Origin of the sequence: Planococcus sp. S3-L1, from assembly GCF_030063085.1 — a bacterium.
In the GTDB taxonomy this organism is placed as follows: Bacteria; Bacillota; Bacilli; order Bacillales_A; family Planococcaceae; genus Planococcus; species Planococcus kocurii.
Genome location: NZ_JASISN010000001.1, coordinates 1 through 115,343 on the forward strand (window position 1 = coordinate 1; position 115,343 = coordinate 115,343).

At 40.7% G+C, this 115,343-nt stretch carries 114 protein-coding genes and 3 riboswitches (1 of these 117 running past the window's edge); of the genes, 83 read left to right on the forward strand and 31 right to left on the reverse strand.

The features are described 5' to 3' along the window. Positions 1-464: 464 nt before the first annotated feature. From modA to QMF37_RS00025, 5 genes are read left to right on the forward strand one after another with little or no spacing between them, the layout of a single operon-like run. Positions 465-1,235, forward strand: a complete 771-nt coding sequence (gene modA / locus QMF37_RS00005) for a molybdate ABC transporter substrate-binding protein (protein WP_283475802.1) — start codon at positions 465-467, stop codon at positions 1,233-1,235. After that, positions 1,232-1,915 (forward strand): molybdate ABC transporter permease subunit, encoded by a 684-nt coding sequence (gene modB, locus QMF37_RS00010; RefSeq protein WP_071152731.1) that lies wholly within the window; start codon positions 1,232-1,234, stop codon positions 1,913-1,915. The genes modA and modB overlap by 4 nt, the downstream gene beginning before the upstream one ends. Before the next feature lie 4 nt (positions 1,916-1,919). Continuing rightward, positions 1,920-2,558 carry an ATP-binding cassette domain-containing protein gene (locus QMF37_RS00015; protein ID WP_071152730.1) on the forward strand — a complete coding sequence of 213 codons (639 nt, stop codon included), beginning with the start codon at positions 1,920-1,922 and terminating at the stop codon, positions 2,556-2,558. A gap of 59 nt (positions 2,559-2,617) precedes the next feature. After that, positions 2,618-3,637: a ThiF family adenylyltransferase gene (locus tag QMF37_RS00020; RefSeq protein ID WP_283475807.1), complete on the forward strand. Its 1,020-nt coding sequence runs from the start codon at positions 2,618-2,620 to the stop codon at positions 3,635-3,637. Positions 3,638-3,655: 18 nt separating this feature from the next. After that, positions 3,656-4,156 carry a MogA/MoaB family molybdenum cofactor biosynthesis protein gene (locus QMF37_RS00025; RefSeq protein WP_283475809.1) on the forward strand — a complete coding sequence of 167 codons (501 nt, stop codon included), beginning with the start codon at positions 3,656-3,658 and terminating at the stop codon, positions 4,154-4,156. An 89-nt stretch (positions 4,157-4,245) separates the two neighbouring features. Here the strand turns inward: QMF37_RS00025 and moaC are convergent, their stop codons facing one another. After that, the gene (gene moaC, locus QMF37_RS00030) at positions 4,246-4,731 is read right to left on the reverse strand and encodes a cyclic pyranopterin monophosphate synthase MoaC (RefSeq protein WP_283475810.1); all 486 of its coding nucleotides are present in this window, start codon (positions 4,729-4,731) and stop codon (positions 4,246-4,248) included. 213 nt (positions 4,732-4,944) lie between these two features. On the opposite strand from moaC, the gene QMF37_RS00035 reads away from it, so the two are divergent. Continuing rightward, entirely contained in the window at positions 4,945-5,571 is a 627-nt protein-coding gene (locus QMF37_RS00035) for a Yip1 family protein (RefSeq protein WP_283475812.1), read from the forward strand. Between the two features lie 39 nt (positions 5,572-5,610). Here QMF37_RS00035 and QMF37_RS00040 read toward each other — a convergent pair whose 3' ends face one another. Together QMF37_RS00040 and QMF37_RS00045 are read right to left on the reverse strand one after the other, a co-directional pair. Then, positions 5,611-6,417 (reverse strand): DUF2382 domain-containing protein, encoded by an 807-nt coding sequence (locus QMF37_RS00040; RefSeq protein WP_283475813.1) that lies wholly within the window; start codon positions 6,415-6,417, stop codon positions 5,611-5,613. 132 nt (positions 6,418-6,549) lie between these two features. After that, positions 6,550-7,350, reverse strand: a complete 801-nt coding sequence (locus tag QMF37_RS00045; protein ID WP_071152724.1) for a YsnF/AvaK domain-containing protein — start codon at positions 7,348-7,350, stop codon at positions 6,550-6,552. Positions 7,351-7,566: 216 nt separating this feature from the next. Between QMF37_RS00045 and rpmG the strand changes: the two genes are divergently transcribed. The 5 genes from rpmG to QMF37_RS00070 all read left to right on the forward strand — a co-directional run bounded on the left by rpmG (position 7,567) and on the right by QMF37_RS00070 (position 10,971). Then, positions 7,567-7,716 carry a 50S ribosomal protein L33 gene (gene rpmG, locus QMF37_RS00050; protein WP_071152723.1) on the forward strand — a complete coding sequence of 50 codons (150 nt, stop codon included), beginning with the start codon at positions 7,567-7,569 and terminating at the stop codon, positions 7,714-7,716. Positions 7,717-7,763: 47 nt separating this feature from the next. After that, the gene (gene rpsN, locus QMF37_RS00055; RefSeq protein ID WP_071152722.1) at positions 7,764-8,033 is read left to right on the forward strand and encodes a 30S ribosomal protein S14; all 270 of its coding nucleotides are present in this window, start codon (positions 7,764-7,766) and stop codon (positions 8,031-8,033) included. A 201-nt stretch (positions 8,034-8,234) separates the two neighbouring features. Continuing rightward, positions 8,235-9,047, forward strand: a complete 813-nt coding sequence (locus QMF37_RS00060; RefSeq protein WP_071152721.1) for an alpha/beta fold hydrolase — start codon at positions 8,235-8,237, stop codon at positions 9,045-9,047. A gap of 13 nt (positions 9,048-9,060) precedes the next feature. Next, positions 9,061-9,999 (forward strand): GGDEF domain-containing protein, encoded by a 939-nt coding sequence (locus QMF37_RS00065; protein ID WP_283475818.1) that lies wholly within the window; start codon positions 9,061-9,063, stop codon positions 9,997-9,999. A gap of 132 nt (positions 10,000-10,131) precedes the next feature. Then, on the forward strand, positions 10,132-10,971 hold the full coding sequence (locus QMF37_RS00070) for an STAS domain-containing protein (RefSeq protein WP_071152719.1): 840 nt from the start codon (positions 10,132-10,134) through the stop codon (positions 10,969-10,971). A gap of 47 nt (positions 10,972-11,018) precedes the next feature. On the opposite strand, the gene dapA is transcribed toward QMF37_RS00070, so the two are convergent. Next, positions 11,019-11,909: a 4-hydroxy-tetrahydrodipicolinate synthase gene (gene dapA / locus QMF37_RS00075; protein ID WP_071152960.1), complete on the reverse strand. Its 891-nt coding sequence runs from the start codon at positions 11,907-11,909 to the stop codon at positions 11,019-11,021. Between the two features lie 127 nt (positions 11,910-12,036). Next, positions 12,037-12,215: riboswitch (Lysine riboswitch) on the reverse strand. 105 nt (positions 12,216-12,320) lie between these two features. Here dapA and QMF37_RS00080 point away from each other — a divergent pair. From QMF37_RS00080 to QMF37_RS00105, 6 genes are all read left to right on the forward strand, one after another. Then, positions 12,321-12,932 (forward strand): class I SAM-dependent methyltransferase, encoded by a 612-nt coding sequence (locus tag QMF37_RS00080; protein WP_071152718.1) that lies wholly within the window; start codon positions 12,321-12,323, stop codon positions 12,930-12,932. A 57-nt stretch (positions 12,933-12,989) separates the two neighbouring features. Further along, positions 12,990-13,835 (forward strand): KPN_02809 family neutral zinc metallopeptidase, encoded by an 846-nt coding sequence (gene ypfJ, locus QMF37_RS00085; protein WP_058384158.1) that lies wholly within the window; start codon positions 12,990-12,992, stop codon positions 13,833-13,835. A 143-nt stretch (positions 13,836-13,978) separates the two neighbouring features. After that, complete coding sequence (locus QMF37_RS00090) at positions 13,979-15,145, forward strand: TraB/GumN family protein (RefSeq protein WP_058384159.1); 1,167 nt, start codon at positions 13,979-13,981, stop codon at positions 15,143-15,145. Between the two features lie 121 nt (positions 15,146-15,266). Further along, a complete protein-coding gene (locus tag QMF37_RS00095; RefSeq protein WP_058384160.1) occupies positions 15,267-15,512 on the forward strand; it encodes a hypothetical protein in 246 nt (81 codons plus the stop codon). 100 nt (positions 15,513-15,612) lie between these two features. Further along, the gene (locus tag QMF37_RS00100; RefSeq protein WP_071152717.1) at positions 15,613-18,660 is read left to right on the forward strand and encodes an efflux RND transporter permease subunit; all 3,048 of its coding nucleotides are present in this window, start codon (positions 15,613-15,615) and stop codon (positions 18,658-18,660) included. Positions 18,661-19,207: 547 nt separating this feature from the next. Further along, complete coding sequence (locus tag QMF37_RS00105) at positions 19,208-20,419, forward strand: NupC/NupG family nucleoside CNT transporter (RefSeq protein WP_058384162.1); 1,212 nt, start codon at positions 19,208-19,210, stop codon at positions 20,417-20,419. A gap of 672 nt (positions 20,420-21,091) precedes the next feature. Here the strand turns inward: QMF37_RS00105 and QMF37_RS00110 are convergent. Then, positions 21,092-22,042 carry a nuclease-related domain-containing protein gene (locus QMF37_RS00110; protein ID WP_071152959.1) on the reverse strand — a complete coding sequence of 317 codons (951 nt, stop codon included), beginning with the start codon at positions 22,040-22,042 and terminating at the stop codon, positions 21,092-21,094. A gap of 461 nt (positions 22,043-22,503) precedes the next feature. On the opposite strand from QMF37_RS00110, the gene QMF37_RS00115 reads away from it, so the two are divergent. Continuing rightward, entirely contained in the window at positions 22,504-23,802 is a 1,299-nt protein-coding gene (locus QMF37_RS00115) for an NCS2 family permease (RefSeq protein ID WP_283475832.1), read from the forward strand. Positions 23,803-23,894: 92 nt separating this feature from the next. Next, complete coding sequence (locus tag QMF37_RS00120) at positions 23,895-24,080, forward strand: hypothetical protein (RefSeq protein WP_283475833.1); 186 nt, start codon at positions 23,895-23,897, stop codon at positions 24,078-24,080. A gap of 53 nt (positions 24,081-24,133) precedes the next feature. Here QMF37_RS00120 and QMF37_RS00125 read toward each other — a convergent pair whose 3' ends face one another. Then, positions 24,134-25,021, reverse strand: a complete 888-nt coding sequence (locus QMF37_RS00125; RefSeq protein ID WP_071152714.1) for a MerR family transcriptional regulator — start codon at positions 25,019-25,021, stop codon at positions 24,134-24,136. Between the two features lie 136 nt (positions 25,022-25,157). Beyond that, positions 25,158-26,357 (reverse strand): MFS transporter, encoded by a 1,200-nt coding sequence (locus QMF37_RS00130; RefSeq protein WP_071152713.1) that lies wholly within the window; start codon positions 26,355-26,357, stop codon positions 25,158-25,160. 418 nt (positions 26,358-26,775) lie between these two features. Between QMF37_RS00130 and QMF37_RS00135 the strand changes: the two genes are divergently transcribed. The 11 genes from QMF37_RS00135 to QMF37_RS00185 all read left to right on the forward strand — a co-directional run bounded on the left by QMF37_RS00135 (position 26,776) and on the right by QMF37_RS00185 (position 37,681). Further along, complete coding sequence (locus QMF37_RS00135; RefSeq protein ID WP_283475839.1) at positions 26,776-28,278, forward strand: acetyl-CoA hydrolase/transferase family protein; 1,503 nt, start codon at positions 26,776-26,778, stop codon at positions 28,276-28,278. 99 nt (positions 28,279-28,377) lie between these two features. Then, entirely contained in the window at positions 28,378-29,022 is a 645-nt protein-coding gene (locus QMF37_RS00140; protein ID WP_058384167.1) for a LytTR family DNA-binding domain-containing protein, read from the forward strand. Between the two features lie 288 nt (positions 29,023-29,310). Continuing rightward, entirely contained in the window at positions 29,311-30,834 is a 1,524-nt protein-coding gene (locus QMF37_RS00145; RefSeq protein ID WP_283475841.1) for an acetyl-CoA hydrolase/transferase family protein, read from the forward strand. A 269-nt stretch (positions 30,835-31,103) separates the two neighbouring features. Next, positions 31,104-32,177 carry a dual-specificity RNA methyltransferase RlmN gene (gene rlmN, locus QMF37_RS00150; protein WP_283475843.1) on the forward strand — a complete coding sequence of 358 codons (1,074 nt, stop codon included), beginning with the start codon at positions 31,104-31,106 and terminating at the stop codon, positions 32,175-32,177. Positions 32,178-32,386: 209 nt separating this feature from the next. Continuing rightward, on the forward strand, positions 32,387-32,944 hold the full coding sequence (locus QMF37_RS00155; protein ID WP_283475844.1) for a hypothetical protein: 558 nt from the start codon (positions 32,387-32,389) through the stop codon (positions 32,942-32,944). Between the two features lie 121 nt (positions 32,945-33,065). Then, positions 33,066-33,169, forward strand: a riboswitch (TPP riboswitch). A gap of 128 nt (positions 33,170-33,297) precedes the next feature. Further along, on the forward strand, positions 33,298-33,981 hold the full coding sequence (gene tenA / locus QMF37_RS00160; RefSeq protein WP_071152708.1) for a thiaminase II: 684 nt from the start codon (positions 33,298-33,300) through the stop codon (positions 33,979-33,981). Position 33,982: 1 nt separating this feature from the next. Continuing rightward, entirely contained in the window at positions 33,983-34,768 is a 786-nt protein-coding gene (gene thiM / locus QMF37_RS00165; RefSeq protein WP_283475846.1) for a hydroxyethylthiazole kinase, read from the forward strand. Beyond that, on the forward strand, positions 34,765-35,610 hold the full coding sequence (gene thiD, locus QMF37_RS00170; RefSeq protein ID WP_283475848.1) for a bifunctional hydroxymethylpyrimidine kinase/phosphomethylpyrimidine kinase: 846 nt from the start codon (positions 34,765-34,767) through the stop codon (positions 35,608-35,610). Before thiM ends, thiD begins: the two co-directional genes overlap by 4 nt. Continuing rightward, entirely contained in the window at positions 35,594-36,247 is a 654-nt protein-coding gene (gene thiE, locus QMF37_RS00175; RefSeq protein WP_071152705.1) for a thiamine phosphate synthase, read from the forward strand. The genes thiD and thiE overlap by 17 nt, the downstream gene beginning before the upstream one ends. After that, positions 36,244-36,732, forward strand: coding sequence for an energy coupling factor transporter S component ThiW (gene thiW, locus QMF37_RS00180; RefSeq protein ID WP_071152704.1), 489 nt, complete (start codon positions 36,244-36,246; stop codon positions 36,730-36,732). Before thiE ends, thiW begins: the two co-directional genes overlap by 4 nt. Positions 36,733-36,820: 88 nt before the next feature. Continuing rightward, positions 36,821-37,681: a YkuS family protein gene (locus tag QMF37_RS00185; RefSeq protein WP_071152703.1), complete on the forward strand. Its 861-nt coding sequence runs from the start codon at positions 36,821-36,823 to the stop codon at positions 37,679-37,681. A 71-nt stretch (positions 37,682-37,752) separates the two neighbouring features. Here the strand turns inward: QMF37_RS00185 and QMF37_RS00190 are convergent, their stop codons facing one another. Next, entirely contained in the window at positions 37,753-39,030 is a 1,278-nt protein-coding gene (locus QMF37_RS00190; RefSeq protein WP_058384176.1) for an MFS transporter, read from the reverse strand. A 242-nt stretch (positions 39,031-39,272) separates the two neighbouring features. Between QMF37_RS00190 and QMF37_RS00195 the strand changes: the two genes are divergently transcribed. After that, a complete protein-coding gene (locus QMF37_RS00195) occupies positions 39,273-40,028 on the forward strand; it encodes an exodeoxyribonuclease III (RefSeq protein ID WP_078080754.1) in 756 nt (251 codons plus the stop codon). 192 nt (positions 40,029-40,220) lie between these two features. On the opposite strand, the gene QMF37_RS00200 is transcribed toward QMF37_RS00195, so the two are convergent. The 8 genes from QMF37_RS00200 to QMF37_RS00235 all read right to left on the reverse strand — a co-directional run bounded on the left by QMF37_RS00200 (position 40,221) and on the right by QMF37_RS00235 (position 47,408). Then, the gene (locus tag QMF37_RS00200) at positions 40,221-41,408 is read right to left on the reverse strand and encodes a CDP-glycerol glycerophosphotransferase family protein (RefSeq protein ID WP_283475857.1); all 1,188 of its coding nucleotides are present in this window, start codon (positions 41,406-41,408) and stop codon (positions 40,221-40,223) included. A gap of 243 nt (positions 41,409-41,651) precedes the next feature. Next, a complete protein-coding gene (locus QMF37_RS00205; protein ID WP_058384179.1) occupies positions 41,652-42,002 on the reverse strand; it encodes a Na+/H+ antiporter subunit G in 351 nt (116 codons plus the stop codon). Beyond that, positions 41,980-42,264 carry a Na(+)/H(+) antiporter subunit F1 gene (locus QMF37_RS00210; protein WP_071152702.1) on the reverse strand — a complete coding sequence of 95 codons (285 nt, stop codon included), beginning with the start codon at positions 42,262-42,264 and terminating at the stop codon, positions 41,980-41,982. Before QMF37_RS00210 ends, QMF37_RS00205 begins: the two co-directional genes overlap by 23 nt. Continuing rightward, positions 42,261-42,746 (reverse strand): Na+/H+ antiporter subunit E, encoded by a 486-nt coding sequence (locus tag QMF37_RS00215; protein WP_283475859.1) that lies wholly within the window; start codon positions 42,744-42,746, stop codon positions 42,261-42,263. The genes QMF37_RS00210 and QMF37_RS00215 overlap by 4 nt, the downstream gene beginning before the upstream one ends. 31 nt (positions 42,747-42,777) lie before the next feature. Beyond that, entirely contained in the window at positions 42,778-44,262 is a 1,485-nt protein-coding gene (locus tag QMF37_RS00220) for a Na+/H+ antiporter subunit D (protein ID WP_078080752.1), read from the reverse strand. Next, complete coding sequence (locus tag QMF37_RS00225; protein ID WP_058384183.1) at positions 44,255-44,593, reverse strand: Na(+)/H(+) antiporter subunit C; 339 nt, start codon at positions 44,591-44,593, stop codon at positions 44,255-44,257. The genes QMF37_RS00220 and QMF37_RS00225 overlap by 8 nt, the downstream gene beginning before the upstream one ends. Positions 44,594-44,596: 3 nt before the next feature. After that, a complete protein-coding gene (locus QMF37_RS00230) occupies positions 44,597-45,019 on the reverse strand; it encodes a Na(+)/H(+) antiporter subunit B (RefSeq protein WP_058384184.1) in 423 nt (140 codons plus the stop codon). After that, positions 45,006-47,408 carry a Na+/H+ antiporter subunit A gene (locus QMF37_RS00235; protein WP_283475864.1) on the reverse strand — a complete coding sequence of 801 codons (2,403 nt, stop codon included), beginning with the start codon at positions 47,406-47,408 and terminating at the stop codon, positions 45,006-45,008. The genes QMF37_RS00230 and QMF37_RS00235 overlap by 14 nt, the downstream gene beginning before the upstream one ends. Before the next feature lie 312 nt (positions 47,409-47,720). Between QMF37_RS00235 and QMF37_RS00240 the strand changes: the two genes are divergently transcribed. Together QMF37_RS00240 and QMF37_RS00245 are read left to right on the forward strand one after the other, a co-directional pair. Next, positions 47,721-48,410, forward strand: coding sequence for a universal stress protein (locus tag QMF37_RS00240; RefSeq protein WP_071152699.1), 690 nt, complete (start codon positions 47,721-47,723; stop codon positions 48,408-48,410). Positions 48,411-48,480: 70 nt separating this feature from the next. Beyond that, on the forward strand, positions 48,481-49,122 hold the full coding sequence (locus tag QMF37_RS00245) for a pentapeptide repeat-containing protein (protein ID WP_058384187.1): 642 nt from the start codon (positions 48,481-48,483) through the stop codon (positions 49,120-49,122). A 253-nt stretch (positions 49,123-49,375) separates the two neighbouring features. Here QMF37_RS00245 and QMF37_RS00250 read toward each other — a convergent pair whose 3' ends face one another. Further along, on the reverse strand, positions 49,376-50,872 hold the full coding sequence (locus QMF37_RS00250; RefSeq protein ID WP_283475868.1) for a peptide MFS transporter: 1,497 nt from the start codon (positions 50,870-50,872) through the stop codon (positions 49,376-49,378). 409 nt (positions 50,873-51,281) lie between these two features. Between QMF37_RS00250 and QMF37_RS00255 the strand changes: the two genes are divergently transcribed. The 14 genes from QMF37_RS00255 to QMF37_RS00320 all read left to right on the forward strand — a co-directional run bounded on the left by QMF37_RS00255 (position 51,282) and on the right by QMF37_RS00320 (position 72,394). Further along, entirely contained in the window at positions 51,282-51,638 is a 357-nt protein-coding gene (locus tag QMF37_RS00255) for a helix-turn-helix domain-containing protein (RefSeq protein WP_058384189.1), read from the forward strand. 157 nt (positions 51,639-51,795) lie between these two features. Then, positions 51,796-53,568, forward strand: coding sequence for a DNA helicase RecQ (gene recQ, locus QMF37_RS00260; RefSeq protein ID WP_071152698.1), 1,773 nt, complete (start codon positions 51,796-51,798; stop codon positions 53,566-53,568). Between the two features lie 258 nt (positions 53,569-53,826). Continuing rightward, a complete protein-coding gene (gene gltB / locus QMF37_RS00265; protein ID WP_283475873.1) occupies positions 53,827-58,407 on the forward strand; it encodes a glutamate synthase large subunit in 4,581 nt (1,526 codons plus the stop codon). A gap of 63 nt (positions 58,408-58,470) precedes the next feature. Then, positions 58,471-59,958: a glutamate synthase subunit beta gene (locus QMF37_RS00270; protein WP_071152696.1), complete on the forward strand. Its 1,488-nt coding sequence runs from the start codon at positions 58,471-58,473 to the stop codon at positions 59,956-59,958. 333 nt (positions 59,959-60,291) lie between these two features. Then, entirely contained in the window at positions 60,292-60,753 is a 462-nt protein-coding gene (locus tag QMF37_RS00275) for a hypothetical protein (RefSeq protein ID WP_283475876.1), read from the forward strand. Positions 60,754-60,820: 67 nt separating this feature from the next. Beyond that, positions 60,821-61,729: an HD-GYP domain-containing protein gene (locus QMF37_RS00280; protein ID WP_283475878.1), complete on the forward strand. Its 909-nt coding sequence runs from the start codon at positions 60,821-60,823 to the stop codon at positions 61,727-61,729. Positions 61,730-61,851: 122 nt separating this feature from the next. Continuing rightward, positions 61,852-62,493 (forward strand): hypothetical protein, encoded by a 642-nt coding sequence (locus QMF37_RS00285; protein ID WP_283475880.1) that lies wholly within the window; start codon positions 61,852-61,854, stop codon positions 62,491-62,493. 107 nt (positions 62,494-62,600) lie between these two features. Continuing rightward, the gene (locus QMF37_RS00290; RefSeq protein ID WP_143039484.1) at positions 62,601-64,064 is read left to right on the forward strand and encodes a circularly permuted type 2 ATP-grasp protein; all 1,464 of its coding nucleotides are present in this window, start codon (positions 62,601-62,603) and stop codon (positions 64,062-64,064) included. Beyond that, positions 64,057-65,928: an alpha-E domain-containing protein gene (locus QMF37_RS00295; RefSeq protein ID WP_078080750.1), complete on the forward strand. Its 1,872-nt coding sequence runs from the start codon at positions 64,057-64,059 to the stop codon at positions 65,926-65,928. Before QMF37_RS00290 ends, QMF37_RS00295 begins: the two co-directional genes overlap by 8 nt. Before the next feature lie 141 nt (positions 65,929-66,069). Further along, complete coding sequence (locus QMF37_RS00300; protein ID WP_071152692.1) at positions 66,070-67,515, forward strand: DEAD/DEAH box helicase; 1,446 nt, start codon at positions 66,070-66,072, stop codon at positions 67,513-67,515. Positions 67,516-67,762: 247 nt separating this feature from the next. Next, positions 67,763-68,329 carry a 3D domain-containing protein gene (locus QMF37_RS00305; protein ID WP_071152691.1) on the forward strand — a complete coding sequence of 189 codons (567 nt, stop codon included), beginning with the start codon at positions 67,763-67,765 and terminating at the stop codon, positions 68,327-68,329. 254 nt (positions 68,330-68,583) lie between these two features. After that, complete coding sequence (locus tag QMF37_RS00310) at positions 68,584-70,110, forward strand: phytoene desaturase family protein (protein WP_283475886.1); 1,527 nt, start codon at positions 68,584-68,586, stop codon at positions 70,108-70,110. After that, a complete protein-coding gene (locus QMF37_RS00315) occupies positions 70,107-71,564 on the forward strand; it encodes a phytoene desaturase family protein (RefSeq protein ID WP_078080748.1) in 1,458 nt (485 codons plus the stop codon). Before QMF37_RS00310 ends, QMF37_RS00315 begins: the two co-directional genes overlap by 4 nt. Continuing rightward, positions 71,561-72,394, forward strand: a complete 834-nt coding sequence (locus tag QMF37_RS00320; protein ID WP_071152690.1) for a phytoene/squalene synthase family protein — start codon at positions 71,561-71,563, stop codon at positions 72,392-72,394. The genes QMF37_RS00315 and QMF37_RS00320 overlap by 4 nt, the downstream gene beginning before the upstream one ends. Positions 72,395-72,707: 313 nt before the next feature. On the opposite strand, the gene QMF37_RS00325 is transcribed toward QMF37_RS00320, so the two are convergent. Genes QMF37_RS00325 through QMF37_RS00340 form a run of 4 tightly spaced genes read right to left on the reverse strand, consistent with a single transcriptional unit; the run spans position 72,708 to position 76,715 of the window. Continuing rightward, positions 72,708-74,195 carry a phytoene desaturase family protein gene (locus QMF37_RS00325; protein ID WP_078080747.1) on the reverse strand — a complete coding sequence of 496 codons (1,488 nt, stop codon included), beginning with the start codon at positions 74,193-74,195 and terminating at the stop codon, positions 72,708-72,710. Beyond that, entirely contained in the window at positions 74,192-75,295 is a 1,104-nt protein-coding gene (locus QMF37_RS00330) for a glycosyltransferase family 2 protein (RefSeq protein WP_071153357.1), read from the reverse strand. Before QMF37_RS00330 ends, QMF37_RS00325 begins: the two co-directional genes overlap by 4 nt. Then, positions 75,295-75,969: a lysophospholipid acyltransferase family protein gene (locus QMF37_RS00335; protein WP_071153356.1), complete on the reverse strand. Its 675-nt coding sequence runs from the start codon at positions 75,967-75,969 to the stop codon at positions 75,295-75,297. The genes QMF37_RS00330 and QMF37_RS00335 overlap by 1 nt, the downstream gene beginning before the upstream one ends. After that, entirely contained in the window at positions 75,966-76,715 is a 750-nt protein-coding gene (locus tag QMF37_RS00340; RefSeq protein WP_283475892.1) for a carotenoid biosynthesis protein, read from the reverse strand. Before QMF37_RS00340 ends, QMF37_RS00335 begins: the two co-directional genes overlap by 4 nt. Before the next feature lie 501 nt (positions 76,716-77,216). Between QMF37_RS00340 and QMF37_RS00345 the strand changes: the two genes are divergently transcribed. The 13 genes from QMF37_RS00345 (at position 77,217) to QMF37_RS00405 (ending at position 87,668) form a co-directional block, all read left to right on the forward strand. Then, positions 77,217-78,059, forward strand: coding sequence for a MurR/RpiR family transcriptional regulator (locus tag QMF37_RS00345; RefSeq protein WP_283475894.1), 843 nt, complete (start codon positions 77,217-77,219; stop codon positions 78,057-78,059). A 75-nt stretch (positions 78,060-78,134) separates the two neighbouring features. Continuing rightward, entirely contained in the window at positions 78,135-78,974 is an 840-nt protein-coding gene (locus QMF37_RS00350) for a transporter substrate-binding domain-containing protein (RefSeq protein ID WP_283475895.1), read from the forward strand. 29 nt (positions 78,975-79,003) lie between these two features. After that, complete coding sequence (locus tag QMF37_RS00355) at positions 79,004-79,672, forward strand: amino acid ABC transporter permease (protein WP_071153355.1); 669 nt, start codon at positions 79,004-79,006, stop codon at positions 79,670-79,672. A gap of 12 nt (positions 79,673-79,684) precedes the next feature. Next, the gene (locus QMF37_RS00360; protein ID WP_078080743.1) at positions 79,685-80,407 is read left to right on the forward strand and encodes an amino acid ABC transporter ATP-binding protein; all 723 of its coding nucleotides are present in this window, start codon (positions 79,685-79,687) and stop codon (positions 80,405-80,407) included. A 150-nt stretch (positions 80,408-80,557) separates the two neighbouring features. Next, entirely contained in the window at positions 80,558-80,974 is a 417-nt protein-coding gene (locus tag QMF37_RS00365; RefSeq protein WP_071153354.1) for a CBS domain-containing protein, read from the forward strand. Positions 80,975-81,177: 203 nt separating this feature from the next. After that, positions 81,178-81,714, forward strand: a complete 537-nt coding sequence (locus QMF37_RS00370; protein WP_058384211.1) for a TetR/AcrR family transcriptional regulator — start codon at positions 81,178-81,180, stop codon at positions 81,712-81,714. Between the two features lie 250 nt (positions 81,715-81,964). After that, the gene (locus QMF37_RS00375) at positions 81,965-82,858 is read left to right on the forward strand and encodes a beta-keto acid cleavage family enzyme (RefSeq protein WP_071153353.1); all 894 of its coding nucleotides are present in this window, start codon (positions 81,965-81,967) and stop codon (positions 82,856-82,858) included. Then, entirely contained in the window at positions 82,858-83,838 is a 981-nt protein-coding gene (locus QMF37_RS00380) for a 3-hydroxyacyl-CoA dehydrogenase NAD-binding domain-containing protein (RefSeq protein WP_078080742.1), read from the forward strand. The genes QMF37_RS00375 and QMF37_RS00380 overlap by 1 nt, the downstream gene beginning before the upstream one ends. A 23-nt stretch (positions 83,839-83,861) precedes the next feature. After that, on the forward strand, positions 83,862-84,329 hold the full coding sequence (locus QMF37_RS00385) for a thioesterase family protein (RefSeq protein ID WP_071153352.1): 468 nt from the start codon (positions 83,862-83,864) through the stop codon (positions 84,327-84,329). A 32-nt stretch (positions 84,330-84,361) separates the two neighbouring features. Next, positions 84,362-85,555: a quaternary amine ABC transporter ATP-binding protein gene (locus QMF37_RS00390; RefSeq protein ID WP_058384215.1), complete on the forward strand. Its 1,194-nt coding sequence runs from the start codon at positions 84,362-84,364 to the stop codon at positions 85,553-85,555. After that, a complete protein-coding gene (locus QMF37_RS00395) occupies positions 85,552-86,388 on the forward strand; it encodes an ABC transporter permease (protein ID WP_058384216.1) in 837 nt (278 codons plus the stop codon). The genes QMF37_RS00390 and QMF37_RS00395 overlap by 4 nt, the downstream gene beginning before the upstream one ends. Positions 86,389-86,403: 15 nt before the next feature. Next, positions 86,404-87,273, forward strand: a complete 870-nt coding sequence (locus QMF37_RS00400; RefSeq protein ID WP_058384217.1) for a glycine betaine ABC transporter substrate-binding protein — start codon at positions 86,404-86,406, stop codon at positions 87,271-87,273. A 95-nt stretch (positions 87,274-87,368) separates the two neighbouring features. Next, a complete protein-coding gene (locus QMF37_RS00405; protein ID WP_071153351.1) occupies positions 87,369-87,668 on the forward strand; it encodes a cupin domain-containing protein in 300 nt (99 codons plus the stop codon). Between the two features lie 229 nt (positions 87,669-87,897). Here QMF37_RS00405 and QMF37_RS00410 read toward each other — a convergent pair whose 3' ends face one another. Then, complete coding sequence (locus QMF37_RS00410; protein WP_283475906.1) at positions 87,898-88,614, reverse strand: DUF6904 family protein; 717 nt, start codon at positions 88,612-88,614, stop codon at positions 87,898-87,900. A gap of 13 nt (positions 88,615-88,627) precedes the next feature. Further along, complete coding sequence (locus tag QMF37_RS00415) at positions 88,628-89,335, reverse strand: pseudouridine synthase (protein WP_058384220.1); 708 nt, start codon at positions 89,333-89,335, stop codon at positions 88,628-88,630. A 209-nt stretch (positions 89,336-89,544) separates the two neighbouring features. Here QMF37_RS00415 and adh point away from each other — a divergent pair, with 209 nt between their 5' ends. The 4 genes from adh (at position 89,545) to QMF37_RS00435 (ending at position 92,658) form a co-directional block, all read left to right on the forward strand. Then, entirely contained in the window at positions 89,545-91,065 is a 1,521-nt protein-coding gene (gene adh / locus QMF37_RS00420; protein ID WP_283475909.1) for an aldehyde dehydrogenase, read from the forward strand. A gap of 52 nt (positions 91,066-91,117) precedes the next feature. Then, entirely contained in the window at positions 91,118-91,480 is a 363-nt protein-coding gene (locus QMF37_RS00425) for a DUF779 domain-containing protein (RefSeq protein WP_058384222.1), read from the forward strand. A gap of 406 nt (positions 91,481-91,886) precedes the next feature. Continuing rightward, positions 91,887-92,075, forward strand: coding sequence for a hypothetical protein (locus QMF37_RS00430; protein ID WP_058384223.1), 189 nt, complete (start codon positions 91,887-91,889; stop codon positions 92,073-92,075). Next, on the forward strand, positions 92,068-92,658 hold the full coding sequence (locus QMF37_RS00435) for a Fic/DOC family protein (protein WP_078080741.1): 591 nt from the start codon (positions 92,068-92,070) through the stop codon (positions 92,656-92,658). The genes QMF37_RS00430 and QMF37_RS00435 overlap by 8 nt, the downstream gene beginning before the upstream one ends. 41 nt (positions 92,659-92,699) lie before the next feature. Here the strand turns inward: QMF37_RS00435 and QMF37_RS00440 are convergent, their stop codons facing one another. Continuing rightward, positions 92,700-93,503: an AAC(3) family N-acetyltransferase gene (locus QMF37_RS00440; protein ID WP_078080740.1), complete on the reverse strand. Its 804-nt coding sequence runs from the start codon at positions 93,501-93,503 to the stop codon at positions 92,700-92,702. A 94-nt stretch (positions 93,504-93,597) separates the two neighbouring features. Here QMF37_RS00440 and QMF37_RS00445 point away from each other — a divergent pair, with 94 nt between their 5' ends. After that, entirely contained in the window at positions 93,598-94,077 is a 480-nt protein-coding gene (locus tag QMF37_RS00445) for an acyl-CoA thioesterase (RefSeq protein ID WP_078080854.1), read from the forward strand. Between the two features lie 44 nt (positions 94,078-94,121). Here QMF37_RS00445 and QMF37_RS00450 read toward each other — a convergent pair whose 3' ends face one another. Together QMF37_RS00450 and QMF37_RS00455 are read right to left on the reverse strand one after the other, a co-directional pair. Beyond that, positions 94,122-94,625, reverse strand: coding sequence for a DUF421 domain-containing protein (locus tag QMF37_RS00450; RefSeq protein WP_078080739.1), 504 nt, complete (start codon positions 94,623-94,625; stop codon positions 94,122-94,124). Positions 94,626-95,071: 446 nt separating this feature from the next. Continuing rightward, positions 95,072-96,091, reverse strand: a complete 1,020-nt coding sequence (locus QMF37_RS00455; protein WP_058384227.1) for an SEC-C metal-binding domain-containing protein — start codon at positions 96,089-96,091, stop codon at positions 95,072-95,074. 253 nt (positions 96,092-96,344) lie between these two features. On the opposite strand from QMF37_RS00455, the gene lepB reads away from it, so the two are divergent. Continuing rightward, on the forward strand, positions 96,345-96,878 hold the full coding sequence (gene lepB / locus QMF37_RS00460) for a signal peptidase I (protein ID WP_071153347.1): 534 nt from the start codon (positions 96,345-96,347) through the stop codon (positions 96,876-96,878). 67 nt (positions 96,879-96,945) lie between these two features. On the opposite strand, the gene QMF37_RS00465 is transcribed toward lepB, so the two are convergent. Beyond that, positions 96,946-98,109, reverse strand: a complete 1,164-nt coding sequence (locus QMF37_RS00465; RefSeq protein WP_071153346.1) for a pyridoxal phosphate-dependent aminotransferase — start codon at positions 98,107-98,109, stop codon at positions 96,946-96,948. 85 nt (positions 98,110-98,194) lie between these two features. Here QMF37_RS00465 and QMF37_RS00470 point away from each other — a divergent pair, with 85 nt between their 5' ends. From QMF37_RS00470 to QMF37_RS00485, 4 genes are all read left to right on the forward strand, one after another. After that, a complete protein-coding gene (locus QMF37_RS00470) occupies positions 98,195-98,983 on the forward strand; it encodes a carbon-nitrogen family hydrolase (protein ID WP_283475917.1) in 789 nt (262 codons plus the stop codon). Between the two features lie 49 nt (positions 98,984-99,032). Continuing rightward, positions 99,033-99,135: riboswitch (SAM riboswitch) on the forward strand. Between the two features lie 68 nt (positions 99,136-99,203). Then, positions 99,204-100,217, forward strand: coding sequence for a methionine ABC transporter ATP-binding protein (locus tag QMF37_RS00475; RefSeq protein WP_283475919.1), 1,014 nt, complete (start codon positions 99,204-99,206; stop codon positions 100,215-100,217). Beyond that, entirely contained in the window at positions 100,207-100,878 is a 672-nt protein-coding gene (locus tag QMF37_RS00480) for a methionine ABC transporter permease (protein ID WP_283475920.1), read from the forward strand. Before QMF37_RS00475 ends, QMF37_RS00480 begins: the two co-directional genes overlap by 11 nt. Positions 100,879-100,890: 12 nt before the next feature. Beyond that, positions 100,891-101,712 carry a MetQ/NlpA family ABC transporter substrate-binding protein gene (locus QMF37_RS00485; RefSeq protein ID WP_283475922.1) on the forward strand — a complete coding sequence of 274 codons (822 nt, stop codon included), beginning with the start codon at positions 100,891-100,893 and terminating at the stop codon, positions 101,710-101,712. Positions 101,713-101,862: 150 nt separating this feature from the next. Here the strand turns inward: QMF37_RS00485 and QMF37_RS00490 are convergent, their stop codons facing one another. Then, positions 101,863-102,426 carry a GNAT family N-acetyltransferase gene (locus QMF37_RS00490; RefSeq protein WP_071153344.1) on the reverse strand — a complete coding sequence of 188 codons (564 nt, stop codon included), beginning with the start codon at positions 102,424-102,426 and terminating at the stop codon, positions 101,863-101,865. A gap of 142 nt (positions 102,427-102,568) precedes the next feature. Between QMF37_RS00490 and QMF37_RS00495 the strand changes: the two genes are divergently transcribed. The 11 genes from QMF37_RS00495 to QMF37_RS00545 all read left to right on the forward strand — a co-directional run bounded on the left by QMF37_RS00495 (position 102,569) and on the right by QMF37_RS00545 (position 109,133). Further along, on the forward strand, positions 102,569-103,510 hold the full coding sequence (locus QMF37_RS00495; protein WP_283475926.1) for a carbohydrate kinase family protein: 942 nt from the start codon (positions 102,569-102,571) through the stop codon (positions 103,508-103,510). A 14-nt stretch (positions 103,511-103,524) separates the two neighbouring features. Further along, a complete protein-coding gene (locus QMF37_RS00500; protein ID WP_283475928.1) occupies positions 103,525-103,986 on the forward strand; it encodes an OsmC family protein in 462 nt (153 codons plus the stop codon). A 157-nt stretch (positions 103,987-104,143) separates the two neighbouring features. After that, positions 104,144-104,527, forward strand: coding sequence for a DUF302 domain-containing protein (locus QMF37_RS00505; RefSeq protein WP_071153342.1), 384 nt, complete (start codon positions 104,144-104,146; stop codon positions 104,525-104,527). Positions 104,528-104,671: 144 nt separating this feature from the next. Then, entirely contained in the window at positions 104,672-104,932 is a 261-nt protein-coding gene (locus tag QMF37_RS00510) for a metal-sensitive transcriptional regulator (RefSeq protein ID WP_049693154.1), read from the forward strand. Between the two features lie 139 nt (positions 104,933-105,071). Beyond that, positions 105,072-105,554, forward strand: coding sequence for a DsrE/DsrF/DrsH-like family protein (locus tag QMF37_RS00515; RefSeq protein WP_049693153.1), 483 nt, complete (start codon positions 105,072-105,074; stop codon positions 105,552-105,554). A 29-nt stretch (positions 105,555-105,583) separates the two neighbouring features. Then, positions 105,584-105,949 (forward strand): rhodanese-like domain-containing protein, encoded by a 366-nt coding sequence (locus QMF37_RS00520; RefSeq protein WP_283475934.1) that lies wholly within the window; start codon positions 105,584-105,586, stop codon positions 105,947-105,949. Between the two features lie 14 nt (positions 105,950-105,963). Next, positions 105,964-106,260 carry a rhodanese-like domain-containing protein gene (locus tag QMF37_RS00525; RefSeq protein ID WP_283475936.1) on the forward strand — a complete coding sequence of 99 codons (297 nt, stop codon included), beginning with the start codon at positions 105,964-105,966 and terminating at the stop codon, positions 106,258-106,260. Positions 106,261-106,302: 42 nt separating this feature from the next. Then, on the forward strand, positions 106,303-106,860 hold the full coding sequence (locus QMF37_RS00530) for a sulfurtransferase TusA family protein (RefSeq protein WP_071153339.1): 558 nt from the start codon (positions 106,303-106,305) through the stop codon (positions 106,858-106,860). Positions 106,861-106,899: 39 nt separating this feature from the next. Further along, positions 106,900-108,027: an MBL fold metallo-hydrolase gene (locus QMF37_RS00535; RefSeq protein WP_283475938.1), complete on the forward strand. Its 1,128-nt coding sequence runs from the start codon at positions 106,900-106,902 to the stop codon at positions 108,025-108,027. Positions 108,028-108,070: 43 nt separating this feature from the next. Further along, positions 108,071-108,298: a sulfurtransferase TusA family protein gene (locus QMF37_RS00540; RefSeq protein WP_071153337.1), complete on the forward strand. Its 228-nt coding sequence runs from the start codon at positions 108,071-108,073 to the stop codon at positions 108,296-108,298. Between the two features lie 58 nt (positions 108,299-108,356). Continuing rightward, entirely contained in the window at positions 108,357-109,133 is a 777-nt protein-coding gene (locus QMF37_RS00545; protein WP_283475941.1) for a sulfite exporter TauE/SafE family protein, read from the forward strand. Positions 109,134-109,174: 41 nt separating this feature from the next. Here QMF37_RS00545 and QMF37_RS00550 read toward each other — a convergent pair whose 3' ends face one another. Then, the gene (locus QMF37_RS00550; RefSeq protein WP_071153336.1) at positions 109,175-109,852 is read right to left on the reverse strand and encodes an NAD(P)H-binding protein; all 678 of its coding nucleotides are present in this window, start codon (positions 109,850-109,852) and stop codon (positions 109,175-109,177) included. 136 nt (positions 109,853-109,988) lie between these two features. On the opposite strand from QMF37_RS00550, the gene QMF37_RS00555 reads away from it, so the two are divergent. Next, the gene (locus QMF37_RS00555; RefSeq protein WP_283475943.1) at positions 109,989-112,097 is read left to right on the forward strand and encodes a type IA DNA topoisomerase; all 2,109 of its coding nucleotides are present in this window, start codon (positions 109,989-109,991) and stop codon (positions 112,095-112,097) included. A 126-nt stretch (positions 112,098-112,223) separates the two neighbouring features. Beyond that, on the forward strand, positions 112,224-113,423 hold the full coding sequence (locus tag QMF37_RS00560) for a MalY/PatB family protein (protein WP_058384245.1): 1,200 nt from the start codon (positions 112,224-112,226) through the stop codon (positions 113,421-113,423). Positions 113,424-113,982: 559 nt separating this feature from the next. Here the strand turns inward: QMF37_RS00560 and QMF37_RS00565 are convergent. Both QMF37_RS00565 and QMF37_RS00570 read right to left on the reverse strand, forming a co-directional pair. Beyond that, positions 113,983-114,678, reverse strand: coding sequence for a Na-translocating system protein MpsC family protein (locus QMF37_RS00565; protein ID WP_283475946.1), 696 nt, complete (start codon positions 114,676-114,678; stop codon positions 113,983-113,985). Positions 114,679-114,879: 201 nt separating this feature from the next. Continuing rightward, a protein-coding gene (locus QMF37_RS00570) for a protein-L-isoaspartate(D-aspartate) O-methyltransferase (protein WP_078080735.1) crosses the window boundary here: on the reverse strand, positions 114,880-115,343 show its 3' portion. The gene runs 121 nt beyond the window's last position; 464 of the gene's 585 nt are visible here — the last part of the coding sequence; its start codon lies beyond the right edge, outside the window; the stop codon is at positions 114,880-114,882.

The window sequence follows — 115,343 nt, forward strand, 5'->3', positions numbered from 1 at the left end:
TTCCATGGGCCTGAAAAAGCAACGACAGAAAATCGCTGGCGGTTAGTTTTCTCTTACGTTGAATAAATCCCGTTTCTTTGGCTAGGGCGTCGACCTTTTCTGGTTCCAGGAATGCAAATAGTGCATCCAGGTAGCTGAGCGTAGTTGGAGCTGTCATAGAAAAAACTCCTCTCGTTGATGGGTATTCTTCCATACCATCTTTCGAGAGAAGTTAGTCCTTTTTCTTAAGTTGACAGCTATGGGCTCAGCGCTTCGTCCGCGGAAAGCGTCCGTTTGATGCGGAGGATCCTACATAAATACGAGACAATGAATTACTATTCTTTTGTCTACAAGCTGGGAGGGATGTTCTTTCTAAAGTTTGTTCGGAAAATGATTCAGCTTCTCTGCTACGGAAGTTATACTGTAAGTACAGAAGCTTCACTGGAATAGCTGAGTTCTACTTTAATGTATGAGGAGTCCTTTAAATGAAAAAACTGCTGGGTCTAATAAGCTTAACTTTGGTCATGAGCGGCTGTAGCGATAATTCTACAAATGCCGAAGAAGTTTTAGTTTCGGCGGCATCTAGCCTGACAGAGGTCATGAAAGAAATGGAACAACAATTTCAAGAAGCAGAACCGAATATTGTGCTAACTTTCAATTATGGCTCATCTAGCAAATTGAGAAGCCAAATTGAACAAGGCGCACCGGCCGACTTGTTTTTGTCAGCTAGTGAAAGAGATATGGAATTACTGGAATCCCAACAGCTAATAGATGAAGATAGCATCAAGCCGTTTGCTGAAAATCAGCTCGTTTTAGCTTCATTAGAAGAATTTCCTGAAACAACTGATTTTCAAAAACTCGTCTTGAATACAGAAGAAAAGATTGCAATTGGAGAACCGGACAGTGTTCCCCTCGGCGCCTATTCAAAAAAAGCATTAAAAAATGAAAACTTGTGGAACTCCCTTAGTGCTCGTCTAATTTATGCGAAAGATGCTCGTCAAGTCGTTACTTATGTGGAAAGCGGAAATGCAGAACTCGGAATTATTTACTCATCAGATGCGTTTATTTCCCAGGAAATAAGTGGGACACTTGAAATGCCAGGGCAGACAGACCCTATTATCTATCCAGGAGCAGTCGTCGCCGATTCCGAAAATCAGCCTGCAGCAACTGCTTTTTTAGAGTTTGTCATCGGTTCAAAAGGGCAAGCCATTCTTAAAGAATATGGATTTATGCCCATAGCTGGAGAAACGCCATGATGGCTTATGATTTGTCTCCACTTTGGTTATCGCTCAGAGTCGCAGTGATTTCAACGTTATTTGTGTTTGTCGTGAGTCTTGCGCTGGCTCGCTTTATGACGAGACGTGAGTTTTTCGGCAAAAGTTTTCTTGAAGCGTTGATCCTATTGCCTTTAGTATTGCCACCGACAGTAATTGGCTTTGGGTTAATTGTGTTGTTTGGCATAAATGGGCCACTAGGTATATTACTTGAACAGTGGTTCGGCTTTCGCGTAGTGTTTACATGGATTGGTGCGGCAATTGCTTCGTTTGTTGTGTCGTTACCACTCATGTATCAAAGTGTTTTAGCCGCTTTTGAAAAAGTAGATCCACGCTGGGAAAACGTAGCGCGAACTATGGGTGTATCCGAATGGCGAATTTTTCGGACCATTACGTTTCCTCTTGCTTGGTCGGGTATTTTGGCCGGATTAATCTTGGCTTTTGCACGTGGCATCGGCGAATTTGGGGCGACGTTGATGATTGCCGGCTATATTCCGGGTATTACAGAAACAATTCCACTAGCTATTTACTTTGCTTATGAAGCAGGCGACATGGAAAAAGCTTTGTTTTGGGTATTGATTGTGTCGTCACTCGGAGTAGCTGCAATTACGTGGGTGAATTATTGGCGTAAAAAGACCGCTGTACGAATCGGAAGGGAATGAGCAAATGCTGCAAGTGGATTTCAAAAAGCAATTAGATCATTTTAGTTTAACGATGCAATTTAGATTGGATAAAGAAATTTTAGCATTGGTTGGCTCTTCTGGTTCGGGGAAAACGACATTATTAAACTGCATCGCAGGTATTGTCCATCCGGATGTTGGTGAAATTTCATTGAATGAACGAAAATTTTATAGCGATGATCAAAAGCCACTAAAAATACAAACGCGCAAAGTCGGTTATTTATTTCAAGACTATGCACTATTTCCACACTTGACCGTAGAACAAAACATTCTTTACGCAGTGCTAAAGGGCAGCAATATTGCGCATATTACGGAATTAACGAAAATTCTTGGCATTACCGGTTTGTTAGGAAAATACCCACACCAAATTTCAGGTGGTGAAAAGCAACGTGTCGCACTGACGCGTTCGTTAGCCGCACAACCCGATATTTTGTTGTTGGATGAGCCTTTTTCAGCATTGGACGATGCCAATCGTGACCGCTGTCAAAATGAACTGTTGCGAATTCACGAAAAGTGGCAGATTCCCATTATTTTCGTAACACACCGAATTGCGGACGCTGAAAAATTAGCCGACCGTATTATGAGAATTGAAAAAGGACAGATGACTGAAGAAACGGTGCGCTGAGAATATAAAAAAGTATAAAATCGTTTGAAAGATCAAATGGCTAGAAAGTGGGAATCACAGTGGATGAACGTTATTCAAGACAAGTCTTATTCAAACCGCTTGGTGAGTCGGGGCAGCAACACTTATTACGTGCGACCGTTACCATTGTGGGGTGCGGAGCTTTAGGTTCAGCGATTGCAGAAACCTTGACACGAGCGGGTATCGGAACGATTCATTTGGTCGATCGTGATTACGTAGAAAGATCCAATTTGCAGCGTCAGCAATTATTTACGGAAGAAGATGCGCGTCAAATGATGCCCAAAGTGGCAGCGGCTGAGCAAAGACTAAAAGCCATACGTAGCGATTTGCAGCTATTCACGTATTTAGAACATCTCGATGCAACGGGAATGCAGAAGTTGGCAGCAGTCAGTGATTTAATTTTGGATGCGACAGATAATTTTGAAACACGTTTGTTGATCAACGACGCTTTTGTAAAATTTGGTGTGCCTTGGATATACGGTGCTTGCGTTGGTAGTTCAGGTGTTGTATTTCCATTTGTGCCGGGAGAAAGCTCATGTTTTCGTTGCTTAATACCGGTGCTTCCTGCCATTAATGAAACGTGCGATACAGTCGGCATTATCTCACCAGCTGTTCAAGTGACAGCAGCGCTTCAATGTACCGAAGCATTAAAATGGTTGAGTAACAACCGTGATGCGATGCGTAAAAAAATCCATCATTTCAATTTATGGGACAATAGCCAATTGGATATTGGCGTTTCGCGCATTAAAGACCCTAACTGCAAAACGTGCGGAGAAGAGGCGGTATTCCCGTCACTCAACGAGACAGCCGCAAGTTCTTACGCTGTTTTATGTGGTCGCGATGCTGTACAAATATTGCCTGATGCGAACCGCCCGATTACATTAGACGACGCAGAGAAAGTCGGAAAACGACTAGAAGCTGGTGTGAAAAGAACTCCTTATTTTGTTGAACTGAAAGTCTTTAATCATCGCATGGTGTTATTCGGCAATGGTCGTTTGCTAATTCACGGCGTTCACAATATAGCAGAAGGTCGAAAATTATATCACCAAGTATTTGGCTAAAAGGAAAGGGGAGATTGGATGTCGGAAACATTTCATACTGATCATCAAGTGCGGGTTGCGGTGTTAACTGTTAGTGACACAAGGACTGAAGAAACCGATACTGGCGGTCAGCTTGTACAACAGATGGCTAAAGATCATGAGCTAGAAATTAGTGACTATGCATTAGTTCCAGACGACATCGCACGCATTCGACTAACGATTTCTGACTGGTTGGAACAGGATGACATTGATACGATTATAACGACTGGTGGAACCGGAATAGCGAAGCGTGATGTTACTTTAGAAGCGATTCAGCCATTGTTTAAAAAAGAAATATCAGGATTCGGAGAACTCTTCCGTTACGTTAGTTTCACTGAAGATGTTGGTACAAAGGCTCTTCTTAGCCGAGCGGCAGCAGGAGTAGCCAATGACAAAGCCATTTTTGTATTGCCAGGATCTCGAGGAGCTGTAAAGCTGGCGATGGAGCGATTGATTTTACCGGAGATTAAGCATATATACTCGGAATTGACGAAGCATTAATCACGTTCATAATCACTGATTGAAAAACCCTGTGGCATTGTCAGTTGAATGACATTACCACAGGGTTTTTAAATTCGTAACGTAACAATTTAATCACGCGCGTAGTCAGATTTCCCACCGGTTTTCTCAAGCAGCATCGTCGGTCCAATGACCATTTCTTTACCAGAAGCTTTGCACATATCGTAAATTGTCAGTGCTGCAGCAGAAGCCGCGGTAAGGGCTTCCATTTCAACCCCTGTAGGTCCTTTTGTTTTTACGGAAACGGTCAACAACACTTCGAAATGGTTTTTTTCTTCATCAACATTCCATTGAAATTCAATATCCACGCCACTAAGTGCTAATGGATGACACATCGGAATGATTTGTGAAGTGTTTTTAGCTGCCATAATGCCAGCCACTTGGGCAACTGCAAAAACATCGCCTTTTTTATTGGTACCTTCTTTAATTTGTTGATAAATTGCTTTGTTTAACAAGACAGAAGTAGTCGCACGCGCTGTGCGGACACTGTCTTTCTTGTCGGAGACGTCGACCATCTTGGCACGTCCTTGGGCATTAAAATGTGTGAGTTCTGACAATGAAATCATCCTTTCGCGAGTGAATAATGTCAGTATAGCATGACGGATGTCGACTGCTTTAACTATTCAATCTGGTTGCATTGGTGCTTTACGTGAGGAACGCTTAGCACTACATAGGTTGAATAAACTCTTATGATGGCTGTATTTTCTAATATTTACATTATTATTCCAGTATGTTTGAATAGAGAGAGTATAAAAAAAGGTGGAGATCAATTGAAAACGACAGAGTACCAAGATAATTTAAATCCGTTTACCGCTATTTGGACGCGTCCGCGCGAGACCGTTCGATATGTGATTGAAGAAAAAGAGTCTAATTTTAGCTTTTTATTAATCGTGTTGTCAGGCTTTGTGGGAGGTCTTCTCAGTAGCCTGGATTCAGAACTATTTCTTCCTGTATGGGGAATTCTTTTGCTAGCGTTAATAGGTGGACCGATTGGGGCTGTAGTAAGTACCGCGATTGGAGCTGGTATTTATTTGTTAGTAGGTCGGTTATTTAAAGGCGAAGCTACATATACTGAAATGTTTCGTGCAATTTTAACAGGACAAATTCCACAAATCTGGCTTTTTCCGCTTCTGTTATTTTGGGTGCTCGTATTTCCGGAAACTTATTTTGTAGAGTCTGACCAACTGCCATTTGAGGACACGAATCTACTGTCAATGATTTTTTTCCTTATTTTAGGGGTAGTGTCTATTTGGACGTTTGTTGTTCAGTGTAAAGCTGTAGGAGAAGCACATAGACTTTCTGCTTGGAAAGGGTTTTTCATCATTGTTCTTCCTGGGATCGTGTTTATTGGAGTCATTGTGGCCATTATTGCCGCGGTTCTAACGACAATTATGTAAGTTATCAAAAACAAGGCAGCCAATAAGGCTGCCTTGTTTTTATGGTTTTTCTACCTTATGAATAACTCCAGTTTCTTCAACATCGGCTACTTCTCGACGGACCGTCTCTTTGACAACCTCTACGTCTTGAACGGTACGTTTGCCAATGACAATTTCTTCTCGAATGACTTTCTTTTTGCCAATATCTAAACGTTCTTCGGACAGCGGAATGTAAATGGCATCGCCTTTTTCATACGCTTGCTGCGGTGTTAATGTATGTTCACTTTTTTCATTAGCTGTTTCTTCAGTAATGGGACGTCGGTTAACGACGATTTCCTCGCGCTCTACGGGTACTTGAATTTCTCTGTCTTCTTCGACCAGTTTTTTATGAACTTGGACTTCCCCTGTCTGAACTTTTTCTTTATCAATGCTTACCCGTTCTTCGTGTAAGGCAAGGCGTTGTTCTTCAGTAGCAATAGCTTTATTTGTTTGTTCAGGTGGGTAAGAGGGTTCGGGTTGAAGTGCAGATAAGGGTTCGCTGCTTGTGTAAAGGAGGAGTCTACCATTCTCAACCTGCTGGAAATAATAATCTGTTTCTTCCGCGCTCAATCCCATCCGGTTAAAGGCATCTTTTGTGATGTCATCGCCGGCTAAAAAAGCAATGACTTTGCCTTTGAAATTGTCCCGGTCTTGTGTATCCACATGGACAGCTGTGTGCGTGATTAGCAATTCTATTTGTTCGTCATGTTTTGATACTAAATACAGTTCCTCTTCTTCGTATCCTACTGCTTTGAGTTCACCGACTGTAATCAGCACTTGTGCTTGCGCATCAAATAATCCAATGCGTTTGTTTTCTTTTTTATCCATGCCCAATTCCTCCCCTATCAATTGTACCGAATTGCTTTGTTAAGGCTCATTTACCCGTAGTCACGTTCTAGATAAACCTCAACATCAAAAAGCGTATCCGAACAAAATCGTCCGGATACGCTTTTTTACCCATTAAAATAAATCGCGCTCATCTTTTTTCGGTTTTACTAGTTCATCAATATCCGCTTCTTCGTGTCGGACAGTTTCGCTCACCAGTTCGGAGTCTTGAACTGTGCGTTTACCGACAATAATTTCTTCACTAACGACGTCTTTCTTACGGACGTTGACACGCTCTTCTGAAACAGGAATATGAATCGTTTCTTCATCATCGTAAAGGTTTATATTTGCTGAATTAGTTGTATTCGAGTGGACTTCTTCGTTTACCGGACGACGTTCTACATAAACTTCTTCACGTTCAACTGGAATTTCGAGAGTTTGATGTTCTTCGACAACGTGCTTTCCGACAGTTACTTCACCTGTCTGAACCCGTTTTTTTTCAACGCTTAGTCGTTCCTCGTGAAGACGTAGATGTTCTTCTTCAGCAGTAGTTGCTCGCGCCCCTGTTTGAGTATGAGTGTGTGGCTTGTACGATGCGCCGTAATCGCTATTCACGTAAAGCACTAACTTGCCGTTTTCGACTCGTCTGTAATATTTGTCTGCTTCGCCGCTTCCTAACCCCATTTGTGTAAATGCATCATGCGTCGAATCTCCACCAGAAATGAATGACTTGAATTTGTCCATTATATCTTCATCATCTTGGACATTTAAATGAACATCTGTCTGGCCTTGAACCATAGATAGCTGATCGTTACGCTTAGCGATCACATACATATCTTCTTCTTTATAGCCTTGTGCTTTTAACTCGCTAATTTTGTGTAAAACTTCTGCTTGTACATCATATGATTGAATCATTACTGTTTCTTTGTTTGTCATTTCTAATTCCTCCCAATAGTGATGGATCACCTATAGAGCAAGGTAGTGATAATGTACCCTGTTGTTTTTCAGAACAAACCCATTGGTTTTGAATAAGCAGAAATGCTATAGCTTGAAAATAAACGCTTGCTTTCCTGTTAACTTTTTAATACACTATAAAACGTAATGATTACTATTTGTGAAAATGGACGACAATGTACAAAAGGAGGGGAAAAGATGAGAGTCAATATCACGTTAGCGTGTACAGAAACAGGCGACAGGAATTACAGTACGACGAAAAATAAGCGGACAAACCCCGAGCGCATTGAGTTAAAAAAATACAGCCCACGTCTTAATAAAGTTGCTATTCACCGGGAAACAAAATAATTTTTTGTGTAGTATAAAATGTAGCAATTACTTTTGGAGGTAATTTCATGGCTAAAAAATCAAAAATAGCACGTCATAATAAGCAACTGCAGTTAGTCGCGCAGTTTGCTGAGCAGCGACAAAGCTTTAAAGAACAAGGGAACATTCACGCATTAACCAATTTACCGAAAGATTCTTCTCCCACTCGTCTAGCTAATCGATGCTTGGTGACAGGAAGACCACGTGGATATATGCGGAAATTTGGGATTTCGCGTATTACCTTCCGGGAATTGGCGCATAGAGGTCAAATTCCTGGCGTTAAAAAAGCAAGTTGGTAAAACGAACCCAATCAAAAATAGCAGATTTTTATCTGCTGTTTTTTTATTTATATAGAACTATCGCAAAAAAAGTGTTTTAACTAATAAAATTTTTCTACCTGGCTCTTTTAAATATAACTTTTGATGCTATGATTAGGATATATTTAACTTATATACAAGAAGAAATTTTCAATAAGAAATGCACAAAGGGTGGTAATTAGAATGACAGTTCAAACAGCAAATGATATTTTAAAACGCAATAATGTTCAGGTTATTGGTCAAGGTGAAAAAACCTTAGTATTTGGTCATGGTTTTGGCTGCGATCAGCAAGTCTGGGACAATACAATTGTAGAATTTTCAGCAGATTATCGAATTGTCACTTTCGACTATGTTGGTGCAGGGAAAAGTGATAAGGCCGCTTATTCGACCGAACGCTATAGCACGTTAGACGGTTACAAACAGGATCTTCTAGAAGTTTGCGCTGCGTTAGAACTTGAGGAAATTTTATTTATTGGTCACTCTGTCAGCGCTATGATTGGGATGCTTGCTTCAATCGAACGTCCAGAGTTGATGGAGAAAATGATTATGATTGGACCATCTCCTTATTATCTGAACGAACCTGGCTACAATGGTGGATTTGAACAATCTGATATCGATGAATTATTGGATATGATGGAAATAAACTATAAAGAATGGGCGAAGTATTTGGCGCCTGTCGTCATGCAGAACGAGGAACGTCCTGAACTGGCTGCGGATTTTGAGCAATTATTGTGTTCAAATGACCCGATGATTGCTCGTCAATTCGCTGAAGTAACGTTCACTTCAGATCTTCGTGACCAATTAGATAAAGTTACAGTACCTACGTTGATTCTTCAACCAAAATTTGATGCCATTGTACCATTAGAAATTGGTCAATATCTCCGCGATCATATCTCAGGTAGTCAATTGGTTGTAATGGAAGCAATGGGACACAATCCACATTTGAGTGATTCAGAGGAAACGGTAAAACGCATTAAGGCGTATTTAGCAGAATAGAGGAGTGAAAATCGTGGAACAGCAACTCGATAGAGCCCCTTGTGGTTATTTGGTTCTGGACCAGGAATTGCGTGTCGTTGAAATGAATAGCACGTTGCGGAATTTGACAAGCGTAGAAAATCCGCAGCATATCCATGATTTACTGACTATCGCTTCCCGGATGTATTTCCAAACGTACTTTACTCCTTCTATTAAAATGCATGGCACCGTAAATGAAATGTTTTTGACCTTGAAAAGTGCGGCAGGACATATGCCAGTCTTGATGAATGCAGTAGAGCAAAATGGTTTGTACGAATGTGCATTGATCCAGATGAGTGTTCGTGGTGAATATGAAAAAGAACTCCTATTAGCCAAACGCAATGCAGAAAAGATCAACCGTGAAACAGTAGAAGCCTATGAGAAACTACAACATTTAATGAGCGAAGTAGAAAGTAAACAGCAACAACTGATTGATCTGAACTCAACACTACAGCAATTGTCCATCACGGATTCGCTAACGGGTTTGAAAAACCGTCGCTATTTGGAAGAGCGACTTCATGACTTTTTACTGCAGGCGCAAAATGGTCGAAAAGTGGCTCTTTTGATTTTGGATATTGATTATTTTAAGCAAGTTAACGATACATATGGTCACCAAATAGGTGATGCAGTATTGCAGGAATTAGCGTGGCATCTAGAAACGAAAGTTGGCACGGCCGATATTGTAGCACGTCTCGGAGGAGAAGAGTTCGTCGTCGTGATGCCAGACTTAGGAATTGAAGAAGGCTTAGCTATGGCTGACTCTTTGTGTAAGCACATAGAAGCTGCTGACTGGATGCATGTACCCATCACGGTAAGTATCGGTGTCGCCATTTATGCGCCTGGAGACGAAGTAGGAAGCTTGCTCTCTAGAGCGGATGGTTTTCTATACAAAGCAAAAGCTAATGGAAGAAATTGTGTCTTCGGCAATGAATAAAGAACTACCTTTAACATCCGTCTTTAAAAACGGATGTTTATTTATTGGGAAAAATAGGGAACTGGACTCATTGCAACCATTCGTTTACCAGCTATACTTAGCGTACAAAATATCTTTGCCTCTGGAGGTCTTATGGAAAAAGAGAATCGGTTATTGGGGGAACGCGTGTCGTTAGATAAAGAATTGATCGCACAATTGATTCATGAGGAAGTCAATACCAATCTTCAGGCTGAGCAGTTGCAAATGAATAAAGATTTTATCGAAGTCGTCAATAGAATCCGAATCGATTTTGTGGATTTAATTGGACAATCCATTAGCAATAGCTGCGACATTCAAGGAGTTTATGCGAATATTCAACGGTGGGGAGAAAAAACAGGTAATTTTTTTCTCGAAAACAATCGATCATTAGAAGACGCACTTGTAGAAGTTTCTCTGTTCCGAAAACACATTGGAACAGTCATCAAAACAGAAGCCGTTCACAAAAAAGTTGCCATTCAAGTCGTTTTTGATATTATGGAAACCTTTCATTCGTTACTGGATTATGCAGCTGTTTCCTATACAGAAGCCTACACAGTTTCATATCGACGAAAATTGGCATGCGCAAGAAAAGAATTTCTTGAACTTTCCTCACCCGTTGTCCCGGTCAGTGATCAGATTGCCGTTTTACCACTAGTGGGTAGCATTGAAATAGACCGAGCTCGTTATATACTGGAGAAAACCTTACTAGCAACAAATCAACTAAAAATTACGGTATTGATTGTAGATTTGTCAGGTGTCGTGAGAGTCGACTCAATCGTTGCAGAACAAATTATTAAAATCATTCAGTCGCTAAAGCTTGTAGGTATACGCTCGGTTCTCACGGGAATTCGTCCAGAAATTGCAGCGATGCTTGTTGGTATTGGCGTCGATTTAAAAGACATTGAAATTGGTGGCAGCCTGAAACGTGTCTTACATCAGATGAATGTCACTTAATTAAAAAAACGCTGAAGTTCCTAGACTTCAGCGTTTTTTTTAGTTAGTCAATTTGTCACTGCTTCTGAATGCAGACTGGGTAAAGACTTGTGTAACGTCAGGGTTTCTTCATCAGTCAGTGCAATCATTGGCAACCGAACGCCGCCAGTCGGAACACCTGTCATGTGCAGTGCTGCTTTAACTGGAGATGGATTTGGCGCAGCGAACAATGCTTTCATTGTTGGCAATAACCGTCTATGAATAGTTGCTGCTGTTTTCACATCACCTGTTTTAAAACTCGTAATCATGTCTTGCAGATCGTTGCCGATAATATGTGCAGCAACCGAAACGATGCCCGCACCACCGATAGACAGCATCGGTAAAGTCAGACTGTCATCGCCGCTATAGACAGTAAAAGATTCAGCTGTGTGTTCAATAATTTCTGAAGCAGCATCCAAATCACCGCTCGCTTCTTTAATAGAAACGATATTGTTAATTTGAGACAAGCGGATGACGGTTTCTGGAAGCAAGTTAACGACGCTACGTCCTGGAATGTTATAGAGCATGACAGGTAGATGAGTCGACTCCGCAATGGCTTGGAAATGTTGGAACATGCCTTCTTGTGAAGGTTTATTGTAATAAGGCGTAACTAGCATAATGCCATCTACGCCGACTTTCTCTGCTTGTTGAGTCAAAGAAATCGATGCCCGCGTATTGTTCGAGCCGGTTCCTGCGATGACCGGAATCCGTCCAGCAACAGTGTTGACGGTAAACTGGAACAATTCTACTTTTTCCTCTATCGATAAAGTTGGCGATTCGCCTGTGGTTCCTGCGACGACAAGGCCGTCAGATCCATTAGCAATCAAGTGCTCGATTAAGTTTTGCGTTGCCGGAAAATCAATTTCCTCGTATTGGTCGAATGGTGTTACCATTGCTGTAATTACTTGGCCGAAATTCATACAGAACACACCCTTTTCTAATTTTTTTCGAAGCTTAGAGGTGAGAGGCCCGTCAGGAACAAACAAAAAAGCAGCAACAGGAGGTCCTGTTGCTGCAGTAGAAACAATGTTTACCATTTGCTCCTGTGCATCAGATAGCCCTCCATATAGTTTCCTATATGACAGTCCTGCATTTATTAAATGCAGACCCAGCGCACGGAAATGTGAGATCTCCGCCACTTCGGCAAATCCCCCTTTCGGCAAACGTCAACGGATCTCATCATCCTCGTTTTGCGTACTAATGGTTTTTGCGCCTCTATCCTACTCTTGTAAAAACAAGAGCAAGAAATATTGAATTAGCTGTACTATAACAAATGTTTCTATTAATTGCAAGATGAAGAACGTAAAAAATTATAACCGAGGAGAGATAGAATGAGTGAGCAAGCCTATGACCAACTGCTAGCCATTGCAACAACAGGAAACCAGCAAGGATTTAATGCCTCTTTGCATCATAATCGTTATGAGCCTACACCTTACGATTTACTCGACAAATTGTTTGAGCATTATAGCCTGTCTCCTGAAGATTGTATCGTTGATGTTGGCTGTGGAAAAGGGCGCTTGAATTTTTATGTGCATCATTTTTTTGGTGTAAAAAGTGTAGGCATCGAAATGAATCCGACATTTTACACAGAAGCCCTCGAAAATAAAAAACAGTACGCGAAAAAGCACAAAGGTGCAGAGTTTCACATTAACTTTTGTAATTGCTTAGCTCAGAAATACCCAGTTACAGCAGACGATACCGTATTCTATTTCTTTAACCCTTTTTCAGTGGCGATATTCATCGCATTTGTGAATAAAATTTTAGCTTCAGTCGAAAAATCTCCACGGACGGTAGACATGATTTTGTTTTTTGCCTCTCAAGATTACAGTGATTATCTGGAAGCTAACGGAGTTTTTCAGCTAATAGAAGAAATTCAATTGTCGGATTTCCATAAAGATCCGCGCGAACGATTTTTAATTTATCGATTGTCTAAAATGGATTAGAACTAGTGCTCTAAAGGGTATATTTACAGTAAAACAATTGTGAAACGAGGGACCCCTATGGAATGGAAAGGTAGAAAAGCCAGTAGAAACGTTGAAGATCGGCGAGGGAAAGGTGGAGCGCTAGTAGCAGGAGGCGGCATCGGCGGTATTTTAATTGTGTTATTAGTGGCTTTTTTAGGAGGCGACCCAGGTGTCATTCTTGATCAATTGGGTGGATCCTCAGGAACGACTTCAAACCAGTCTTACGAATCAACTCCACAAGAAGAAGAATTGGCTGAATTTGTGTCAGTCGTTCTAGCGGATACGGAACAAGTTTGGACAGAAGTTTTTAAAGAAGAAGGCATGGAATATGTTGAGCCGACACTCGTTTTGTATAGTGGCAGCGTCGAGTCTGCCTGTGGAACAGCAGGCGCAGCCGTCGGACCCTTTTATTGTCCAGGCGATTACAAACTTTATATTGATTTGAGTTTTTACAATGACCTACAAACCCAATTTCAAGCACCCGGTGATTTTGCCATGGCGTATGTCGTGGCACACGAAGTTGGACACCACGTTCAAAATCTTCTTGGTGTTATGGAAGACGTGCAGCCACTTCGCAGCCAGCTTAGTGAAGAAGAATACAATAAAGTGCAAGTACGCTTGGAGTTGCAAGCGGATTATTTGTCGGGCGTCTGGGCCCACCATGCGCAAGGTATGGGCTATTTAGAAGAAGGTGACCTAGAAGAAGCATTGACAGCCGCAAGTGCGGTAGGGGATGACACCATTCAACAGCGGTCCCGTGGTTACGTTGTACCTGAGAGTTTTACACATGGTAGTTCCGAACAGCGCCAGCGATGGTTTAAAAAAGGCTTTCAAGCCGGTAATTTAAAAGAAGGCGACACGTTTAATGCAACTGATTTGTGATGGCACCTAAAGTGAAAATCACTTTTAGCATGCAAATAAAAGGGTGCAGCATTGATATTTTTGCTGATGTGATTCATTATATAAAATAGACAGTCTTTTCATTTCGCATGGAAAGAAATATAGCTCTGCGAAGGAAGTACAGCATGTTGGATGACAATATCACACGCCTAGAATACAACGGCAAAGAATTAATCCTAATCGGTACGGCACACGTTTCTAAAGCTAGTGCAGAGCAGGTGAAAGCCGTCATTGAAACCGAGCGACCGGATTCGGTATGCATCGAATTAGATGCGCAGCGCTATGAATCGGTAACTCAAGACAGCAAATGGAAAGAAACCGACATTTTCAAAGTGATCAAAGACAAAAAAGCAAGTTTGTTACTCATGAATTTGGCTATTTCCTCTTTTCAAAACCGTCTTGCAGATCAGTTTGGCATCAAACCTGGACAAGAAATGATTCAAGGGATTGCTTCTGCTAAAGAAACTGGCGCAGAATTGGTACTCGCTGACCGTAATATTCAAGTAACGTTTTCGCGCATTTGGGGCAATATCGGTTTTATGGGGAAAGCGCAATTGCTGACTTCCGTATTCTTTAGTATTTTCAGCAAAGAAACAATCTCAGAAGAAGATTTGGAAAAGATGAAGTCACAGGATACCCTCAACGCGGTAATGAATGATTTTACCCAATCTTTCCCTAAACTGAAAGAGCCGCTCATTGACGAACGAGACCAATATTTGGCGCAAAAAATTAAAGAAGCTCCTGGTCAAAAAATTGTCGCGGTTCTTGGTGCAGCACATGTTCCAGGAATCATTAAAGAAGTCCACAACGAACACGATTTGGAAGAACTATCAAAAGTTCCAGCCAAATCAAAGTGGCCGAAAGTTATCGGTTGGGCAATTCCGTTAGCATTGGTCGCTATGATTGCCATCACGTTTATGAATAACCCTGCAGCTGGTCTCGACCAAACGATTAGCTGGATCCTTTGGACCGCATGTCTTGGGGCAATAGGTGCTGCTGTAGCTTTCGGTCATCCATTAGCAATCCTCACTGCTTTTGTCGGGGGTCCGATCGGTGCACTACATCCATTGTTAGCGGCAGGCTGGTTTTCAGGACTTGCACAAGCCTATGTTCGTCGCCCGAACGTTGGGGATTTCCAAACCTTATCGAAGGACGTTTTTACGCTTAAAGGCTTTTGGGACAATAAAGTTACGCGTGTTCTACTAGTTGTGGTGTTAACAAATTTGGGTACAGCAGCAGGCAATGTAATCGGTGGATTAGACGTTATTCGTTTGTTTTTCCAAAACCTATAAGTAGATTTCCTACCGGACGGCGAAACTTTGCTGTCCGGTTTTTTGTTTTTCTCTTGTTGCTGATAGTTTAAGAGCGGGTATATATAACAAAAGACCATTAGAAATGAGGAGGCGCATGGAGATGAGCTTTTTTCTAGTAGGCATTTTACTGTGGTCGTTGGTCATTTTGTCCGTCGTGTTGGCAATAATCGGTTTCTGGAGGGGTTCCTGGCAAGCGTTAGCCTGGAGCGGAATTGCTTTGCTTCCACCGATGCTACTTATTTATATGGGGGGAGATGGAGTTTGGTTCCAGTTTGGTATCTTGTTGCCGATCCTTTTGTTGGTTGCTGCTTTTTTGATGAAACAGCAAAAGACACCCAATTCGTAATCGGCTGGTAATTTCAGCCGATTTTTCTAAGCATGCCACTGGTAATTCCAAAGTCATAGTTATACAATTATTATACAAAAAATGCAGAGGAGCTAGGCCAATGAAATATCTATTAGGTCGAAGCAAGTTATTCATATTTTTAATTTTAATCTTATCGATCGTTGGGGCATATGTCTTTATCACATTACCGCAACGTGAGATTCCGGAAACCCCATCAAGCCTTGTTTTAATTTCAACAATTTTGCCAGGTGCAGGGCCTGAGGAAGTGGAAACGTCCATCACCAATCTGCTCGAGCGTGAAATCCAACAAGTAGATGGCATTGCATCGCTGCAATCCGTGTCTGCCAATTCTGCTTCCATCATTACACTGGAAATAGAAGATGGTGAGAATCCGGATGAGTTAATCAACAGCATTCAGCAACAAGTAGGAAATGCGACATCAGGATTTCCTGATAACGCATCAGAAACAACGGTGGAAAAACTAGATTTAACTTTCCCCTTAGTGTCGTACATGTTCTATGGGGATAAAGAAGAACTAAAAAGTATGGAAGATGCGTTAGCCACGCTTTCTGAAGAAGTAGAAGCCGTTTCAGGAGTTGCTGGAACAACGGTTAAAGGTTTAAACTCACAGCAAGTTCTAATTGAACTCAATAGTGAAGAACTAGCCGCTAATGGGCTTCAGCCATTTGAAGTGCTCCAATCGCTTCAACAAGCAAATCAGCCATTGTCACTTGGCACACATGATAATGGCAACGAGCAAGTGAGCCTAACTGTGCAACAAGGTCAAGGCATCGACAAACTAAAAGAACTACAAGTAGGTGCAGCAGCAGTACCACTTGAAGATGTTGCAACGATCGAGACGGTAGATCAAGAAACAGAAGATATTGTAACGTTTGAAGGCGAAGACGCCATTTCGTATACGGTCTTTTTGCAAACGGCACAAGACGTTCCTTCTGTAGATGATAAGGTCTCTAAAGTTATTGAAGAATTTGCAGCTGATCTTCCAGCTGGCGTTCAAGCTGAGAAATACGAATCTCAAGCTGATAATGTGAATGAAATCTTCGACAGCCTATATGTTTCATTGGCCATCGCTGTCTTAGCTGTTTTGATCGTCACAACAGCTGGATTAACGTTGTATGGATCTTTTGCAGTCGCGTTAACGGTCTTAGCTTCCGTACTCATCGGAATGATCCCGATTCCGTGGTTAGGCGTTGACTTGAACCAAATCTCAGTGATTGGTCTCATTATTGCCATCGGTATTTTAGTCGATGACAGTATCGTTGTTAACGATAATATTCAGCGGCGTTATAAGCTAGGGGATTCCGCTCGCGATGGAGCGATTACCGGCGTCCGTGAAGTATACCCGTCGATTATTTCTTCTAGTTTGGCAATTGTCGTGACATTCTCTCCATTGTTATTGCTATCAGGCGGTAATGGTGCGTTTATCAAGGCCTTGCCAAGTATTTTAATTACGACAATATTAGCTTCAACGGTGCTGTCGATTACACTTGTACCCATGATGCAATATTTGAAAACGAAACAAAGAGCAAAGAAAATTTCAGATACCCCTGGATTCTTAGGGAAACCACTCGAGAAAATTGCGTTGTTTTATTCGAATAAAGTATTGCGTGGCGTATTAAAACGCCCTCTACTTGTTGGCGTCGGAGGCATGTTAGTCGCGACAGGATTATTATCTCTTGCGCTCTTTACGCCTTTTGAATTTTTCCCAGCAGCTGACCGTGAAGAAGTAACGATGAACGTCCGCCTTGCAGAAGGCACAACGATTGAAAATACGGATGAATTTCTTGCTAACTTAACGGAAGAAGTCAAATCTGAAGATGATAACATTGCTGAAATTTCAATCTTTTCAGGTGAAGGATTGCCAAACTTGTTTGCCTCTTCAATGAACAACACAGGAGGCAACACCGGTCAAGTAGTATTCCGTATTGACCGTGAGCAAACAACCGCTTCGGACTTCATTGATAAGTGGCAGCCCGAGTTGCGTGAACGTTTCCCAGAAGCCGAAATTTTCTTGGATACGATTGTACAAGGGCCACCTGTAGGAGCTCCAGTTACAGTGGATATTACAGGTGAAGATATTGAAGAATTGGCGTCTATACGCGATGAATTAAAAGCGCAATTGTTGGCAGAAGGCGCTACGATTGTTACCGATAATTTAGGCGACTCGGTTCCAGCGATTGAGTATGTACCAAATCAACAGGCGCTACAAGAAAACAAAATCGCGCTTAGTTCAGTGACCAATCAACTCCAGCTGTTGACACAAGGTGTGCCTCTTTACACCATTTATGAAGGTCAAATGCCGTACCAAGTGTTCTTGAAGCAATCAGGCATTGACGATGGTCAACCAATTGACTTGTCTCAATTCGAAGTTCCGGCGCTTAGTGAACAAGGACCACCGACCTTGGTGCCGATGAATGAGTTGCTAACACCAGAAGACACAACGAAACTGTCACAGGTGCCGCATAAAGAAGGGGACCGTTCGATTACACTTCGTGCATTTGGTGACATTGATGACTTTGAAAACAACATGTTGGCTGTCATTGACAAAGAGCGTGAGTCATTGACAGAAGGCTACGAATTATCGACAGGTGGAGAAAACTCTGATCAAGAAGCTTTCTTTGCTGAAATTGGTCTATTGTTCCTAGTTGTCATTTTGTTAGTGTACTTAGTTATTGCTTTCCAGTTTAAATCGTTTAGCTTACCATTCCTTGTGTTGATCGCTGTTTACTTAGGTATTTCTGGTGCAATTCTTGGATTGTTCTTAACGCAAACACCGCTAAGCTTCCTTGGCGTTATGGGAATTGTTTCCCTGACAGGGATTGTTGTGCGAAACGCAGTTGTGTTGATTGACTTTGTAGAAACACGTCGTCTATCAGGAGACTTTGATATTAAGGAAGCCATTGTCGAATCAGGCTATGCCCGTATCAAACCAATCCTTTTGACAACTATCACGTCAATCATCGCACTCGTGCCAGTCGCGTTGTCAGGAGATCCATTATTTGAACCGTTAGCAGTTACAATCATTGCTGGACTTGCATTCTCAAGCTTGTTCACATTGGTAATGATTCCATCACTTTACTTAGTATTTTACCGTGTGAACCGTCGCAGAAATCAAGTGACAGAATAACAATAGACTGCGCAGCCTTTGGGTTGTGCAGTTTTTATTTGAATAATGAGTATTTGGAAAGTGAGCAAATCAGTAATAAAGTAACGTTGATCGAAAGAGTGAGTTATAAAGGGGATTCAACAGAACAAGCAGGTGATATGGCGAAAGCTTCGTTTTTGCTAGTGCGTAGGGCTGAGTCTTTCCGGCAATGCTCAATCCGATTCTGCGCGCTACAGCTTCACCTCGTAACATGAATAACTTAAGCCATACTGTGAATACGACAGACAAATAATCAGATTTCAGGTGCTGGAGTGAACATACGAAGTATTATCGGAGTAGTTTCAGCTTTTTTTCTAGGAAAATAACTTACTTTAATGAAGGAAGAGACTAAAAAAATGAAACAAAGCGTGTCACAGCGGGATAGGTGGGCAATGTATGCGTTATCATTTTGTCACACGATAGTCATTTACTTCTTTCACTAGATTTGGTAAGATGTCTGACGACAGTAGAGTTAAACAATGTATTTGCTTAATTTTCTGATAAAAATATATATAGATGAGGTGAAGTTGTGAATTTATTGTGGGGCATCTTTGGCGTATTCGTTGTTCTTGGAATCGCCTTCTTATTATCAAGCGGCAAGAAGTCTATCAAGCCACGGACAATTCTCGGCGGATTAGCCATCCAGATTACATTTGCATTTATGGTACTAGAATGGGAATTTGGAAGAAAAATGTTGTTAGGTCTTTCGAATAAAGTCCAAAATGTAATTGACTATGCAGGTGAAGGAATTGCTTTCTTATTTGGTCCAGCGGCTGACATTGGTGGATTTGGATTTGTTTTCGCCTTCCAAGTTTTGACAATTATCATCTTCTTTTCTTCTTTAATTTCAGTACTATATTACTTAGGTGTTATGCAAATTGTCATCAAAATTCTGGGAGGCGCATTATCGAAGCTTCTTGGAACGAGTAAAGCAGAGTCAATTTCAGCAGCAGCGAATATTTTCGTTGGCCAAACAGAAGCACCGCTAGTCATTCGCCCCTTTATCGCGGGGATGACCAAGTCCGAATTATTTGCAGTTATGACAGGGGGACTGGCTTCTGTAGCAGGTTCTACTCTGGCGGGTTACGCACTTCTTGGTGTACCGCTTGAATATTTGTTAGCTGCAAGTTTCATGGCTGCTCCAGCCGGGTTGATCATGGCTAAAATCATGATGCCGGAAACAGAAGAAGTCGAAGAAAAAGAGTTTGTTATGGAAAAAGACGAAGCTTCAGTTAACGTCGTAGATGCAGCAGCACGTGGTGCGTCTGACGGTCTTCAATTGGCGTTAAATGTGGGCGCGATGTTACTTGCATTTATCGCATTAATTGCTTTACTAAATGGTGTACTTGGCGGCATCGGTGGATGGTTCGGTTTTGGTGGTTTGACTATCCAAAGTATTTTAGGCGTCATTTTTGCACCGCTTGCATGGGCAATTGGTGTACCTTGGGCTGAAGCAGTCCAAGCGGGTAGCTTTATCGGACAGAAGCTAGTACTTAACGAATTTGTTGCGTATTCAGCTTTTGCTCCTGAAATTGCCAACTTGTCACCTAAAACGGTCATCGTTGTCAGCTTTGCTCTTTGCGGATTCGCAAACTTAAGCTCATTGGCAATCTTACTTGGCGGACTTGGTGCGATCGCACCAAGTCGTCGTTCAGATATTGCTCGTCTTGGCATGCGCGCCGTTGCGGCGGGTGTACTCGCTTCATTATTGAGTGCAGCAATTGCCGGAATGTTCGTTTAAAAAATAAAATAATGAGGGCCTGCAGCTATTGCAGGTCCTTTTTAGGTTTTGAGGCGAATAGCTGCGGCATATGCACGCTCGAGGAGAAATACGCACGCTCGGGATGCAGATACGCACGTTCACCGAGATTTCTGCACGCTCAAGCGAGACTTACGCACGCTCGTAGAAAAATACGCACGTTCAGTGAAAAAATTAGATTTTAGTGCTTTTCGCCAGCGAAAAGCGAGGCATCTGGATTTTGGTTTGTGTGCGTGAAGCGAATGAAGGGTGAGCGACAAATAGCTGCGGCATATGCACGCTCGAGGAGAAATACGCACGCTCGGGATGCAGATACGCACGTTCACCGAGATTTCTGCACGCTCAAGCGAGACTTACGCACGCTCGTAGAAAAATACGCACGTTCAGTGAAAAAATTAGATTTTAGTGCTTTTCGCCAGCGAAAAGCGAGGCATCTGGATTTTGGTTTGTGTGCGTGAGGCGAATGAAGGGTGAGCGACAAATAGCTGCGGCATACGCACGCTCGAGGAGAAATACGCACGCTCGGGATGCAGATACGCACGTTCACCGAGATTTCTGCACGCTCAAGCGAGACTTACGCACGCTCGTAGAAAAATACGCACGTTCAAAAAAACTCAACAAAAAAGCTTCCCACTCTATCGGGAAGCTTTTGCATTATTCTCGTATGCAATACGAGGAGGCTTTTGATTCTCCAGTTTTCTCTAAATCCAATTGACCAAGCAACCTGGTGGCAACCGCACGTGATGCGAATCCGCAGAAATTACGAAGCTTTTGATTTGTTATGGTCGGCCCTACAAACGTGAAATATTCTTGAAGAGCCAAAAGGTGCGCAGATGCGTCTCGTACTCCGCAATAATCGCAAACCCAGCTACGCTTGTTCCGTTGCATCGTAAAAGCTTTGCAAGTTTGACAATAGACGCCAGGTTGTAAATCTATTGGATCAATAAAATAGTAAGTGCACAAAGGGGGTTTTTTATAAGGGGTTTGATTGGTCAAAATCAATTTCTTGAGTTTAGTCAGTTTTATCATTTCGGCTTCGAGGGGGAAAGCCTGTAGAATTTTCAAAAGGTATTCGATCATTTGGTAAGTCTTACAACTAGCAACACCGCATGGTTTGGAAATAAATTCACTGTCTTTAGCGGTGAAAACAACCAAGCCAGATACGGGTAAATTAATTTTATGCAGTTTAAAATATTGTGTCAGAAAACGAATATGCTTATTCAGCTGGATTTTCGGATTTTCCATAACCGTTTTTTCTCCTGCGGAATTAATACGGAAAAATTCATCCGTCTGTTCATCAAAATGGAGTTGGCCACTAATGTTTTTAGACTCAATGATGATTACGCAACGCCTAGTCAGCAATAGACCATCCATTTGGACAGACCAGTTGTCGATTTTCAAGTTTACATCCCATAAGGTATGAAACTCTCCTTCAAAATGGAATTCATTGAATTTCTTCTGCATCCGATTTTCTCCACGCTTTCCCGCCGTAATCCAGTAGAGCTCCCTTTCAAGAAATTGCCGTTGTGGATGGTGACAGCTAAGCCTTGCTAGGAGTAACGTTAAAGCATCTGCTTGTGTTAATAAACTAATTTTTTTCGTTATGTCGTTCCCTCCTTTGTGTGAATTACTTGAATTATAGCACTCGCAGCTTTCTTGCAAAAGCTTATTTTAAAAATCTTAATTACCGGCTTTTCGCGAGCGAAAAGCGATAAAACCAACTAGTTTTTCGGACATACGCACGGTCGTGGAGAAATACGTACGTTCAGCGAAGGCATACGCACGGTCGTGGAGAAATACGCACGTTCAACGAAGGCATACGCACGATCGTGGAGAAATACGCACGTTCAGCGAAGGCATATGCACGGTCGTGGAGAAATACGCACGTTCAGCGAAGGCATACGCACGGTCGTCAGAAAATACGCACACTCACATCCCAAATATCCACCCGCCAAGCGAAACACCTTGACAGTGCCTTCTTTTTAGATTACACTCCTACCTTGGCTTACCTATTTCGATAGGCAGAGCGGGTAGGGAGAGGGCTAATTTAATAGAAGGTTATGACGATGTTTAATTGGATGGATCGGTTTTTCGGTCTTCAGGAAAATGACACGACAGTTAAGCGTGAAATGACAGCGGGCTTAATCGGCTTTTTTACGGTGGTCTACATTATTGCCGTCAATGCGCTGATTTTGTCGGAAGCGGGCATGCCGCTTGAAGCAGCGATTGTTGCGACGATTGTGGCGTCGGTCTTTGGCTGTTTGCTCATGGGCTTTTGGGGCAATGCACCGATTTTGTTAGTGCCAGGTATGGGTATTAATGCGCTATTTTCGTACACGATGGTTCAGTCTATGGGCTTGTCTTGGCAGGAAGCGCTAGCGGTAGTGTTTGTTTCCGGTGTGATTTTTGTGGCGGTGGCTTTTACGCGTTTTGCGAAAATGCTGAGTGCCGCCGTGCCGCATTCGCTGAAAGAAGCCATTACTGTCGGGCTCGGCTTATTTCTTATGCTGATTGGTCTAGAAAAAGGCGGCATTGTTGAGCGTGGCACGAGTTCGATTTTGGCACTTGGTTCGCTTGCGGATGCGCATGTATTGGCCACTGTTTTGACGGTTATTATTGCGGTAGTGTTGTTTATTCGCAATGTGCCCGGGAATTTTCTGATTACCATTGTTGTGGGAACAGTCATCGCGGCGTTTTTCGGCCTTATCGACTTTGGCAGCATGAACGAGTCGTCGATTAACGCGACGGAAGCTTTTGCGGTATTTGGCGCGCTATCATTCGGGAATATCTTGTCCACAACGTTTTGGGTTGCGGTATTTTCACTGACCATGGTGCTAGTGTTTGAAAACATTGGACTGGTTCATGGGCAAGTGGCGTTTATTGAGCGCCCCGAGAAATTCAGTCGTGCTTTTCAAGCAACGTCTGTATCTGCGATGACGTCGGGAATTTTTGGTACGAGTCCAACTGTAGCCACAGTTGAAAGTGCTGCGGGCATGACAGCTGGCGGTCGGACGGGATTAACGTCGATTACGGCGGGATTATTGTTTTTGATCGCTTCGTTTTTCATTCCGGTCATCAAGCTGATACCAGATAGTGCAATTGCGCCAATCTTAATCATCATTGGTTTTTTGATGCTGCAAAACATTAAAAGCCTTGATATGACCGATATGACGGAAAGCTTTCCAGCGCTTTTAATCGTGGCGTTGATTCCGTTTACGTACAGCATTGCCGATGGAATCGCGATCGGCTTTATTATGTACCCGATTTTAAAAATCGCTGTCGGCAGAGGACGCGAAGTATCTCCGACGCTCTACGTCATCGCTAGTTTATTCCTGGCGAATTTTGTTTTTCATTATTTAGGATAAACAATAGATAGTCACGCACTTGCTGAGCAAGTGCGTTTTTTTCTGCAGCAGTGTACAATAAAGACAAGAAGATCTAAAAGGAGCGGATACAGATGAAATACACCAAATCCAAAATGGAACAGTTGGTCAGTGATCATCCGGACTTAAAAAAGCGGTTGAAAGTGTTGATGAAAGACATGGAGCTTGAAAAAGGCTTTGCGTTAAAAGCGCTTTATCACTCAGAAGTCACAGACAACGGACCATACCAAAAAGACTACCAAGATCTTGATTGGCAATAAAACACAAAAAAACTCCCTCAATTTCATTATTGAGGGAGTTTTTTGGATAGGCGTCAAAATTTTTGGTCATCTAACCACTGCTGCCAAATTTTCACATCGCTACCTAAATACCAGCGATTTTCTTTAGTTTGTTCGCAGTCCACACCTTGCCCACCAAGAACAAAATGCATTTCTGGATTTGCCTTGGCTAAAGCGTCGATATAGTCATTGGCCAGTGGCAACATCTTAGGAGAAGCGATGGACATACAGAGTAATTTGAAATTTTGTTTAGCGACCATTTCCTCTAAGCCTTCAAGAGGCGTATCTGGTCCAATGTAAACTACGGAAAAACCGTTCTCGCGTAAGAACAAAGTAAACAGCAACAAGCCAAGCTGATGTTGTTCACCGCTTGGGCTAAGTGCCATGACTTTTGGCAAGTTTGGTGAAATTGGGAAAATACGGAAAAATTGATTAAAGCGTTGCTGAACGATATGGGTGATCATATGTTCGTGAGCAACACTAATGATGCCGTTCTCCCAAGCCTCTCCAATCCGCACCATCAGTGGCGCGATAATATAAAAAAAGACTGTTTGATGATGAAATAAAGAAAAATGCAAATCCAACAAATAGTTAAAGCGTTCCGTATCCATTTCGGCAGCGGCCTGAAAAAGTTGATCAATTTGTTCGCCGTATTCTAATGTCTCTCGGTTAGGAAGTTCGTTATTCGGAACAATAAACTTCTTGCGTGAAGCATGTAGTTTTTTTACAGCTTCACTTATCTTCATGCCGTTATCTTGTACTTGTATTTTTAGCCATTTCAAATCTTCCAGATTTTGATCCGAATACAAGCGATGTCCAGATTCTGTTCGGGCAGGAGTAATCGCACTATAACGCGTTTCCCAAGAACGAATTGTCACTTTCGGCATATCTAAAATTTTGGCAGCTGCTTTAATGTTATACATAGCATTACCTTCATTCTATCTATAGATTTATCGTACGTGTTGTACAAATATTATACAACGTATCGTTAGAGCCGTAAAGCAGGACACCGTAAGTGATAAAAACAACAAAAAACGAACTCTCTGGTGAGAATCCGTTTCAGATAACTGCCGAATTTTTTGCGGCACGTGAGCGTTGCCAAGCTGTAGTAATCAACAATGTAATCAGTAACATGATCAGTCCTAAAATGAATGGATAGACAATATTAATATCGTAAAGAACACCTGCTAGTAAAGGACCAATTACGTTTCCGATACTCATATAGGCATTGTTCATGCCCATCGCAAAGCCAACTTCACCATCAGCCATTTTGGAAATCAGTGTATTTAAGACAGGTCGTAAAATAGAAGTAGCAAGGAAAATGATTAGCGAAACAGCAAAGAACATAGCATAGCTTCCAGCAAAAAGAGACAGCAAAAAGCCAAATGCAGCGACACCAAGAAATGCAACCAAAATGGACACTTCACCATAACGGCGAACAATCCGATCTACAACAAATAATTGCACAATTACACTGACGACGCCCGTTGCAGTAATCATAACAGCGATATCTTTCGCCGTGGAATCGAACTGATTGTCTAAATACAAACCAACTACTGATTCGTAGGCTAGCAAACCAAAGCTCATAACGAGAGTAATGATTAACGGAATAAAATACGGCATCTTGGTGGAGCGGCCAATTTTAGTGAACATAGATTCTTCATCAGTCAACTTTGCAGCCAGTGAAGGATTGGCATCTGTAGCGTCATGTTCTTTCAACCAAATGACAGAAAAAACAGCAGCTCCTAGTGATACGAGTGCTGAGACTAGAAAAGGTAACTTTAAGGTGTAATCGGCTAAAAATCCACCAATTCCAGGTCCAACCACAATGCCGAGCGACATCGCTGCAGAAACCATACTCGTTCCTTTTGCGCGCTGGTCGAAAGTGGTAATATCTGCGATATAGGCAAAGATCGCTGGAATCAGCATCGCTGCCCCAACGCCACCGATGACACGAGAAAAATACAAAATCCAAATAGAATCAGAAGCATAAAAAACAAACATGGAGATGGTTAATCCAAATAAACCGTAAATAATCATTTTTCGGCGACCGTATTGATCGGCCCATTTACCAGCAATTGGGGAAAAGATAAATTGGGAAGCGGCAAAAATAGCAATCATCAGGCCTGCCGCCATGCCGCCTTGGTCGATTGAGACCAAGTACGAAGGCAGAATCGGAATAACAATTCCAAAACTTGCAACCGCGATAAACATATTAATCATTAAGATGAAAATCTTCTTTTTTTGGTCTGCAGACATGTTGCGCACCCTCTTTTCTTCTATATGTTCGTACAAATTTGTTTTCTATAACTTTTCTATACTATTTCAGTAGAAACTTGTTGTCAATGGAACGGTCTTGCTATATTTTCCATCTGTTAAATCCATAGAAAAGAGTGGTGAAATCGAAATTTACGTTAACTAAGAAAAGACTCCACGTGTTAACAAAACAAGAATTTCGAGTACCCACAAAAATTCATAAGCTTGGAAAAATTACATTTTTTGATTGCAAGAATAAAGAATTAATTTAATGAAATGTTCTTGTGTTTTGTTGCGGGACTGTGAAGAATAGCAGGAAAACTCTGTATTTGGAAGCTTAGTATAGAGTCGATGCACTAACGAATAAGATATAATTAATGTATAGGCTAACAAAAACTAAAGCCTCCGAAAGGTGATAAGGATGGACAATAAACTTCATCGTATCAAAGCTATCGAATTACAGGACCGAGTGGTATCTGCGGATGAGGCGGCGTCTTGGATCAAAGACGGAATGACGCTCGGATTAAGTGGATTTACACGTGCGGGAGATGCTAAAGCAATTCCTTATGCATTGGTTCGACGTGCCGAAACAGAGCAGTTTAAAGTAAATGTTTTTACTGGGGCTTCTTTAGGTTCAGATGTCGATAAATTAATGGCAGAGGCAGGAATTGTGCACAAACGGTTGCCGTTTCAAGCAGATCCGGCTATGCGCAGAAAGATAAATAGTGGGGATATGCTGTTTGTTGATCACCATTTATCACAAACGGCTGAATGGATCCGGGCTGGAGTCATCGAATCGATCGACTACGCGGTTATTGAAGCATTGGAGATTACAGAAGACGGCATGATTATTCCAACGACGTCGGTTGGCAACTCTTCGGTTTTCGTCAAGCACGCCAAAAACGTCATTATAGAAATCAACCTTTCGCAGCCTCAACTGTTTAAAGGCGTACACGATATTTATGAACCTGAAAAACAAGGTCAGCGTTCGCCGATCCCTTTGGCACATGTTAGTGATCGAATCGGGACAATCGGGATACCCGTGGATCTTGAAAAAGTCCGAGCGATCGTCTTTACTGATCAGCCGGATTCTCCTTCAACTATTCTGCAACCGGATGACGACACCGAAGTGATGGCTCAACATCTACTGAATTTCCTGCGCTCGGAAGTCGCATCGGGACGCTTGACCAATCAGCTTGCTCCTTTGCAGTCGGGAATTGGTTCGGTCGCAAATGCTGTTTTGCACGGTTTAATTGATTCGGAGTTTGAAGACATGGAAGTCTATTCAGAAGTTCTTCAAGATGCTGTTTTTGACTTGATTGATGCTGGGAAAGTGAAATTTGCTTCCGCTTCGTCGATTACATTGTCTAAAGAAAAAATGGATCAGGTGTTTGGAAACTTTGAAGAGTATCGTGATAAAATCCTCTTGCGGCCACAAGAAATTACGAATCATCCCGGATTGATTCGCCGACTTGGGTTGATTTCCATTAATACAGCATTGGAATTTGATATTTATGGCAATGTCAATTCAACGCATGTCTCAGGCAGTAACATGATGAATGGCATTGGGGGTTCTGGTGATTTTGCTCGCAATGCACGTCTCTCGATATTTGTTACGAAATCGATTGCCAAAGGTGGCATCATCTCGAGTATTGTGCCATTCGCCACGCACGTCGACCATACTGAGCACGATGTCGACATTGTTGTGACTGAACAAGGGTATGCAGATTTACGTGGGCTCGCTCCGCGTGAGCGGGTTCCTCTAATTATTGACAACTGCATGCATCCAATGTACCGCGATCAAATGCGTGCTTACTATGAGAAAGCACTATTACGTGGTGGACAAACGCCTCATGTACTGGAAAAAGCATTTTCATGGCATGCAAATTTAACAACTAACGGCACGATGCTTCTACCGGAGTAGCCGTATAGACCAGTCCTTTTAAAGGGCTGGTTTTTCTATTTATAGAAGAAAGCTAATTCATGTATAATTAGAAGGATGAGTTTAAACAGGAGGATTCGAATGGAAAGTTTTACGCTAGGTTCTCTATTGGATGTCATGGGAGAATTATTCTCTGACGAAATTTCAATAGCCGTTACAAATACAAAAGAATATATTTACTATCGTCCAAGTAAGCGAGTAGATTTAAAAATCAAACCAGGCGATTTGGTCAAGCCGGGAACGATTGCACACAAAGCATTGCTGGCAAATCAGAAAACGTCTGAATTCATTAATCGTGAAATTTTTGGTGTTCCATATCACGGCATGGCTGTGCCCTTTGAACATGAAGGTAAGTTGCAAGGATGTGTCATGGCCATTTATCCGGCATTTACTGAAGGGAAGTCAGTGGTTACTGTGAAAAGTCCAGATGGCTGGAAGCCGATTCCTTTTACAGAAGTGAAGTATTTGGAAGTCAAAGATCGCAAAACCCATGTTCATGCAGAAGGCTATTCGGGCACCAATAAAAACTCTCTTCAGGAATTTGAATTTATACTGCCACGTGAATCATTTATCCGCTGCCATCGTTCATTTATTGTTAATGTGCATCATATAGAAGAAATTTACCCAGATACACATTCCACATTTGTTTTGGCAATGAATAACGGAGCACGAATCCCCGTCAGTCAGTCTTATTCTAGCTATTTCCGAAAACTTTTAGGGTTTTAAGAAAAGCGCATGTCCGCGAAAAGCGATCATGCGCTTTTTGGGGGCTTAAAAAAATGCTGTTTGAGACAGCTGTTTCTCTGCTTTGAGACAGTTAACGCTTGTCCATGCTGTAAAACTCAGTTTTTTAACAGGATAAGTTAAAATTATCTAATAATTAAAAGATAATCGATAATGACATGCTCTACCCTTTTTTACGTGAAATGCGATTTTAAACTGAGCGTACGCTCATGAAAACGCTTTATTTTCAAAAGAGCCATTAAAATTAATAGTGAAAGAGAGTGATCCACAATGGAACAGAAAGTTAATCGAATCAAAGCCAAACAGTTGCAGGAGCGAGTAGTGACACCTGAAGAGGCGGCTTCATGGATACAAGACGGCATGACACTTGGACTTAGCGGGTTTACGCGTGCTGGAGATGTGAAAGCGGTTCCTTTCGCTTTGGTGAAACGTGCAGAAAATGAAAGCTTTAAAGTGAATGTTTTCACAGGCGCTTCGTTAGGCTCAGACATCGATCGATTGTTTGCAGAAGCGGGGATTGTCAACAAACGTTTGCCATTCCAAGCAGAACCGGCAATGCGCAAAAAAATTAATGACGGCGAAATGCTGTTTGTCGATCATCATTTGTCACACACGGCAGAATGGGTTCGTACAGGCGTTACAGAACCGATTGATTTTGCTATTGTAGAAGCGTTATCTATTACAGCAGACGGCATGATCATTCCGACAACTTCTGTTGGAAATTCGGCAGTGTTTGCGAAACATGCTAAAAACATCATCGTTGAAATTAATATGGCACAGCCCCAATTATTTGAAGGCTTGCATGACATCTATGATACAGGCAAACAAGGTGAGCGCTTGCCAATTCCAGTAACCGCTGTTGATCAGCGCATTGGCACAGTTGGTATCCCGATCGATATGGAAAAAGTGAGAGGCATTGTTTTTACTGAACAATTGGACTCTCCTTCAACTATCGTGCCACCTGATGAAGATACAGAAATTATGGCTGGCCATTTGCTTGAGTTTTTACGTGCTGAAATTCGTGCAGGTCGCTTAACAGAAAGCTTGGCTCCTTTGCAATCAGGTATTGGATCTGTAGCGAATGCCGTTTTACACGGAATGGTTGATTCGGAATTTAAAGATTTACAAGTATATTCGGAAGTCTTACAGGATGCTGTTTTTGATTTGATGGATGCGGGTAAAGTAAATTTCGCATCTTGTTGCTCAATTACATTGTCCGAACCGAAAATGAAACAAGTTTTTGGGGAATTTGAAAACTACCGCAACAAAATTATTATGCGTCCACAGGAAATTTCCAATCATCCGGAAATTATCCGCCGTCTCGGACTCATTTCGATTAATACCGCATTAGAGTTTGATATGTATGGAAATGTTAACTCGACGCATGTTTCAGGCACGAACATGATGAACGGCATCGGCGGATCAGGTGATTTTGCGCGCAATGCTCGTTTGGCGATTTTTGTAACAAAATCAATTGCCAAAGGTGGAAATATTTCAAGCGTCGTTCCGTTTGTCTCGCATGTTGACCACACAGAACATGATGTGGATGTCGTTGTCACGGAACAAGGCTATGCAGATCTTCGTGGCTTAGCACCGCGCGAACGCGTGGAAGTTATCTTGAAAAACTGTGTACACCCATCGTATCGTGCACAACTTCGCGCGTATTACGACGAAGCGCTAACACGCGGTGGGCAAACTCCACATGTCTTAGAAAAAGCGTTCTCTTGGCACACGGACTTAACAAAAAACGGTACCATGCTACAGAAAAAACAGCAGGCAGCCGTATCTGTGTAAAATAGCTTGGAAATAAAACGCTTCTATAAAAATCAATGAAACCAGGTCTGCTTAACAGCGCCTGGTTTTATTGTTTCCAATAAGCTTCCATTAAACAGGCAATTCCATATAGGCAAGATCCTTCTTTTTACCTTTTTTTATTTTTGAAATAGGCGGTATAAAAGCATTTATTAATCAGATTTTTCTGTCTAAACAAAAATAGTTGTTGTCAAGCGTTATTTTTAGTATTATAATAAGCAATTGTGAAATTTGAAATGAGGGTTCTTTAAATGAAAAATTCCATCTATGGATTAACGATAGACCAGTTAAAAGAATGGTTTTTAGAAAACGGCCAGAAAAAATACCGTGCGGAGCAAGTATGGGATTGGTTGTATATAAAACGCGTCACTGAATTCGCAGAAATGAACAATCTGTCGAAAGACTGTGTTCAGTTGCTAGAAGACAACTTTGCGATTCGCACGTTGAAAGAAACAGTGAAACAAGAATCTGCAGACGGCACGATTAAGTTTCTTTTCCAAATGCAAGACGGTAACTTGATCGAAACGGTATTAATGCGTTTTAAATACGGAAATTCTGTTTGTGTAACCACACAAGTGGGTTGTAACATTGGCTGCAGTTTCTGTGCCAGCGGACTATTGAAAAAGAGCCGCGATTTAAACGCGGGCGAAATCGTTGAGCAAATTATGCAAGTGCAAGCGCATTTCGATGTACAGCAAAAAGAAGAACGTGTGAGTCACATCGTCGTAATGGGTATCGGCGAACCATTTGATAACTATACGAATTTGATGGGCTTCCTAAACATCGTTAATTCTCAAAAAGGTTTGGCTATCGGAGCTCGACACATCACCGTTTCAACAAGCGGTATCGTGCCAAAAATTTACGATTATGCAGATGAAGGCTTACAAGTAAACCTAGCAATTTCAATTCATGCACCGACTAATGAGTTGCGTACGCGTATTATGAAAATCAATAAAGCATATCCAATCGAGAAATTGATGGCTGCGATCGATTATTACCTAGAGAAATCCAACCGTCGCATCACGTTTGAGTATATTTTATTGCGTGACGTCAATGACCATGTAGAAGAAGCGCATCAATTAGCGAAATTGCTAGAAGATAAGCGTCACTTGTCATACGTGAACTTGATCCCGTACAATTCAGTTGATGAGCACGATCAATATCAACAAAGTACACCGGAAGCCATTAGTGCTTTCTACGACGCATTGAAGAAAAAAGGCATCAACTGTGGCGTACGTCACGAGCAAGGCGCCGATATCGATGCAGCTTGTGGACAGTTACGAAGCAAGCAAATCAAAAAAGAGAAAAAAGAAGTAACCGTTTAATAAGCAAAAACGTTCCTGATTTTCAGGAACGTTTTTTTATGCTGAAAACAAACTATTTTAAACAATGGTCTTTCAAAAAATACTTTTTTAGTAAATGAAACTTTCTGAACATTAAGAACGTATGAATCTTAGTAGCACGAGTAATTTATCTAATCGATTATTTTTGATCAAAAGTTTATAAATAATGGGTTAAGAAAGGAAGTGGGGGATTGAAGAAAGTTCTGTGTACAGTAATTTTGCTTGGAGCAGTCACCTTAGCTAGTTGTAGCGGCCTTTCAACACACGAAGATGATGAAGTAGCCGCTATTGTAAATAATCATGAAATTACAATAGGGGATTTACGATTTTTATATCCTGACGATAGCGCATTAGATTACTTGGATTCAGCAATAGCTGTAGAGTTGATCAAACAAGAGGTACAGGAAATGAACCTTGATATTTCTCCACATCTTATAGGAGAAACAACCTCGGAAGAATTTGAAAAACTTCCTCCAGCGAATACAAAAGATGAAGGTGGAAAGCAAGTGCGTGCGTATGCTATCGCTCAAGCTGAAAAACTAGATATGTCACCCGAAGAATTCCAAAAGCAATATGGTAAAAAAATTAATGAACAAAATGCTTATATCAATACGTATCTTGAAGAGAAACTAGGGGGAGGAAACGTTAATGATCTAACATGGATGGAGGAATTTGGGGAAGACTATAATAGGTTAGTAGAAAAATTAGTAGAGAAAAATAAAAATGACATTGACGTGTTTATTAATTAATGTTTTTGGAGAACACCATTTAGAAGTACACGTAGTTCTATACCAAACCAGCAAAAAGAATTGTATAAAGACTATAGAATTAGTAGAATCTATGATATAGTGATGTCGAAAACATAAATAAAAACACCACTAGGGGAGCCGGATATCGGCTGAGATGAGCATAAGCTCGGACCCTTTGAACCTGATCTGGATCATACCAGCGGAGGGAAGTGGCGGAACGTCTGCTATTTTCTTATCGACTGCATACGCCGCTTCCCTTTATTGGGGAGCGGCGTTTTTATTTTGTGCAAGAAAATTGACCGTGCCTGTCAGAGCTAGGCACGGAAACTAGATACAGAAAAGGAGATAGGAAAATGACATTTTGTACAGAAGTGAGAAAAGAATGTAACAGTTTATGGCAAGCAAGTTTTGATCATCCGTTTGTAAAGGGAATTGAAGATGGGACATTACCAGTCGAGATATTCCGTTTTTATGTCATGCAAGATGCTTATTATTTGTCCCATTTTGCTAAAATTCAGGCACTCGGTGCGTCTAAAGCAAAGGATATGGAAACGACGCAACGCTTTGCAATTCATGCGACACATACCAGTATAGCCGAGCTATCGTTACATGAATCATTTATGAAAATGTTAAGTGTTACGGAAAAAGACTGGTCCCAATTCGAACCTTCACCTACAGCATATGCGTACGTATCTCATATGTACCGCGCATCTGCAGGGGAATTGGCAGATGTATTAGCAGCCATATTGCCTTGTTACTGGTTGTATTACGAAATTGGTGAGCGATTGAAACATGCAAAACCGGATCATCCGATTTATGACCGGTGGATTGAGACTTACGGGTCCGAAGAATTTGGTGAACTGGTCAACGAACAAATTGAACGGATGAATCAGTTGTCAGAAGACTTGCCAGAAGCACGCCGTAAAGAATTAAAAGACCATTTCCGCAAAAGCAGTTATTATGAATTGAACTTTTGGGATCAAGCCTGGAGACAAGAATCCTGGTCTATAGAGCCAACTAAAAAAGTAGGTGTTTAACATGTTTCAACAAATAAAACAAAAAAATCCGTTGGTTCATTGCATCACAAACCACGTAGTATCGAATTTTCAAGCGAATGGTCTATTGGCAATAGGCGCTTCTCCAATAATGGGAGAAGCGCCTGAAGAAGTAGAGGAACTCGTTGAATTAGCACAGGCAGTGTCATTAAACATTGGAACTTTACACGCGGAGTCGCTGAAAAGTATGCTAATCGCTGGAAAAAAGGCAAACCAATTGGGCATCCCGGTTGTTTTAGATCCTGTTGGAGCAGGAGCAAGTAACTTCCGACTCCATGCTGTTCGAGAAATTTTAGAGACAGTTGACGTCAGCGTTCTTCGCTGCAATGCAGGAGAGCTCGCAGCTGTAGCGGGTAAAGAGTGGCAGTCTAAAGGTGTTGATGCCGGAGAGGGGCTTCTAGACGTTAAAGAGCTTGCTATGTCTACTGCGAAACAGTTGGGCTTGATTGTAGCGGTCACGGGCAAAATAGATTGTGTGACAGACGGAGACTGTGTTGATGAAATTCCTTTTGGAAGTCCGATTATGGCTTCGATTACAGGAACAGGCTGCTTACTGAGTAGCGTTGTCGCTGCAGGTCTTGCTGTTGATTCTGAAAATCCGTTAGAAACAGTGAGCGCTATTTTGCGCTATTTTGCGATTGCTGGTGAACTAGCTAGTCAAAGCGTGAGTCTCCCTGGAGATTTTCAACTTACTTTCATGAATAGACTAGCCAGTTTAACGGACGGCGAAGTCGCCGAACAAATTTATTTACAGGAGAGAGTGCTATGACAAAAACACCGCAAACTTTAACGATTGCTGGATCCGACTCTGGAGGAGGGGCAGGCATTCAAGCAGACTTGAAAACGTTTCAAGAGCTGGATGTCTATGGCACCTCTGTTATTACGGCCGTAACTGCTCAAAATACGATGGGTGTTTCCGCTATCTACCCAATGTCGGCACAAGCCGTACACATGCAATTAAAAGCGGTAGCTAGCGATTTTGAACTAACGGCTTTAAAAACAGGTATGTTATTCAATTCCGAAATTATTAAGGAAGTGGCAACCGCAATTCACAAGTTCGACTGGAAAAATGTCGTTGTGGATCCCGTCATGATTGCTAAAGGGGGCGCGGATTTATTGCAGCAAGAAGCAGTAGATGCAGTGAAAACGCATTTATTGCCACTGGCATTACTCGTTACCCCAAACATTCCAGAAGCAGAAGCTTTGACGGGCATCCCCATTACAGATGTTAGTAGTCGTCAACATGCAGCTGAAAAAATTTTGTCACTAGGTGCGAAATCCGTCGTTATTAAAGGTGGCCATGCAATGGATAGAGACTATGCAGAAGACTATTTTTTGCAGGCAAATGGGGAATCGTTCGTGTACCGAGCAGCTCGGATTTCAACAAAACAAACGCATGGTACTGGCTGTACGTTTGCAGCGGCTGTGACAGCAGAGCTAGCAAAAGGTCAGCAACTAAAAGACGCTATTTTTACGGCCAAACAATTTATTCAAGCGGCTCTTAGTGAACCACTGAATATTGGACAAGGTTATGGACCCACAAACCATGCGGCATATAAAGCTAGGATAGTAGAAAAGAGGGAGGCACATAAAATTGAAGTTTTCTACTAAATCATCCATCTATTTTATTATGGGTTCAAAAAACTCAGGAGTTCGAGACCCTTTGCAAGTAGTCGAGTTAGCATTAAGAGGCGGCATCAACCATTTCCAATTGCGAGAAAAAGGTGATGGTGCATTGACGGGTTCAGCACTACTTGAATTTGCGTTACATTGCCAGCGAATGTGTCGTGAGTACAGCGTGCCGTTTATTATCAATGATCAAGTCGAGCTGGCATGTAGTATTGGAGCAGATGGTGTTCATATCGGTCAAGATGATGCAGCGACGCAAAAAGTTCGTCAACTGATCGGAGCCGACAAAATTTTAGGCGTTTCTGTTCATTCTGTAGAAGAAGCTAAAATTGCTAGTATAGAGGGAGCAGATTACGTTGGAATGGGTCCGATTTTTGGAACAGTTTCAAAAGCAGATGCCAAAAAACCGGCTGGCGTCAAAGAAATTTTAGCAGTTAAAAATGAATTGCCTAACTTACCGATTGTTGGCATCGGCGGCATTACTGCTAAAAATGCCCATCAAGTTTGGCAAGCAGGCGTTTCAGGAATTGCCGTTATAACCGCAATCACAGAAGCAGCGGATATTGCAGAACGCATTCAACTGTTACAAGCGTCCTGCAAAGAAGAGCATAGAACATGACAACGAAAAAAATGGTCGTTATGGCGATGTTTGTGGCGATTGGAGTGGCAGGTTCTGCTTTTGTTTATTTTCCGGCAGGAATTGCTCGAGCCTATCCAATTCAGCACGCGGTCAATGTGATTGCAGCAGTTCTCTTGGGACCAGGTCCGGCTGTATTGATTGCCTTTATGACCGGAGTCATTCGAGTACTAACGGGAACCGGCTCGTTATTGGCTTTTCCTGGTGGAATGATTGGAGCTTGCCTAGCCGGCATTATGTATGCCAAGTTCGGTAAGATTTGGCTAGCTGCTCTAGGAGAAGTAGTAGGCACTGGACTCATTGCTTCACTAGTAGCGGTTCCTTATGCACAGCTTTTCCTTGGCACTGAATTTGGCGCTTTATTTTTTATGCCACCTTTTTTTATTTCCAGTTTGTCTGGTGCCGTGTTAGGTGTTGTATTGGCAACGCGTCTCATGAAGGCTCAGACTCCAAAAGCCTGGCAGTAAATCATTGAGCTTTCTAAATGTGTTTATAACTTCGTAAATAAGGGAAAATGAAAGATATAGACATTTAGAAAAAGGGAGTGGACAGAATATGGTGAAAATTGCAGTCGAGCATCCATTTACATCGGTACGTGAAGCGTTAGAGAAAAAGGGGTATCAGGCAGACATGCTTGAAGACAAAGTAGATTCTACTGATTACGACGTTATTGTTGTGAGAGACCAAGCAGATTTAGCTGACTATCACATGAGCGTGTCACTTGTCGAAGCTAAAGGCCGTACATTATATGAAATCGTGGAAGAAGTAGAAGAACGTCTTGTGCGCGGTGGGAAAATTCAAGAGCCGCAACCAACTGAAGCTGAACGAAAAGAAAGCGGTGGCGGTGGCGGCTTCTTAGCTGGCGCAGCAACTGGTGTAGTTATTGGAGCCGCAGCTGGATTGTTATTCGCACCAAAGAGCGGCAAAGAACTTCAAGAAATCGTTAAAGAAAAAGCAACGGCTTTAAAAGAAGACAACGCTGAAGGTTCAGGCGGCGCAGTAGATCAAGTGAAGGACAAAGTAAACCAACTAAAAGAAAAAGCAAGTGATTATACAGAAACTGCTAAAGATAAAGCAAGCGATTATACCGAAAAAGCGAAAGACAAAGCTGACGAACTCAAGGCAAAACGTGTAGAAAAACAAGAAGAAAAAGAAGTTGAAAAACAAGAAAAAGCTATTGAAAAAGAAGTGAAAGAGCAAGAAAAAGTAATGAAAAAAGAAGAAAAAGAGCAAGAGAAAGCTGAGAAAGAACACGAGAAAGCTGAAAAAGCAGTAGAAAAAGAAATCAAAAAAGCTAATAAAGAAGCCGACAAAGAAACAGGCGGCACCGAAGTGGTCGATTTGAAAGATGCAACGATCAAAAAAGACAATGCTGGCAACGTAACAGTTAAAGCAGACAACCCTAACAAAAAATAATGATAAAAAGGTGCCCCCAACTCAGTTGGAAGGCACCTTTTTTGATTTCAATTTGTTGTCGTTTAGTCACTTTAGACCTCGGATACTTCGTCTACAGAGTCATGCGATGTTGGTTCAGGTACACGAGACAATACGATCAGTCCGATGACGAATAAGATAACCAGACTGAACACACCCATATTGGATTTGCCTGTCACTTGAGAAGTAATAGCTACAAGCAAAGGACCAAGGATTGCGGCAAACTTCCCAAAGATATTGTAAAAACCAAAAAACTCATTGGAATTTTCTTTAGGGACGAGTTTCCCGAAATAAGAACGACTCAATGCTTGAATGCCCCCTTGGCTTGTTGCTACCAGCATAGCCAAAATCCAAAAATCCGTAATGGTTTCCAGAAAATAAGCATAGATACAAATAACGATATAAACACAAATTCCTACGTAAAGCATTTTTTTTCCGGTAAATCGATTAGCCAAACGACCGTAGAGAATGGCGAATGGCGCAGCGACTATTTGTGTAACCAGTAAGACAATCAATAAGCTCGATGAATTTAATCCCAAATCAGTGCCGTATGCAGTCGACAACGCAATAATGGTTCCAACACCATCAATATAAAAGAAATAAGCGATTAAAAACAAGACCAATGCTCGGTATTGCCGAATTTCCCGGAGCGTTTTTCCTAACCGTTTAAAACTTTGGCGAACTAGACGCGGTTCTCGTTTAATATAATGCAGTTGCTTAACATGGCGAAACATGGGGATTGAAAAAGCAATCCACCAAATGGCGGTGATCATAAAAGCGATACGGCTAGCGATGGTTACAGAAATGGGTAACAGACCATTTTGAGCGAGTATAATAATAGCAATCGATAATATAAATGGAATGGTCGAGCCGATATATCCGAGTCCGTATCCAAATGCGGAGACGCTGTTCATTCGTTTTTCTGTCGTGATGTCTACAATAAATGCATCGTAAAACAAATTAGCACCTGTCGCACCAAGAGCGGCGAAGACATAGCAAATCAACATGAGTAACCAATTTTCACTGGGTACGAAAGCCAGCAATGCAGTTGACGCAGTTCCTAATATGAAAAAGCCGACGAAAAATCGTTTTTTCAATCCTTCGTAATCCGCAATAGTACCCAATATGGGACCAATCATCGCTAAAATAAAGGTAAAAATAGCAATGGTATAACCTAAATAAGCAGTTGAATTGGCTAAGCTAACACCGGCTTCAGTGGCAGAGGCTTTATAGTAAATAGGGAATACAGCTGTCGTGATAATTAGGGTATAAGCAGAACTTCCCCAATCATACAATGCCCAGCTTTTCTCCTCTTTCGAAAATTTTTTCATGTTCTTTCCTCCTTTGTCTTTGAGATGCGGAATCGATATTTTTATATTCAAGAGACTGCATTTCGGGCACGTAGCATGTTACTTTACAAGATAACTTTATTGTACAAGAAGTTCCTTCTGAATAATGCAGAATGTTTTAAAAAATACAGAAATTTTACATGAATGAAGTGTTATAAGTGATTGGTTGAGTCTAATCTATGCTTCCTTTAAACTAAGGGAGGGTTAAGAAAGAAGGGGCATCATTGAAATTAATTTCGTGGAATGTTAACGGCCTTCGCGCTGTTATGAAAAAAGGCTTTATGGATTTTTTTACTCAAGTGGATGCAGATGTATTTTGCCTACAAGAAATCAAATTGCAGGAAGGGCAAATAGAAATGGACCTTCCCGGCTATTATACATATTGGAATTATGCCCATAAGAAAGGCTATTCAGGTACCGCTATTTTTACGAAGCAAAAGCCGTTATCGATTCAATATGGTTTAGGTGTAGAAGAACACGACACGGAAGGACGAATGATTACATTAGAGTTTGATAGCCATTATGTTATGACGGTATATACCCCAAATTCTCAGCACGGATTGCTTCGCTTAGCTTATCGGTTGTTGTGGGAAGAGGCTATTTTATCATTTGTAAAAGCGTTGGATAACCAAAAACCGGTTATTTTATGTGGAGATTTAAATGTGGCACACGAAGAAATTGATTTGAAAAATCCGAAAGCGAATAAGAAAAATTCAGGGTTTACCCCTGAAGAACGTGGCAAAATGACGCAGTTTTTATCAAGTGGATTTGTGGATACATTCCGCCATTTTCATCCGGAAGAAACTGACTTTTACTCGTGGTGGTCGTACCGCTCTAATTGTCGTGAAAAGAACGTTGGCTGGAGAATTGATTACTTTCTCGCCTCTCAAAAGCTCGTACCTCAACTTACAAGCGCAAAAATACATGCAGACATATGGGGATCAGATCATTGTCCGGTAGAATTGCAGATAAAACTATAAAAAGCGTTAATCGAAAATGGCTTTCTACAAAGTTTGTGCAACGATAACGGAATATTCTTTCGCACTTCCTCGACTTGATCGGTATGTTGAAACTGCATAAAAAGAAAAAATGGCAGAGAAAATGATTGATTTTTCTCTGCCATTTTAATTTTAAGAAATGTATAGGATATCTATAAGTTTCACGTGGAACTATTAAAGCTTCATAACACGCTTTGTCAGACGCTTGCAATTATCTTGGTCGAAATAATCAATATAATCTGTAGCTTTTGGGTACCACTCGTTCCAAGTAATTTTTTCTTCGATGATTTTTTTCAAGTATTCATAAACATGATCGATTGAATTTGCTTTATATCCACTAAGATCTGTATCCATATTTAAATAAGATCCTCTTTTATCTAAATATTCTTCTTGATCAAACATGAAGAATATAATAGGTTTATTTAAATACAGAAAGTCCCATGACACGCTGGTGATATCAGTCAATAACATGTCATTATGATCAATCGAATAAGCGATTGTTTCTCGACTAGAGTCGATAAATGTAATGCCGTTTTCAGCATTTGTTAAGTTGGTAAAGTAACTTTCAAATTTTTTCATGAAAGGATGCAACGCAATATTTAAATGAAGATGGTGATCGGCGAGAAGCTTTTGAATACCTTTGTGCTCCAATAAGCCGGTTGTGTTTTTAAAATAAGCGCTGTCAATAAATTGTTCTTTAGTCAAATCAAAAAGCCATTCACGCCAAGTCATCATCATTAAAATGTTTTTGACTTCTTTGGGTGGCTGATTTTGGGGGTACCGATCAAAGCGAGGAAAGCCAGTTATAATTAGTTTCTGTTCAGGCATTTCCCATTCATTTAGCTTCAAGTTGTATTCATATTGGGAAGCGCAATTGAAATAATCTGTTCTTTTTAATAAAGGAATATCTTCTTTTTGAATCAAAATCTTCTTGAATCCTTCTATGCCATGGCTAATGTGAGTGATGATCGTTTTCCGGTTGAGAAAAAGAAATTTATCAGCTGCTGGAACAATATCGTAAAGAAGAGAATGTCCATGGAATGTATAATCAGCTTGAAAAAACAGCAAATAGTTTTTGAAACTACCAAGCGGAACAGCATTTTCAATATTCTCGTTTTTAGCATAGGTAGTTTTCGGATCGTACATCCAATAAGCCGTTACTTGTTCTTTATGGTTACTCAACAAATAGTTATGATAAATTGCGGCATTGTCTTCGTATTTTTCTCCAAGATTTCCACCGACTAAAGCAATTTTCTTTCCGTCTTTGTTTTTTACAAAAAAGGAAAGAGTATAGGCAATTGAAACTTTAAAAAATACCTTTAAAGGATCCCATCTCCCTTTTTCTTTTAATTCTATACTCATCTAAAAGCCCTGCTTTCTACTAGTTGTCATTACTTTAGTTTTCCACATATCACAGTCTTTGTCTATTGCCAGTTAGCGAAAAAATGGATTTAAAAGGGGGAACTGCCGAGAACGATAGCCAAAGACAGCGATTCAAGAAGAAGATGTCGATTGTAGATGTGCAACTCCATATTGACGAAATAACGTTACTAAGCGCTTTAGGAGTAAAAAAGTGGGATAGCAGAAGACGCCACACCACTTTTTTTACTTCTTAAATAATTCTTCTAATGCATCTTCAGTAGAGGAGTCAGCCAATTTAACATTTGATCGGTATGCAGCTCGTGTAATCAGATGTCCCGAAACCGGCGCCGTTAAAAAAACAAAGGTTATACCTAATAGGAGCCTGACGCTGATAAAGTTTTCAGATGCCCAGAAATAGATAAAGGTTCCAGATAACGATAACAAAACAGCGAGTGTAGAGCTTTTCGTAGCAGCATGTGAACGCGTGTAGACATCGGGCAACCGAAGAATTCCAATGGCGCTGATTACAGCCATGATACTACCGATTAGAATTAGAACAACTCCGAAATATTCAGCGATTGTGTTTATGCTCAACAATATCGCCCCTTTCAACAAAACGTGCCAAGGCAAGAGTGCTGATGAATGCTAAAATTCCAACAATCAAGATAACTTCTAGAAAAGCATGCGTGTGAAGAACCACAGAAAAAACAGCCACTCCCGAAATCAAATTGACACCGATCATATCTAGTGCGACAACACGATCAGGCATGGAAGGTCCACGGATGATTCGGTAAAGTGCCAGAATGATCGCTAGGATGAAAAGGGAAAGAGCAATGGTTAATAATGTGTCTATCAATTTCTTGTCACCTCCATAATTGCTTTTTCAAAAGCCTTGATGGACTTTAGTACGGCCTCACGTGAACTTTCTACATCCATCGCATGAATATAAAAAATTTTACCATTTGGCGAGACTTCCATAACGACAGAACCAGGAGTCAAGGTTAGCAGAAGGGCCAGTGTGGTCAATTCGTAATCGCCTTCCATACTATGTTCATAAGTGAAGATGCCAGGTTTTATATTCAGCTTTGGACTTAAAATTTGTTTCATAATCAGCAGGCTCGATTGGAAAAGTTCCGAAACAAAAATCAGCAGCAATTTGATGGTAGAGTAAACGCGCAGCAAGTAAAACTTAGTTCCAAAAAAACGGTGCATCAGAAAAAGAATGCCGATGCCAATCAAATAACCGCAAAGAAAAGTTGTGATATAAAAAGCATCTTCATCCATTAATAATGTCCATAGCAAGGCAATGGTGATATTTAATAGAAACTGAGCTGGCACTTGGATTCACTCCTTTCAATCGAGAATGGATTTACTGATGGATGCCTAATACTGCATTGATATAAATACCGGGATCCAGTAATGTTTCAGCAGCTTCTGTGACATAAACTGACAGACCTTCAGTGCCTAAGCCAATGCCGATAGTTAGGAATACAAGCACCAGACAAGGCAACAAGACACCTCTACGCAGTGGCAGCTGTTCTTCTTTACTGACGATTGTCTCCCCCCAAAAACAGTTTTTAAAAATGCGAAGCAATGAGTAAAGAACAAAAATACTCGATAACAGTGCCAGGGTTAACAGTACATAGGAACCGCTATCGATTGCTGCACTCGAAATCAGAACTTTGCCGATAAAACCGCTGAAGGGAGGAATTCCGGCAAGCGATAGCATTGTAATAAAGAAAGACCAACCAAGTAGCGGATAGTTCTTCATGAGTCCACTCATTCCTGCCATTTTCGAGGTGCCGCTCAGCGTAATCATCGTACCAACAAGTAGAAACAACAATGCTTTGGCAACCATATCATGAATTATATAGTAGATAGCTCCTTCAATTGCTTCGGGTGTGGCGATTGCCAAACCGACAAGCATGAACCCTACGGCAATGACAACGTTATAAGCTGCAATGCTGCGGATATCGTTAAAGGCGATTGCACCTAAGCTACCGCCGATTAAAGTCAACGCAGCCATAATGCCGATGATAGTATGTGTGATTTCTGGCTGATGGTAAAAAATCAATGAAAAGATACGGAACAGGGCATAAATACCAACCTTCGTTAGTAGTGCTCCGAAAAGGGCGGAAGTAACAACAGGTGGCGAACTGTAAGACCCTGGAAGCCAGAAGTACAAAAGCAAACCGGCCTTTAAACTGAAAACAATTAGAAAGACGATGCTGATGGTTGTCAGAAGCGGTGTTTGACCAACTTCTGCAACTCGTTCAGCTATATGTGCCATATTCAACGTGCCGAGCGTTCCATAGAGAAAAGCTAAAGCGACAAGGAAAAACCAGGAAGAGACGATATTAATAGAGACATATTTTACAGCTTCTCGTAATTGACGTTTGGAATTCCCTAAAGTCAGTAGTACATAAGAAGACAATAGCATTACTTCAAAACAGACAAACAAATTAAATAAATCACCAGTCAAGAATGAGCCATTGACCCCTGCTATCAGAAATAGCACGGTCGGATAAAAATACATGGTCTGTAATTCTTTGCTAGTGGAAATTAATGCATAGCTTAAGCAGATAGCTGTCACAATGCTAGAAGTCAGCACCAGCAGAATAGAAAAGGAGTCCGCAACGAATAAAATGCCGAAGGGCGGTTCCCAGCCGCCAAAATCCAACCGGAAAATTCCATCGGTCTGTACCGTATGTAATAGATAGAAAGAAATTCCTGCAGTCATGATCATAGCTGCAATGCTGATCCAGGCCTGGATACGTCCGTAGGTCCGGAGGAAAATCAATAATACACCAACAATAATCGGGAGTAACATGGGAAGAACTAAGATGTTATTCATCATCAGAACCTCTCATTGTTCCTAAATTGTCGGTACCCAGCTCTTGATAAGCCCGGTAGGCTAGCACTAGGATAAATGCGGTAACAGCAAAGCTGATGACAATGGCTGTTAGGATTAATGCCTGAGGCAGTGCATCCACGTAGGATTTAGCTTCTTCACCGAGCAACGGAACCGTACCCAGCTTTAAGCCGCCCATCGACAAAATCAGCAGATGAACAGCATGAGACAGAATGGCCGTTCCTAATATGACACGTACTACGTTTTTTGATAATACGAGGTAGATGGCGACCGTGGTAAGGACGCCGACCAAAATAATGATCAATGATTCCACAGGCTACTCATCCTCACTTATACTTAGAATAATATTCACGACAACGCCAATAACGGTTAATGCGATGCCAGCTTCAAATATGGTGACAGTGGCAAGCTCAGTTTTCCCAAAGATCGGTAAATCAAAGTAGCCGAAGCTTTGGCTCAGAAATGCGCCACCAAAAAACATAGGAGCTACACCGCTCATCATGGCCAACAATACACCGAGTGCAGAAAGTTTCTTAAAATCGATGGGCAATGCTTCACTGACGGTTTCCGAGTCGTAGGATAGAAACATTAAGACAAAAGCCGAAGCAATAACCAATCCACCAATAAATCCACCGCCCGGCTGGTTATGTCCGGATACAAACAGATAGATGCCAAAAGTCAAAATGATTAAAACAACAGCTTTTGAGACGGTTTTTAAAATCACATCATTGATGTTCATCTTTGTCCGCCTCCTTTCTAAGCTTTAAACGGATTAATGTATAGACACCGAGTCCGGCAATAAACAAGACCAGTGATTCAAGCATTGTATCGAAAGCGCGGAAATCACCCAGAATCGCATTGACGATGTTGTCTCCTCCTGTCAGTTCATAGGAATTTTCAAAATAACCAGAAATGCTTTCAAATAATGTGCCGCTATTAACTGTTAGGCCAATCAACGTAACTGTGATACCGGCTCCGATGGCAATCATCGCATTCCGAACTTTAATCCATTTTGGAGAATCTTCTTTTGTCCATTCAGGTAAAAAGTGAAAGCAGAGAAGAAATAAGGCGGTAGTTACGGTTTCAATAACCAATTGAGTCAATGCCAAATCGGGTGCTCGGAACAACACAAAGAAAATAGCGATGGAAAAGCCCAGCACACCATTTAGCAAGATGGCTGTAAGGCGAGATTTTACAAATAGGATAGCGATGGCCGCGATGGCCATCACCACAACTAGCATGCCTTCATAAAAACTAATGGGCGAGTCCGCTGTCAGATCAATTGATAACGCACCAGTAAAAATCAAGGCCCCCCCAGAAGTTACGATGAAAAAAACAAAGATATAGGCAAAATAAGTAGGCAGATGACCTGTCATGTAACGCGTAGTCAGCCAATTGGCTACGCGTTTCAAATCCTTTAGAAAAAAATTGTACAGTCCAGTAAAATTCCATCCTGCTGGCTGAAGCGAGTAAATCTTATGCCAACTGCGGAAAGTAAGGAAAAGAAAAGTGCCGACTACTATAATCCCCAGTGTCATAAATAATTCCGTATTAAAACCGTGCCATGCTGAAATTTGCGGAGCCGCTCCTGAAATTCCAGGAATAATGCCACTCATCGCAGGTTTCAGTAAATAGTCACCGAGCAGATTAGGGACGAAAAACAGACTCACAATCAATATGCAGAGAATAGCTGGAGAAATGAGCATGCCAATTGATGGCTCTATCGGCTTGCGATCCAACTTCTTTAATTGTGGTGTTCCGAAAAAAGTGCGAAACACGAAAATCATGCTATAGATAAAAGTAAAGACAGAAGCGATCCAAGCAATTATTGGAATCAGCAACCCCCATGTAGAAACACCAAAAGCGGGGAGACTGACCGCATCAACTGTCGCTGTGAAAAACATCTCTTTACTCAAAAATCCGTTAAGGAACGGCAGTCCAGCCATCGAAAAGCTACCAATAACAGCGAATGTAAACGTGATAGGCAAAAATGCCGAAAGGCCACCTAATCGCCGTATATCACGAGTTCCAACTTGGTGATCGATAATGCCGACGACCATAAAAAGCGCACCTTTAAATGTGGAATGGTTGACCATATGGAATAAGGCGGCAAAAATAGCTAAGCCGTACAAAGCACCTCGCTCACCATCACCAAAATGCAAAGCCGCTGAACCGAGGCCGAATAGACTCATGATCAAGCCGAGTTGACTGATTGTGGAATAGGCAAGCAACGCCTTCAAATCTGTTTGCCGCACAGCGCAGAAGGCTCCCCAGAACAAGGTGACAAGTCCAATGATGGTCACCGTCCAAAACCAGGCAGCAGTGCCGCCGAAAATCGGTATAAAACGAGCAACCAAATAAAGTCCGGCTTTCACCATCGTCGCTGAATGAAGATAAGCGCTGACGGGTGTTGGTGCTTCCATCGCATCAGGCAACCAAATATGGAAGGGGAACTGTGCCGATTTTGTAAATGCTCCGAGCAGCACTAGGAACATAGCTGGATAAAACAGGGCATAATCTGTATACTGGCCGATGACAGCAATAGTTTCCCTGATGCTGAAAGTACCAGTCATCGAATGCAACATTAAAAATCCAGCAAGCATTCCGAAACCACCGAAGACGGTAATTAACAATGACTTTTGAGCACCATAACGGGAATTTTTGCGATGATACCAAAAAGCAATCAGCAAGAAAGAAGAAATACTGGTTAATTCCCAGAAGATGTACAGAACAAGAAGGTTATCAGATAGGACGACACCGAGCATAGCGCCCATAAATAGCAACAGATAAGCGTAAAAATGAGGGAACGAGTCGGATGATGATAAATAATAGATGGAGTAAAGAACGACAAGGCTTCCCATACCGGTAATCAATAAAGCCATGATCAAGCTGAGGCCATCAAGATAAGCGGTAAAGTTAATGCCTAATGAAGGAATCCAATCGACTGTCTGGATGAAAGTTTCACCATTTGCAACAGCGGGAATTTGGATGACGAACACAACAAACAAAGTGAGTGGGACGAGTAGCACGAGCCAGCCAATATGCAACGAGCCTATTCGTTTATGTATGAGTGGAATCAGAGCAGTAGCAATAAAAGGAATGAAGATAGCTAAAATCAATAGATGCACAGCAGAACCTCCTGTAGTAGAATAGACGAGCAATTGTGTATGGAAAAGCCATTGAGCGGGTATATATAAAGGAAAAAAGTTTGCTTTTTTAGTAAGAAGATTGAAGTACGCAACACAATCATTGTAAATTATACAGGAAGTCTACAGACTTTTCATTTGCTAGCCAATGCTGAATTGAAAAATGCTGAAAATCTATAGGGATAGAAAGTTTAAAAGTGGCCATAACCTCTTGATTTTCTACAACAGAAGAAGTATAATTTCATAGTTTTGAATGTCAGGATAGGAATGATATTTTCAGGGGGGTGAACATAAATGAAAAAAATCAGAGGACGAATGGATGAAAGCATTCTGGTGTGCGTTTTTTACGGACCGAATGGAGAGCGATTAATCAATAGAGGAAATAAACTGGCTACCATGCTAGATTGTCCCTTGTATATTCTAACGGTAGATGCAGCGTCCGTTGATGAATTTGACGCTCAGAAAGCATCTTATATTGAAAGATGGAAAGAGCTTGCCGAAGAGTACGAAGCTGAAGAATTTATTGTTCGTGATAATGAAAAACGCCCCTCTGCAAAAGTGATTGCGGAAGTGGCTCATAAATTCAATATTACGCAAATTGTTATGGGACAGACTGCTAAAAGCAGATGGGAAGAAATTACTAAAGGTTCGTTCCTTAACATGCTACTGCGCGAAATTCCGTTTGTAGATTTGCATGTCGTTTCATTGGCACGCACAGTAAAAGGCGTCGAAGGTGACGAGTTTGAAAAAGGGGTTCGCTGTTACTTGGTAAAAGACGAGAACAGCTATAAAATTAACTTTACACAATCAAAAAACTGTCAGCTTGAAGGGATTTTCTTTAAAGAAATCGGTACCGATTTTGATAACGGGGTCTTTAAGTTTATGCATGATAATAAATTGTATCAGGTAGAAGTAACAGAAGATCGGATCGATTTGCCTGAAGTTATTGACAAGTGCTTAGATAAAGAATTGATAAGAAAATAAATCCACTAACAAAAGGCTGCTTCGCCACTGGAGTAGTCTTTTGTTTAGTTAAAAGGAGAATCAGTAAATCATGAAGAAGACTAAAAGATTAGCACCCATTCTTCCAAAGGAATTAGAAACGTGTTCTTTTGTTGAAGCTTTAGATGATCAGTACATAAGCAATTGCCGAATTTCACAGGAGACCATTGATTTTAGTACAGAAGAAGCTCTTCATATCGATCGGGTCGTTTTTGAAAATGTTCATTTTCTTGAAACGGTTTGGCCGCGTTCAGAATTTGTTGATGTTGTTTTTTTGAATTGTGATTTGTCGAATATGGATATGAGTCGTGCGGTTTTTCACCGAACTGAATTCCGTAATTCTAAATTGCTCGGCACGAATTTTGCGGAAGCCGGAATTCGTCATACTCTTTTTGATGAGTGTGTGATGAATTATGCAACTTTCGGTTTTTCTCTATGCAATACAGTGAGTTTTGTTTCTTCTTCTCTGCGTTTTGCAGACTTTTATGAGATGGAATTAAAGAGCAGTGAATTCAGTATGTGCGATATGAACGATATTAATTTTACAGAAACGAGTTTAAAGGGAATCGACCTGAGTACCAATACTTTTGAAAGCATCCAAGTATCGATTGAAAAATTGCGGGGTTGTAAAGTATCACCCGATCAAGCCATCGCCTTTGCACGACAAATGGGATTGGTTGTCGAAAATAGGTAAGCTTATAGAAGAAATAAGAAAATAAGGGGCTGCATTCAAAAGGTCATGAACAATGACTTTGAATGCAGCCCCTTTTGTCAGCCGGGATTCAAAAAAACAGACGGAGAAAAAGATTTTCTTTTTCTCCGTCTGTTTTATGTTAGGGGCTTATGGACAGCCTCATGTTTTTATTATAAGCCATTTCCGCTTTTCTAAGGATCTAGAAGTCACTCTGACTATCGGAGCTTCATGGCTGCTTCCGCTTTTCGAGAGATTAACGGACGCCTTTCATAAATCCTTGAATGCGTGGTGCGAAAATGAACAATAGGATACTGAGGGCGATGGAAGCTCCCCCGATGATTCCAAAGTACATCATTTCATTTTCTACTGTATAGAACTTAACTAACTGCGCATTGATTGCTTGAGCGGCAGCATTTGAAAGGAACCACAGACTCATCGTTTGCGCTGAGAAAGCGGCAGGTGCTAATTTGGTTGTTGCCGATAGTCCTACTGGAGACAGGCAAAGTTCGCCAAGTACGACGATGAAATAACTTAGAACCAACCAAAGTGGGTTGACTAGTGCTGAAGCGCCACCAAAATAAGCAGGTAATAAGATTACCAAGAATGATAATCCAGCAAACAACAGGCCGAGTGAAAATTTCTGTGGAATAGATGGTTGTTTGCTTCCAAGTTTAACCCATAGCCAAGCGAAGACCGGGGCCAGCATAATGATGAATAATGGATTTAAAGACTGAAACCAGGCAGGAGAAATAGTGATTCCTGCAAATTCAAGGTCCGTACGAGTATCTGCATACGCAGCAAGAATCGTTGAACCTTGTTCTTGAATCGCCCAGAACATGACTGAGGCGATAAACAATGGAATATAAGCCAGTAGATGTGAACGTTCCACATCGGTTGTTTTTTTACTGCGGTACATAACTGTGAAATAAACGGTCGGAATCAAAATACCTAAAATACCAACAATCGCAACGAAGCTGTCAAAAGTTAGTAATCCAGTTGGAATACCGATAGCAACAACTGCTGCAATAACTAACGTAGCAATCGTAAAAATTTTAATCGTTCTCTTACGTTCCGATGGCAACAAAGGATTTGGTACAACAGTTCCTGCCAAACCAAGATTTTTCTTTTTAGTAGCTAAAAATATTACCAAACCTAAGAACATGCCTACAGCTGCAAGACTGAAACCTAGATGGAAGCTGATTTGCATGCCGACAGTACCAACGATTAGCGGGGCAAGAAACCCACCCATATTGATCCCCATATAGAAAATACTAAAGCCTGCATCGCGGCGGTCATCGTTTTCAGCGTAAATTTCACCTACAACACTGGATACGTTTGGTTTCAAAAGACCCGTACCTAGAACAATAAGCACCATAGAAACGAAGAATAAAGCAAGGTTTCCAGGGATCGCTAAAGCAATGTGTCCGAGCATGATGAGAACGCCACCATAAAATACAGCTCTCGACGTACCAAATATTCGATCGGCTAACCAGCCGCCGATAATTCCAGACATATAAACAAGTGATCCATATACAGACATGATGGATAGTGCAGTTGTTTTATCTAGACCAAGACCACCTGCGGACATTTCGTAGTACATATAAAAAACTAGAATAGCTCTCATCCCATAGTAGGAGAACCGTTCCCAGAACTCTGTGAAGAATAACGTAAATAGTCCTTTGGAATGACCAAAAAAGCCTTTTTGAGGAACACTTTCAACAATTTCTTGCCTTGAATACTTTTCAGACATCATACTAACCTCCAATTGTTTATTCTAACATAATACTTTTTTTAGTTGAAAAAATCAAAATTTATTTTTCTTTAGTATATAAAAGTTCTTTTTCTTGAATAAAGTAAGAGGAAAATAAAAAAAGTTTTTTTAGAATAGTTATTAAATTCAAAATTTATTTTAAGGTAATTTGCAACTCAAAGAATTTTTTCTCAAAAGAGTCTATTTACCTGCTATTTGAAATCCTTTTTAATATGGTAAAATTAGTGGGTATAAAAAACTAATTAATTACTACAATTAGGTACTTGTAGTTGGTGTTCACTAATTATTCACATTTTTTTAAAGAATTATCCAAAAAAGATTGTGAAAAAGCGCAAGGTGCAGTATATTTAAAATAGTTAGAATATTATTTAGGGAGCAGGAGTATATAATGAAACAATTAAGTAAACGAATCAAGGACTTAAGAGAAGCTAAAGGACTATCTACTGAAGAATTGGCAGAAGCAATCGGCTTTGCAAAAAGTACGGTTTGGGCTTATGAAAGTGGGAAAAAACAAGTCTCTGTAGTACATCTTGAAAGACTTGCTGATTATTTTGAGATTTCGGTCGACAGTTTGTTGGATCGCGACGAACGGACTATCAATGTTGATCTTCAAAATACTAGTTTCTTAAATGACTACAATTTAATGCTAGATGACCAGCCACTAAACCAAACTGAGATTGCTGAGGCTGCATCATTCATTCAAGTTAAACGGCGTATGGGCAGTTATGGAGCCGCGACTTCTTGATTGCTTGATGAGTTAATAAAATGTCCGCTCCTTTTAAATTGGAGTGGGCATTTTTTTTGCGTGTGCCTCCCATTTCTTCTTAAGATTCTGTCACAGAAAAAGGTGCGGAAATGTGGTAAGCTAACTCATACGATACGAGTATTAGGAGTGTTCTATTTTGTTGGAAAGCGCAAAAAAATTACTGCAGTCCCATTTTGGTTATGAGTCCTTTCGAGTAGGTCAAGAGCAAGCTATTACGCAAGTATTTGAAGGACATAATTCGATTTGCGTCATGCCGACAGGCGGAGGGAAATCTATTTGCTACCAAATTCCGGCGCTTGTTATGGAAGGCACCACCATTGTCGTGTCACCATTGATTTCACTGATGAAAGACCAAGTAGATGCACTTTTGGCCGCTGGTATTCCGGCGGCTTATATAAATAGTTCTCTCGATTTTGATGAGGTGAGAGAAACGTTAATGGACGTACAGCGTGGAGCGATCAAATTACTGTATATTGCACCTGAGCGATTGGATTCAGAAATGTTCCTTAATGAATTGCAAGGTGTTCATGTGCCGTTGATTGCTGTCGATGAAGCTCATTGTATTTCACAATGGGGGCATGACTTCCGTCCGAGTTACCGGTTGATTAGCCGGATGACAGAATTGTTTCCGAACAATCCGACAGTACTGGCTCTGACTGCCACTGCAACACCTCAAGTGCGGGAAGACATTTGCCGAATTTTGAACATTGAAGAGCAGCATACAATCATGACGGGATTTGAACGACCTAATTTAACATTTTCCGTCATACGAGGGCAAGATCGTGAGCGATTCGTGAAAGAATATGTGGTAAAAAACGATAAGGAAGCCGGAATCATTTATGCGGCTACTCGTAAAACAGTAGACTCGGTATACGAAATGCTACTTAAAAAAGGCATTAAAGCGGCCAAGTATCATGCCGGTATGCCTGATCATGAAAGAAAGAGTGGTCAAGAGCGTTTTCTGAATGATGAAGTGACGGTCATGGTTGCCACCAATGCATTTGGAATGGGGATAGACAAATCCAATATTCGGTTTGTTATTCATTACCAGCTTCCGAAAAACATGGAAAGTTATTATCAGGAAGCAGGACGTGCTGGGCGAGACGGCCTGCCAAGTGAGTGTATTGTGTTATATGCTTCGCAGGACGTTCAAACGCAGCGGTTTTTAATTGATCAAGCACAAGATCCTAGCCGCATTCCAGGAGAATTAGTGAAATTACAGGCAATGGTCGATTACTGTCATACAGAAAGTTGCCTCCAACAATTTATCATTCACTATTTTGGAGATACCGCAGCAGAAACGTGTGGGCATTGTGGAAGTTGTATAGATGATCGTGAAAGCTTAGATGTTACTAAAGACGTTCAGATGGTTTTGTCATGTGTCATTCGGATGGGGCAGAAGTTCGGTAAAGTGATGACAGCTCAAGTGTTGACCGGGTCCCGCAATAAAAAAGTGTTAGATTTCAAGTTCGATAAGCTGTCAACATACGGAATTTTAAAACACCAAAACTCCAAAGAAGTTTCGAATTTAATCGAATTCATGATTTCACAAGAATTATTAGCGGTTGAACAAGGCTCATTCCCAACTATCTACGTTCCAGCTGGGGGCAGAGATGTCTTGCTCGGTAAACGTCAGGTCCTTAGAAAAGGAGCAGTCGTGACAAAGCAAATCGCTGCTAACGATCCTTTATTCGAAGAATTACGTGTAGTACGGAAAAGTTTGGCTGATAAAGATGGTGTTCCACCTTTCGTTATTTTTTCTGATAAGACTTTGCAAGATATGGTAGCTAGAAGGCCGCAGAATGATGCTGAATTTTTGGAAGTCAATGGAGTAGGTGCCAACAAACTCGAAAAGTATGGCGATGCCTTTTTACAAACAATCCATTCGTTTGATGCTCCAAATAAATGAATAATTATAAACAAGTAAAACCTCAAATAATAGTGAGGTTTTTTTATTTTGAAAATAGTAAGTATGCATAAATATACGTTAAATTGTTATAGCAAATAATGTTCAATACTATGTTAAATGGAAGCGTTTTCAATTGTGTCATAGGGATTTGCCTTTATAAATTTTATTTTTTTATTCTATCGAATTGTATATATATTCAGACTTATGATATACTATCAAAATATTATGACACTTTAGTGTTATGAAGGAGGCGGTTTGATGAGCAAGAAAGAGTATCCAATCCCGCAAGGACTGTATCATCCAGATCAAGAGCACGAAGCGTGCGGAATAGGAATGATCGCCAATATTAACGGGGAAAAATCGCACGCAATCGTTCAAAATGCAATCAATATATTGTGCAACCTAGAACACCGGGGTGGCCAATCTTCTGATACGAGCACTGGAGACGGAGCTGGAATTTTAACTCAGATTCCTCATCGTTTTTTCTTGAAACAATGTGAAAAAGAAGGCATCACTTTGCCTGACGAAGGCAAGTATGGCGTCGGTATGCTATTTATGCCACAAGATTACGATTTGCGAATGAAAACCAAGGAAATGATTCATCAAATTATTCAAGAAGAAGGTCAAATTTGTCTTGGATGGCGTCCAGTTCCGGTCAATGATTCGTTCGTTGGAAAAGTTGCAGCAAAAACCAAACCTGTTATTCGTCAAGTATTTGTTGGTGCTGCGCACGGATTGGAAAATCGGATAGACCTTGAGCGGAAATTATACATTATCCGTAAACGAATTGAGCAGACTATGCTTGGAAAAGAAGAGTTTAAAGATGTCTACTTTAGTAGTCTTTCAGCAGGTACGATTGTTTATAAAGGTATGCTAATCCCAGAACAACTAGACTCGTTTTATATTGACCTCAACCATCCTGAATTCAAATCAGCATTGGCTCTCGTCCACTCCCGTTTTAGTACAAATACCTTCCCGAGCTGGCAGCGTTCACACCCTAACCGCTATTCAATCCACAATGGTGAATTTAATACTTTAAGAGGAAACGTCAATTGGATGCGCGCCCGTCAAGTACTATGCGAATCTCCAGCGTTTAATGCGGAAGACCTTCAAAAAGTTTTGCCGGTTATCGATGAAACTGGCAGTGACTCCTCTATGTTCGATAATTGCTTTGAATTTTTGCATTTATCTGGCAGATCGCTCGCGCATACGGCGATGATGATGGTGCCAGAACCTTGGGTCAATGATCCAACTATTAAAAAAGAGAAAAGAGATTTTTATGAATACCACAGCACATTAATGGAACCTTGGGATGGACCAGCTGCGCTTGTCTTTACAGATGGTAAACAAATTGCGGCGTGTCTTGACCGCAACGGTTTGCGTCCTGCTCGTTATTACGTGACGAAAAGTGGCATGATTGTCATGGGTTCAGAAGTAGGGGCTTTGGATATTTTTGCGGATGACATTATTTACAAAGATCGTCTGCGTCCAGGTAAAATGCTATTAGTCGATTTAGAAGAAGGGAAGATTATTCCGGATGAAGAAATCAAACTTCAAATTGCCGGAGAACTTCCTTATAAAGATTTTATCGAAGAAAATATGTTTGATATGGATGATCTTCCAGAGCCTTTGAAACCATCCAACTTTAACGAAACAGAAGCGTTGATTAAAAGACAGCTAGCTTTCGGTTATACAATGGAAGAAGTTCAAAAAATGATCAAGCCACTAGCGACTGAAGGCAAAGATCCTGTTGGTTCAATGGGTTATGATTCGCCATTAGCTGTGCTGTCGAAAAAACCACAACTTCTTTATAATTATTTCAAGCAACTATTTGCTCAAGTAACGAATCCACCGATTGACGCGATTCGTGAACATATAATTACGGCAGCACGCACAACTATTGGGGCAGAAGCTAATTTGGTTCAGCCAACTCCTAAAAGTGCCCGCCACATCCGCTTAGAAACACCCATTTTAACTAATTTTGAGCTCGAAAAGTTACGACAGCAATCGATTGATGATTTTAAAGCTGCTACGATTTCAATTTTATTTGCAAAAAACGGTGGAACACAGGCAATGGCACAACGATTAGATGCAGTTTTTGCAGAAGCGGATCAAGCAATTAAAAAAGGCGTAAAACTGATCATTTTATCTGATCGCGGAGTAAATGAAGAATGTGCAGCGATTCCGGCACTGTTAGCGGTTTCCGGCTTACATCACCATTTGATTCGTGAGAATACACGCATACAGATGAGTATTTTGTTGGAATCTGCGGAACCTCGTGAAGTTCATCATTTTGCTGCTCTTCTAGGTTATGGTGCAGAAGCCATTAATCCATATTTAGCTTTTGATACAATTGAAAACTTGGTTGAAATTGAAGATATACACAATGTTACTTTTGAAGAAGCGCAAGCAACGTATGTGAAAGCTGTTACGGATGGAATCATCAAAGTATTGTCTAAGATGGGAATTTCGACAATTCAAAGTTATCGGGGTGCGCAGATTTTTGAAGCAGTCGGTATTCATATGGATGTAATTGATAAATACTTTACTCGGACTTCTTCTCGACTAGGTGGAATTGGTCTCGATATTATTGCAAAAGAAGTGCTCATGAGACATGCAATAGCTTATCCAGTTGCTCAAGGTGACAATCAAGCATTAGAATCCGGTGACGAATTTCAATACCGTGAAAATGGTGAAAATCATCAATACAATCCGAAAACCATTCATACATTACAACATGCATGCCGAACAAATAACTACGAAGTTTTCAAGAAATACACGAACTTACTAACAGATGAGAAAGCCAACCTTCAATCGTTGCGAGGTTTGATGTCCTTTAAAAAGCGGACGCCAGTACCAATTGAAGAAGTAGAAACGGTTGAAGAAATCTGTGCGCGTTTTAAAACAGGTGCTATGTCATATGGCTCTATTAGTAAAGAAGCGCATGAGGCTCTTGCAATTGCGATGAACCGCGTAGGCGGGAGGAGCAATTCAGGAGAAGGTGGAGAAGAGACTTCTCGCTTTATTCCTGATGAAAATGGAGATAATCGCCGAAGTTCTATCAAGCAAGTAGCTTCTGGGCGGTTCGGTGTAACGAGTCATTACTTAGTGAATGCTGATGAAATTCAAATTAAAGTAGCGCAAGGAGCGAAGCCGGGAGAAGGGGGACATTTGCCAGGTAAGAAAGTTTACCCATGGATTGCAGAAGTTCGTGGTTCGACTCCAGGTGTGGAGCTTATTTCACCACCTCCACATCACGATATTTATTCGATTGAAGATTTAGCAGAATTGATTTTCAATTTAAAAAACGCAAATCCAGATGCACGAATTAGCGTTAAGTTGGTATCGGCTGTTGGGGTTGGAACAATTGCAGCAGGTGTTGCAAAAGGTCGTGCAGATGTCGTATTGATTAGTGGTTATGATGGCGGCACGGGAGCTGCACCAAAGACTAGTTTGAAGCATACCGGTTTGCCGTGGGAGATTGGATTAGCTGAAACGCATCAAACTCTTCTATTAAATGGCTTGCGTGACCGAATTATCGTAGAAACAGACGGCAAAATGATGACAGGTCGAGATGTAGTAACAGCAGCTCTACTTGGAGCTGAAGAATTCGGGTTTTCTACTGCTCCTCTTGTCGTACTGGGCTGCGTTATGATGCGTGTGTGTCATTTGGATACATGTCCAGTTGGCATTGCCACTCAAAATCCAGAACTGCGCGAGAAATACGGTGGAGATCCGGAACATGTCGTAAACTTCATGCGTTTTATTGCGACAGAAGCCCGCGAATTAATGGCAGAACTTGGTTTTCGTACAGTCAATGAAATGATTGGTCGAACAGACGTTATTGAAGCGAATCGGGCCGTTGATCATTGGAAAGCAGGCGGCATTGATTTGAGTGCATTGTTGTACCAGCCAAATCTACCGGAAAAAGTAGGACGCTATGCAACAGTCAAACAAAATCATGAACTAGAACAAACATTAGATTATCAGGAACTGTTGCCACGTTGCAAAAAAGCCATTGAAACAGGTGAACGTGTGGAAGTGGCAACAGCTATTCGGAATATTCATAGAGCTACAGGCACAATTGTGGGCAGTGCTATTTCCAAACGTTATGGTGCAGAAGGCTTACCTGACGACACGATTAACTTAAACTTTCAAGGATCTGCAGGACAGAGCTTCGGCGCATTTATTCCAAAAGGGATGTCGATGAATTTAATAGGAGATGCCAATGACTTTGTCGGTAAAGGCTTGTCAGGCGGTAAAATTATGGTTTATCCAGCATTGGATTCAACATTCCTACCCGAGAAAAACATTATTATTGGTAACGTGTCGTTTTATGGGGCATCTGCAGGTGAGGCTTATATTTATGGCGTCGCAGGCGAACGTTTTGCGGTCAGAAACAGTGGCGCGAAAATTGTCGTTGAAGGTGTAGGCGATCATGGTTGTGAATACATGACAGGTGGTCGAGTAGTCATTCTTGGACAAACGGGTAAAAACTTTGCGGCTGGTATGTCAGGTGGCATAGCATATGTTCTCGATGAAGAAGGGACATTCAATGAACGCTGCAATCCAGAAATGGTTCATTTGCAGCCGCTTGCCGATCCAGCAGAAATTGAAGAGTTGCGAGAAATGATCCAAAAACATGTGCATTATACGAGCAGTACCAACGGAACACGGTTACTGGCGCATTGGGAGATTTACTCCGCAAAATTTGTGCGCGTCATTCCGAAAGCTTATCTGCAAATCAATGAACGAATCAGCAAGTTGCAAAGTAGTGGCATGGCAAGAGATGAAGCTGAAATGGCAGCGTTTGAAGAAAGTAAAATGGCTGGAGTTTAGGTCAGAAAATTACAACAGTAATCTGCAGACATAATCGAATGAATTGTGAATAGGAGGGAAACGATGGGGAAACCAACTGGATTTATGGAATATGACAGACAAACAGTCAAAGAGCGTAAAACCGGTGAGCGCACAAAGGATTGGAACGACTATACAATTCCTTTGTCAGATGAAGAAGTAGCAAAACAAGGAGCACGTTGTATGGATTGTGGAGTGCCAACTTGTCATACCGGAATGGAACTAGATAATGTAACGACGGGTTGCCCTGTAAATCACCTCATCCCAGAATGGAATGATCTTGTTTACCGCGGTCAATGGAAAGAAGCGTTACACCGTGAGCACCTGAAAAACAACTTTCCTGAATTTACAGGAGTGGCTTGTCCGGCTCCTTGTGAAGGCGCCTGTGTACTAGGCATCAATGCACCCCCTGTAGCCATTCGTACAGTCGAACGTTCCATTATCGAACGTGGATTTGCAGAAGGCTGGGTTGTGCCTGAACCACCTAAAACGCGAACCGGTAAAAAAGTAGCAGTGATTGGTTCTGGACCAGCTGGACTCGCTGCCGCTGCTCAATTGAATAAAGCAGGACATTTAGTAACAGTTTTCGAAAAAAGTGACCGTGTGGGTGGCTTGCTGACATACGGAATTCCAGAAATGAAACTGTCATACGATATGGTCACAAGACGTGTCAAGATTCTTGAGCGAGAAGGTATCACTTTTATCACAAGTGTAGAAGTTGGGAAGAATTACCCTTCTGCTAAATTGCAGAATGATTTTGATGCAGTAGTCATGTGTACCGGTTCAACCGTCCATCGGAATATTGATGTGGAAGGTCGTGCATTAGAGGGCGTCCATTTTGCCATGGACTTCCTGCACGCGAGTACAAAAAGTTTGCTGGATTCGAATTTTGATGATGGCAATTATATTTCGGCTAAAGATAAAAACGTCATTGTCATCGGAGGTGGAGATACCGGGACAGATTGTTTAGCGACGTCTGTTCGTCACGAATGCAAGAGTCTCGTTCAGTTTGATGTCTACGATAAAAAAGGCGTGATTCGTGACGAAAAAGGCAATCCGTGGCCACAATACCCGAAAATTCACCGTGTCGAATACGGCCACAAAGAAGCGGCTGCTACTTTTGGCGAAGATCCGCGAGCTTACGCGGTTATGACAAAGAAATTTGTTGGCAATAGCGAAGGGCAAGTCAAGGAAGTGCACACCGTTAATGTGAAATTGAAAATAGATGAGCAAGGCAACCGGATCCGTGAGGAAATTCCAGGCACTGAAAAAGTTTGGAAAGCGGATTTGGTCTTAATCGCTATCGGCTTTAGCGGACCTGAACAAGACCTAATTCAACAATTAGAGCTCGAGACAGAGAAAAATTCCCGAGTAAAAGCGGAGTATGGAAAATACACGACTAATGTAGAAGGTGTATTTGCAGCAGGAGATGTTCGCCGTGGTCAAAGTTTAATTGTTTGGGCAATAAATGAAGGACGGGAAGCAGCGCGTGAATGTGACCGGTTCTTGATGGGTTCTACTGTGTTACCGTGACGAACAATTAACTAACTGCATAAAAGAATATCGAAATGAGGAGCCATGACACAAGGTAAGAGGTGTCATGGTTTTTGCAACTTTACTCAAAGCTTTACAGAGAGTTGTTTAAGGGTAACAACTAAATTTTCCTAATTAGTCATAGGGTTTATAACGATATTTTTATCCAATAAATACAATAGAGTATTGTAGAAAAATGTCGAAATGTATATACTATAAAGAGTGCAAAGATGGGATTTAAAGTAAATTAATTATGAGAAGATACATACTTCTACGTATTAATATAGTTGGATTTTTATTTTTGTAGCTAAATTCGAAACAGGGGGAGTAAATATGTTCAAGAAAAATTTGATCGCTGCATTATTTGCATTATTACTGGTAATCGGGATGGGTACGACAGGATTTGCGAACAATAACGTTCAGAGCGTAGAATATGGCATTACAGAAGATATGACTCCAGAAATAGCAAAAGCAATTGCTGATGTTAACAGTACGAATGCAAAAATATATGTAGAAATTAATAAAGCAATAGATAAATCTGAAAAAATGTATGCTAAGTATCAAAAGGACATATCTAAACAACCGAATTTGGTAAGACAAGCTGAGTTGACAAAGAAATATGGCGAAAGATCCGATAAGTTGATTAGTGATTTAAAAGAGCAAACTGAAAAAATGACACTTAAAGGTATTGAAAAAGCTGAACGAGCTGGTTTAGAAGTAGAAATAGAACTTGTCTCAATAACGTTCGCTGATCGAACTGAGAAAATTGATCCGATTGTAGTGGTTTCCTGGTAATTGGATTGTATGTAAGAGAGCAGTGTGAATTTATAATAGTTTTGTGTTTACAAAGGATGTGCATATGATGAAAGGTTTGGATATATTAAAGCGCAATCATCTTGAGAAAGTGGAGAATGGCGCAACAACTCTTCGCTTACTAGGCAGAGGCAATGGACTAGAGGTGATGAGGCAATCTATTCTAAAAGACAATACTTTCATATTATTTCCAAGTGAAGATGATAATGCTTGTGAGTTTTTTTATATTCTCAGCGGTGATATCCAAGCTGAGATAGACGGGATACCGATGAAAATTGGATCTAATGACTTTTTTTCATGTACTAATTTAGAGAGCCCTGTGCATTTTACGGTCTTAAGTGATGTAGAACTTCTGTCGATATCTACTGTTCCAGTTTTTCATTATGTTAGTAAGTTGATAGAAGACTTACGCAAAATTGGACAATTGGTCGAAAAAAAAGACAGATACACATTTAATCATAGTTCGCGTGTAGCAAACTATGCTGTTAAAATAGCCGCAAAACTAAAATTAAGTAGAGAGCATATGGAGAATCTATTGTTGGCCTCTATGTTGCACGATATTGGCAAAATTAACATTCCGGAAGAAATTTTGAAAAAGCCAGGAAAGTTAACAGATGAAGAATTCGATTTGATGAAAAAACATCCAGGTGACGGTGCTAACATGATTCGAGAAACACCTTATGCAGAAATTGCAGCTATCGTTGAACAACATCACGAGCGTGTTAACGGAAAAGGCTATCCATTTGGACTAATGGCTGAAGAAATATTGTTAGAAGCTAAAATTATCGGGGTATGCGATACATTCGATGCGATGACAGAAGACAGAGCGTACCGATCTGCATTTTCTGCTGAACATGCGATGACCGAAATCAAAAATTTAATTGGGATTCAATACGATGGAGAAGTTGTTAACGCCTTCGAACAAGTAATAAAAGAAGAAGGCAAACTAATTTCATAAATGCTAAATCTAGACGCCTGAAATATTTTGAGGTGTCTTTTGTTTTGTTGAAAATGTTTAAGAGTGTCTCATTTAGTCAATACTTTATACACAATCATTTATACAATTGAGGAGGAATTCATATGGCTAGAAAATCATCAGGTGGCGTGTTCGGTAAACTTGTATTGATTGGCCTCGGTGCATTAATTGGTTCGGCAATGACTCAGCAGAAAACAGGAACAAGTGGGACCTCTCAAACGAGCAAAGCAGATATGAAAGCGAATATTAAAAAAGGGCTCGATCGTTTAAATGAGCAATCTGGTGGAATGGTAGATAAAGTGAAACCCACAGTTAACAAAGCTGTTGAAAAAGTGAAAACAGCAATTGATGCACAACAAGACATGATGAACAAGGAAAAGGATGCGTTGGATAAAGCTAACAAAACATTGCAAGACGAAGTTGGAAAGAATACTGACAAGCGTACTCATTCAACTACTGATAAAACCGATACAAGTTCTACAGAAAGTGTTTCTCCTAACACCAACAAACCAACAGGTGGGATTTATGGAGGAAGCACCAAATATACGGAGTCACTAAAAAAAGGTGTGTCGAATGACTCAGAGAAAAAGAATGATTCAACATTTGGCAAAGACAATTCTTCTCCTAACACCAAGGAAACATTTGGTGGAAGTACGGAATATACAGATTCCTTGAAAAAGAACTTATCGGAAAATTCGTCGAAAAAAGATAATTTACCTAAAGATGATTCAACATTCGGAAAATGAATTTGATATAATAAAAGAAGAAAAAACTATGCACGTTTGCAGAAACGGCATAGTTTTTTTCTTTCTTATTTTATCGGAATATTCGAAAAATGAAAGGGGATGCTAGCTTGTTTAAAACTTATTCAACGGGCGCATTTTTTGATGAAATGTTTACGCCATATGGAAAACCAAAATCACATTACCGAAATTTCTTTGACGTCCTTCAAAGATTTTCAGAAGAAGAGCTGAGAGAAAAGCATGAAACAGCTCAATTGTCTTTTTTAAGGCAAGGAATTACATTCACTGTCTACAACAATAACGTGGGCACTGAAAGAACCATGCCTTTTGATTTTGTTCCCATTATCATTCCTTCTGAAGACTGGGAAGTGATTGAAAAAGGAATGATTCAACGAGCGGAAGCACTCAATCAATTTTTGGAAGATGTCTATCATGACAAACGGATTCTTCAAGATGGAATCGTTCCGAGAGGACTAGTCGAAGACAATCCCTATTATTACGATGAACAAATAAAGGGAATTGATATTCCGTTAAAAAATCATATTTTTTTAGCAGGCATTGATTTGATTCGTGATGAGAATGGGAAATACCATGTGCTTGAAGATAATTTACGCAATCCGTCAGGCTTGTCTTATGTCTATCAAAACCGTTACGTCATGCGTCAAGTCTACCCCGAATTTTTTGCCAGTCAGTCAGTTCACACCCTCGAGCACCAATTGTCTCATTTGCATCAAGCGATATTAGATCATGCACCAGAATCAAGAAAAGATAAGGCTTTTGCCGTTTTGTTGACACCTGGTATGTACAACTCTGCCTATTACGATCATGTCTTTTTAGCCCAACAGATGGGAATCGATTTAGTAGAAGGCAGGGACCTTATTGTTAAAAAGAATATTGTTTATATGAAATCGATGAGAGGGTTAAAGCGTGTCGATATTATTTATCGTCGAATTGATGATGATTATTTAGATCCTGAAGCATTTTTGGCTCACTCTGCCTTGGGCGTTCCTGGTTTATTGCTGGCTTATAGAAAAGGCAATGTGGCGATTTTGAACGGTATTGGCAATGGTGTGGCAGACGATAAAGCGATATACGCTTATGTTCCGGATATGATTCGCTATTATTTGAACGAAGAGCCGATCATTGACAATGTAAAAACGTATTTACTCGATAGACCTGAAGAACGGGAATGGGTTTTAGAACATCTAGACGAATTAGTAGTCAAGAATGTAGGGTCTTCAGGTGGCTACGACATGTTAGTCGGACCACATGCATCTAAAGAGCTAATCGAAGAATTCCGAGAAAAAATTATTCAATCCCCTCATCAATATATTGCCCAACCTACGATTAAACTATCTAGAGCTCCTGCATACCAAGGAGAAGAATTTTATCCATGCCATGTTGATTTGAGAGTGTTTGTGATCCGAGGGGTAGATACACAGGTTATGCCGGGCGGACTATCCCGTGTTGCCTTGAAAAAAGGATCGCTTGTCGTCAATTCTTCACAAGGCGGTGGCGGAAAAGATACGTGGGTATTTAAGAAAAGAGAAGAGGAGGGGACTCCTAATGCTTAGTCGTGTAGCGAATTCGTTGTATTGGATGTCAAGAAATGTTGAACGAGCGGAAAATAATGCGCGAATTTTGGATGTTCAATTATTACGAATGATCGAAGCTTCTGACGAAGAACTAGTCGGTGGCAGTGATTGGAAACTTATTTATGAAATTTGTGCTTCAACAGAGACAATGGAACAAATCAAATCGATGCCTAGTTACCAAGAAGATCAGCTTGTTTATTATTTAGCGATGGAGAAAAGCAACTTTAATTCTGTTGCAAGCTGTGTAAGAGTTGTTCGTGAAAATGCAAGAATTAGCAGAGATCATATTCCTGATGACTACTGGGAAGCTTGGAATCGCTGTTACTTAATGTTAAAGGAAATGGATCAGCAAAGCTGTACAGTTCAAGAAATGCGTGTATTTCTTGAACAAGTCAAGTTAACGTCATTGATTACGCAAGGAATCGTTGAATCTTCGATGCCGCGTGGTGTCCCTTACCAAATTATCAAAATAGCCAAATGGTTGGAACGCGCAGAAAAAACAGCACGTATTTTAAATGTCGTTTGCGAGCGAACAAGAGAACGGTCGGTAGAAACCCAATCGGAAGATTACTATTACTGGCTAGCTGCTTTACGAATGACGAATGGGTACAATGCTTATTTAAAAATGAATCCACCGCAGATGAAGCCAAAGAGAGTGTTGGCGTTTTTGATTGCGAATACTGATTTTCCGCGTTCGATTCGTTATTGCCTTGCGCACGTTCGTCAAGCAATCGATGAATTGGAAGGTGGGAAAATTTCTCATTATTCATGGGAACTCTATGCAAAATTAGATCAGTTGCAAGCGGAATTTAAAGAAATTAGTATAGATGAGCTAAGCTCGGACGAAATTATGGATTTTCTAAACGACTTCCAAAATGGCTGTAATGAAGTGGGACATATTTTTTCGAAAACCTATTATTTAAGCGATTCTGAGATAAACTCTGTAGAGTCCAGCCAATCACAAAGCATGGGCGCGAAAGGAATAACATCTATGAAATATAAAGTTGAACATACGAATGTTTTCGAGTATGAAACTATTGTCGATCAAAGCATGAATTCAATTCGGTTAAAGCCAAGAACCGATGAATGTCAGCGACTTTTATCTTACCGTGCCGACATTACACCTGCTTCTTTGACGAAAGAACATATCGATATTTGGGGCAATCACGTGGAAACATTTTTTATTGCTGAGCACCATCAACATCTTGAAGTCAAGACAACATCAATTGTCAGCATTCAAAAAAGTCCGTTTATTCACAGAATTGATTACTCACCAGAAATGAATGCTATTTTTCATTCGCAATTATTCGGTGAGCATTATTTAGCGTTTTTGAGTAATACAGCATATACCTACTTAACCGTGGAGCAAATGAGTCAAATCGACCGTGAACTTGGAATCATGAAGAATCCAGTGCAATATGCAATTGATGTAATGGAATACATTCATCAGCATTTTACGTACGATGGCGAATCTACGACTGTCGATACGAAAGCGGAAGAATCTTTTAACCTTAGAAAAGGTGTTTGTCAGGATATTACGCACGTGATGTTAGGGATTTTGCGTTGCAAGCACATACCGGCGCGTTACGTTAGTGGCTATTTGTATGTAGGCGAAAACTCTGCACTAGTGGGTGATGCTGCGAGTCATGCATGGGTAGAAGTAATGGTGCCGGGCATCGGTTGGGTCGGTCTAGATCCTACTAATAATGTGGAAGCGTTGGAAAGCCATATTCGGGTTGGTGTTGGTCGGGATTATAACGATGTCAGCCCGGTTCAAGGGGTTTACCGTGGGGGAAGCCAATCGTTGGATGTTAAAGTCTCAGTGAGTCTCATGGATCAGTAGTAACTCTTGTGCCGCACGATTTTTACCGTTATTAACATTGACGAAGCTGGATAAAACTTAATAATCGTTTAACTGCAGAATTTTCTAATCCGTGCGATAATAGGAGAACCTGAAATTTTTGAACGGAGATGGAGAATAATTATGAACAATAAAAAGTTTAGTGAGTACGGAGTAAGTGAACCAATTGTAAAGGCTCTTGAAGGACTGGGCTATACAGAACCGACAGAAGTCCAAAGTAAAGTGATTCCTGTAGCATTGTCAAAGACTGACCTAACCGTAAAGTCGCAAACAGGAAGCGGTAAAACAGCAGCGTTCGGAATTCCAATCTGCGAACTAGTTGACTGGGAAGAAAACAAACCGCAAGCATTAATTTTGACACCAACGCGAGAATTAGCAGATCAGGTAAAAGAAGATTTAACAAATATCGGCCGCTTTAAACGCATTAAAGCAGCGGCAGTTTATGGTAAACAGCCTTTTGCTTATCAGCAGGCTGAACTCAAGCAAAAATGTCACGTCGTCGTTGGAACACCGGGCCGTGTTTTTGATCATATTGAACGTGGAACATTGAACTTAGAGCGTATAGAGTACTTAGTTCTTGATGAAGCGGATGAGATGCTGAATATGGGCTTTGTCGAACAAGTAGAGGCTATTATCAACAAATTGCCGAAGCAGCGCACAACCATGCTATTTTCAGCGACTTTGCCTGAAAATGTAGAAAAACTGCAGAAAAAATACATGACTGATCCCAAGCATATAGAAATTGCTGCCACTGAAAGCTTAACAGCTCAAATCGATCATTCGTTATTTGTTGTTGCTGAACAGAAGAAGTTTTCGTTGTTACGTGACGTAACAATTGTTGAAAATCCGGATAGCTGCATTATTTTCTGTCGCACAAAAGACAATGTCGATTTTGTCATGGAACAATTGGAAAAGCATTATTATACTTGTGATAAATTGCACGGTGGTATGCTTCAAGAAGATCGTACAGCAGTCATGAACGATTTTAAGCGTGGCGAATTCCGTTACTTAGTAGCGACAGATGTTGCAGCACGCGGAATTGATATTGACAGTATTACGCACGTCATTAATTATGACTTGCCAATGGAGAAAGAAAGTTATGTGCACCGTTCAGGCCGTACCGGACGTGCGGGTAAAACAGGAAGAGCGATTTCGTTTGTAACACCAAACGAGGATAAATTTCTTGCGGAAATCGAAGAGTATATCGGATTTGAAATTCCGCGTAGAACAGCTCCTTCAGTTAATGATGTGGATCGTGCAATGCCTGCGTTTACTGAGAAGCTTGAAAGCCGTCCAAAACTCAAAAGAAATAAAAATGAACAAGTGAATAAAGATATTCTTAAGTTGTACTTTAATGGTGGCAAGAAAAAGAAACTTCGTGCTTTTGATTTCGTTGGAACTTTGACGAGCATTCCGGGAGTGACAGCTGAAGACATTGGGATTATTAAAATTCAAGATACAGTGACGTATATTGATATTTTGAACGGCAAAGGCCCTATGGTGCTAAAAGCGATGAAAGATAAAACCATAAAAGGAAAGACACTCAAAGTGCATAAAGCAAATAAATGAGTAGCAACCACAGGCATTTAAAAGCCTGTGGTTTTTTATTTTCCTGGAAATAAAATTGGCATGTAACATATGAAATAGTTAAAAAGTCTTTTTATATACCATTATTTAGGATAAAAAATATGTCTATGCAATACTTATGTCACAAAATGAATTCTTATTGTAATGGAATATGTTCTTTATTGTTACACGTCTGTAATATTACCGTGCTATTTTGGTTGTACTTAGAAAAAGCAAAGGGGATAGCGGATTGAAAAAACTATTAATCGTATTGAGTTTTGCACTGGTTTTATTCCTAAGCACTTCGATCGTAAGTTCGGCTGCAACTAATGTTTACACAGTAAAAAGTGGGGACACATTATATAAGATTGCGAAAACACAAAAAGTATCGGTTAGTAATTTAAAGATTTGGAATGGCTTAAAATCCAATACAATCCATCCAAAACAAAAACTCAAATTGAAAAAAACAACAGCAAAGCCAGCTTCTAAAAAACCGACTCCATCACGTGCTACGAGTGGATCGGTAAAAAAAGAGTTTACAGTTAGTTCAACAGCCTATACAGCATATTGCAAAGGGTGTTCAGGAGTGACAAGAACTGGACTTAACTTAAAGAAGAATCCTGGACTAAAAGTTATCGCAGTAGATCCGAAGGTCATTCCGCTAGGGACGAAAGTTCATGTTGAAGGCTATGGCTATGCGGTTGCTGGGGACACGGGCGGCGCTATCAAAGGTAAAAAAATTGACGTTTTCATCCCAACTCAAAGCAAAGCACTTAAGTGGGGACGCAAAAATGTAAAAATAAAAATACTTAACTAAAAAAACTCCGACTCATTTTCATGAGTCGGAGTTTTTTTAATTAAAAAGAGATGTCATTTGATATTCAATCTGTGTTTTACAAAAATACAATTACAGGTCGTTCTCTTAAAATGGGTTTATCTACTTGAGCCGCACATTGAAAAGATCAAAAGAGGGTAAACTCAAATAAATAGTCTTTTATTAACTTACACGGTATAATATTTGTATAGTAAATGTAGAACTTTTAGGGTGATTCGAAATGGAGGGCATCTGTTATGCCGGAAAAAATGATTGTCATAGGAGCTGGACCAGGCGGTTTAGCTGCAGCTATGCTATTGGCCAGTAAAGGCTATCAAGTAGACGTCTACGAAAAACAACCATGGGTCGGAGGCAGAAATGCCGAACTGCGCCTTGGTGACTTTACCTTTGATACAGGGCCTACTTTTTTAAGTATGTTGCATTTGGTAGAAGAACTGTTTGAAGCTACTGGACGCGACTTAAAAGATTATATGAATGCAGTTGAGTTGGATCCTATGTATGAGCTGATTTTTGAAGATCAAAATTTGATCATGACACGGAATAATCAAGAGATGAAGAAACAAATAAATAAGAGCTTTAAAGGTGATGGAGACGGATATGAACGTTTCATGAAAGAAACAGGGAAAAAGCTAGAAGCCTTATCGCCTATGTTGCAATCGAAGATGGACAGTTATTTTGATATGGTTCACCCGAAAGTTTTAAAAGCTCTTCCAGAACTTGAAGTAAACAAAACTTTGTACGACGTATTATCTCGCTACTTTAAAGATGAACGGATGAAAATGGCGTTTGCTTTTCAATCGAAATACTTAGGAATGTCGCCGTGGGAATGCCCTGGTGCTTTTTCAATTCTTTCCTATATGGAACATGCTTACGGCATCTATCATCCAATTGGTGGGGTCAATCAATTATCACAAGCGATGGCAAAAGTGGTAAAAGAATTAGGTGGGAAAATTCACACGAGTACGGATGTAAAGAAATTATGGATTGAAAATCGCAAAGTTAAAGGCGTAGACCTTGAAAATGGTGAGCGTAAAAGAGCGGACGAAGTAATCATTAATGGGGATTTTGCTCACGCGATGAACAATTTAGTGGAACCGGGGATTCTGAAAAAATACACACCTGAAAAATTGGCAAAGAAAAAATATTCTTGCTCAACATTTATGTTGTATTTAGGATTGGATAAAAAATACGATCTCTCTCATCACACAATTGTATTTGCAAAAGACTACAAAAAAAATGTTGAAGAGATGACGAAGTCTCGTATTCTTTCAGCAGACCCTTCGATTTATGTGCAGAACGCTAGTGTCACTGATCCGACCTTGGCACCAGAAGGGAAATCAGCGCTCTATATTTTAGCACCTGTGCCTAATAATTTTAGTGATATTGGCTGGGAAAAAGAACAACATGCCTTCCGAGAATTGGTGTTGGACACGATTGAAGAAAAAACAGAGTTTAAAGACTTGAGAAGTCACATTGAAGTTGAAAAAATGCTGACACCTATGGGTTGGCAAGAAGATTATTCAGTTTATCAAGGAGCAACATTTAACCTCGGACATCAACTAACTCAAATGATGGTATTTCGTCCTCACAATAAATTTGAAGAATTAGGGAATTGCTGGTTGGTTGGTGGGGGAACTCATCCAGGAAGTGGGTTGCCGACTATTTTGGAGTCTGCGCGCATAACAGCTAACGGCATTCTTCAGCAACACGGAAAAACAGGAATACCAATTTTACCTCTACCTAAAATGGAGGGATTTGCATGAAAATAGCTATGGTCGGTGGTGGCGTCGGTGGTCTGATGGGCGCTTTATATTTATCGAATATGGGATTTGACGTTACTATTTTGGAAAAAGAGAAGAAGCTGGGCGGTCGCTTAACTTTCGTAGAAAGAGACGGTTTCAAAGTAGATCAAGGTCCAACCATCGTCTTATTACCTGAAATGTTTCAAGAACTACTCCAACAAGCAGGGATTCAAGCAGAGGATATCGAATTGTTATTATGTGATCCACTTTATTCAATTCGTTTTCCAGATGGTACGGTGTATACCAAGTACCCAGATATTGATCGTCAGTTACAAGAAATCGAAAACGTCTTTCCAACTGAAAAAGAAGGATTTCTTCGATTTATCTCAGAAGGGCGTGAACGCTTTAAAATTGGCAAGTCCTCATTTTTAGAACATTCATTTGTAAAAAAAGCCGATTTTTGGACAGCGGGAAATATAAAAAAACTATTAAAGCTAAAACCTCACCAGTCTGTTAATAAGCTGATGTCGAATTACTTTCGGGATGAACGGTTGCAATTAGCGTATTCCTTACAATCTTTGTATATCGGTGGAGATCCTTTTCGTGCTCCAGCGATGTATGCTCTTGTTCCTTTTAGCGAACATGAACACGGAGTGTATTATTTAAAAGGTGGGTACGGTAGCTTGATTCCAGTTCTGGAAAAAGAATTGCGAGCACGTAATAATGTCACGATTAAAACAGAGATTTCAGTACAACAAATCGTCATAGAAAATCAGCAAGCAAAAGGAATTGAGACGGCAGAAGGCTTTGAAGCATTTGACGCAATTGTTTACAACGGTGATTTTCCAGGTATCGAAAAAATAGTGCCAGCGCAGAAAAAACGAAAGTACACAGCTTCTTCAGGATGTGTCTTGTTGTATTTTGGGCTAAATAAGGTTTATGAAGAAGGCAATGTGCATCAATTTTTCATGGGTGATAGCTATGAAGATCATATGGATGATGTATTCATGAAAAAGCAGAAAACGGAAAATCCGGCCATCTACACCTTCCATCCATCGAAAATAGATGATTCGTTGGCTCCAGAAGGTAAAGGTGTTCTTTATGTATTGGTTCCAGTACCTTCAGGAACAGATATCGACTGGGCAAACGATACCGTCTGGATTGACAAAATTATTGATCGCATGGAGAAGTTAGCTTTTCCAAATTTCCGAGAAGCCGTCGAGTGGATGGAAATTCGGACGCCTAAAGAAGCAGAAGCTTTTGGTTTGTTTAAAGGAGGCAGTTTTGGAATCGGTCCGACTTTGTTCCAGTCAGGCGTTTTTCGTCCTCAAGTCAAACCATTTAAGACAGATCATTTGTATGCAGTTGGTGCCTCAGTTCATCCAGGAGGAGGAATACCGATTGTCATGCAAGGTGCAAAACTGCTAGCAGAGCAAATACAAAGCGATTTTGCAAAGGAAAGGGGCAACGCATGATGGACTTAAAAGATGCTTATACCTCCTGTGAAAAAGTTATTGCTATGCATTCGAAAAGTTTTTATAAAGCTTTTTCTTTATTGCCAAAGGAAAAGCGTAAAGCTGTCTGGGCCGTTTATACGTTTTGCCGTACAGTTGACGACATTGTAGACGAAGGACTAAATTCAAAAGAAGAGCTCGAGCAATTTAAGCGTGATTTTAATGAATTCATAGAAGGCGTTTATGATTCTGAAAATCCGATGTGGGTGGCGCTTGCTCACGTATTCGAAAATTATGAAATGGATGTCGAGGCATTTTTAGGGTTGATCACGGGGCAAGAAATGGATTTGACGATCAACCGCTACCGAACGATGGAAGAACTGTTGAACTACAGTTATCACGTGGCAAGTACAGTCGGACTGATGCTGCTGCCAATTTTGGCGCCAGGTAAAACAGCCGTTCTAAAAGAAGGTGCTATTTCTCTTGGCTATGCCATGCAGATAACCAATATTCTCCGTGATATCGGAGAGGATCTAGAGATGGGTAGAATCTACTTGCCGGAAGAAATTATGCACAAATACGAACTAGACGAAGAGGAGCTGCGATCTGGAATTGTGAGTCCGCAATTTATTGCTGTTTGGGAATGTTTAGCAGACGAAGCCGAATTTCATTATAAAAAAGCGTTTGAAACAATTCAAGACTACCCACTGTCTTCAAGAGTTCCAGTCAAGGGGGCAGCGCTCGTATACCGAGAAATTCTTTCGACCATCCGCTTGAAAGAATACAATGTCTTCAGCGAAAAGCATTACGTACCAGACAAATCAAAACAAGCAATCCTAGCTTGCTTGTAAAAAGAAAAGCGTAAGCACCCGTGTAGCTCTGCCGGGCATAAGATGATCTGGCGAAGCGGCGTACTTTGCCGCACAGCCAGAGTGGCTTATGACCCAAAGAGCTGGGTGCTGGAGCTGAACAAAAGAAAAGCGTAAGCACCCGTGTAGCTCTGCCGGGCATAAGACGATCTGGCGAAGCGGCGTACTTTGCCGCACAGCCAGAGTGGCTTATGACCCAAAGAGCTAAATCTAATAGAAAAAAGACACGTAAACACAAGGTGAAAACCTGTGTTTACGTGTCTTTTTTGTCTTTAGGTTAAGCAGGTATGTCACTTTAAGGAAAACCTTTTTTAGAAGCTGAAATGATTTTTTCGGCGACGTTCAGTCCGCTTAACACAACCATTGGCGATCCACCGCCGGGGTGAGTACTTCCACCGACGAAATAGAGATTTTGAACATCACGACTAGCATTAGCGGGACGCAAAAAGGCATCTTTTCGCTTATTGGAAGAAGGACCGTACAAAGCTCCGCGGAATGAACCGAATTTTTCACGAATAAAAGTAGGGGTGAAAACTTTTTCTTCTACTAAATAGCTACGAATGTCGACGTCATAGCTTAACAAGAAGTCATAAATACGTTCCTTGTAAGCTTCAGGATCAATTTGAAGATGTCCTTGTTTGGTCAGTGCAGGTGCATTGACTAAGATAAACAGGTTGTCGCCATCGGGTGAAACGGAAGAATCCGTATAGGACGAGTTGCTAATGTAGACAGTGGGTTCGTCGCTATATGCAGAAGCCTCAAATAAATCGCTAAACTCTTTTTGATAATTCGATGAGAAAAAAACATTGTGGTGCTTCAAAACATCGAGTCGTTTAGTTAAACCGACAGTTATAACGAATGCCGATATTGATGGTTCGAAAGCTGCCACTTTCGCATCAGATAAAGAAGGACGTTTTGCTTCTTCAACTAAAGCGGGAAACGCTGATAATAAGTCTCCATTTAAAATAACCAAATCAGCAGCAACGTGGGTACCATCTGCAAGTTCAATGCCAACTGCTTTTTTATCAGCTGTTACTATTTTTGCAACCTCTGTACCGGTATGCAATCGAGCACCTGATTTTCTAGCAACAGCAGCAAAGGCATCCGCAATTCCGGTATTTCCACCTTTTGTATAGTAGACACCTTCAACCAACTCCAAATAGGCGATCATGGAAAAAGTGGCGGGTGCCCGGTAAGGTGAAGAACCAATATATGTGGCATAGCGGTCAAATGCTTGAACTAAGTAAGGGTCGGTGAAGTAGCGCTGGAAAAAATGATGCATGGACTCTGCTGGGCGTACTTGTAAAAGCGCAAAGCCAAGAGAAGGTGATAAATAATCACGCCAGGATTGGAACGTTACCGGAAAGAAATAGCGCTTTGACAATGCATATAAGCGACTGATTTCTTTTATGAAAGCCTTGTATTTTTCAGCGGCTGCAGGGTCAAAGCTTTGAAGCTGGTAAATCATTTGTTGTTGATTATTAGTAAAGTCAAATGCACGACCATCAGGGAAATGATTGCGGGTATGAACTTCTAACGGAATGAAGTTCAGGTAATCTTGTGGACTTTCGCCGGTCTGTGAGATGACACTATTGAAGACATTTGGCATTGTGATGGTATTTGGACCAAAGTCAAAATGATAACTTCCCAGTTTAACGGGCATAAGTTTGCCACCAAGATGATTGTTTTTTTCAAAAAGTTCTACATCGAACCCTGCATGGGCAAGCGTTACTGCGGAAGAAAGTCCACCCAATCCGCCACCGACTATAACGATTTTTTTCATGAATAATGCCTTCCTTTCCACGAATAAGGCTGTTTTTTCAAGGATTTTCGCATCGATTCCACCAATACGGCAAGCATAGCTGCTGCTTGAAGGGGAATCAGGAAAGACAAGTACCAACGTTGGTTGGTGACCATGTCTACGTACCAGCGCTGAACAACTGTCAACGCGTAAGGGGCAATCCACCAGTAAGAGCCACTCAATCCGCCGTAAATAGCTAAAAATGGAGGGAGAACGTAAAATATCGAATAAAATAAGATAAGAAAGACGGCCATTAGCGGAGAGCGGCCGATTCCTGCATAGCTATTTTTAAGAAATCCTTCCCACACTTCAGCGTTCGTCTCATACATTCGACATTTTACTGACATCGTAATATTCGCTAACACCACGCTAAAGCCGTGAGCTTTTACTTGACGTGCGATATGGACATCCTCGACTAGCGAATCACGAACAGCAGCATGGCCGCCAATTTTTTCGTAACTGGTTCTTTCAAACATCATCCACATGCCGTTAGCTGCTGTAGCCGCTTTAAATTTAGTGTAATTGGCCAGTGCAATCGGCAAGTGGAATAAAATCACAAAATGTAGCATCGGTACGAGAAGCTTACTTAGAAAAGGTGTGACATCAAAAGCCGGAAAGCCAGTGAGCAGTTGCGTGCCTTTTCGCTGCATTAACACCAATGACTGCTCAATGGCTTGTGGACGAAAACGAACGTCAGCATCGACAAACAGTAAATAGTCTCCAGAAGCGGCGAGTTGCAATTGGTGACAAGCGTGCACCTTTCCAACCCAACCTACAGGCAATTCGTCGCCTTGTAAAATAGTGAAACGATCGTCACCAGCGATTGTGCGCTCCAACTCCCTTTGCGTGCCATCCGTTGATTGATCATTTAGGACAATAAATTCTATATGGCTGTAAGAGGAATTCTTTAAGGATTTTATAAGAATTTCAACATTGCGTTCCTCGTTTCTCATGGGAACTAAAACGGATACCAAAGGCTCAGCTGAAAGTTTTGGATGTTTAGACAGAGCTGGAAGAAACAAACGATTGATAATAATCCAGGCTAGGAAAAGTAAATGGATTCCGATATAGCTAGCCATCATCATTTTCTTCTTCTTCCGAGAGAATAAAATGTTTCGCTATTTTCGCTGATTACTGTATTTCTTAAAGAATTAAGTTGTTCTGTGGAAAGTTGTTGAAGATAAAACGTTTTTTCTTTGCGTGTCATATGTTCAAGCGTACTCGCTCGTATCGGTTGGTGCTGTTGAATCCACAGCTCAGGTTTTTGCTGATGTCCAAAAGAGTAATAGAAACTGAGTGGCACAATAGGGACTTCTGGACAATGTTCTATTAAGTAAGCGGCTCCTGCTTGAAAAGCGAGTGGCCTTGTTTCGAGATGAAATTCATCGCCTTGAGGAAAAAGAACAACGGACTTTCCTTGCTTTAGTAATGCTTCAGCGTATTGAAGCGAAGTCAAAATTTCTTTAGGCTTTTGACGATTAATAGAAAATGCTCCAAGGTAGCGAAAAAAAGAGTGTTTTTTAAGCCCTTCTTCGTGCATCATCATATGAATATCGTGATGCCAGACTGTGCGATTTAAGTAGAAAAAAACAAGCCCATCCCACCAAGAACTGTGATTAGCAATAAACAATACGGGCTTATCCGGTATCGGCTTTACTCCTTGTCCAAGTATCCGAGAAAAGGAAAACCGGATGAGCGGCGTCAAATACATCGTAAATCCTGCCTCAAATAAAGCTGATTTCTTTGCACTAATCATACAGGTTTCCTCTTCCAAGCAAGCAAGACAATCGCGACAGTCAAGCAAGTGGTTAAAATAGCAGCTAAGGTTAAACCACCGATTGCGCCAAGCATGACGAACATGGCAATCATCAATACATAGAGAAGAACCATCCGTTTTTCAGCTAAGTTGCTAGTAATGATCATCTTTCGTTTTTTCATCATCAAATCAATAATCAGATGAAGAACGAATGCTACGACAAACCATCCGAAGAAATTGGTCCAAGGAATATCATAATAGAGTCCGGTATCAGCCCAAATCCAATATTGTTTTATTTGATAGGCTACTGGATCAATAATCAAGTCAATAATTACAGCCCCAATGCCTCCAACAATGGCATACACTAAGCCACCGCTCGGGACAATCCAACGCGCTACGACATGGGTGGTTGCCATGACCATTAACCAAGCGAAACCTATGGCAATTGGAACACCGAATACATTGGGGGCAAAACGATCTGTGTAATCATAAGAACCAAATAAGAAACCGCTGTCCGAACCTGCCCATTCCACAATAAATGTTGAAAAGAATACAAAGACGCCGAGCACAGAACCACCAACAACACCAAAACGTTTAATGAAATACAAAAAGCCTAATGTACCAGCTAAAATCAAAAAGAATGCATTAGCCCATTCAAGCCAAGATGGCAAAATGTCAAAGCCGAGTAAAATGATGCCGCAAGCATACCAAAAGATAAAAAGTTTAAAGATCCGATTTTCCCACACGATAAACAGCCCCTCAATAAAATGACTTATACAAATATTATACAGGATAGAAAGAGAAATACGAAAAGAACCGATGCTACATAGAAAAGAGCGCTAGATTTTGCTTGTGAGTTGTTTAAAGAAATCTAGTTTTTAAGGGAATAATTAGTCGAAGTAGCCATTCGTAATGGCCATTCTTCTTAAACGATTGTTCTATAAACCAGCCTTTGAAAATTCATGATTTAGGCTAACTTGACATTAAAAAAAATGGCATTCAAGTTCTTTTCTTGTATTGACTGTTATTTTTGAAGAGTAGATTTAAGGAATTAAACTAAAAAAAATGAGGTTTTTCATTTTTCGACGAGCCTCTCTAACCTTTTGCTGGTGGCTATTTATGCATGTTTATAAATAATCTGAGAAAATAATTTCTGTAGAATTTTCTGTAAACTATTGCAGGTTTTCCTGCATGATAGTATAATTTAAAGAGTAAGAGAGTGTGTTCTTCAAGTGGGGGCGTTAAATATGCAGGATTTACTGCGAAGTATTTCTAATTCTTATCCAGATTTTAGTTCAGGTCAAAAAAAGGTGGGTGATTTGTTTTTCAAAGAGCCTATTTTCTTAGCATTTTCTACTGCTCTTGAAGTCGGCAAGCGAGTCAATGTCAGTGAATCGACGGTAATTAGGTGGACGCAAAAACTTGGATACAAGGGATATGCAGAATTTCAACAAGTTGTGCAGCGGAAACTAGCTGAAGAACGTCTGGAGAAAGCGGAGCAGAATACTCCAGAACCTGTTGATGATCAGTCTTTTTTGGAGAATTTACTGGACGCAGACATTTTGAGTATCGTCAAATTGAAGAAATCGATAAATGAGGAGAAACTTCTTCAAGTTGTCGACAAAATCAGTCAAGCAGATCAGATTTATGTAACTGGCAATTTTTTTGATTATGGGATAGCTCATTGGTTCGCTAATTGGCTGGACTTGGTACTTGGTCATACGGAAACAATATATCCTTCGACTGGAGAATACTATACACAGCTATCGAAATTGAAAAAAGGAGATTTGGTAATTGCTTTTGTTTTTCCGCGATATACCCGAATGGTTATCGATACACTAAAAACTGCTAAAGCACAAGGAGCTGAAGTTATCATTTTGACTGATTCAAATGATTCTCCAGCGATGTCTTATGCAGACTACGCACTGACTGTATCCGTTAATTCAAATTTGAATATTGATTCGTATACTTCTGTCCATGCACTTTTAACTTCGATCATGCGGTTTGTTTACGTCAAGGAGCATGCAAAAGTGAATAGTAATTTAGCAAAAGTGGAAGCAGTCTATAAAGACCAGAATCTTTTTATTTAATCGTATTCAATTTACTGGGAATTTCCGGAACGCCTTGGCGATTTGGTCAACTATAAACGAAAAGGGGAGAATAAAATGAAAAAGAAATTATCATTTTTAAGCGTAATTTTTTCTGCGGGAATGCTATTGGCAGCTTGTGGGGGAGACGACTCAACTAGTTCGGAAGAAGGATCAAGCACAGACGATGGGAACAGTGATTTGAATTTACTAGAAGAAGGCAAATTCACAACTGCTTCAAGTGGACTATACAAGCCGTTTAACTTTGAAGAAGGCGGCAATTTGACAGGCTTTGATATCGATATTGGAAATGCTATTTCGAAAGAAATGGGCCTAGAGCCGAATCCAGTAACAACGCCATTTGAAACAATTATTCAAGGGTTAACAACGAATCGATTTGATGCCGTTTTAGGATCGATGGCGATTACTGAAGAACGAGCTAAACAAGTAGCATTTTCAGATCCATACTACTACTCAGGTGGTGTCATTTTTGTCCGCGAAGGAAATACAGAAATTACTTCGGAAGCCGATCTTGAAGGCATGACAATCGGCGTCGTTGGGCAAAGTACGTATGATACAGCTGCTCAAAAATACACAGATGATATTCAGTACTACAGTAGTGATGTTGTAGCGTTACAAGATTTGACGGTTGAAGGTCGTTTAGATGCTGTTATTACAGCTGATGTAGTAGGCTTTGAAGCACAAAATGCAGGTCTTGAAATTGAAGTTGTCGGAGATCCGTTATGGATTGAACAAGCAGCTGTAGCTGTAAGACCTGATGACGAAGCTTTACTTGAAGCAGTTAACGAAGCATTAGCTGCGATTATCGAAGATGGCACATACGATGAAATTTCTCAGAAATGGTTTGGACGTAACCTCCTCGATGTGGATCTTGAAGGAATTGAAATTCTCAACTAAACAAGCTGAAATGGAGAGGAGCGGCGGTTATGCCAGAAATACTTGTAACAGTTTATGATGTATTCATGCGAACGTACCCTGGGTTTTTAGAAGCCACTGTCGTTACACTTCAATTAACAGCGATTGGTGTCATTTTGGGAACGGTTATCGGACTCGTTTTTGCACTGATGAAAATTTCAGGATCGAAAATCTTGCAAGCTATTGCTAATATTTATATCACCATCATTCGTGGTACGCCACTGATTGTACAAATTATGTTTTTATACTTTGGTATCGTTGAAATTTACACAATGTCGAATTTTTGGGCTGGAGCTATTGCACTAGGTGTTCATAATGGTGCTTACATTGCAGAAATTTTCCGTGGTTCCATTCAAGGAATTGACCCAGGCCAACGCGAAGCCAGTATGTCGCTTGGGATGAATCAAAAGCAAACAATGAGCCGTATCGTCTTTCCACAGGCGTTGCGCCGCTCGATTCCGCCGCTTGGCAATCAATTTATCATTACATTAAAAGACTCATCACTTGTTTATATTATTGGGGTAGCAGAAATCTTTTCACTTGGAAACCGAGAAGCGGCGCAATCATACCAGCCGTTTGAATCATTCATGGTTGTTGCACTCTACTATTTGGTACTGGTAATGATTTTCACGTTCTTATTGCGTTTGTATGAAAATAAACTCGATGTCGATAAGGCCTAAGGAGGAGCGAAAATGATTATTGGAGAAAACATTCATAAATCCTTTGGTGACCTCGAGGTGTTAAAAGGGGTAGACCTTCACGTAAAGCCCCAAGAAGTTGTAGTGCTTGTTGGAGTCAGTGGCTCTGGGAAAAGCACACTTCTTAGATGCTTTAACTTCCTTGAGATGATTAATGATGGAAAAATTACCATTGACGGTCATGAGGTAAATGCAAAAAAAGACAATTTAACAAAGATTCGTGCCGAAGTCGGTATGGTGTTCCAACACTTTAATTTATTTCCTCATAAGACGGTACTGGAGAATGTAATCGAAGCACCGATTACCGTTAAGAAGATGAAGAAAGAAAAAGCTCGAGCTCTTGGGATGGAGTTGCTGAAAAAAGTTGGCCTAGAAGATAAAGCCAAAGTTTACCCGAGTAAGCTTTCCGGAGGACAAAAACAGCGTGTTGCTATTGCACGTTCACTTGCCATGGAACCAAAAGTCATGCTTTTTGACGAACCAACTTCAGCACTAGACCCAGAGTTAGTTGGAGAAGTGCTTCAAGTTATGAAACAACTAGCTGAAGAAGGAATGACGATGGTTGTTGTGACTCATGAGATGAAATTCGCTAAAGAAGTAGCGGATCGTATTATTATGATTGATAAAGGAACAATTATTGAATCGGCAGATCCCAAAAACTTCTTTGAAAATCCACAAAACGAACGGACAAAACAATTTATTCAGCTAGTTGAATAGCAAGGCTAGCAAATAGGTTGAAAATACTATGCGAAATAAGAAGGAATCGGTTCAAATGAACTGATTCCTTCTTTGTTTTCACAATTGATGTTTGCTATCTTCCAAAAAGGCTAAGGTATAGTAATGAAATCGTTTAAGGAGGCAGAAGGGATGAAAATCGAAGAAATCATGACGGTTGATGTCGAAACATGTAAACCCGAATCAACGCTTCAAGAAGTTGCCTCGAAGATGCGGGAAATCAATGTAGGGTCTATTCCTATTTGTGAAGAAGGCCGCCTAGTCGGCATCGTTACAGATAGGGATATTGTCATTCGAGGAATGGCTGAACAACTTCCGAATGATGCGCCCATATCGGAAATCTTATCGGCAGAAGTTATTACTGGAACGGCAAAGTTAACAATCGAAGAAGCAGCAGAGTTGATGGCCGCACATAAGATTCATCGGCTACCGATTGTTGCAGATGAACATGTAATTGGCATAGTCTCTTTATGCGACTTAGCTGCAAAAGACGTTTTAAAAACCCAGCAAGCAGAAAATGCGATCGTTAACATTTCCAAAATAGACTAAAAGCTAGAAAATCGATTCTTCATGGAGTCGATTTTTTTCTTTAAATAATAGATTAGTTGATGAAAGGCAACATTTATCAATTGTCAAACACATGTAACGAATGCTTTGTTTCTTGATTGCTTGTAAACCTAGAAAATAATTTGAAAAAAAACCGTCCAGGGAGTATAGTTATAACAAAATCTATTCTGATAGAGGAGATGCATATGGCTAGAGCAACCAGAAAAATTGAAATTCTTCATGCAGCGTCCAAAATAGTCAGTGAACGGGGCATTTTTAATTTGACGTTAGAAGCAGCGGCTATTGAAGCTGGAGTTAGTAAAGGTGGATTGCTTTATCATTTTCCTTCAAAAGAAGCTTTAGTCAAAGGAATGGTAGACCACTTAGCTGAAAATTACCGGCATAAAATTGCAACTTCAGTAGAAGAATCATCCAAAGAAAAAGGGAAATGGATTCGCGCATACGCTGATGTAACTTTTAATAATCCATACCCAAATAAAGAAATGCATGCGGGTTTATTAGCCGCTAAAGCTGTGAATTCTGATTTGTTGGATCCAATTCGTGACCTCTATAATGAGTGGCAAGATGAAATTGAAGGCGATGGTATCGATCCTATTAAAGCTACTATTATTCGTTTAGCGACAGATGGAATTTGGTTGTCTGAACTTTTTGATATACATTATTTAGGTGAAGAAAAAAAGCAGGAAATTTATATGAAGTTAAAAAATTGGATAGATGAATAATAAAAATCACACCATTTAACAAAATGGTGTGATTTTTTTAAATTTTTTTAATAATGGGTTAAAGCCAAGCCGCGTCTAGGGTGAAGGAGTTTTCTATAGACTAGTTGAGACGTTTACGAGGGAAATCGCCTTGAAACAATACCGTCTGGATGGTACAGTTTAAAATATTAAAAACACTTAATTGGTTATATGGAATAAAAAGTAATTTAACTTAGAGTACATACCTAAAGATCAAATAGGGAGAGATTATATGACACAAAAAGTTTTATTAACAGTAGCCGTGACGGGAGCTGGGGATACAGCAGGGAAAAATCAATATGTTCCTGTGACACCCAAAGAAATAGCAGACTCTGCAATTGAGTCTGCAAAAGCAGGCGCAACTGTTGCACATGTTCATGCACGTAATCCTAAAACAGGTGGTATTAGCCATAGTCTAGATCAATACCGAGAAATTATTGAACGTATTCGTGAATCTGAAACAGACGTAATAATCAATATTACATCTGGTGGTGGAGGAGACTTTATCCCTAATCTGTCAAACCCTTCAATGGGCGCAGAAGGTACAGATATGCAAACGCCTGAAGAACGACACGAGCCAATAGGCAGTTTGCTTCCAGAAATGTGTACGTTAGATTGTGGAAGTGTCAACTTTGGCGATATGGTTTATATGAGCCCAACTCGTTGGCTACGTGAACAGGCAAGGCTTATACAACAAAGCGGCGTGAAGCCAGAGCTTGAGTGTTTCGATACGGGACATCTTCGGTTCGCCAAGCAATTAATAGCAGAAGGTCTAGTTGATGGGGATCCGATGTTCCAATTCTGTCTGGGCATTCCGTGGGGAGCAGAAGCTGACGAAGAAACGATGTTGTACATGAAAAATCGTCTTCCAGACAATGCTCATTGGTCAGCTTTTGGTATCGGACGGATGCAAATGCCGATTTTGGAAATGGCCGCACAAAACGGTGGAAATGTTCGTGTGGGACTTGAAGATAATCTTTATTTAGGAAAGGGAATTTTTGCACGCAACGAACAACTTGTTGACCAAGCGGTAACAAAGCTGCACGCTGCACATGTAGAAGTGATGACGCCGCAAGAAGCGCGTATCCACTTTAACTTGAGAAATCCTTATGGAGGTGAGAAATAATGGGGAGTAATCTGCAACAGATAAACCAAGTGGCGGTAATTGGGACAGGTGTAATCGGTAATGGTTGGATAGCTCGCTTTTTAGCTCAAGGCTATGACGTCATCGCATTTGACCCTTCTGAAGGTGCAGAGCAGCGGACCCAAAAAGCCGTAGCACAGGCATGGCCATCTTTAGAGAAGATAGGCTTAGCAGAAGGTGCGAATCGAAACCGTCTCGCATTTATGCCGACTATTGAAAAAGCCGTTTGTGATGCTGATTTAATCCAAGAAAATGTGCCAGAACGAGAAGACTTGAAAAAAGCCGTATTGGCAAGTATTGATGCACATGCTAAGAAAAGCGCTATTATTGGGTCGAGCACTTCAGGTATTATGCCGAGTGTTTTGCAGGAAGGTTTAGCACATCCTGAACGCCTGATCGTAGCACATCCTTTTAATCCAGTTTACATATTGCCTTTGGTTGAACTAGTAGCAGGTAGGAAAACGGATCAACTCGTTATGGATCGTGCTAAAAGCTTTTATGAAAGTATAGGGATGAAGCCGTTGATTATTCAAAAGGAAATCGAAGGTCATTTGGCAGATCGGTTGATGGAAGCATTGTGGCGAGAAGCATTGCATCTGGTAAATGACGGAGTTGCAACTACTGAAGAAGTAGATGCTGCTATCATTTATGGAGCAGGCTTGCGTTGGGCTCAAATGGGACCATTCTTAACATTCCATCTTGCTGGCGGCGAAAAAGGAATGCGTCACATGCTTGAACAATTTGGTCCTGCACTAAAACTACCTTGGACCAAACTAGAGGCCCCTGAACTAACGGATGAATTAAAAGAAAAAATTATTTCAGGATGCGAAAGCCATGCAGGTGACGTAACGATTGGTGAGTTAGAAAATAAACGCAACGAATTTTTAGTTGAGCTACTAAGTTTGGTTGAATCTTATTGGCCAGAAACTACAGCAACTAAAAAACTAGTAGTTGAAAAATAGATTATTGGGAAGGGGGAAGAGGTGTGGCACGTTCGACCTTTCTATATGAAGAAAAAGTTCAAAGTGAATGGGTTGATTACAATGGTCATATGAATGATGCGGCCTATGCAAAAGTATTTAGCCAAGCAGCGGATAGCTTTATCGGATTCCTGGGCTTGACTGCAAATGTTCGAACCCAACTAAATTACACGATCTTCACGCTAGAAACACATTTATGCTACTTAAAGGAAGTCCATGAACACGATAGCTTAGCAATTAGGGTGAAGCTGCTGGATTGTGATGCGAAAAGATTGCATGTCTTTTTGACAATGAATAACTCAGTTGGTGACTTGGTCGCGACAAGTGAACAAATGTGGATGGGAATGGATTCAGTACTAGGAAAACCTACACCGTTTCCAGAAACGATAGCAATAGCAATAGAAGTGCTAAGAACCCAACAAAAAGAACAACCGGTACCAGAACAAGCAGGCAGAAAGATTGGCTTTCGATGATCATCTGAAACAAAAAATTAAGGGGTATGTTGATGAAAAAGATAGAAGTAAATAACCTAACAAAAATTTTTGGCTCTCATCCGCAACAAGGATTGAAAAGACTTATGAACGGTGAACAAAAAGATGATATTTTAGCAGAAACTGGAATGACTGTGGGGGTTAATCAAGCTTCTTTCTCGGTAGAAGCAGGTGAGTTTTTTGTTATTATGGGATTGTCAGGAAGTGGGAAATCTACATTAATCCGTTTAGTAAACAGATTAATCGAGCCGACTTCAGGTGAAGTGCTAATTGATGGCGAAAATATTGTGGAAATGGGAAAAAACAAACTAATTGAAACGAGACGGAAAAAGCTAGGCATGGTATTTCAGCAATTCGGATTGTTTCCACATCGAACTGTTTTGCAAAATGTAGCTTATGGTCTTGAAATTCAAGGAGTCAAAAAAGAAGAACGCAACAAGCGCGCTCAACAATCAATTGAAGATGTTGGTTTGCATGGGTATGAAAACAGTTATCCAAAAGAGCTGAGTGGTGGAATGCAGCAGCGCGTCGGTCTTGCGCGTGCACTCGCTAATGATTCGGATATTCTTTTAATGGATGAGGCATTCAGTGCGCTAGATCCATTAATCCGTAAAGAAATGCAGGACGAACTGTTAAATCTGCAGAACAAATTAGGGAAAACCATTTTGTTTATTACACACGATTTGGATGAAGCGTTAAAACTTGGAGACCGAATCGCTATTATGAAAAATGGTGAAATTGTTCAGGTAGGAACAGCGGATGAAATTTTAGAAAATCCTGCGAATGAATATGTGTCAAATTTCGTTAAAGATGTAGATCGCTCCAAAGTTCTTATGGCTTCTCATGTTATGAAAAAGCCAGCTGTTCACATGATGGATAAAAGCGGTGCGTTAGCTGCTGTCCGCAAAATGGAAGATGCCGGAGTTTCAAGTATTTTTGTAGTTGATAAGGAGAAAAATTTCAAAGGTTTGTTAACAATCGACAATGCCATCAATGCTTATAAAAAAGAATTGGCAATTGAAACGGTATTAATTAAAGATATTCACGAAATTTCTCCAGATACCCCTTTAAATGACCTCTTTGGTGTGGCTGTCGAAGCGAAATATCCACTGGCAGTAATAGAGAACGGAAAGTTACTTGGCATCGTATCACGTGTTTCTATTCTTTCCGGCTTAGTGTTAGGGAAAGGTGAGGTGACTAGCTCATGAATTATTTCACATTGCCTCTTGAAGAATGGACAAATCGATTTGTAGATGATTGGCTATTACCGGTCACAGGTGATTTTTTCGATAGTATCAGCAATAGCCTTCGTACTTTTGTCGATGGTGTAACGGATTTTTTGATTGCAGCTCCTCCAGAAGTGCTTGTGCTAATTCTTGTATTAATTGCTTGGAAATTCTCTGGTAAAGGACTGGCGTTGTTCGCTTTGCTTGGGAGTTTATATCTGGGATCTGTTGATTTGTGGGAAGCAGCAATGCAGACGGTCTCCATCGTTATCGTTTCTACGTTGATATCCATCATTATCGGTATTCCACTTGGAATATTAGCAGCTACCAACAAAACGATGGCTAGCATTGTTCGCCCGATTTTGGATTTTATGCAGACTTTGCCAAGTTTTGTTTATTTAATACCGGCTATTCTTTTATTCGGGCTTGGAAATGTTCCGGCCGTAATTGCTACTTTCGTATTTGCTACACCACCAGCAGTACGGATGACAACGCTCGGTATTCAGCAGGTTCCTGCGGATGTTGTAGAAGCGTCAAGAGCTTTTGGTTCGACTAAATGGCAACTGCTTTATAAAGTACAGTTACCTTTAGCAATGCCTTCAATTATGGCAGGAATCAATCAGACGATGATGCTGGCCTTATCAATGGCAGTTATTGCTTCAATGATTGGAGCACCTGGACTTGGTTCAGTAGTTCTTGAAGGAATCTCTACGGTAAATGTGGGACTTGGCCTGACAGGCGGTTTAGGTATCGTTGTGTTAGCTATTGTAATGGATCGCATTACTCAAGGATTGGTTCAAAAAAATAAAAAATAAAAGGGGAAATGAATGATGAAAAAAATTTTATTTGTAACAATGATTGCATTAATGGTTGCAGTATTAGCCGCTTGTGGTTCTGATAAAGAAGAAACAGGAAAAGCAGAAGGTGCCGAACAAAAAACAATTACTTTCGGTGTAACTCCGTGGACCAGTACTGTACCACCAACAAAAATTGCTGGTTTGATCTTAAAAGATATGGGCTATGAAGTTGTTGAAACAAGTGCAGATGCAGGTAGCGTTTATACGGGCTTGTCTCGCGGAGATCTTGATGTATTTATGGATGCATGGGTACCGATCCACCAAACATATCTTGATAAATACGAAGACACCATTTCAAGTACTTCTGTCAGCTATCCGGATGGAGAAACAGGCTGGACGGTTCCTACTTACATGGAAGATATCAATACTGTTGAAGACTTAAAAGGTCGCGAAGCTGAATTTGGCAATAATTTTTATGGCATTGAAGCAGGAGCAGGAGCAACGATTGAAAGTAACGAAATTCTTGAAGCCTATGAATTTGATATGACACAAGTAAATTCTTCAGAGGGCGGTATGCTAGCTCAGGCTCAAAAAATGATGGCTGATGAAGAACCGGTTGTCTTTTATGGCTGGAGACCACATACTATGTTCAACAAATTTGACTTAAAAGTGTTGACGAATGAAAAAGGATTTTTTGAAACCTCTTCTGTTGAAGTCATCACGAACAATGAATTAAAAGGGAATGCACCAGAAGCTTATGAATTCTTAAGTAACTGGAGTATTTCAATTGATGATGTGGAAGAAATGATTGTGAAGATTGAAGAAGGTGACGATCCTGAAACAGTTGCACAAGAATGGATTGACAACAATCAGGACAAGGTAGATGAAATGTTAGGTAAGTAAATTGAAAAAGTGTATTTCCTATTGCTTAACCAATAGGAAATACACTTTTTGGTTATAACGGGTATATAGGTAGAAAAGGGAGCGAGGTGATAGAGATGGAATTGATTGGAACACCCAATCTACTAACTCAAAAAGATAAACACATTCAAAAAGTAGTAAGCTTCGAAAAGACTAAAGTAGTAAATATCCAATTGCAAGTTGGAGAAAGTATTTCAGAACACGATTCGGCTGCGGATGTTCTCGTTATTGTGCGAAGTGGAAAAGTCTCGTTTAATGTAGAAAATGAAACGATCGTCGTGACCCCTGAAAATATTCTGCATATGAGTCCAAAAGAAAAACACAGTTTACTAGCTATTGAACCAAGCGATTTGCTGGTTCTGCAAATTAATCAATGAAAAAAGCTCACGTATCGTTAGCGTGAGCTTTTTTACTTTTTTAGATTTAGGCTTCTTATGATTCTATTATGCCTGTCGAATCTACACGGCAGCCTTTGCTTTTCTAGTTGTCTAGCTCCGGCTGCCAGATTCTCGGGTCATAAGCCACTCCGGCTGTGTGGCAAAGAACGCCACTTCGCCAGAGGGTCTTATGCCTGTCGAATCTAAATGGCAGCCTTTGCTTTTCTTGTTACCACTCAAATTTTTCTGGGTACTCGGCCTTTATGTCGATTTCATGTATTGGCTTTTTGTAAGGTGTTGCGGCGGCAATGACTTGATTGCGGAAGGCCGTGTAATCTTGATCTTGTACGGCGATTTTCATTGCGATAGTGGACAGACTTTTTTCACGTTGTTCTTTCGTCATGCCAATGTATTTCAAGTTCAGTAAGTCAACATATTGAATTGCGTAATCATTTACTGAAGCAGGTTGATTAAAGGCTTTTAGGATAACGTCAAATTCTTCAGCTGGCACGTGTCCCTGGAGACAGTCAAGGACCAAGGATTGAAAGCGGAAAATGGTCGGTAAGTGAACATCCCACAGTGGAAATTTTTTATCTTCTTGATAGAAGTTGACGAAATCCTTCAAAGCGATAGCAGCGTAGATTAATTCGGGCCATAGTATTTCTATGGAAAAATAAATATTCTTGTCGGGAGCGATCAAGCCATGCTGTTTCATCGTATGTTCATGCAGTCCGTTAAAAACAAAATCTATATTGCGATCACCTTGAGCAGCTTGGCGAATTTGATAAGCTACATTAAGGATTCGCATCCGCGATCCTTCGTAACCATAGTACTGGTCTTCCTGACCAATCATTTTATAAATGGCCACGTTGAGTTCGTCTAAATCGAAGTAATCGCCGCTGACTTTAACGCCTGTATGGTTCGGTGTACTTTTCATATTCAGCATGTTAATAGCCTCCTCAACGTTTTGGTGTGTAACCGAGTTGATTGAATAGCTCGTTTCGTTCTGCGTCAGTCAAATCGCGCCATTCTCCAACAGGCAGATCTTCTAAAAAGATATTGATAATGCGGACTCGTTGTAAACTCCGAACCTCGTAGCCAAGCGCTGTACACATGCGGCGGATTTGGCGATTTAAACCTTGACGTAGGGTTAGTTTAAAGGTGTAACTAGACAACTTTTCAGCTTTTGCTGGAAGTGTTTTTGTATCGAGAATTTCGACACCTTCTTCCATTTTTGCTAAAAAGGATTCGGTGATCGGCATATCTACTTTGACGATGTATTGTTTCTCATGTTCATTCTCAACACGTAAAATTTCGTTGACGATATCTCCGTCATTAGTCAATAGGATAAGTCCTTCTGAATCTTTATCCAAGCGTCCTATGTGAAAAATACGTTCTGGATGATTAACGAAGTCAACAATATTTCCGTCAATATGCCGTTCTGTTGTACTGGTAATGCCAATGGGCTTGTTTAATGCCAAATAGACGTATTGTTGCTTGGGCTGTTCGATGATTTTGCCATCAACTCGGACTTCGTCGTTGGATTCGACTTGGCTACCCAGTTCGGCTAATTTGCCATTAATCGTCACACGTTCTGCTTCAATGAACTTATCGGCTCCGCGTCTTGAAGTAATGCCTGTTTCGCTTAAAAACTTATTGATTCGCATAATAAATTCCTCTCAGTTCCATATTTCCTAGTCTCGCTCTTATTATACATCAACTACGTGGGCGAATAAAAAAATTTGATGTTCCACAGTTGCAATTTTTAGATTAGTTTGACAATATAGAAGAGAAGCTGTTATTGATATGCCTCGGACTATCCGAAAGAATGTAAGCGCGTACATAACAGTAAAACGAGTAAAGGGGAGAAATGGGAATGGTCTACGCAATGCCGAATACAGAAGGCTCAAAAGTTACGTTTAAAGATAAGTACGACAACTTTATAAATGGAGAGTGGAAAGCACCAGTTAAGGGGCAATATTTTGATAATGTCTCACCAGTAACAGGTAAGAAATTTACAGAAATTGCTCGCTCCACTTCGGAAGACGTAGAACTGGCTCTTGACGCAGCACATGCGGCAAAAGAAGCTTGGGGAAAAACTTCAGTTACTGAACGTGCTAATGCTTTGCTTAAAATTGCAGATCGTATGGAGCAAAACCTAGAAATGCTCGCTGTAGCTGAAACGTGGGATAACGGCAAAGCAGTACGTGAAACTTTGAACGCCGATCTGCCACTGGCAATCGATCATTTCCGTTATTTTGCTGGAGCGATTCGGGCACAAGAAGGTTCGCTAAGCCAAATTGACAACGATACTGTAGCTTATCACTTCCACGAGCCACTTGGTGTTGTTGCTCAGATCATCCCATGGAACTTTCCGATATTAATGGCTGTTTGGAAACTAGCACCTGCTCTTGCTGCTGGTAACTGTGTCGTATTAAAACCAGCTGAACAAACGCCAGCAAGTATTCTGGTGTTAGCTGAACTGTTTGGGGATATTTTGCCTCCTGGAGTCTTGAATATCGTTAACGGCTTTGGTCTTGAGACAGGTAAGCCGCTTGCTTCAAGTCCGCGCATCAGCAAAGTAGCATTTACCGGTGAAACGACTACAGGTCGTATGATCATGCAATATGCATCTCAAAACCTGATTCCAGTTACACTGGAACTGGGCGGGAAATCACCGAATATCTTTTTTAAAGACGTAATGGACAAAGACGATGCGTTTCTTGATAAAGCAATCGAAGGATTTGTCATGTTCGCATTGAATCAAGGCGAAGTGTGTACATGCCCATCTCGTGTGTTAATTCAAGAAGACATTTATGATGAGTTTATGGAACGTGCACTAAAGCGTGTAGCAGCTATCAAAACAGGAAATCCGCTTGATCCAGAAACAATGATGGGAGCACAGGCTTCCACAGAACAAATGGAGAAAATCTTGTCCTACTTAGATATCGGCAAGCAAGAAGGAGCTGAAGTTCTTGCAGGAGGCGATCGCAATAAATTAGATGGTGATTACTCTGAAGGCTTCTATATTCAACCAACAGTCTTTAAAGGCCATAACAAAATGCGTGTTTTCCAAGAAGAGATTTTTGGACCAGTTGTTTCCGTAACGACTTTTAAAACGAAAGAAGAAGCGCTTGAAATTGCCAACGACACACTATACGGATTAGGCTCGGGAATTTGGACGCGTGATACCAACACAGCTTATCGCTTTGGTCGTGGCATTCAAGCGGGACGCGTATGGACAAACTGCTACCACCAATATCCAGCTCACGCAGCTTTCGGTGGATACAAAATGTCAGGCTTTGGCCGTGAAAACCATTTGATGATGCTCAACCACTATCAACAAACAAAAAATATGTTAGTTAGCTATAGTGAAGATAAACAAGGATTCTTTTGATTCTAGAGGAAGTCTACAAGTGTTTCAGTGAACCAAGAAAGTAGGGATAGCAATGGTCGAACGCGTTATTGCGACAGATGCTGCTATTGAATTGATTGAATTGCTGAAGGAAAAGCATGGACCGGTTATGTTCCATCAATCAGGTGGCTGCTGTGACGGCAGTTCACCGATGTGTTATCCAGAAGGTGACTTGTTTATCGGAGATCAGGATATTTTGATGGGAGTTATCGGAGACAGTAAATTCTATATGCACAAAAACCAATTTGACTATTGGAGCCATACGCAGCTAATCATTGATGTCGTTCCAGGACGCGGCGGAATGTTCTCGCTGGAAGGAGTCGAGGGTAAACGATTTTTAACGAGATCGAGAGCTTTCACTTCAGATGAAACCAAAGAATTACAGCAACAAGCTTGAGTAAAACCGGATGCAAATGCATCCGGTTTTTTACTGTTTATAAATTTTTTGATATTCGAGAAGCCGCTCCATATAAGTTGAATGAAAGAAACCGACTTTTCTACACCGCTTTGCCCAGCTTGCGCTATGTAACTTGTTGAATAAGAAGGCATTGTCTATGTTTCCATTGTTAACTAGAAGATATGGAGAAAAGTAGTAGAGACTCCCCGCGAGCCCTTGGCAACTGGCACCGCGTTGTCCTGAAGCACCAGTTGCATGACCCACATTCTGTAGGCCCGAAAGCATAGCTAGTTTGTAGAATGTCTACAAGTGGAAATCATTAGTTTAAGCCATATGGAACAAGGGGTGAAGATAGAAAGTAGGCTAGTAAAATGGTATAATTTTAGCATGAAAGGTGGTTATCCAGTTGACGAAATTAGTGAACCGAGTTTCTCGCGAACAAGCCAATCATGCGATTTCCTACGCTTCGCATTCTTTAGTTACAGAAGGATTTGAAGTGACAAGTGAGGATGAAAATTTCGTTCGGTCGGTATTGACTGGTGAACGGACGGAAGCACAATTCCATCAAGCCATCAAAAGGAAGTTTGATGTCTAACTATCAGCACACTTCCATGTATTGTTACTCTGGGACTGATGTATTGATTAATTTATTTCATGTAGAAGATGAAGAAAAACTGAAAGAATTGGAGAAAGTTTATTCGTTGCTTCGTCTTTCGGAACTTCAACTGCAGAAACCGATAAATCTTTTGGATATTAACGCATTTTTAGCTATCCACCAATATATCCTTCAGGACGTTTATCCGTTTGCTGGAGAATTGAGACAAGAAATGATTTCCAAAGGTTCTTCTTCTTTTGCTCATCCTAAACACATAGAAGCACAGTTGCTAAAAATTTTTACTGACTTAAAATCGGAAAATTATTTGAAGAAATTACCGCGAAGTCAGCTGATCTCAAGACTTGCTTATTTTCTTTCAGAATTGAATGCTTTACATCCTTTTCGTGAAGGTAATGGACGCAGTGTTCGCGAATTTGCGCGCCAGTTGGTACTCAATGCGGGTTATCGATTGGATTGGGGAAAAGTACTAGAGCCCGCTGAGATTATTAATGCTTTTGTCGACTCCTTTAATAAAGATAATAACCGTCTAGAAAGACTGTTGGACGACATCATTACGCCATGAAAAATGCCAGTTACTCAGAGAGTACTGGCATTTTCTGCATGTTACGTTATAGGATGTTCCCGAAGCCAGTCGATTCCAAATTCGACAAGGGGTTTCATATCTACAAGACGGGTTTCGGCTTGCCCGAGCAAACCTTCAGAAATACTACCTGGAAAAGCTTTTGCGATTTCTGGGAAGCGGTCTGAATCCATATCTACACAGTCGTAAGTTTGCCAAGCACGTTTTCCATCCTTCAAAACAGCTGCGCCTTGCGGTATAGTAGGCCGGTTTTCTTGAACAAATTCAGCATAGTGAAGCGCCGTACACGAATCAAAGCCGACACCAATAAATAAGATTTTCACATCTACTTGCAACATTTTTGCGAGCGGCGATTTTTCCCCGAAAGAGTCCTCGAGGGGTTGTTCACTCATCCATTCAGCAGCTTGTTTTCCATAGGCTGCAAAGGAATGTGAAGGGTGAGGGCTACGTATAGTTGCAGGATGGCTATGGAAGCATTCTGCAATTTTCCCCATGCCGCGTAATTCGCTTAAGTGGGGATCAAAAGCAGGAAGCTGTTCGCGTATTGGCTGATGCCAATTTTCAGGGACTGGTGGCTGCATCCAGTAACTAGGGTCTGAGTTGTCCGTAGACTGCGCAGGCATGACAATTGTGCCTGCTTCTGTAATCGTTTCAAGCAACGCTTCAACGACCGCCTGAGCACCTCCAGCGATCCATCCCATGGACTTCAGTGAAGAATGAACCATTAACGCATCTCCAGTAACAATGCCTAGTTGCCGAAGTTGATGCTTTATAGTTGTTTTTGATTGGAATTCAGGGGTATTTAAAATATTCAATAACTCTGACATAAAGCATCCTCCTCATTTCAATATAGTATATAGGAAAGCCCACTGTTTTTGGGGAACTTCTGATGTTAGGGCAATAGAGAAAGGAATGATGAAAATGGAAGCAAAACCAATGAAAGAATCAAGAACAATCCAAACAAAGTTGGTTCTCCCACCCGATACCAATCATATGGACTCCATATTTGGTGGCAAAGTATTAGCTTATATCGATGAAATTGCAGGGATCACGGCAATGAAACATGCACGCCGTCAAGTAGTTGTAACTGCATCGATTGATTCTGTGGACTTTTTGTCTTCAGCACGTGTTGGAGACGTACTCGAACTCGAAGCAAATGTCACGTCAACCGGCCGAACTTCGATGGAGGTATATGTTCGAGTAAAATCGAAAAATCTGCAAACGGGTGAAGAAAAGTTAACAACGGAATCCTTCTTGACCATGGTTGCAATGGGGGACGACGGAAAACCAACTCCTGTCCCACCTGTGTTACCGGAATCTGCAGGAGAAAAACTCTTTTTTGACACAGCACCTGCAAGACGCGAACACCGAAAAATGAGAGTGAAAACACCAAGAACATAAGAAAAAGGTGTGTGGAGTTTAATCCATGCACCTTTTTTGTTCGATTAACTTTCAGAATTTACGTTCTCTAATGCGTTGCCCGTTTCGCTACTAATAACGGATAGGCTCCCATCCGTTTCGAGAACGACTGCTTTTACTTTTTCGGTAGAGCCAAATCCTGTATTGCGGATGGCTTGTAAAATCTCCATTTCTTTGATGCGTTCTTTTTTCATCGCTTTTCTTAAAAAACTTCCATCCAGAAATAGCAAACGTGGTTCTGATTTGATAACGTTGTTCACCCATTTGGAATGAACCGAAAAAAAAGTAAGTAAATACTGCAGGAAAATCAGTAATGCAAATGCAGTCATTCCTTCAAGTAAGCTAATGCTGCTGTCTAATAATATGGTGGCAAGTGTTGAACCTAAAGCGACAGTTACGACTAAGTCGAAGGCATTTAACTTAGTTAATGTACGTTTACCAGAGGCACGAAGTAAGATAATAAGTCCCACGTAAGCTAAAAAACCGACAGTGACAATTCGAATAAAGCTAGTGAGCGTAATTTCAAACATGTAATTCCTCCTCTTATGTGTCTTTCAATAGAACTTATCCACATGTTAATAAGTCCTACTCATATGATAAAATTAACAAAATTCAAATATCTTATCCACATAGCACACAAAAACATCCATTTTGCTGTGCATAAGGCTAGGTAGTTAGAGAGTTTATGTGGAATAACGGGTTTTCAAGCGTTTTGCTATTCCACTCTATGATTCCCTTTAGGTTTATCAACAAACACAAAATAAGCAGAAAAACAGTGAGAATGATTTAAACTTCTCTTCAAGAGAAATGAAAATAAGTATCCTGATATCGGAGTAACGCATTAAATTATGTTTAGCTGATAATAAAATGATGCTAGGTGTATGCATTACTTAAAAAAACACACAAAAAAAGAGTAACCGAGGCTACTCTTTTTTTGTGTAATTTTCGTTAAGAGAATATCTCACACGATAAACTTTTATTTTTTGGCTAACAATTCTTCGAAGTATGCGCTAAATTCTTTTGAACGCTTTAAAATTGTGCTAGAAGATACACCAAACTTTTCACTTAAGTCTTTTGCAGAAAGCATCGGACCTTCAATCAGTTCGTGATCCTGCAAGAATCTCCAATACCCCGCAACAAGCGCTTCGGGTTTTTGAACAGTCGGCTGTTGACTGACAAGGTAGCTGTTTAAAATGCTTGTAATGTTGTCGACAGTTTCTTTATCAAACTCTGCCTGCTCGATATGCTTATCAAGTTCAGTCATAACAGCGTCATGTTCTGGAGAAAGCTGAATGCTTTCTTCTACGCTGCCTGTTGAGTACTTAACAATTTGTTCAACAATTGGTAAATAGTTGTCGCGTAAATAGCTTTCATCTTGCGTAGCATTTTCAGCAGCTATTTGTGCTTTTAATTGTTCGAAGAATGGACTAAACTCTCCAACAACGGTTAAATAGCCATTTAGGAAAAGAACGCCTTTTTCTCCAACACGAGAGTCTGGAAGAAGGATAGCCAGTAAACCTTGTCCATTTTCCATATCAGTTGGAGGCTGGTCTGCCATTTCAAGCGTTTCACCAGTAAAGACGTCTGTAAACTGAGCTTTCTCAGTATCTCCTTTAACATATTGACCAAGGAATACTTTTACGTCTTTCCAATTTCCAAGTACTTCTTTTGTTGTTGGACGTTGAGCAAGGTCAATGTGTTTTGTTAAAAATTCTTCCCACAATTCGGGTTTTTTCATAAACAGGAAATTCTCAATAACAAATGCTTGCGCATCGTTTTCAGCCATCGATTTCATTAGATGTGGCTGCCATTCTTGTTGCAATTCACGGAACTCAGTAATATGTGTCTGATTTGGGTTTTCCGAGAAGAACTGTTGGCGTACTTTGAATAGTTCTTCATTAATCAAATCATTGATAGACACAGTTTGCTGTTTTCCGTGACATTTTTTATATTTTTTGCCACTGCCGCATGGACATGGATCATTTCTTCCTACCATTCTAATCACCTACATTTTTTATTGAGTGTAACATAAAATTGCGATGGGCTCAAAAGTCTGACGATTCAGACGCCAGTATGGTCCTTGGAAATAGCAGATATACATAATGATTGTGCTTAGAAAAATGAGGTGGAGTCCTTTGTAACTTGATGACCTCTTGGAACAATAGGCAGTATGACAACTACTAGAAAGTATGCACGAAGCTAAAGGCGTATTATAATACAGTGAGTAACGACAAGCAGGAGGTGACAATATGTATACAGATCCAGTAAAAGAATCGATTTCCTGGATGCGCGTCATTTTAGTAACGGTACTTATTGTCTTGCTAACTCGGCATTTTCTGTTTGAGCCGGTAGCTGTTCATGGTGAATCGATGATGCCTACATTCGAAGAAGATGACAAAGTTGTATTAGCAAAAATATACACGATAGAAAATTTTGATATGATTGTTTTCACTGCACCAAATGGCGTCAATTTCATTAAACGTGTGATTGGTGTACCAGGAGATGTCATTTCGATGGTGGACGACCAGTTGTATCTAAATGGTAAAGCTCAAGTTGAGCCCTATTTAGAAAATAACTTAAAAACTGCGAAACAGCGTGGAATGATTCGTTTAACTGAAGACTTCAAGGAGTTCACTGTACCTGCGGAATCTTATTTTGTCCTAGGAGATAACCGCTTAAACAGTACGGATTCAAGGATTTTAGGATTTATTTCTGAAAAGTCTATTGTCGGAGAAGTGAAAATCAGAATTGCGCCTTTTAGCCATATGGGTATCGTAGAATAAAAAAACAGTCACGCTAAAACTTAAAAAGACAGCGACCCTTTAACACGGATTGCTGTCTTTTTTGAGTTTAAAATAGTGCTAGTTTATCAATACGGTCCATTGCTTCGATGATTCGGTTTTCATCAACTAATAACCCAACGCGAATAAATCCTTCTCCGCTATCACCAAAACCGCTGCCAGCTGCGACTGAAATAGCTGCCTTTTCAAGTAAAAAATCAGCAAATTCGATACTGGTGAAGCCTTCCGGCACTGGCAGCCAAGCAAAAAAAGAGCCTTGAGGTGCTTCGATATTCCAGCCAATACGCGTGCATTCCTTTACGAGCACATTACGTCGCTTTTCATACAAATCTACCAAATCGGCTACGCATTGTTGATCTGCATTCAAAGCTTCTGCAGCAGCTAATTGGACAGCAGGGAACAAACCGGCAAATAAATGATCTTGGATTAGATTTAAAGCTTCAATCATTTTCGAATGCCCCACAGCAAAGCCAATTCGCCATCCCGCCATATTATAAGTTTTCGATAACGTATACATCTCAATCCCAACTTCTTTGGCACCTTCAGATTGCAAAAAGCTTACCGGTTTTTTTCCTTCAAATCCTACGGCGCCGTATGCAAAATCGTGAACAACAGCGATGTTATGGTCTTTTGCAAAAGCGACGGTGTCATCAAAAAAATCTTTATTTGCAACGGCGCCTGTCGGGTTATTGGGGTAATTCAAATACATTAATTTTGCACGTGAACAAACAGTTTCTGACAAATCATTAAAGTCTGGTAAATAACCATTTTCAGGGTGGAGATGCATCAATTCGTAGTCAATATTCGCTAATGGAGCACCAGAAAAGTAGTCAGGATAGCCCGGGTCTGGCAGCAGCAAAAGATCTTGCGGATTAAGCAATGCCAAGGGCAATTCAACAAGTCCAATTTTGGTTCCAGCCAAAATGGCGACCTCTAAATCAGGATCAATGTCTACATCATATTCGCGTTTATAGAAATTCGCAGCAGCTTGACGTAATTCTGAAATGCCGCGGAAAGGTGAGTACTTATGTGTCTTCGGATCAGCCGCCGCCGTTTGTAATGCTTTAATAATATGATCGGGTGTTGGTTGGTCGGGATTACCTTGTCCGAGATTGATGACATCGCGTCCTTCAGCGACGGCTTTGCTCGTTTTGGCAACTAGTGAAGCAAAAAACTGAGTAGGTAAGTTTTGTAAGCGATTTGAAAAGTCCATAAAATTCTCCTCATTTTCGAAATAATTGCACATCTACTCCGAATCTTATAGAATTTAGATTAGCTTGTCTACTGGAGGAGAAAACATGAAAATTGCATGTGTTCAAATGGATATCATATTCGGAGAGCCCGAACAGAACTATCAGCAAGTCATAAATTATTTAACGGAGGCAGCCGCTAACGGAGCGGAGACAATTGTTTTGCCAGAAATGTGGAACACGGGATATGCACTGACTGAGCTTGGTACTTTAGCAGACAGCACTAACCAAACTGTAGAGCTACTGAAAAGTTTTGCGAAAGAACATGCTGTGAATATTGTCGGAGGTTCTGTTTCAACACAGAAGAATAACGGCTTTTATAATACGATGTATGTCGTTAATAAAAACGGTGAACTTGTTTTGGAATACGACAAAGCACATCGTTTTGGTTTAATGGATGAGCATATTCACCTTGAAGAAGGTGATACACTTGGGACGTTTAAACTGGACGGCACTGTTTATGGCGGAGTTATTTGCTATGACATTCGTTTTCCTGAATGGATTCGTGCACAAGCACTAAATGGAGCGAAACTGATCTTCGTATCAGCGGAATGGCCAGAAGCGCGAATTGACCACTGGCGTATTCTTTTACAAGCTCGTGCAATTGAAAATCAGTGCTTTATCGTTGCCGTGAATCGCGTCGGCAGCGATCCGAAAAATGTGTTTGGCGGCAGTACGATGGTCATAGCTCCTTGGGGAGAAGTTCGCTTGGATATGCAAAAAGACGAAGGCGTGGGGTATGTGGAAATCAATTTGGACGAAGTAGAGGAAGTCCGAAAACGGATTCCGGTCTTTGATGATCGTCGTGAAAAATTGTACGAAACATTTAAAATTTGATTGACACTCTGAATCTATGTCTGTAATATGAAATTCAATCTAATATACTAACTTATCAAGAGAGACCGAGGGGTAGGCCCTATGACGTCCGGCAACCCCCATTTGGGAAGGTGCCAAGTCCTGCGGAATGTAAATATTCCGGAAGATAAGTCGAGAAAATAAACTTTTCGATGCCTCTTTCTTGATGAAAGAGGCATCTTTTTGTTGCCAGGGGGAAGCTATGATACATATTGAGAACTTAACGAAAACGTACATAACGAAACACGGCACCGTTACTGGAGTAGATCAGGTTTCACTTGAAGTCAGAAAAGGTGAGATTTTTGGGATTGTTGGATATTCAGGAGCTGGTAAAAGTTCGCTGATTCGCTGCATCAACTTGCTGGAACGACCGAGCTCTGGCAGTGTCGTAGTCGATGGCAAAGACTTAACGAAGTTGAGCAGCAATCAATTAAGAAAAGCGAGATTGAAAATAGGTATGATTTTCCAACATTTTTATTTGATCAGCCAGAAGACGGTTTATGACAATATTGCTTTTGCACTTCGGGCAGCAGGTACACCTACGAAAGACATTAAAATCCGCGTAGAAGAGCTACTAGAAATGGTCGGCTTGTCAGATAAGCGGGATGTCTACCCTGCACAGTTGAGTGGAGGTCAAAAACAGCGAGTTGGTATCGCTCGAGCATTAGCAAACAACCCAGCAGTCTTGTTGTGTGACGAAGCGACATCCGCGCTCGACCCTAATACGACGTTATCTATATTGCGGTTATTAAAAGACATCAATCGCAAATTGAAAATTACAGTTGTACTAATTACGCATGAAATGAATGTAGTTAAGGAAATTTGCGATCGAATGGCGATCATGCAAGGCGGACGTGTCATTGAAGAAGGACAAGTTTACGATATTTTTGCAGATCCTCAAAAGGAGCTAACAAAAGAATTTATTTCTAGTGTCGTATCCTTTAATGTCCCAGTACATATTTTGAAAGAATTTAAAGGAACTTTAGTGAAAGTGCTGTTCAAAGGTGGCGTAGCAGGCGAAGGCGTCATTTCCGATATGCTGCAGAACTTTTCGGTAAAAGGCAACTTTTTGCACGGAGCTATCGAGTACATTCAAGAACGACCGCTTGGCGTCTTTATTATGGAGTTAAAAGGCGCTGAAATGGAAGTTATGGAGGCATTGAAGTATTTGGAAAACAGAGCAGCAATCGTGGAGGTGATATCGAGTGGAAATTGAATGGGGACGAATTATTGAATTATGGCCAGAAATACAAACAGCATTTTTCCAAACATTAATGATGATCGGCATCTCATTATCGGTATCATTGATTGTCGGTTTGCCGCTCGGAATTTTGTTATTCATAACCGATCGCGGTCTGTTTCTTGAAAATCGACCGGTAAACTCGGTAGTGGGCTTTGTTGTAAACATTGTACGCTCTATTCCCTTTATCATTTTGTTAGTGGCACTTATTCCGTTAACGAAATTTATCACAGGAACAACAATTGGCCCGGTTGCGGCCAGTGTATCACTATCTGTCGCAGCAATTCCTTTTTTCGCGCGCATTGTAGAAAATTCACTTCGCGAAATTGACAAAGGAGTTATCGAGGCAGCTATTGCAGTAGGAGCTACACCGTGGATGATCATTACAGGTGTGCTGCTGCCTGAAGCAAAGTCTAGTATTGTTCAAGGCGTCACATTGACCATCATCAGCTTAGTGGCCTATTCTGCTATGGCAGGTGTAGTAGGAGGCGGAGGTATTGGAGATTTAGCTATTCGCTTTGGTTATTACCGATATGATAACACCATCATGATTGTGACTGTTGTTATTTTAATTCTGCTGGTTCAATTGGTTCAACAGGCAGGCGATTATACGGCGAAAGTCATCGATAAACGATAAGGGGAGAACAAAATGAAAAAACTAGGATTAATAGTAGCAGCGAGCGCATTGGCTTTAGCAGCATGTGGTAGTGGAGAAGAAAGTAAATCAACAGGAGAAACTTCAAAAGATATTAAAATAGGTGCTACTGCGGGGCCATACAGCGATATGGTGAGTAAGGCAATTGTGCCTGGTTTAGAAGAAAAAGGGTATACGGTAGAAATTGTGGAGTTTAGCGATTACATTCAACCAAATATCGCACTTGACGGGGGCGATATTGATGCCAACCTATTCCAGCATACAATTTACTTAGAGAATTTTGAAAAAGAAAACAATATGGATTTATCAGGTTTAATCGTCGTACCAACAGCGCCAATGGGCATTTATTCAAATCAATTTGACGCGTTAGAAGATATCGAAGACGGTGCGACTATTGCCATTCCTAATGATCCTGTTAATGCAGCACGTGCTTTACAAATTCTCGAAGATCAAGGTCTAGTCGAAGTAGACCCAGAAGTGGATGATTTAAAGATTTCCGAAAGAGATGTTAGTACAAATAAAAAAAACCTGGTATTCCAGCCAATCGAAGCTGGGCAATTGCCACGTGCAGTTGAAGGATCTGATTTATCCGCTGTTCCTGGAAACTTTGCACTAGCAGCTGAAATGGATCTACTGGATGCACTAGCACTTGAAAACATGCCTGACCAATACCGCAATGTAGTAGCAGTGAACGCAGAGAATGAAGACAGTGATTTTGCTAAAGATTTAATAGAAGTTGTAGAATCAAAAGAATTTGAAGCTGTAATCGATGAAGAATTTGTTGGTTTTGGTAAGCCTGAATGGCTGGCTAAATAAACAATGAATCTAATTGTATAAAAGCTTCTTCACGTTGAATTAGTAAGACCAGTACAGCTAGAAAGCCGCTCCAGATGAAAAATCTGAAGCGGCTTTCTTCTATATATATGGGAAGAAATGAAGAACACAAGCAAACGAAAAGTTAAATGCTCAAGAAATCTCTTTGACCATATGATGAAAAGGCTCACCAATAATAGTCCAAGGTTCGGCAATAGAATAGCCTAGCCGTTTGTAAAGACGAATCGCCCCGTCTTTATCAATATCAACGTTTAACGAAAGTTTGCCTCCTCCTTGAGAAGAAACCAGTTCCTCCGCAAATTGGAAAAGTTTTGAGCCAATTCCTTGGCCTTGATAGGAAGGATCGACTGAAACAGTGTCGATATACCACTCGTCGGTATGAGCTTCTGGCTCAATTGAACGATTGTGTCCTTGTTTTTTCAGTTGATCAGCCAAGTGGCGATCTAGTGCTTCAGCTTGATTGCCGTGATAAAGCACCAAAGTGCCAGCAATATTGCCACCTACTAATGCAACGTATGTATAACGGTAGCTATGACGTGTATTTTCTCCACGAATCATATCCTCTACTTTTTCAAGTACCGCTGCTGGTTCTTTTTGTGCAGTCATATGATTTGCGATGTCTCCAATCGCATTGATAATGAGTGGTGCGACTTTTTTTGCGTCATCGGGTTGCGCTTGTCGTATAATAATATTCATGTAGTATGCCTCCTGTTACTTGATTAAAACCTGCTTAGACTGAAATAATAGATCGTAGAAGTATAAAAGCTGCGCTATAGAGAAGTAGTTCAACATATAGTATATCAATGAATCTGTTTATTAACACGAAGGGGGTCTACGGATGGTAAATACGAAACATGTGCTGACATACGGAGATACATTTGTAGATTATATAGCGACCAATGCTGCGAATGATACTTTCGAACGTCATCTTGGTGGAGCTACCGTGAATGTGGTTGCAGGCGTTAGCCGTTTAGGTGTGCCGTCAGGATTTATTACAATTACAGGAGACGACGAGACTTCTGCTTTTGTGCGAAACGAATTACTGAAGGAGGGCGTAGATTTAACTTATGCCATCAAGGTACCCGAAAAGAGGGTGAGTGGTGTTTACATTCATTTGACACCTGAATTTGATCGTGTGTTCTCAGCATATGTTAACAAAACTCCTGATCTTCAAGTAGCGAGCGATAAACTAAAACCAAAAGCTTTTGAAAATGCTAGTGTATTCCATTTCTGTTCAGGAACTCTTTTTCATCCTAAAGCAAGAGCCACTACTCAAAAGGCATTAGAACTAGCAAAGGAGTATGATGTCCTTTGTTCATATGACGTCAATATTCGACCATTGCGCTGGGAAAGCGAAGACCTTTGCCGCAAAACCATATTGAATTTTCTTTCATCGGCAGACATTGTTAAACTAACGACAGAAGAACTTTCCTTTTTAATGGAAACGGAACGAATGGAAGATGGGATTACCCAATTATCCCATAATCATATTCCGTTGGTTTTTGTTACAGATGGTGAAAATGGCACGTATACCGTTTGTAAAGATCAAACCTTTCACGTACCGGTTATTCCTGTGCAACCGGTAGACACAACAGGAGCGGGTGACGCCTTCATGGCTGGTATTCTTAGATACATCCATTTGTTTGGATTGCCTAAAACACATCAGGAAGTGATTCGCTGTGCTGACTTTGGTAATAAAATGGGCGCACTTTGTACGACAAAAACAGGTGCGTTAACAGCAATGCCGCGTATTGAAGAGATTGAGAAAAATAAGGATTAAGAAGGAGAAACTTTATGACTTTGCATAGTTTTCATTTAAAAGCAGATTGGCCGGGTCTACGCAACGACGTAGGAGATATTGAAGTAGGCGGTTTAAAAACTCAGATATCGATTCCACCAGAAATGGATGGCCCCGGAATCGGCACAAATCCTGATGAAATGTTGCTGGGTGCCGCAGCTACTTGTTACATTATTACACTTGCCGCTATGATGGAACGCAGTAAGGTAGAAAAATCATCTTTAACGATGGAATCAGAAGGTATTGTAGAAGTCGAAAAAGGCGTAGTTACGTACAAGCGCATTATTCACAAACCACAAGTGGTTTTAAAAGCGACTGCTTCTGACAAGGATTTAGCATTAGTTCAGAAACTGGCAGAAAAAGCTGAAAGCTCTTGCATGATTACACGTGCGATTAAAGGCAATGTGGAAGTTGAATTGCAAGCGGATATAAGAAAAGAAAACAGAGATTCAGTATAGGCATGCTCCGGAAGCCTTTAAAATAATAGACGAAGAAAAAGGTTTTCTTTTTCTTCGTCTATTATTTTTTTGAGAAAATCCTGACAGTGCAATGTTTAGGTGGATTTATACCGGGTAGGGTACTGATAGAGCGAAAAACAAAAGGAGGAACTAACACATGTTTAATTACACAGTAGATACATTAAAAACAGTAAACGAAGCGGTTGAAGCTTTAGAGGAAAACTTAAAGGCGGAGAAATTTGGTGTTCTTTGGAATTTTGATTTAACTGCCAAACTTCAAGAAAAAGGGGAAGATTTCGATACGCCTTATAGAATTCTAGAGGTTTGTAATCCAAAAGAAGCGAATCGAGTGTTATCGGAAAACTTAATGATCGGCTATTTCTTACCGTGTAAAATCGTAGTGTATAAAGAACGTGATGGTGTGAAAATTGGAATGCCGAAGCCTACTGCTTTGATTGGTATGGTTGAAGATCCAACCGTCAAGTCGATTGCTGAGGATATTGAAGAACGTTTGATCAAGTGCATCGACCAGTCTGCATAAAAAGTCAGACGCTTTTATAAAGAGAAATCCCCGAAGTTTAACGTGATTGTTGCTGTAAGCTCATCTATTGACAACATACCCTTAGGGGTATATTATAAAGGTAAGCAAGAATCCTTTCGTTTATTAATAGGAGGCATCAATAATATGAAATACGACAAACTTGTTGAAAATCGATTGAAAAGAATAGAAGGTCAGCTTCGAGGTGTTATTAGAATGGTAGAAAACGACGGAGAGTGTAGAGATGTCGTCATGCAACTTTCAGCAGTAAGAAGTGCAGTAGACCGTGCTATCGGCGTTATTGTTAGCGATAACCTTGAAACGTGCGTACGTGAAAGCATAGAGAAGGGCGAAAGCACAGAGAATATGGTAAAAGAAGCTGTTGACTTACTAGTGAAAAGTAGATAAAAATTTTGTTTGACATTCACAGAGAGTTGCTTTAATATACCCTGTAGGGTATCAAGAGAGTGCGGCGTCACTATAAAACGTTATTTTTTTTGGAGAAAAAATATACCCCTATGGGTAATTTAAAAATGGAGGCAATACAATGGCACAAGAGCAAAAGAAAACGACGATCGTATTATTCAGCGGTGATTATGATAAGGCGATGGCAGCTTATATCATTGCTAACGGTGCTGCAGCATATGATCACGAAGTAACAATTTTTCACACATTTTGGGGGTTGAATGCATTACGAAAAGAAAATCCACCAGCTTTGAAAAAAGGTCGTCTAGAAGCCATGTTCGGTAAAATGATGCCAAGAGGTGCAGATAAACTCGGTTTATCAAATATGCAGTTTGGTGGAATGGGACCTAAGATGATTAAACAAGTTATGAAAAAACACAATGCATTATCTTTACCACAACTAATTGAAATGGCAGCAGAGCAAGACGTGAAAATGATCGCCTGTACGATGACAATGGATCTTCTGGGGTTACAACAAGAAGAATTGCTCGATGGAATTGAATACGCAGGTGTTGCAGCTTATCTTGGAGATGCAGAAGACGGAAACGTTAACTTATTCATCTAATCAAATTGAATATGAGGGGAAGATGAAAAATGGACTGGATTACATGGCTTTTAGTTGGAGCAGCTGTCCTTTGGTTAGTTTATCGATTCACAACACCTACTAAAGGAGTTCAAACGATTTCTACAGAAGAAATGAAAATGCAGCTTGGCAAGAAAGATAAACAGTATATTGACGTGCGAACTCCAGGAGAATTTAAAGGGAATCATATTAAAGGCTTTAAAAACATCCCATTAAATGAGTTGCCAAAGCGCATGATTGAACTATCAAAAGAAAAAGAAGTACTGGTTATTTGCCAAAGCGGAATGCGCAGCAGCAAAGCTAGTCAATTATTGAAGAAAAATGGGTTTACTGCGATAACAAATATTAGAGGCGGCATGAGCAGTTACCGCAAATAAAGGAGAAATTCACAATGAAAACAATGACAACCGAAGAAGTTCAAAAAATAATAGAAAGTAACCAAGCAATTTACTTAATCGATGTTCGAGAAACAGACGAAGTTGCAGCAGGGAAAATTCCTGGCGCTATTCATATTCCGTTGGGGTTATTGGAATTCCGCATGAGTGAACTAGACAAATCTTCAGAATATATCATGGTTTGCCGATCTGGCGGACGTAGTGGACAAGCTACTCGTTTTCTTGAAGATCAAGGCTATAACGTTACAAACATGGACGGCGGAATGTTGGATTGGAACGGCGAAACAAACTAATCGTCTGCTGAAGAACTGGCAGAATTTCAAGGAGGAAATTTAATGGTACAAACAGATTTAACATTAGATGCAAAAGGATTAGCATGTCCGATGCCAATCGTCAAAGCAAAAAAAACGATGAAAAATATGGATTCAGGTAAAGTACTTGAAATTCAAGCAACAGATAAAGGTTCCACGGCTGATTTTCAAGCATGGGCAAAAAGTTCTGGACATCAGTACATCGGGACTGAAATTGAAGGCGATGTGTTACGTCATTTCCTCCGAAAAGATGGTGCAGGAGCTCCTGAAGAAACCATTACAATACCTGAAATTTCATTGGCAGATTTCACTCGGAAAGTTGAAAACGATGAAGCGATAACGATTTTGGATGTTCGCGAAAAAGATGAATTCGAAGAAGCTCATATTCCTGGAGCAATTCATATCGCATTAGGGGAAGTAGAAGCACGAATGGACGAACTAACAAAAGAAGAGGCTATCTACATTATTTGCCATTCAGGTAGAAGAAGTGGTATTGCAGGAGATATGATGACTAAGAGTGGTTTTAATAGCCTATATAACGTAGTACCTGGCATGAGAGACTGGACAGGGAAAACTGTATAAAAATTTTAACTAAAAATATACCCCTGGAGGTAATTTCGCATGACGGTAACAGCAATGAAAGCAAGTGAAGTAGCAAAAAAAGTAGTAAATAATCAGCCATTATTTATCTTAGATGTACGAAATGGCGATGCCTTTGCAGATTGGAAAATCGAAGGTGGCAATATCCAGTATTTGAATATCCCTTATTTTGATTTGTTGGACGGCGTCGAAGAAGTGGTTTCAGAATTGCCAACAGATAGAGATATCTTAGTAGTGTGTGCCAAAGAAGGATCTTCGGTTATGGTAGCAGAAATGCTGTCAGAAGAAGGCGTTTCTGCAGCGTATCTTGAAGGCGGTATGAAAGCCTGGAGTGAACACCTGGAACCTGTAAAAGTCGGAGATTTGAGCAACGGCGGCGAATTGTATCAATTTGTTCGTCTAGGCAAGGGATGTCTTTCTTACATGGTCATTTCTGAAGGAGAAGCCGCTGTAATTGATGCAACTCGCATGGCAACGATTTTCTTGGACTTCGCGCAAGAAAAAGGCGCAACAATCAAGCATGTTTTCGATACGCATTTGCACGCTGATCATATTTCTGGGGGCCGAGCGATTGCAGAAGCAACAGGTGCAACGTATTACTTGCCAGCAAAAGATGCAGAAGGAGTCGTGTTTGACTATGCGGCTTTAGAAAATGGTCTAGAAGTGGCAATTGGAAGCTCGCAACTCGAAATTGAAGCACTTTACTCACCAGGTCACACAATCGGCTCTACTTCGTTTATTGTAGACAAAAAATATTTGATGACTGGCGATATTTTGTTTATCGATTCAATTGGACGACCAGATCTTGCAGGTCTTGCTGAGGACTGGGTAGGGGATTTGAGAGAATCTCTTTACTCACGTTATCAGGATCTAGCAAACGAACTTATTGTTCTTCCAGCTCATTTCATGATTATTGATGAATTAAATGAAGACGGTAGTGTGGCTAAAAAACTTGGCGACTTATTTAAAGAAAACCACGGATTGAATATTTCGGACGAACAAGAATTCCGTGATATGGTTACGAAAAACTTACCACCACAGCCAAATGCATATCAAGATATTCGCAAAACAAATATGGGTCAAATCATACCAGATGAAGAAATACAGCGTGAAATGGAAATTGGACCGAATCGCTGCGCAGTACGTTAAGTAAAAACAAAAAAATTGCAAACAACTTAAAGGAGAGATACTGATGAAATCAACTAAAGTATTAGACGCGAAAGGATTAGCATGCCCAATGCCAATCGTAAAAACAAGAAAAGAAATGAAAGATATGGCAAGTGGAGAAGTTCTTGAAATTTTGGCTACTGATAAAGGTGCACAAGCAGATTTAGCTGCATGGGCAAAGTCAGGTGGACATGAATTAATGGAATCTCAAGTAGAAGGCGACGTCTTTAAATTCTGGATCAAGAAAGGCTAAGAGGTGGATCAAAGGGTATCGTTACGATACCCTTTTCCCTATTAGAAAGGTGATTTAAATGAGCATAGATTTTATCGTTGTTATATTTATCATCGGCTTTGTAGGTTCCTTTATTTCCGGAATGGTAGGAATCGGTGGCTCGATTATCAAGTATCCCATGTTACTCTATATACCAGTAATGCTAGGGTATACGGCTTTTAGTGCTCACGAAGTGTCAGGGATCAGTGCCATACAGGTATTTTTTGCGACCATCGCTGGGGTATGGGCATATCGTGGTAGCGGTTATTTAAATAAAATCCTAATTGCTTATATGGGGGGTGCCATTCTCATCGGTAGTTTTATCGGTGGCTTTGGCTCTACTCTACTATCAGAGCAAGCGATTAATATTGTCTACGCTATACTCGCGACGATTGCTGTCGTAATGATGTTCATGCCAAAAAAAGGCGTCGATGACATTCCGCTTGATCAAGTGACATTTAACAAATGGCTAGCTGCAGGATTAGCCTTTGCTGTCGGAATTGCTGCCGGAATTGTAGGAGCAGCAGGTGCTTTTATTTTAGTACCCATTATGTTAATTGTATTGAAAATACCAACACGGATGACCATTGCAACATCGCTTGCCATTACGTTCTTGTCATCGATTGGTGCGACAATCGGTAAAATTGTCACAGATCAGGTTTTATACGGTCCGGCGGCTGTGATGATTGTGGCAAGTATACTCGCAGCACCACTTGGAGCTAAGCTCGGACAAAAGATGAATACGAAGTATCTCCAATGGATTTTGGCTTTATTGATTTTAGGTACAGCCATTAAAATTTGGTCAGATATTCTATAATACAAAAAAGCGGACGCCTTTTCAAAAGGCATCCGCTTTTTCTATTTTTCAGTGCTTTGAGCACTTATGATTTCGATTCGATCGGATGGGTAGGTGTAGTTACCGGTACGTTCAATCTGGGCCACTTCATACATAGTGACTGCTACGTCTTTCGCTTCAACAGGTTTGTATTTTTTCATTTTGCCTTTTAGTACTTTGCTAATGACAGGGCTTAGAAGAGTAGCAGCTTTTTCACCTAAACGAAATTCTTGACGTTCTCCAAGCAATAGAGAAGGTTGGAATATATGCAAGGCAGTCAAGCCCGTTTTCTTCAAATTCAGCTGTAGCTGTCCTTTAGTGCGACTGTAAAAAACTTTTGAGTTGGAGTCGGCTCCTAATGCGGTAATAACCAAAAAGTTTTTTACTTGATGAGACTTTGCCAATTCAGCCATTTTGAGGGGATAGTCATAATCAACTTTTTTGAATGCCTCTTGTGATCCGGCTTTTTTGATTGTCGTACCGAGACAACAATAAACATCGTCGACAGTAAAATAGTCGGCATAGTCATCCAGTTTGTTGAAATCGGTAATAATCTGTTCAAGTTTTTCATGTATTAGTTCGATTGGATGGCGCACCAAAATTCTTACCTGGCTGTAGTGTGAGCTGTTTAAAAGGATATGGAGCAATTCATTGCCAACCAGTCCGCTGGCTCCTGCTAGTAAAGCAGTTTTATTGTTCATCGTAAACGACTCCTTTGTCTATGTGTTTTCGCTTAGAACCTACTATACCCCAATATATAGAGAATTGTCTTTTTGCTTTGAATCTTTGGCTAAAAGAGTACAATGAGATTAAGAATGAACGGAGAGGAAGAAGCGCATGAAACCAGTGATAGTCGCTGAAAAACCAAGTCAGGCCAAGGCCTACGCGGAAGCGTTCAAAACTACGAAACGTGACGGCTTTATTGAAATTACACCGGATGCGATTTTCCCACAAGGTGCCTATATCACGTGGGGCATCGGACACCTCGTCGAATTAAAAGAACCAAAAGCTTATAATCCGAAATGGGGGAAATGGTCACTGGCTGCACTGCCGATTTTGCCAGACACCTACCAGTTTCAAGTAGCAAGAGGTAAGGCGCAGCAATTTGCCATTATAAAAAAATTGATTTTTCAAACCGATACGGTCATCAATGCTTGTGATGTTGACCGGGAAGGATCCAATATATTTTATAGTATCTATTACCATACGGGAGCTAAAGGTAAAAAGATTCAACGATTGTGGATTAATTCACTAGAAGCTGATGAAGTTAGAAAAGGTTTTCAAGAACTGCGCGATAATCGGCAAGATCTGTTGTTGTACGAAGAAGCGAAAGCGCGTCAAATTAGCGATTGGTTGGTCGGCATGAACGGCTCTCGTTTGTACTCCTTATTGCTTCAAGAAAAAGGCATACGCGAAGTGTTTGCGATTGGACGCGTGCAAACGCCTACTGTTTTTCTGATTTATCAGCGTGAAAAAGAAATTGAAGCATTTGTACCAGAGCCTTTTTATGAAATTGAAGGTCTATTTGATGCGGAAAAAGGACGCTATAAAGGTAAAGTGAAACTAAGAGCGAAGGAGAGAAGAGAAGCAGAAGAACTATTGGCCAAACATGCTGTTGCTGCAAAAGAAGAAGGCGTTGTCACACAAGTAAAAACTACAGAAAAACGTACGCCACCGCCCCAGTTGCACTCTTTATCAACTTTGCAAGCAGTGGCTAATCGGAAATGGAAATACAGTCCTGCTAAAGTTCTGTCTGTTATGCAGGGGCTGTACGAAAAAAAACTTGTCAGTTATCCAAGAACCGATACCCAGCATATTACACCGGGTGAATTTAGTTATTTGGCAGGCCAAGTCGAAAAATATCAGCAATTGATTGAAGCGCCATTTCCGATTGCTTCCAAAGCGCCGAAAAAGCGATTTGTAGACAGTTCCAAAGTTCAGGAGCATTATGCCATCATCCCGACAAAAACCATCCCGACTGCCCGGAAATTAGCGGGACTGGCAACAGACCAGCGCAACTTATATGAGGAAGTATTGCGGACGACGTTGGCAATGTTCCACAAAGATTATCGCTATGCCGAAACCAAGGTGACAACAGATGTTAAAGGGCTGGCGTTTTTCACCACCGGAAAAACAGAGCTTGAAAAAGGGTGGAAAGAGCTATTTCCTTCTGCCAAAGAAACGAAAGAAGAATCGTCTCTTCCTGAATTACGTGAGCAGGAGCGAGTTAAAAGTAAAGTCGATATAAAAGAAAGCATGACAACACCACCAAAGCCGTACACTGAAGGACAGCTAATCGCCATGATGAAAACGTGTGGGAAGTTTGTAGAAGATGTAGGGGATACTGAAATTTTAAAGGAAATTGAAGGACTTGGGACAGAAGCAACGAGAAGTGGCATCATTGAAACAATCAAACGGCATGAATACATCTCAGTCACCAAAAATATTGTTTCGATTACTGGAAAAGGTCGTATTCTTTGTCAATCCATTGAAGGGAATTTATTGTCGAGTCCATCAATGACCGCTAAATGGGAAACTTATCTGAAGAAAATCGGTAAAGGTGAAGGCTCAGCGGAAGTGTTCCTGGCAACCATCGGCAAGTTTATCCAAAAGCTACTAGACGAAGTGCCGGGACAAATGTTGAAAAACGGATTGCCTGAACAGCTAGCAACACCTGATGCCAAAGATGAGATTGCTCTTTGTCCAAGATGCAAGACTGGCATGATTGTATCGCGAAGAGGTTCGTACAATTGTACCGAATACGCTACTGGTTGCAAGCAATCATTTCCCGCAACGTTCTTGAAAAAGCGGTTAACTGCTAAACAAATTGAATACTTGTGCACGAGAGGCAAGACGCCAGTTATTAAAGGGTTTGTTTCAAAAAACGGTAAGAAATTTAACGCTAAGTTGGTATTAGAAGAAGGTAAGTTGAAAATGGAGTTTTGAAAACCTGTTTCGTTAATTCAACTCGTATCGTAATCGGAAAGTTCGATTGGTTGCAATGAATTAGCGCTTTATCTAATAATGAATACTAAAGAAAAAGCCAGACATCAGCAGGAAAGGAAGTTTCATATGAAATATAATTTTGATGAAATCATTAATAGAAGAGGCACCTACTCTTTAAAGTGGGACGGAGAAGAGTTGATTAAGCAATTCGGATTAACAGAGAGATACGATGAACATACCATTCCATTGTTTACCGCCGATATGGACTTACCTGTTCCACAACCTTTAGTAGATGCTTTGCACAAAACAGTGGACCACCGAATTTATGGCTATTCTGTTTTTCCGGATGAGTATTTCGGTGCGATTCAATCGTGGTTACAAAAACGGCATGACTGGAGAGTGGAAAAAGAACACATCGTTTACAGTCCAGGAACAGTTCATGCGCTGAACATTGCGGTAAAAGCATTTACTAAACTAGAAGATGGCATCATCATTCAGCGTCCTGTTTATCCGCCGTTTACTTCTGTAATTGAAGGGAATGGCCGGAAAGTCATCAATAATGCACTACACGTAGATGAAGAAGGTTATTATTCGATTGACTTCGAGGATTTTGAAGCGAAAGCAAAGGCTAACCATACGACAATGTTCATTTTATGCAATCCGCATAATCCAACAGGTCGAGTTTTCAATAACGAAGAGTTGAATAAAATGGCAGCGATTTGTCATGACAATAATGTCTTAATCGTAGCCGATGAAATCCATGGAGATCTATTGCGTCGCGGCAATGAGTTTATTCCTATGGTGAAAGCGGCTGACCATGCTGACCACATTATTACGTGCACAGCAATTAACAAAACCTTCAATGTGGCTGGGTTGCATTGCACCAACGTCATTATCTCTGACGAAGAGCTTCGTACTCAATTCGCTACTGAAATGGGTATGCAATTGGCATCTCCCTTTGCGATTGCGGCTTTGATTGCGGTTTATAACGAAGGAGAAGACTGGTTGGATCAGCTGACTGACTATGTCGATGACACAATGACGTATGTCAAAGAGTTTTTGGCTGAGCGCATGCCAGAAGTAAAAGTAGCTATTCCTGAAGGAACCTATATTATGTGGTTAGATTTTAGTGGTTACGGCATAACAGCTGAAGAAATTCATGATCGCATATACAATAAAGCCAACGTCCTACTTGAAGATGGCAGTATGTTTGGTGAAGAAGGAGAGTTCTATCAACGGATTTGTACCCCTTCTCCGCGCCCACTGATAGAGGAAGCTTTGGAAAGAATAGCAAAAGAATTTGAAGACATTTCTGGAAAAAGATAACGAGGCAACCCCGTAGTAAATCATAAGTGGGTGCTGATTTCTTTATCTTTAACACGATATTTAGTATGATGAGGGTACTTGAGAAATAAGAGCGTGTTAATCTAAGATGTAGTTTCAACTAGCAACGATGCTTTTTTCATGTTATCGCTATCTTTATATCTTGGTTAAATAGTTCAGACAATAGAGCTGAAGTAAAAGCCGAAAAGAATGCCTTGAAACAAAGGCAATTCTTTTCGGCTTTTCTAGTTTCTGAAAAAGAAAGGAAGTGGTCATCATTTATTACTTTGTAGATCATAAGAAAAAGAAGATTCACCAACGACAGTTTGCTGGAGATCGGTGCGATTTTGTGGAGACACCTGTAGAAAAAAGGGAATTTACTGACCAAGTCGAATATGTTCAGCAGCTGAAGAATAAAGATTTATACGAAATGTGTAAATATTGCCAGCAAGCTCAAAGCATTAGTAGCTAGAAAGGCCGTATTTATGAATAAGCCAGACAAAAAACCATAGACAAGTCCAGATTACCTGAATTTGTCTATGGTTTCATAAGTTGGAAGTTGTTATTTGGCAGGTTCTAGTAATAACAAAGTATAGCCTTTATCAGTGGTGAAGTTCCAATCAAGAAACACTTCTGAAATAGGTTGCTTCAAAATGGCTTCAATCCGAGTTTGTAACAGTAAGCGCCGTTCTAAAGGACGCTTAACTAACTTCAATTCTTCAGTAAATCCTCCACGAATGAGTTCTTTTTCAATTTCGACAAAAATTCCGGTACGCTCGATCAATAATGTGCGGTTGTTGAGCCAGTACAAATCCGTTTTTTCAGGAGTTTTTTGTGCTTTTCGACTAGCTTCCTCCACTTCCTCGAGAACACTTTCCACTTGAACAGCTGAATCCCACTCAAAGTCGGCTGCTGGCGATTTATCGGTCATGACAGCAAGAATCATTCCCGTCTGATCATCTAAATTCCAATCTGCGTAGACATCTTCAATATCCAATGCACCAATTTGCCATAAATCCACTTTTATATCTACAGCCAGTTGATTCATCAAAAGATCACGTGTTTCTAATACTCTGCGATGTTCTTGTTGGTTCAGTAGAATTTTTTCAGGAGGAGATAAAAATCCACGCAGGTGGACCGTGATAAAGGGCGGCTTGACGGTTACGAATACTGAAGTAGGACCTTTTCCGAAATGATTACGCAATAAAGTGGAAATGTAGCTGCCAACTTCAGTATGAATTGTTTTTTCGGTAGGCATGACGTAGTCTCCTTTTTTAGCTGTAGCAATATAAACGACAATCTTTCTTTCATACATCTAATTAAAAGTAGATGGAAAAAGAGTAGTCTGTCTAGTGTGCTTTATTATACGGCAATTGCGTTGTCGTGTACAAAACGATTGCATCGAATAAAAAAGAGTTACATACGCAGAAATATATAAGGTTATTAGTTTAATAGAAGATCACATTTCATATTTTCCTTTTAGTGGAACAAATAGCACGTGGTTTAAAAGCGTGCTGTGAATTTTGCCTTCAGCATCTTTTTCAATCAGTTGAAGTTCTTGGCTAGCAGAACTTCCTACTGGAATCACCATTTTCCCTCCATGATTTAGTTGTTCAAGTAGTTCTTTCGGAACTTCAGTAGCTGCAGCGGTAACCATTATCCGATCAAAGGGAGCATGCTCTTTCCAGCCCGCGCTGCCATCCCCTAAGTTAAAGTGAATATTATCAAGACCTAATTGGGCTAACCGGTCTTTTGAACGATGATGCAACTCCTCAATTCTTTCGATTGTGTATACAGTTTTGGAGAAAGTAGCAAGTAGCGCGGTTTGAAAACCCGATCCAGTTCCAAGCTCCAATACTTTTTGGCTGGGTTCAAGGTCAAGTGCCAGTGTCATTTCGAGCACGAGCGATGGTTGTGAGATTG

Bases quoted from the DNA above. Each gene is read 5' to 3' on its own strand.
- dapA (WP_071152960.1), bottom strand. From the start codon at position 11,909: ATGAATTTCGGCCAAGTAATTACAGCAATGGTAACACCATTCGACCAA.
- QMF37_RS00270 (WP_071152696.1), top strand. From the start codon at position 58,471: ATGGGGAAACCAACTGGATTTATGGAATATGACAGACAAACAGTCAAA.
- tenA (WP_071152708.1), top strand. From the start codon at position 33,298: ATGACATTTTGTACAGAAGTGAGAAAAGAATGTAACAGTTTATGGCAA.
- QMF37_RS00500 (WP_283475928.1), top strand. From the start codon at position 103,525: ATGACTTTGCATAGTTTTCATTTAAAAGCAGATTGGCCGGGTCTACGC.
- QMF37_RS00275 (WP_283475876.1), top strand. From the start codon at position 60,292: ATGTTCAAGAAAAATTTGATCGCTGCATTATTTGCATTATTACTGGTA.
- QMF37_RS00350 (WP_283475895.1), top strand. From the start codon at position 78,135: ATGAAAAAGAAATTATCATTTTTAAGCGTAATTTTTTCTGCGGGAATG.
- QMF37_RS00510 (WP_049693154.1), top strand. From the start codon at position 104,672: ATGAAATACGACAAACTTGTTGAAAATCGATTGAAAAGAATAGAAGGT.
- QMF37_RS00015 (WP_071152730.1), top strand. From the start codon at position 1,920: ATGCTGCAAGTGGATTTCAAAAAGCAATTAGATCATTTTAGTTTAACG.
- QMF37_RS00130 (WP_071152713.1), bottom strand. From the start codon at position 26,357: ATGTCTGCAGACCAAAAAAAGAAGATTTTCATCTTAATGATTAATATG.
- QMF37_RS00485 (WP_283475922.1), top strand. From the start codon at position 100,891: ATGAAAAAACTAGGATTAATAGTAGCAGCGAGCGCATTGGCTTTAGCA.
- QMF37_RS00045 (WP_071152724.1), bottom strand. From the start codon at position 7,350: ATGACAAACAAAGAAACAGTAATGATTCAATCATATGATGTACAAGCA.
- QMF37_RS00515 (WP_049693153.1), top strand. From the start codon at position 105,072: ATGGCACAAGAGCAAAAGAAAACGACGATCGTATTATTCAGCGGTGAT.
- modA (WP_283475802.1), top strand. From the start codon at position 465: ATGAAAAAACTGCTGGGTCTAATAAGCTTAACTTTGGTCATGAGCGGC.
- QMF37_RS00380 (WP_078080742.1), top strand. From the start codon at position 82,858: ATGGGGAGTAATCTGCAACAGATAAACCAAGTGGCGGTAATTGGGACA.
- QMF37_RS00475 (WP_283475919.1), top strand. From the start codon at position 99,204: ATGATACATATTGAGAACTTAACGAAAACGTACATAACGAAACACGGC.
- QMF37_RS00255 (WP_058384189.1), top strand. From the start codon at position 51,282: ATGAAACAATTAAGTAAACGAATCAAGGACTTAAGAGAAGCTAAAGGA.
- QMF37_RS00330 (WP_071153357.1), bottom strand. From the start codon at position 75,295: ATGATGGCTAGCTATATCGGAATCCATTTACTTTTCCTAGCCTGGATT.
- QMF37_RS00115 (WP_283475832.1), top strand. From the start codon at position 22,504: ATGTTTAATTGGATGGATCGGTTTTTCGGTCTTCAGGAAAATGACACG.
- QMF37_RS00400 (WP_058384217.1), top strand. From the start codon at position 86,404: ATGAAAAAAATTTTATTTGTAACAATGATTGCATTAATGGTTGCAGTA.
- QMF37_RS00285 (WP_283475880.1), top strand. From the start codon at position 61,852: ATGGCTAGAAAATCATCAGGTGGCGTGTTCGGTAAACTTGTATTGATT.
- QMF37_RS00070 (WP_071152719.1), top strand. From the start codon at position 10,132: ATGGAAAAAGAGAATCGGTTATTGGGGGAACGCGTGTCGTTAGATAAA.
- QMF37_RS00060 (WP_071152721.1), top strand. From the start codon at position 8,235: ATGACAGTTCAAACAGCAAATGATATTTTAAAACGCAATAATGTTCAG.
- QMF37_RS00320 (WP_071152690.1), top strand. From the start codon at position 71,561: ATGATGGACTTAAAAGATGCTTATACCTCCTGTGAAAAAGTTATTGCT.
- QMF37_RS00335 (WP_071153356.1), bottom strand. From the start codon at position 75,969: ATGATTAGTGCAAAGAAATCAGCTTTATTTGAGGCAGGATTTACGATG.
- modB (WP_071152731.1), top strand. From the start codon at position 1,232: ATGATGGCTTATGATTTGTCTCCACTTTGGTTATCGCTCAGAGTCGCA.
- QMF37_RS00200 (WP_283475857.1), bottom strand. From the start codon at position 41,408: ATGAGTATAGAATTAAAAGAAAAAGGGAGATGGGATCCTTTAAAGGTA.
- QMF37_RS00220 (WP_078080752.1), bottom strand. From the start codon at position 44,262: ATGAATAACATCTTAGTTCTTCCCATGTTACTCCCGATTATTGTTGGT.
- QMF37_RS00490 (WP_071153344.1), bottom strand. From the start codon at position 102,426: ATGAATATTATTATACGACAAGCGCAACCCGATGACGCAAAAAAAGTC.
- QMF37_RS00280 (WP_283475878.1), top strand. From the start codon at position 60,821: ATGAAAGGTTTGGATATATTAAAGCGCAATCATCTTGAGAAAGTGGAG.
- QMF37_RS00100 (WP_071152717.1), top strand. From the start codon at position 15,613: ATGAAATATCTATTAGGTCGAAGCAAGTTATTCATATTTTTAATTTTA.
- QMF37_RS00445 (WP_078080854.1), top strand. From the start codon at position 93,598: ATGGAAGCAAAACCAATGAAAGAATCAAGAACAATCCAAACAAAGTTG.
- QMF37_RS00080 (WP_071152718.1), top strand. From the start codon at position 12,321: ATGAGTGAGCAAGCCTATGACCAACTGCTAGCCATTGCAACAACAGGA.
- QMF37_RS00325 (WP_078080747.1), bottom strand. From the start codon at position 74,195: ATGAAAAAAATCGTTATAGTCGGTGGCGGATTGGGTGGACTTTCTTCC.
- rpsN (WP_071152722.1), top strand. From the start codon at position 7,764: ATGGCTAAAAAATCAAAAATAGCACGTCATAATAAGCAACTGCAGTTA.
- QMF37_RS00375 (WP_071153353.1), top strand. From the start codon at position 81,965: ATGACACAAAAAGTTTTATTAACAGTAGCCGTGACGGGAGCTGGGGAT.
- QMF37_RS00450 (WP_078080739.1), bottom strand. From the start codon at position 94,625: ATGTTTGAAATTACGCTCACTAGCTTTATTCGAATTGTCACTGTCGGT.
- QMF37_RS00040 (WP_283475813.1), bottom strand. From the start codon at position 6,417: ATGGATAAAAAAGAAAACAAACGCATTGGATTATTTGATGCGCAAGCA.
- QMF37_RS00520 (WP_283475934.1), top strand. From the start codon at position 105,584: ATGGACTGGATTACATGGCTTTTAGTTGGAGCAGCTGTCCTTTGGTTA.
- QMF37_RS00530 (WP_071153339.1), top strand. From the start codon at position 106,303: ATGGTACAAACAGATTTAACATTAGATGCAAAAGGATTAGCATGTCCG.
- QMF37_RS00535 (WP_283475938.1), top strand. From the start codon at position 106,900: ATGACGGTAACAGCAATGAAAGCAAGTGAAGTAGCAAAAAAAGTAGTA.
- QMF37_RS00185 (WP_071152703.1), top strand. From the start codon at position 36,821: ATGGTGAAAATTGCAGTCGAGCATCCATTTACATCGGTACGTGAAGCG.
- QMF37_RS00405 (WP_071153351.1), top strand. From the start codon at position 87,369: ATGGAATTGATTGGAACACCCAATCTACTAACTCAAAAAGATAAACAC.
- QMF37_RS00190 (WP_058384176.1), bottom strand. From the start codon at position 39,030: ATGAAAAAATTTTCGAAAGAGGAGAAAAGCTGGGCATTGTATGATTGG.
- QMF37_RS00245 (WP_058384187.1), top strand. From the start codon at position 48,481: ATGAAGAAGACTAAAAGATTAGCACCCATTCTTCCAAAGGAATTAGAA.
- gltB (WP_283475873.1), top strand. From the start codon at position 53,827: ATGAGCAAGAAAGAGTATCCAATCCCGCAAGGACTGTATCATCCAGAT.
- QMF37_RS00555 (WP_283475943.1), top strand. From the start codon at position 109,989: ATGAAACCAGTGATAGTCGCTGAAAAACCAAGTCAGGCCAAGGCCTAC.
- QMF37_RS00390 (WP_058384215.1), top strand. From the start codon at position 84,362: ATGAAAAAGATAGAAGTAAATAACCTAACAAAAATTTTTGGCTCTCAT.
- QMF37_RS00140 (WP_058384167.1), top strand. From the start codon at position 28,378: ATGGAAAGTTTTACGCTAGGTTCTCTATTGGATGTCATGGGAGAATTA.
- adh (WP_283475909.1), top strand. From the start codon at position 89,545: ATGGTCTACGCAATGCCGAATACAGAAGGCTCAAAAGTTACGTTTAAA.
- QMF37_RS00120 (WP_283475833.1), top strand. From the start codon at position 23,895: ATGAAATACACCAAATCCAAAATGGAACAGTTGGTCAGTGATCATCCG.
- rlmN (WP_283475843.1), top strand. From the start codon at position 31,104: ATGAAAAATTCCATCTATGGATTAACGATAGACCAGTTAAAAGAATGG.
- QMF37_RS00410 (WP_283475906.1), bottom strand. From the start codon at position 88,614: ATGCTGAATATGAAAAGTACACCGAACCATACAGGCGTTAAAGTCAGC.
- QMF37_RS00435 (WP_078080741.1), top strand. From the start codon at position 92,068: ATGTCTAACTATCAGCACACTTCCATGTATTGTTACTCTGGGACTGAT.
- QMF37_RS00540 (WP_071153337.1), top strand. From the start codon at position 108,071: ATGAAATCAACTAAAGTATTAGACGCGAAAGGATTAGCATGCCCAATG.
- QMF37_RS00370 (WP_058384211.1), top strand. From the start codon at position 81,178: ATGGCTAGAGCAACCAGAAAAATTGAAATTCTTCATGCAGCGTCCAAA.
- QMF37_RS00095 (WP_058384160.1), top strand. From the start codon at position 15,267: ATGAGCTTTTTTCTAGTAGGCATTTTACTGTGGTCGTTGGTCATTTTG.
- thiM (WP_283475846.1), top strand. From the start codon at position 33,983: ATGTTTCAACAAATAAAACAAAAAAATCCGTTGGTTCATTGCATCACA.
- QMF37_RS00310 (WP_283475886.1), top strand. From the start codon at position 68,584: ATGCCGGAAAAAATGATTGTCATAGGAGCTGGACCAGGCGGTTTAGCT.
- QMF37_RS00505 (WP_071153342.1), top strand. From the start codon at position 104,144: ATGTTTAATTACACAGTAGATACATTAAAAACAGTAAACGAAGCGGTT.
- QMF37_RS00440 (WP_078080740.1), bottom strand. From the start codon at position 93,503: ATGTCAGAGTTATTGAATATTTTAAATACCCCTGAATTCCAATCAAAA.
- QMF37_RS00025 (WP_283475809.1), top strand. From the start codon at position 3,656: ATGTCGGAAACATTTCATACTGATCATCAAGTGCGGGTTGCGGTGTTA.
- QMF37_RS00240 (WP_071152699.1), top strand. From the start codon at position 47,721: ATGAAAAAAATCAGAGGACGAATGGATGAAAGCATTCTGGTGTGCGTT.
- QMF37_RS00495 (WP_283475926.1), top strand. From the start codon at position 102,569: ATGGTAAATACGAAACATGTGCTGACATACGGAGATACATTTGTAGAT.
- QMF37_RS00550 (WP_071153336.1), bottom strand. From the start codon at position 109,852: ATGAACAATAAAACTGCTTTACTAGCAGGAGCCAGCGGACTGGTTGGC.
- QMF37_RS00145 (WP_283475841.1), top strand. From the start codon at position 29,311: ATGGAACAGAAAGTTAATCGAATCAAAGCCAAACAGTTGCAGGAGCGA.
- QMF37_RS00315 (WP_078080748.1), top strand. From the start codon at position 70,107: ATGAAAATAGCTATGGTCGGTGGTGGCGTCGGTGGTCTGATGGGCGCT.
- QMF37_RS00545 (WP_283475941.1), top strand. From the start codon at position 108,357: ATGAGCATAGATTTTATCGTTGTTATATTTATCATCGGCTTTGTAGGT.
- QMF37_RS00230 (WP_058384184.1), bottom strand. From the start codon at position 45,019: ATGAACATCAATGATGTGATTTTAAAAACCGTCTCAAAAGCTGTTGTT.
- QMF37_RS00395 (WP_058384216.1), top strand. From the start codon at position 85,552: ATGAATTATTTCACATTGCCTCTTGAAGAATGGACAAATCGATTTGTA.
- QMF37_RS00250 (WP_283475868.1), bottom strand. From the start codon at position 50,872: ATGTCTGAAAAGTATTCAAGGCAAGAAATTGTTGAAAGTGTTCCTCAA.
- rpmG (WP_071152723.1), top strand. From the start codon at position 7,567: ATGAGAGTCAATATCACGTTAGCGTGTACAGAAACAGGCGACAGGAAT.
- QMF37_RS00345 (WP_283475894.1), top strand. From the start codon at position 77,217: ATGCAGGATTTACTGCGAAGTATTTCTAATTCTTATCCAGATTTTAGT.
- QMF37_RS00525 (WP_283475936.1), top strand. From the start codon at position 105,964: ATGAAAACAATGACAACCGAAGAAGTTCAAAAAATAATAGAAAGTAAC.
- QMF37_RS00365 (WP_071153354.1), top strand. From the start codon at position 80,558: ATGAAAATCGAAGAAATCATGACGGTTGATGTCGAAACATGTAAACCC.
- QMF37_RS00125 (WP_071152714.1), bottom strand. From the start codon at position 25,021: ATGTATAACATTAAAGCAGCTGCCAAAATTTTAGATATGCCGAAAGTG.
- QMF37_RS00090 (WP_058384159.1), top strand. From the start codon at position 13,979: ATGTTGGATGACAATATCACACGCCTAGAATACAACGGCAAAGAATTA.
- QMF37_RS00560 (WP_058384245.1), top strand. From the start codon at position 112,224: ATGAAATATAATTTTGATGAAATCATTAATAGAAGAGGCACCTACTCT.
- QMF37_RS00295 (WP_078080750.1), top strand. From the start codon at position 64,057: ATGCTTAGTCGTGTAGCGAATTCGTTGTATTGGATGTCAAGAAATGTT.
- ypfJ (WP_058384158.1), top strand. From the start codon at position 12,990: ATGGAATGGAAAGGTAGAAAAGCCAGTAGAAACGTTGAAGATCGGCGA.
- QMF37_RS00565 (WP_283475946.1), bottom strand. From the start codon at position 114,678: ATGCCTACCGAAAAAACAATTCATACTGAAGTTGGCAGCTACATTTCC.
- QMF37_RS00425 (WP_058384222.1), top strand. From the start codon at position 91,118: ATGGTCGAACGCGTTATTGCGACAGATGCTGCTATTGAATTGATTGAA.
- QMF37_RS00355 (WP_071153355.1), top strand. From the start codon at position 79,004: ATGCCAGAAATACTTGTAACAGTTTATGATGTATTCATGCGAACGTAC.
- QMF37_RS00135 (WP_283475839.1), top strand. From the start codon at position 26,776: ATGGACAATAAACTTCATCGTATCAAAGCTATCGAATTACAGGACCGA.
- thiD (WP_283475848.1), top strand. From the start codon at position 34,765: ATGACAAAAACACCGCAAACTTTAACGATTGCTGGATCCGACTCTGGA.
- QMF37_RS00465 (WP_071153346.1), bottom strand. From the start codon at position 98,109: ATGGACTTTTCAAATCGCTTACAAAACTTACCTACTCAGTTTTTTGCT.
- QMF37_RS00360 (WP_078080743.1), top strand. From the start codon at position 79,685: ATGATTATTGGAGAAAACATTCATAAATCCTTTGGTGACCTCGAGGTG.
- lepB (WP_071153347.1), top strand. From the start codon at position 96,345: ATGTATACAGATCCAGTAAAAGAATCGATTTCCTGGATGCGCGTCATT.
- QMF37_RS00415 (WP_058384220.1), bottom strand. From the start codon at position 89,335: ATGCGAATCAATAAGTTTTTAAGCGAAACAGGCATTACTTCAAGACGC.
- QMF37_RS00300 (WP_071152692.1), top strand. From the start codon at position 66,070: ATGAACAATAAAAAGTTTAGTGAGTACGGAGTAAGTGAACCAATTGTA.
- thiW (WP_071152704.1), top strand. From the start codon at position 36,244: ATGACAACGAAAAAAATGGTCGTTATGGCGATGTTTGTGGCGATTGGA.
- QMF37_RS00470 (WP_283475917.1), top strand. From the start codon at position 98,195: ATGAAAATTGCATGTGTTCAAATGGATATCATATTCGGAGAGCCCGAA.
- QMF37_RS00455 (WP_058384227.1), bottom strand. From the start codon at position 96,091: ATGGTAGGAAGAAATGATCCATGTCCATGCGGCAGTGGCAAAAAATAT.